Raw genomic sequence first — 115343 nt, 5'->3', positions numbered from 1 at the left:
AAGATTCATCTCGGCAATGCCAAGCTCAATATGCTGTCCCTGCGGCGTAAATTCCCATTTCGCCGTCGAGGGAATGCGATGCTCGATGAAGGCATCCGCCATGGCCTCGCGGGAAAAAAGCTTGCGCCGATTGACCCATGGCCCCAGATTGGTGGTCCCGGTCACGTCGGGCGAAGTGGTCATGATACGGTCGGCCAGTTCGCTGCCACCCTTGGCAAGATCATCGAGAATCTTGCCGAAGGCCGTCTGGGTCGAGACTTCGCGGGCGCTATCCATGCCGATCTGCGGAACCGTGAGGTCTGCATCATGGTAGCGGCGTTTTCCGCGTGCGAAAAAGGGTACTCTATCGAGAAACGCCTTGAGGGCGGCTTCGTCGGGAACACCCGCGAAAGGCTCCCATTCCTCGCCCTGCGCAATGCCCATATGGGCCTGCCATTCGGCGAACTGCTTCGTGTTCATCAGCCCGCCATGATTGTCCTTGTGGCCCGCAATCGGCGTTCCCCAGCCCTTGATCGTATAGGCGAGGAAGCAAGTGGGCCGGTCGTGATCTATTGCGGCAAAGACATCCGCCATGGTGGAGACGCAATTGCCGCCGAGATTCTCCATCAAGGCCGAGAGTTCCGCATCGCTGCGCCGCTCGATAAGGCGGGATACATCGCCCTGATCGCCCAGATCGTCCATCAGGCGCTTGCGCCAGACAGCCCCGCCCATGAAGGTCAGCGCCGAATATTCCTGATTGGGGCACTGATCGATCCACTCGCGCAGCCGGTCGCCGCCCGGCTCCTCAAAAGCCGCGCGCTGTAACGCGCCATATTTCACGCGCACGACATCCCAGCCGAAAGCGTCGAAGATTTTCTCGACACGCGCGAACAGGCCCTCGCGCACAATGCCATCCAGCGACTGGCGATTATAATCAATAATCCACCAGCAATTGCGCAACCCGTTCTTCCAGCCTTCCTGCAAGGCTTCGTAGACATTGCCTTCGTCCAATTCCGCGTCGCCCACCAGCGCGACCATGCGGCCCTGTTCCAGTTCACCACCCCATTGCTTGCTGGTGATGAAATCCTGCACGATCGAAGCGAATGTGGTTATCGCGACGCCCAGCCCAACCGATCCGGTTGAGAAATCAACATCGTCAATATCCTTGGTGCGGCTCGGATAGCTCTGCACCCCGCCAAGCCCGCGAAAATTCTCCATTTTTTCACGCGTCTGACTGCCCATCATATATTGCATCGCATGAAAGACCGGCGAGGCATGCGGCTTCACCGCAACCCGGTCCTGTGGGCGCAATGCGGAAAAATAAAGCGCCGTCATGATCGAAACCATCGACGCGGAACTCGCCTGATGACCGCCGATCTTGATGGCGTCGGCCTTCGGGCGAATATGATTGGCGTGATGGATCATCCAGTGGGAAAGCCAAAGGAGCCGCTGTTCGATTGTCTTGAGATGAGGAGAACTGGTCATGAGCGTTTCTTTACGATCCGGCTGATTGCGAGCGTTTATGATCCCCATGCAGGGCAGCCGGACCTGTAGGTTCGATTCCCCTGCATGGCTTTCAGGGTAGTTTAGCCCTCGCGATAATAATAGCTATAACCATTGAGTGCCGGCGCACCGCCAAGATGGGTATAAAGTACCTTCGAGCCTTCCGGGAAAAAGCCCTTATTGGCGAGATCGATCAGGCCCTGCATCGATTTTCCTTCATAGACCGGATCGGTAATCATCGCTTCGGTGCGTGCCGCAAGCCGGATCGCTTCATTGGTTTCCTCGGAGGGAACCCCATAGGCCGGATAGGCATAGTCGGGGTTGATGTGAATCTCGTCTTCGCGGATCTTGCGGCCAAGCCCCACCAGTTCGGCGGTATTATCCACGATCTGGCGCACCTGCGCGCGCGTCTGCTCGAGAGTTCCGGAAGCGTCGATGCCGATAACCTGACCGGCGCGGTCATGTGCGGCGAAGCCGACGATCATTCCCGCCTGCGTTGAACCCGTCACGACGCATACGACGATATAGTCGAATTTGAAGCCAAGTTCTTCCTCCTGTTGCGCGACCTCTTCGGCAAAGCCGATATAGCCGAGCGCGCCGTATTTATGCACGGAAGCGCCCGCGGGAATCGCATAAGGTTTTCCGCCCGCATCCTTGACCGACTGGATCGCATCCTCCCAGCTTTTACGGATGCCGATATCGAAGCCGTCCTCGACCATACGGCTGTCCGCCCCCATCAGGCGCGTCATCATTATATTGCCGACGCGATCATAGACCGCATCAAAATGCGGCACCCATTTTTCCTGGATGACCACGCATTTCATGCCTATCTTGGCGGCGGTCGCAGCCACCATTCTCGTATGGTTGGACTGGACCCCGCCGATGGAAACCAGCGTATCCGCGCCTGAGGCAATGGCGTCCGGCACGATATATTCAAGCTTGCGCAGCTTGTTTCCACCCATGGCGAGGCCGGAATTGCAGTCGTCACGCTTGGCGTAAATGTCGATCTTGCCGCCAAGGGCTTCGCTCAGGCGCGGCAAATGCTCAATAGGCGTCGGGCCGTCGAAGGTCAGCTTGTAGCGTTCAAATTTTTCGAGAAGCGATTTGGTCTGCGGCATTGCCTGTCTCCATTGTTGATGCGCAAAAGATCGGGTTGATGCGCGAAAGATAAGCGAAAGCCGATGAAAGGTGCTCTCTATTTTTGGTTAGATATCTCGTTTAAAAATCGTAATATAAATAATACTCTAAAATTACTCTCATTTACTCCTATAAAAATGAAAGATTCTTTCATGCATGAACTGGACCGTATCGACCTGCGAATCCTTCGGGCGCTTCAGGCGGAGGGACGGCTGACCAATGCGGAACTCGCAACCCGCGTTCATATCAGTGCTGCGACGTGCCACCGCCGCACGCAGCGGCTGTTTGAGCAGGGCTATATTTCGGGCGTACGCGCGCAGATTGCACCGGGTGCGGTGGGGCTGGGCGCATTGGTGATGGTTGGCGTGGTGCTCGATCGCTCGACGCCGGAGAGCTTCAGCGATTTCGAGAATGCGGTCGTGCAGATGAAAGAAGTCCTCGACTGCAATCTGGTGGCCGGGGATTTCGACTACCTGCTCAAGGTGCGCGTCCGTGACATGGCGGATTTCAACGCATTGCACGGCCGACAGTTGATTTCACTGCCGGGCGTGCGCCAGATTCGCACTTTTTTTGTGATGAAAGAAGTCAAGGACAACCAGCCGCTGGCCTTTTAGACCCCTCACTTCCTGCCGATCTGCTCCAGATCATAAGGCGTGGACTGGTATAATTCATTGATCCAGTTGCCGAACAGCAGATGCGCATGGCCGCGCCAGCGATTTTCCGGCCTGCGACTTACATCGTCATTGGGAAAATAATTCACCGGCAGGGGCGTATCGGGCTGAAGCTGCACGTCGCGGAAATATTCATCCGCCAGCGATGTGGTGTCATATTCAACATGGTTGAACATATGCAGCGCGCGATGCTCTGGATCTTCAAGCAGGCAAAGGCCGCTTTGCGCACTATCGACCAGCATCCGCAAGCCCTTCCCCGCCGGGATGTCCTCTTCACGCACTTCCGTCCAACGGGAAACGGGAATGGCGAAATCGTCCGAAAAGCCGCGCAGATAAGGCGATGACGGCGCAAGATTACGCTGGCGAAAAACGCCAAACACTTTTTGCGGCAGTTCATATTTGCCCATTCCGTGAAAATGATGGACCGCCGCCTGTGCCGCCCAGCAAATATTCAATGTGCGGTGCACATGAGTTTGCGTCCAGTCGAAAATGCGCTGCATCTCGTCCCAATAGGTGACGTCCTCGAACGGCAATCGTTCCACTGGCGCGCCGGTGATGACAAAACCATCGAAGCGTTCTTCTTTCACGTCTTCCCATGGGCGATAAAAGGAAAGCATATGATCGGCAGGCGTGTGGCGGGCGACATGATTGGTTATGCGCACCAATGTCAGTTCAAGCTGAAGCGGCGTCGCGCCCAGAAGCCGCGCGATCTGCGTTTCGGTCGTCACCTTGTTGGGCATCAGATTGAGGAGGCCGATCCGAAGCGGCCTTATATCCTGACGAATGGCATCGGCCTCGCGCATGACCATGACACCCTCGGCTTCGAGAACACTGGTTGCGGGCAGATCGTCAGGAATTTTAATAGGCATGGTCGCGTCAGTCCTTCGTTATGTCAGAGCAGACGCATGTGGCTTGATCCGTATACTTGCCGGTTGGCCACATCCTTCCCAGGGGAAGTACCACCTTGCCCGGAGAGGCAGGTTGGCGTTGGGCGTCGGCCCCAACTCTTGATGTAACGCTATTACTACTCAAACTGACATGCGCTGACAATAGTGTTTACACGTCTGGCGAATTGACGTGATGGAATTTTATTCCCACGCGCATCATTGAGCATGTCGGGACGCACAAGGCCAGCCCGGCAAACAGAAAACCATGCCTTTTCAATTTGTTTGCTGATCTGGATATGCGATACGTCACCTGCGGAACGATCCGGCCCCGCATGCGTTTCTCCTTATTGGCTAGCCATGTTATACTGGCCAAGCAAGGGAGGGTGAAGAAATGAGCAATATCATATTCTGGATGGCGCTAGTCATCTTGCCGATTTTGGCGGGAAGTGCATTTGCCTATCTAAGGCATCTCCATCATAGAGATGACTTCTGATAGTCGTTCAAAGCGATTTCATAAAATTGAAAAGCACGACAGCTTGATTGTGCTCCTGATCCTTTGCGCCATAAAGAAGCGTCAGGGTTTTGCCTTTCGCCCTGTCGGTAATCTCGCGCAGGGCCGGGAGATTACCCTCGATTTCCTTGCGATATTTGCGCTGGAATTCGTCCCATCTGGCCGGGTCGTGACCGAACCATTTGCGCAGTTCGGCAGAAGGCGCAACATCCTTGGCCCATAGATCGATAGCCGCTTTTTCCTTGGTCATGCCACGCGGCCACACCCGATCTACAAGCACGCGAAAGCCGTCATCGGATGAAGGCTCCTCATAAATTCTCTTGAGATGAATTTTCATCATGGCCAGGTTGCGCCTTCCCCCTGTTTGGTAATGATATGGCGCACTCGTCGATCCCGGCAAGGCCGAAGCCTGCGTATATTGTGCAAGCTTCGGCCTTCTGTTTTCGGCGGACCCGCGGCCATCGGGCCCCCGTAAAGATCAGTGCTTTTTGACTGGTGTTTTCTTGACAATCTTCTTGGCTGACTGGCGCTTGGCAGACTTATGCTTGGTCGGGGCCATTTTCGTTATACGCTTTGCAGCTATGGAGCTTCCGGCCTGCGTATTGCTGGCGGCGGGCGCGGCCATGACGGGAACGGACAGGCCAAGCACGGCAACGACACCGAGAGCGGAAACAAGAGACTTTTTCATTTTCCAATTCCTGACTTTGACGCCTTTTGGGGCGGGGTGGGGCTTTCGGGCATAACTGACCCAGCCATGTCAGGCTTGACGCCAAGCAGATTGAGGGCTGTGGCGTAAGCCCTCAATCCTTGGGCCTGTCTATTGCTTGCGCAAAATCTAGAGCCCTTTTTCTGCAAGGCTCTTGCCTGACGTGCCTGCTTTGTTTCGACATGGCCCGAAAGCACGGTTTGCAGTTGGTGCTGGAGCCTGATGCACCGATCGCTGCGCGTCACCAGCGCTGTCGCCTGTGCTTCCCATGGAAACGAAGCCAGCAAACTTGCGATGCACAATGCCGCGAAGACCAGATTGACGACCGCTTTGGATGGTTTGACGGTGTTTGGCATAGGAAATCAAGGCTTTCCGCTCGGCACTTCACTTTCTCAGCAGGGTCGTTATCGCAGCCTTGGGTTGCTGGTTTTTTTCGCCAATGTTGCTTTTTGTTTCCCGATTGTAACAAAGGCAAAGCGGCAGTTGATAAAAATACCATCGGCTTTTTACTGCCGTAAACAAGCGCTAATCAGAAGCTTTTCAGCCAGGTGGAAACCGATCTTGAAAGAAGATGCCCACGTTCTGATTGTTGATGACGACAAGGACATACGCGACCTTCTGCATGAGTTTCTCAAACGGCGCGGCCTGCGCGTCTCCGTTGCCCGCAATGGCGACGAGATGCACGAATTGTTGGGCCGCACGGGCCGTGTCGACCTGATCATTCTCGATGTGATGCTGCCGGGAAAAAGCGGCATCGAAATCTGCCAGGAAGTGCGACGATATTCGCGCGTACCCATCATCATGCTCACCGCAATCGCGGATGCCGCCGACAAAATACTGGGGCTGGAGATCGGCGCCGACGATTATATCGCCAAGCCTTTCGAGCCGCGCGAATTGCTGGCCCGTATCCGCGCCGTGCTGCGCCGCTATGAGGCAAGCCGGGGCCCGTCGCAGCCCCTTACACCGATCTATCGCTTTGCGGGCTGGACATTTGACTGCGCCCGCAGGCGCCTGACTTCGCCCGAAAATGCGCGTGTCGATCTGACGACCGCGGAATTCAATCTGCTCGAAGCCTTCGTCAAAAGCTCGCAGCGTATTCTCAGCCGCGACCAGCTCATGGAAATGGCCGGCAATGAGGTCGTCTATGGCTATGATCGCAGCGTCGATATTCTCATCAGCCGCCTGCGCCGCAAGCTCGAAGACGATCCGCGCGCGCCAAAACTCATCCTCACCATACGCGGGGGCGGCTATCAGTTCGCCCAGGAAGTCGAGGTGGCATGAGAGTTCCTTTTCCGCGTTCACTGCCCGGCTGGCTGCTCGTCATCCTCGTCAGCGGCCTTCTGATCACGCAGATTGCAACCCTGTGGATCGTCTCGCAGGACCGCGCCGATGCCAATAATGCGCTCGAACTTTACCGCCTGACCGAACGCGCGACCTATCTGGTCAAGCTGCTTGACGCCACACCAAAAGATGAATGGGCCGATCTGGCCAGCCGTATGCCTGGTTCGGACGGCGAACTACATATTGCAGACAGGCCCTCCGTGGCCGCGCCGCTTGCACCTGAAGACGATATTGCGGAGCTTGAAGATGTACTTGTCGCGCGTCTGGCCCGCTACGGGGTGATCGATGCGCGCATCCGGCGGGAGGCGCGAGGCGCGGCGCGCCAGGCATCTGCGCCTGCGCGCGAAAATCGCGGGGATATGAGCGATATTGAACGGCAGATAAACAGCCTCGCCCGCAAGACCCGCTCCAATATCAGCCTGGTCGCATCGCTGCAATTCAACGACGGGCGCTGGCTCAATTTCGCCACCCGCGTCACGCCCGTCAATCCCATAATAACGCGCGCGACGATCCCGCTTTTCGGGCTTGTGGCGCTCAGCGTCATCCTCCTTGCCATCTGGGCGACACGGCTTCTCACTGCGCCTTACAGGGTTCTTGAACGCGCGGTCGAGCGCATCGGTCATGACCTCAAAACCCCGCCTCTGCCCGAAACGGGCATTCGGGAATATAAAATGGCGGCGCGCGCGGTAAATACCATGCAGGGCAGGTTGCTCGATTATGTCGCTGAGCGCGAGCAGCTTGCCGCCGCCCTCGCCCATGACCTGCGCACGCCGCTCACTCGCATCAGGCTGCGGCTGGAACTGCTGCAAGACGAGGCGCTCAGCCGAGCTTTGGCACAGGATCTCAACAATATCGAAGCGATCTCGCGCTCCGTGATCGATTTCGCGACGACGGAACTTGCAAATGAATCGAAGGAAAGGCTGAACCTGTGGTCGCTTCTCCTGTCGGTTGCGGATGATTATCCGCATGTTGCGGTCGATGAAAAATCATCCAGCGGCCGCAACGGGATTTGCCTCTGCCAGCCCGTATCGGTGCGGCGCTGCATCACGAACCTCATCGACAATGCCGTCGCCTATGGCGGCAAGGCGAAAGTATCGTTGCACCACAGCGATCACGAACTGATCGTGCGCATCAGGGACAACGGGCCGGGCATTGCGCCCGAACTGATCGAGGAGATGTTCAGGCCGTTCAATCGCGTCGATAAATCGCGCAATCGCGATTCGGGCGGCTTCGGCCTTGGCCTCACCATCGCCCGCACTGTCGCGCGCAACAATGGCGGCGAGATAAGGCTGAGGAACGATCCCGCAGGCGGGCTTGTCGCGGAACTTTCCCTTCCCGCAGCCGCATGAGGAGTTGTTTAAGCTATTCGTAAATGCATATCTGCCTTGCAGCATTCACCCTTGCAAGCGGGAGATACTGCTCCTATTTACAGGTTGTTCGGTTTTACTCCTCCTCCCAAAAACCGAGCATGAAGCGTGATAATCCTCCTCCCTATCACGCTTTCCAGATCAGCCCGCTGCACACCTCCTCCTCCCAGTGCAGCGGGCGTTCTTTTTTCCGGTATATTATATACATCTACTGATCCGAACCGGATAACTCCGACGGTTTTCCCTGTTCTTTTTTCTCTTGTGCAAGCAGGGACCATGCAGCGATGAACATTGCCGCAATCATGGGGCCGACGACGAAACCGTTGATGCCGATCAGCGATATGCCGCCCACCGTCGAAATCAGCACCACATAGTCGGGCATGCGCGTACCCTTGCCCACCAGCGGCGGGCGCAGCAGATTGTCGATCAGCCCGATCACCAGCACGCCGACAAGGATCAGTATGATGCCCCGGCTCCACTGTCCGCTGACAATAAACCAGACAGCCGCAGGTGCCCAGACCAATGCGGCGCCCACAGCAGGCAGCATGGAAAAAAACATCATCATCACACCCCACAAAAGTGCGGCTTCGATGCCAAGCAGCCAGAAAGCGACACCGCCGATCGTACCCTGTATGATTGCGATGATGATATTGCCCTTGACGGTCGCACGGATGACAGCCGTGAATTTCTCCAGGAACTGGCGCGTATAATCATCGCTGAGCGGAATGGCCTGCCGGATTCTCCTGCCCAGTTCCGCCCCGTCGCGAAACAGGAAGAACAGCAGATAGATCATGATGCCGAAGCCGATAAAGAACTGCAGCGTATTCTGTCCAAAGCTTACCAGGCGGCTTGCGAAAAGCTGGCTGCCCTGCAAGGCTGCGGACGAAATACGCGAGCGCCACTCGGCAAAATTGCCCAGTTCAAACCGGACCAGCCATTCTTCCAGCGTGTCGGGAAGTGCCGCCATAATGCGCGAAATATAGTTGTTGAGATCGAATTCCCGCGTGCTCAAGCGTTGATAAAGCGTGTTGCCTTCCTGAACCAGTGAGCCAAAAATTACCAGTGTCGGGAGGATGACGAGGCAAATGCACATGAGCACCGACAGCATGGCGGCAATATTGCGCCTGCCGCGCAGCAAAAGCACCAGCCGCTGTTGCACAGGATAGAATATGACAGCGAGAATCACGCCCCAAAGAACGGGGGAATAATAGGGAATGAGCAGCCATGCAAAGGCTATCGTGACCAGAGCCAAAAGGATGTAGAAGCTTACGCGCTCGACGGACATGGCATCTCATAGGTTGGAGCGAAGCGTTGAGGCGTAAACCTGCCCCGGATTCATTTCGCATTCAATAGTACGAATTCGGTGCTTTGGCCGAGCCATTGTGCATTTTCATAGAAACTTGAAAGCCAGCCCCGATATGAGCGCTCTGACATAGCGCTTTTTCTGGAAATAGCCATTAAGGGAAATGCGGTTGAGCGACATGGAATTTTTAGCATCTGAATGCCGCAGGACAGCGGGTTGCGTCGTTACAGCGGCAAGAAAACCGGCTTGTGCGACAGCTTTTGTTTCGCGCTCGCCGACTGCGGCACGCCACCCATAAGGATAGGCGAAGGATTTGGGACGATAGCCGCAATAATGCTCTATCGCTGCAATCGATCCCTGAATTTCGTGGCGAAGCCGGTCCTCGCTCACCCGAAGCAGATTGACATGCGAGAGCGTGTGCCCGCCAATATGAGCCAGGGGGTCCGCTGCCAGTTGCGATAATTCTGCTTGATCAAGCACCAGACCATCGACGATGGCCAACGGGTCGATATTGCATCGCCTTGCCAGTTCATCGATCCGCTGCACGGCGGCATCTTCATCAAAGGAGCGCACGAAGTCTGCCAGCCGGTCAAAGGCCCGAAACTTCCTTGCCTTCGTTTCCGTACCGAGCGTTTCGACGCCATTGCCGAAATCGAAATCGATGCGCTCTGCCTTTTCCAGCACCGCCTGGCAGGTTTCCCACCAGATCGTGCGCGTGCGCTTGACGAAGCCGATGGCCGGGAAAACCGTATAAGGTACGCCAAACCGTCTGAAAACCGGCGCTGCAAACTGTGCATTATTCCGAAAACCATCATCGAGTGTAAAGGCAACGAAGCGACGCTTGTCGTCCGCATCAGCCAGCAAAGCGGGCAAATCATGCAGATGCACAGGCGTCAGGCCTGCTTCGAGCACTGTTTGGATGGTTTCGGCCAAAAATTGCGGCGTTACCGACAGGATGGCATTGGGCTGGAACTGTGCGTCCGACTGCGGTCGCACATGATGCAACGTAAAAATCACGCCCCGCCCCGCAGCTGAAGGCAGGAGACAGTTCGCGCCAGAAAATGCAATCGCATTCAAACCGGCGCGTATGACCGAATATTTCACATTCCGTCTGATTGAATAGACCATTACCACCCCGGACTCAGCCTCCCTTCCGGGATAGGCTGTGAACGGGTGAATGCAAGTGCTTTTAAACCCTTTTAGCAGAAATGCTTAATGATTAGGGCCAGCCGCTACTTTGAAAGACAATCTTTCAGCGAAGCCGCCAGATTGCGGATCAGTTGCGGATAAAGATCGGGACCATCTTTGAGTTCCGCCCCCAGCGGGTCGAGAATACCGGTTTGCGCGTCCGTTCCTTCTATGACAGTCCGCACGAGCTTCGGCTCGAATTGGGGTTCCGAGAACACGCAGACCGCGCCCAGCGACTTGATCTTTTCGTGAATATCCTTGATGCGCGAAGCCCCCGGCGCTTTTTCAGGGCTGACCGTGATCGAACCTACCGCTTTCACGCCAAAACGGTTCTCAAAATACTGATAAGCATCGTGAAAAACAATGAAAGACTTGTCTTTCACCGGTGCAAGTTCCGCCTTTACATCCATAGTCAAGGCGTCGAGTTTTGTCGTATAGCTTTCCGCGTTCTTTTCGTAGCGCGCGGCGTTTTCGGGGTCGTTTTCACCCAGAACTTTGGCGATGTCGCCGACAAGGACCTTGCCATTCTGCGGATCGAGCCAGAAGTGCAGGTCATATTCGCCATGATGATGGTCATGTGCTTCATCCTGATGATTATGCCCGTCATTGTGAGCATGATCTTCATGCGAATGGCTTTCCGCCGCATGATCATGCGATTCAAAAGGACCGCCCTCGCGGAATTTGAGCTTGGTCAAGCCATCGACATCGCCAAGAGCCACCACTTGCGCGCCCTCACCCAGCGTATCGATCGGCTTGTCGAGGAAAGTTTCCATCGATGGCCCAGCCCAGAAAATAATTTTCGCATGTTCGAGCGCTTCCGCATCGGACGGCTTGAGACTATAAGCATGTCCCGATCCGGCACTCTGAACAATCAGCCTCGGCTCGCCCACGCCTTGCATGACTGCGGCAACAAGTGAATGCAGCGGCTTGATCGAAACCACGACCCCCTGCCGTTCGGCAGCAAGCGCTGAACCGGCAAAGGCGGCTGTGAGTGCGGAGGCGAGCAGTAAAGAACGAAAATATTTCATGCGGTCTCTCTTGACGTTATCTATATGGGAACGACATAACGATTGATATGTTATTTTATAACGTTATTGTTATGGTATAACGACTACATCAAGCCGAGGCAATCCCTTTTCCCGGAAAAAAACTGTCGGGCCGATAGACCGCGTAAAAGGACTCCGAATCGGCATATCGTCCGTTATTCTCGAAAGAAACATGAAAGCAGCGAAAGCTCGATTATGGCTCATAAGACCACTCCCTCCAATCATTCGGACCGGGAAATCCTCATTCAACTGGAAAATGCCGGCATTTATCGCGACGGGCGCTGGCTGGTGCGCAATGTCGACCTTGCGATGCATCGCAGCGAGATCGTGACGCTTATCGGCCCCAATGGCGCAGGCAAGAGCACCACGGCTAAAATGGCTTTACGCGTTCTCAAGCCTGATGAGGGCGCAATTCACCATAGGGCGGGCCTTCGCATCGGCTATGTACCGCAAAAGATCAATATCGACCGGACCCTGCCGCTTTCAGTGGAACGGCTCATGGCCCTGACAGGACGTTTGAGCAGAACCGACATCATGCAGGCGCTGGAGGCTGTTGGCATAGCGCATCTGCTCAAGGCCGAAGTCACCAATCTGTCGGGCGGCGAGTTCCAGCGCGCGCTTCTGGCCCGCGCCCTGGCACGCAAGCCGGATATCATGGTGCTTGATGAGCCGGTGCAGGGCGTCGATTTTTCCGGCGAGGCAGCGCTTTATGAACTCATCGCCCGGCTGCGCGACGAAACCGGCTGCGGTGTTCTTCTCATATCGCACGACCTGCATCTGGTCATGGCCGCGACAGATCGGGTCATCTGCCTCAATGGCCATGTCTGTTGCAGCGGATCGCCCCGCGACGTGACGGTCAGCCCCGAATATATGCGCCTGTTTGGCAGCCGCGCCGTAGGCCCGCTGGCTATTTACGAGCATCATCACGATCACACCCATCTACCTGATGGACGGGTAATGCATGCAGACGGCACCGTTACCGATCATTGCCACGCTGATGACGGCCATCACCATCATCATGAAGGGAACGCGCCCCATGCTTGACGATTTTTTCACACGCGCGCTTGTCGCAGGCGTAGGGCTGGCGCTGACCACAGGCCCGCTTGGCTGCTTTATCGTCTGGCGGCGCATGGCCTATTTCGGCGACACCATGGCGCATTCAGCGCTGCTGGGTGTGGCTTTGGCACTTATTTTCGACGTCAATCTGATGATCGGTGTTTTCGCCGTCGCTGTGGCGGTTTCCGCATTGCTGCTCCTGTTGCAGCGACGCCATACATTATCAGCCGATTCATTGCTGGGTATTCTTTCCCACGCCACACTATCGCTTGGACTGGTCATCGTCGCTTTCATGACATGGATACGCGTCGACCTGCTTTCTTTTCTTTTTGGCGATCTTCTGGCCGTGTCACGCGTGGATATCGCTTTCATCTATGGCGGCGGCGCACTGGTTCTTGCCGTACTCGCATGGCTGTGGCGACCGCTGCTTGCCGCGACCGTCAGCGAGGATATCGCCCGTGCGGAAGGACAGAACCCCGCCCTTTCCCGCATTGCCTTCATGCTTCTGCTGGCAATCGTAATCGCCATAGCCATGAAAATCGTCGGGATTCTTCTGATTACGTCGCTGCTTATCATTCCGGCTGCGACAGCGCGGCGCTTTGCCGCCACGCCGGAGCAGATGGCCGTTCTGGCCTCGTTGATCGGCGCTCTCGGTGTCATTGGCGGGCTTTATGGCTCCATCCATTTCGACACGCCATCAGGCCCGTCGATCGTAGTCGCCGCACTGGCTATTTTCATTTTGAGCCTCTTGCCTTTACATAGGGGTATGGGCGGAAAAGCGCGCGGCGGTTTTTCGCCCGTAATGAACACAGAACAAAGTGCAGAGGCTTCACCCAAACGGATCGCTGAACCCAAACGGACCGCTAAACAATGAGCAATCATCACCCTCATCAAGTATCTCAAGACCTGACGCGCAATCAGTCGCTCGTTTTTGACGCCCTGTCCAAAGCGGAGGGTCCGCTTAGCGCCTATACGATTCTCGATCAGCTCCGCGAGGACGGCTTCCGCGCGCCGCTGCAAGTCTATCGCGCACTGGACAAGCTGCTCGATTACGGGATGATTCATCGCCTCGAAAGCCTGAATGCCTTTGTCGCCTGCGCCCATCCGCAATGCCACCAGCATGGGCTCATCGCCTTTGCGATCTGTGAGCAATGCGGTCAGGTCACGGAATTCTCCGATCCGGCAATCGAGAATCTCGTCAGCGCCTGGGGCCTGCAAAACGGTTTCAAATCCAAAAAGACCACGCTGGAACTGCGCGGCCTGTGCGAAAAATGTGGAGAACACTAAAGTATGTCTCCCAAAAGTGGGCACCGGTTTTGGGTTAAAGACATGCGGAAAAGGTTTAAAGCGGTAACACTTACGAAAGCAAAGCGTGCTTAGAGCGGCTCCAGGTTTAATGGAACCGTCAGAATCGCTCCAAGCCTTTGTTTTGTCGCATTGCCCAGACGCAAAACCGTTTCATGCTTTTGCTGGAAATGCTCTAGACCTCTTTCAAGGAAATAGCAGGTGATTTTAGCATGGCACGCCACAAGCCGCCAAAGGACCGGCGCACGGAGGAAAGGCAGCGCACACGGCTGCGTTCAGGCAAGATTGTCAGCCTTGACGGACGCTTTATCATCGAGTGCCAGTTCAGCGACATAGCTCCTCATGGTGCAAAACTCAGAACCCTCGAAGCTTCCGGCGTGCCGGAGCGCTTCTGGCTTTTCGATGATTTTTATGTACGCGCCCTGCTCGCCCGCACTATCTGGCGCGACGGGTCAGAACTGGGAGTACGATTCACCACCGATCCATCAGTTCCACTGCTCGACGACGAGCGTTTACGCCAGCTTGCCGGGAAATATTATTCGTTATGAGCTGCTATCCGGATCATTGTCCGGTTGTTTTTGGGCTGCATCCGTCCGCACTCCATGACGCCTGTTCATCATACGGATTTCTTCCGCAGAAATATAGTTGAACTGCTCCACCAGCAGATCTTTGATGACCGGTTCGGGGAACCGCGCATTGATATCGGTGATTATCGAGGCGCGCACATCCTCGAAGCTCACTTTCTCAACCGCCTTCGCGTCCGAATAATTACCATAAAAGGTGCGGAATATCTCATCGCTGATGAAATATTCAAGCGGCACGGTAAGCTTCGCGTGTATCTTCGTATCGACCGTGTAGACCAGTTGCGCCACGATGTACCCCGCCACCACGCCTTTGGCGATAATCGGCACGCTCATGACATCGGTTTTCACATAATCCACGCCGCCAAAGCCGCCTGCCGACGCCGACGCCTCGCCCCATGACGAGGTGTTCTGGCGGGCGGCAAAATACAACGAGCCAAAAGCGACAGCGCATATCCACAGGCCTATGGCAATGATACGGATCATCGAGCGTGACCGAGCCTCGCGCTTTGCATGTTGTAGGTTCCGTCCGCTTCCTGCGTTTCAAGCGCGCCACGGATGAGATCGGCAAGCTCGCCGACCGCGCGCAAATGCAATTGCAGCGCTTCGCAGTTCTTTTCAAGCTTGTGCTTCAATCCATCGAGCAAGGGTTGCAATCCCTTCATTGCTGAAGGTTCCGCAAAGCTGGCTGCCTTCTTGATCGCCTTGTTGAAATCATAAAGGCCGCGGCTTTTACGCGAATTGATTTCAACCAGATCCGGATTTCCGCCTTCGAGCAGAAGGCGCGTTTCCGTGTCGATAACGTCCTCAAGACGTTGGATCGCCCGCAGGACCGGTCGGAGCGCCGGTTCCTGTTCCAGCTTCTGAGCCGGGTCGATAGCCTCGATGACTGCCGGGATTTCGGGCAGAAGGCTGATTTCGGAGCTTGTATCGGTCATTATCAGGTTCCTCGATTATACCTGTCAGTACGCATCGTCAGCTATACGCGTCCGTACTGTTGTTATCTTCCAGTTGTTGCCGAATGAGCTTTCGTTCGAAGCCATGGACGATATCCTTCGAAACCGTATTTTCGCTCGCTCCGTTCCCCAGACTGGTCATTATATCTCCCAAAGCGACAGTGGCTGGCGCGTCAGCCCCCTTGTTTCGCGCCGCCTGTTCTTCGAGCATTCTGGCAACCCCGACACCGCCGGTATCCGCCATTTTATTCGCCATGGCTTCCGCCATCATCGATTTCCAGTATTCGCCAGAAATACCTTTGCCAAAGGTTGCAGTCGTATCACTGGTGAACATCGACTGAACGAAGGACTGCAACATGAAGGCCTCAAACTTACGATAGGCTGGATTGGCTGCGTTACCGCCATCCGGCCTGACGCTGACACCTGCCGCCAGACTTTCGGAAAAACTGGCGAAGTTATCCCTTGTCAGTCCAGTGGCTGCACCCGCTACAACCGTGCCGCCCGATATCGATTTCAGACGCTCCGCCGCCACGCGATAGGCTTGCGGATCGGCCGCCCGGGCTACGTCCATCACCAGATCTGACGGCGGATTGATCGCCATTCACTTCGTTCCTTTTCATCTCTTGATTGCACAATAACGGATCAAACTTGACTGAAGCTTGTGATCTTACAGCTTCATTTTGCATACGATTTTAAGTCGAAGCAGCTGATCGGAAGATTCTCTATTTCTCTAATATATTGTTTCTAATATCTTTTTTAAAATTGTGCCGCGCCTGTGCCTAGGATGCAGAGTTTTTCCGGCTAACAAATTCTTCTATAAGGCCCGCCAGTTCTTGCCTTTCGCGGTCATTGTGCATTGTTTTCAACCTGCCTTCGAGCAATTCCACGCGGCGCTGTTCTTTCAAAAGCGCGCCGCGCTCCGATTCGAGTCTTTGCTCTATATGTTGCGCTTCCGTTGCGTTCATCCCAAGCCGCTTGATGAGAAGCGAAGGATCAATAGCGAAAGCGGCACCATCGTAGCGCCGATCCTGCATGCCAAGAAGCGCCTCGCGCTCCTCGTCCAGCACCGCCTTGCGAATATTCGTTGAGGCGAGTGCCGATTCGAGCCGAGCTGAGCCGAGCTTTTGCAGCTCGATCAGTTTCTTCAAATTACGGACGTTCGGTTGGGCCATAGGAACCTCAGAACAGATTGTGTATCTGCGTTGCCGTTTCACCAATAAAAAAGCGCAGCAATTCCGGCAGGATGAAATAAATCACCAGGAGTCCGCCACCCAACACAAACGGCATCGACACGAAATAAATCGGAATGGTTGGTGTCAGCTTGTTGACCAGACCAATGGCGAAATTGACCAGAATAGCAAAAACGATGAATGGTGCGGCGATGCGCAAGGTCGCAAGAAAAGCAGCAGAAAGCGCATCGGCGAAATCGATCATGGCGGCATCGGGCCGAAACCGCCCGTCCAGCGGTATCGCCGCATAGGAAGTGAGCAAGGCGCGCAGGATTTCCAGATGCAAATCAGAAACGAAGAACAGCAGCAGCGCCCCGAATGTCACGATGGTTGCAAGCGTCGCCTGCGGCTCGGTTTCGGTAATGGCATCGGCTGGCGCCCCCGAATAACCGACCGCCATCGCCATCATATTGGCCATGAATTGCAAGGCCCAGAAATAGATTTGCGCCAATATGCCGATCATGGCGCCGATAAACATCTCGCTCGCCATCAACCGGAAAAGCGTCCATGGCTGCCCCTCATCGATGACCGGCGCAATCCCCTGTATCACCATCGGCAGCACGGCGAACGAACAGGCGAGCGCGATAAACAACCGCACCTGCAAGGGTATGCGTGCGCTCGACAGGCCCGGCATCAGCATCAGGCAGGCGCCGACGCGGCAGATCGCCAGCATGGCGGCGAACACGATATCGTTGAGCGGCAATTGCGCGATGGGCAATCCGGGTCATCCCCTCACTATGAAATAGCGCCGAGCGACTTCACCTCGACGCCGCGCGCGATTTCGACATGCGAAAGCACCGGCAGAGTGGCGAAAAGACGTTCGATAATCATGCGGATATAAGGCCGGGCTTCCGGAGAGGAAACGAGAACGAACCGTTCGCCATTATCGAAATGCTGGCGGATTGCATTCGTTGCCTCGGTGCCGAATTGCTCAAGCAGGCGCGGATCGATATCGAATTCGACGATCTCGCCCTTGCCGTCCCGCTTGAGGCTCTGGTGGAACACCAGATCCCACCGATTGCCGAGGCGCAGCACATTCAGCACGCCGTTTTCCGAAAGATCGCCGCATATTTGTTGCGCCATGCGCATGCGCACATGCTCGACGACCATTTCCGGCCTCCGCACCAGAGGGGCGACTTCTGCAATGGCTTCAAGGATCAGATGCAGGTTGCGGATGGAGACACGCTCCGCCAGAAGCAGTTTCAGCACGGCCTGCATGCCTGAATAGGAGATATGCGCGGGACAAATGTCTTCCAGAAGCTTGCGATATTCCGGGCCGAGACGATCGAGAAGAATACGCATATCCTTATAGGAAAGAAGCTGCGCCAGATTATTACGTACGATTTCGCTTAAATGCGTGAGCAGAACCGACAGATTGTCGACGGTCATATAGCCGTCGCGGCGAAGATCGGCAGCGAAGGTTTCCGGCACCGAATAGGCGCGCATGCCGAAGGCCGGTTCGCGCACTTCCTCGCCTGGAATTGCCGGTATCGGGCGTTCGCCCAGCACAACAAGAATTTCCCCGACGCGCAATTCATGGCTTGCCACGGCGGTGCCGTGTATCTTGATGCGATAGCTCTTTGGCGGCAGCGAAATATCGTCCGTCACCTTGATTTCGGGAATGACAAAACCGTATTCCTGCGCGAATTTGCGGCGCATCTTGTTGACGCGGTGCGCAAGCTCCTGCTGCGAGGCGATAAGACGCGCCGAAAGCTGCTTACCCAGACACAGTTCGATCTGCGCAGTCTCAAGCGACGCCTTGACAGAATTACGCTCCTGGTCCGCCGCATCGCGCTGCTTCGCTTCTTCCGCTGCCACTTCCGTCGCCCGCTGGCGCGCCTGGCGGCGCGGCACCGCGATACCGACGAAGGCCATAGCACCGCCGAGCAGGAAGAACGGAAGCGCCGGAAGTCCCGGCATGATACCCAGAACGAACATGAGGAATGCAGCGATGAGAAGCGCCTTCGGATAAGCGCCAAGCTGCCCGAAGATCGCCTGATCGGCGGAACCGCGCGTGCCGCCCTTGGATACCAGAAGACCGGCAGCCAGCGAGACGATCAAGGCCGGGATCTGGGTGACGAGGCCGTCACCGACCGATAGTTTGGTGAAAATATCGGCGGCTTGCGAAATATCCATGCCATGGCGGGTGACGCCGATAATGATGCCGCCGAAAATATTGACCGCAGTAATGATAAGGCCCGCAATTGCGTCGCCGCGCACGAATTTCGAAGCGCCGTCCATCGAACCGAAGAAGGAGCTTTCTTCCTCCAGTTCGCTGCGGCGATGCTGCGCCTGCTTCTCGTCGATCAGGCCCGACGAAAGATCAGCATCAATCGCCATCTGTTTTCCCGGAATAGCGTCAAGCGTGAAGCGTGCGCCCACTTCCGCGATACGGGTCGCGCCCTTGGTGATGACGAGAAAATTGACGATGATGAGGATGGTGAAAACGACAAGCCCGATGACGAAATCGCCGCCCATCACGAATTGCGAAAAACCATGGATAACATGACCGGCGGCGAGATAGCCTTCATTGCCATGGGTGAGAATCACGCGCGTCGTCGCGATGTTGAGCGACAGGCGCATCATCGTCGCGATAAGCAACACAGTCGGAAAGGCGGAGAAATCGAGCGGCCGCTGAATCCAAAGCGAAACCATCAGGATAAGGACGGAGAATGCAATCGAAAATGCAAGTCCAATATCGAGAACAACGGCTGGAACCGGCAGGAAAAGCACCGTCAAAATGATAACAATGCCCGCCGCGAGGCCGAGATCGCTGCCGGTCAGAAGTCCGCTTTTCACGAAAGGCTTGGCTGTTGCCTGCTGCAAGTCCGTCTCCCGAAGCGGCCTGTCATTTCACAGAAACGCCGCTCTATCGTTAGTTTCGAGTATTGGGGACGGATATTAGACTGCGAAGCTTGCGCGAAGGGTTCGTATCAGAAGCCCTTCTCGATGCGCGAATAGGCAAGAAGCGTGAAGGAATTGATCTGTGCGCCGACGAAAGGCGCAGTGAAGGCGAGCACGACAAAAATGACGATGATCTTCGGCACGAAAGTCAGCGTCATTTCCTGAATCTGCGTCAGCGCCTGAAATAGCGCGATGCCGATGCCCGCAAGCATGGCGGCCAATACGGCGGGACCGCTGGCCATAAGCACGGTCCAGATGGCCGAATTTATCATGTCGAGCGCGTCGGCCTCGTTCACAGACGTATCCTCAACTGATCTTGACACCTTCACCGATCAGCATCGTCTTGCCGTTGTCGAGTTCGGCCAACATGCCCGACTGCTGTATAGTCACGGATTTGACAACGCCGGTAACACTGCCATCCGCATTTGTCAGCGTGCGCCCGATCCAGCCTTCCGCTTGCGTCAGCGACGAATTGGCGATCAGCCTTTCAAGCTTGGCGTTCATCTGCACCGATTGCTCGACATTGGAGAATGTCGCAAGCTGCGCAACATATTGCGTGGCGTCCATCGGCTCCGTCGGATCCTGGTTCTTCATCTGGGCGACGAGAAGCTTGAGAAACGAATCGTAATCGACATTCGCTTTCGCCGCTGCCGCGCTGGCGCCGGATGCGTCCCTCGTCGTATTGGCGGTTGCAGCAGTGCCGCCTACCATGGATGTTGTGCTCACAGGCTAGCCTCCGTAGTATTGTGAGATTTGATGACAGGCAGGGCCACGCCGCGATCGCCCATCAGTTCGGCCTCGCGCGGATACAGTGCCCGTATCATCTTGAGCGCCTCGAAGACTCGCCCGGAATGCACGAGTTCATCGACGATCTTGAGGGCATTGAGAATTTCCGCATCGGAAAAAGCGGAGAACATACCCTTCAGCATTTTCATGAAAGTGCTTCTGGCCTGCTCGCGCATCGCCGGCTCGATGAGCATCATCTGTGCTGCAAAGTAGAGCTGGCGCAAAGGGGTCGTCGTGTCTTCTGGCTGTAGAACATGGTTCTCCAGCAGAAAGGTCGCATCATTCAAAAGTTCGAGAGATACTTTCCGGTCGGCCTTCAGGACAGCGCCGTTGATGTAAATCTTCTCGCCCGCGCGAAGAGACAAACGCATGGCTGGCTTGCTGCTTCCCACCATATCACAGGCCGTCCCGGATGGACTGGGTGATCTCGATCAATGTATCGTAATCATCGCTCTCGCCCTGGCGTATGCGCTCCACCTCTTTCAATATGAAAATGCCGACCGAAATGATGGCCGCCTTGAGTTCTTTCGGCAGCGCATTTTCCTGTGATCCCAGATCATCGATCATGGCCGTCCAGAGCCTGGTTGTATAATAGGCCGCGTCGATCCCCTCGCGCGAGTCCGATCCATTTATCTTTGCAGCAGCGAGCATATCGATCGAGCGGTCGAAAAGCATCCGCTCGCGTTCCTTGGCGCTCGCCATATCGTCCGTCATGACATCTTGATAGCGCAACTGGTACATGAAGTCTCCGCTTTCCGGCACCACGCACACGGATAGCCTCATGCTACCGTCGTCGCGCCGTTTCATCATCGGGGCGGATGGTCGCCCCCTGTCTCGCAAAACTATCTAAGATAGTTGAGCAGGCTCATATTCTGTAGCTGAACCGTCAGCGCATAAGACGTTTCCATCTGCGTCATCAACGCATTGACGCGCGTCGCCGCCTCATATGGATCGACTTCTTCAAGATTGAGCACCGACTGGTTCAGGATTTTCTGCTGCGTCGCGATCCGGGTCGTAGCATCGCTCGTGCGCGACTGAACGAGACCGAGCGTCGTCTGTTCTGCGGTGATCTGCGTGATCGCCTGCGTCGTCGTCTGAACCGCATGGCCGGTCAAAGCTCCAAATGCCGAGCTGTTCAAACCGATGGTGGCAAATTCGGCCATCATCGCAAACGACATCGCGGCTTTACGGAAGCCATCCGCATTAGCGCTGATGGAAGTAGCCGCCGTTTCGGTAGGCGAAATGCGGCTTTTGATGACCGTATCGGATGCATTCGACCAGTTGGCGCTCCAGTTCGCATCGTTGAACTCATCGGTGAAATCCCCTTCGAGGAAGGCTTTCATCTCGTCACCGGTGATATTCGCCACTTGCGGATCATCGATCCCAAAGCCAAAATGGCCCTGAAAAGCATTCCGAAGTGCTGTCTGGGCGGCACTGCCTTGCGTATAATCGGCAACCGGCTTCACATCGGTATTCACGCCCGCGAAAATATACTGGCCATTATAGCTGCTGTTGAGAAGACCGGTCACGGAATTGAGCATCGATTGAGCCGACTTCGCAATAGTGGCCATACTTTCAGCAGTATTGTTGGCGCCGGCCAGATTGCCCAGAAAATCCTGCGTGTTTTCGATAATCGCGCTCGCGGCGGCCTGCGTCGTCGACATGTGCTGCTGGACCAGCTTGTTCATGTCGGTCAGAACGGTGAGACGATCATATTCCTTGCGAAGCGAAATGGTTTGGCCCGACCTGGAACCAAGTGAAAGCCCCACATCGAAAACCGTGCCGGTCGTCGCTTCCTGCTGGGCCTTGACAAGCTCTGCCTTGGTCTTTGCGACGAGAGCCTTGAGGGCGGAAGCCGAACCATAAGTGGAAACTGATTGCGCTTTCATGGGCCTCACACCGCGTTGAGCAAGTCATCAAGCATGGCATTGATGGTCGTCAACACCCGGCTTGATGCTTGATAGGAATGTTCAAGATCGAGAAGCAGCGCCATTTCAGTGTCCATATTGACACCATTGGCGTTGGAAAGTGCCTGGTCGGCCTGCACGGCGACCGTCTGATTATAGGAGAAATTGCTGCTGGCGACCTGTCGTTTGCCTTCGAGCCAGCTCACCGAAGAAGCACTGTAATCAAGAAGATTAACATTGGAAGCAAGCCCCGCCACCGAAGCAAAATTCATGGGCGTCGAAAAAGCGTCGTTCAGCGCGCGCAAACGGTCGCTGAAACCACCCGCATTCTCCGTATTATAGCTGTAGTGCAAACCGTCGCGCAGGAGAAGCGAACTGCCACCCTCCGTTGCCACGAAGGCCGCAGACACATTAATTGTACCTGCGATCCCCGAAGATGGACCTGCGACCGGAACGACCGGCGAGCCGGAATAGCTGAACAATCCTGTCATATCCGGCCCCACGCCTGCCGGGTCGCTTTCCGCGAACATATTCACCAGCCCGCGCGCAATCTCGTCGAGCTGCATCTGGTATTGCGGCGCAGTCTGGTCGCGTAATTGCAGAAGGCCGCTCAGGCGTCCCGTACCATATGGCTGGTCGAACGTATCATGGGTAAGCGACATGCCGTCCACCAGTACAGGATTGCCAGCAATGCCTGCGGCCAGCCCGCCGGAAGGCTGGAAGCTGACCGGGCGCGCCACGGTCTCGAAAAGCGTGACGCCGTTCTCGGCGAATATGATCATATCATTATCGCCGCGCACCATGGTGGTGATGCCAATTTCGCCGGAGAGCTGCTTGAGCAGCGCATCGCGCTGATCCAGATAATCCGAAACATCGCTGCCCGAGCGCGTCCCATTGATGATTTGCTGGTTGACCTTCTCGAACTTCGACAGAACATCATTGATATTGGCGACAGAACCCGCAATCTGATTGTCCGCATCGTCACGCAGGGCCTGTACCTGCTTCGTGCCCGCATTGAGCGCATTGGCCAGGGCATCGGCTTTTGAAACAATGCTGTCACCAAGAGACGCATTCGACGGCGTCGCGGCGAAGGTCTGAAGCGCGTCACGCAGGTCGCCGATCAGCCCTGATGGCGAAGCGGAATAGTTATCCGCCGAATAGAGCGACGAAAGCCGGTCCAGTCCGCCGGCCAGAATGGACGAAGAGGATGCGACGCTGTTTGCCTGTATATAGCGATTGAACAACGCCTCATCGGCAGAGCGGCTGATGCCGACATAAAGGGAACCGTAAGGCCCCGATGTAAGCGAGGCAGTACGCCGCGAATAATTGGGATCATTGACCCCCGCAATATTGCGAGAGACAACCGACGTCTGCTTGGACGTTGCCGTAAGCGAGCTTTTGGCCGTCAAGAGAGCAGAACTAAGAGACATCTTTACCCACCTTCGGATCGTCATTGTTGCCGAGACGATCCCGACTTTTAAAATCGCAACTCCCATCAAACGGACATGTCCTTTGGGAATTGCTTCAACTTATCTCTTCAGATTGACCAGAACGTCCATGAGTTCGGAACCGGTCTGGAAGACTTTCGAATTGGCCGTATAGCTGCGCTGCGCTTCGATCATATCGGTAAGTTCCTGCGCGATATCAGCATTGGACTCTTCGAGAGCCCCAGCAGAAATCTTGCCCATAGCGCCGCTTTCGGGGAAACCAAGCTGAATGTTCCCCGATTCCGCGCTTGGCGAAAACACGTTGCCGCTGATGACCGACATGCGGTCAGGGCTGGCGACAGTGCCCAGCGGGAGACGGTAGAGCAGCTTCTGCGAGCCATTTTCATAGCGAGCGATGACTGAGCCGTCATTACCGATATCCACCCTTTCGATCGAGGACGGCGCCTGGCCGTTTATGACCGCCTCCGAAATCGTGTATTCCTTGGCGAGTTGCTTGGATGCACCGAGGTTAAGAGTGATCTGGCGACCGTTGATGGCCGGACCGCTGAGATCGACAGTGATATTTCCATCCGAGGTGAGCGCGCCGGTCGTCGGATCGAACGTCATCGCCGTCGGTCCTCCTACCCTGACGCCGCTCGCGGCATTTTTAATCTCAACACTCCAGCCATTATCAGCGGTCTTGGCAAAATAGACATCGAGCGTGATTTTCCCGCCGAGATTGTCATAGGCGATCAGCGAGGTCTTGTGATTGAATTCGCCTGCCGCCGGAACTTTATCCGTCGAAGGCAGATTGACCGTGAAATTGCCTGCCGTGCTGGGGGTCGCCACCAGATCGGACTGCTCGACGTTGACCCGTTCCAGCCCGTCAAAACCATTGGCAACCGTATTGACGTTACCATTTGCATCCGCCGGATAGCCCATCAGGTAATAGCCAGCCGTGTTGACGAGATTGCCGAACTGGTCCGGCACGAACGAACCTGCCCGCGTCAGATACGGCGTGCCATCGGCATTGCCCACGACAAAATAGCCATTGCCGTCTATGGCAAGGTCGGTCGCCGACGATGTCGAGCGGATGCCGCCCTGATCGGAAATGCCGTAGCGGATACTGGTTGTCACGCTGCCGGAATTATACTGGCCAGATGTGTTTGGCAGAACAAGCGAGGAGAACTGCGCATCGGCGCGCTTATAACCGACCGTGCTCGCATTCGCGATATTATCCGCCACCGCAGACAAGCGATTTGCCTGAGCATTCATGCCCGAAATACCGGTCCGCATCATACCGTAAAGGCTCATTGGCAACTCCTGAGAATTTAAGAATCCGCAGACAAGCTAACGGACCACGCTTGCGTGAAACTGTAGTCTTGGAAATTTTACGCTTTTACAGGGGACCCCAGACAGCTTCGGGAAGGATGTGGAACGAACTTCCGAATGAAACTGTGAAATACCGATAAGGGGGCAATCGGCTAGAAAGGCGAGGCGGAAGCGTTATTCTATATTGATGCAGTAACCAAGAAAGCGCTTGGAATCGACAGGATCGAAACCAAGGCGCTCACGCAACTTCTTGCGCAGTTTGCTGATATGACTTTCCACGACATTCTCTTCGACTTCGCTATCGAAAATACCGTAAATGGCACTGAAAATCTGCGCCTTGTTGAGGCGGCGTCCGCGATTGGCGATCAAATATTCCAGAATGCGACGCTCGCGGCGCGGAAGCGGAAAATCGACGCCATTGATTTGCGGATCGCGTCCATCGGAGAAAACACGAATAGGGCCAAGTTCCGTACCGTTTTCAGCAGCACTGCCCGATACACCCGCCCGGCGGCGGATTGCATTGATCCGTGCGAGGATTTCACGCACATGCACGGGCTTGCGCACGACATCGTCAACTCCCGATTGAAACAATTCAAGCGTATGCTCAAGAGTCGGGCGATCATTGACGGCAATGACCGGCGCCTTGCAGCGTTCACGAATCCGCGCAGGAAGACGATGCTGGGTCGCGCATTCACCAATAAGGAATGCCTCTACCGCCATGATATCCTGTTGGGGGACGCTTTCCATCCACTCACCAAAATCAGCAGGCGTGAAGCCGGTAGTCGTGATGCCTTCTCGACCGAACCAGGATGCATATCCCTCGGTCACAATATCCCTGTCGTCTACGACGATAATCATCGGCCCGCCTTCCGAATCAATGAGTTAACCCAAGCAAGAGAGAGGTAACTGGGCGGATGACTCGCAGGCAATTACAACTTATTGCTCACAATAAATTGGGAGATAATTTAGCATATTCTGTTTTACAGGGAATCGCATTGATTGTATTGCGCCTATGCCTTTTGGTATAGAAACCTTAACTTTCGGTTAATGGATCACGAAGTTTAACGATTCATTACAATGGCTTAAAAAGCCAACCCGGAAAACAACCATCTAAAACAGCACAACCTTGACGTGTTTACACTGAATGTACGTGCAAGCGGTTGCGGATTGCAACCCGCCATATTCGGGACATATTTGCTCAGCCAAAACAGAAGCTGCGAGCCTGTGGCGTCCAGTTTCCGAAGCCGGTGGCCACCATATTTGTCATGACACGACATACATATCGCTTCTGGGCCGGGTCATTATTCGGGCCGGCATGGTAGCGGGCGACCGCCATGGTCCAGTTCCCTTCCCGCTCGCGCAGGCGCTTGAGGAAGCGGGCGGCATAATCCACATTCAGGCTCGGCGTAAGCATTGCTGCGACGGAAGGAAATTCCTGGTTATGATAATAGTAGTTGATCTGCATGCAGCCCAGATCGATCAATCGGGCGCCCTCGGCTCGCACCTCTGTGAAGCGACGAAGCGCAGCCGCGGGCGAAGACAGGAACTCGGCCCTGCCTTCAATGTTCATCGCATAAGGTTGTAGCGAATTCTTGCGTCCCGTTTCAGTGAGACCGACCGCATAAAGGATACCGAGCGGCACATCGTGACGGATCGATGCCCTGTGCATCTCCCTTTCACAGATATTCTCGGCCCGGACTGCTGCCGGATTAGACGACAAGACCGCGATTGCGCCCAGCAACGCCAGCAGCGGCCTCGCGCTCACCAACCTCCCCGGAGGAGCCCCCGCCCGTGTTGTTGCGCCCTGCATGACCGGATTCGCCATTCTGCCTGCCCTCCCCGCTCGTGAATTGCATCTGCGGCTGTCCTTGCGGATTGTTCCGGCCATCGGAGTTGTTCTGCATGTTGAAAGTCTGCTGGCCCTGCTGTTGGCCGCTCGCCTGCTGATGCCCTGCATTCTGGCTGGCTGAGGTGGGTTGTGCGGAACTGGCGGCACCTCGTTCGGTCACAGTGACGGAAATCCGGTTTTCATCCCCTATGCCCGCAACTTTCAGCGCTTTTTCGATAATTGACCTATCAGCGGCAAGTGCCTCTGCCGCATGGGCTTTTTCCGCCACCAGATGCACTTCCACACCATCCCCCACCAGGCGTATGCGGGCCGTTACGGAGCCAAGCTCTACCGGGTCCAGCCGAATTTGCAGGGTTTTTACCGTACCGAACGTGCGCTCGGACATAACCTGCACATCGGCAATACGCGCTGGAGCAGAAGGCTGCGCCGAAACAGCGCCAGAACTGGCCGGACTGACATTCCTTGTTCCCTGCTGGTGAAGCTGCGCGACGACGCGAGAGGATTCGCTGCCATTAGCTGGCTGAGCACTCGTCGGAGCATCGGATTTCAGCAGATTGACAATATCATCGGCAACGCCATCCACCGGCTTGCTTCTCGAGGCAGCAGACATGCCATCGGTAGAAATCTGTTGCGGTTTCGCCGCCACCTCGGCGTCGGGCGTGGCGGTGATGCGCATTTTCGGTTGCGGCTTCTCATTCTTCGCAAGCCTGGGGTCGCTCGTCGAGGGCTGCACTTCAGCAAATATCTCATCTGTATTTGCCAGCTTGCCTTCCCCAGCGGCAGAATGGTTATTGCCATCCGCCATACCGGACTGACTGGCCGTCAAGGCGAGAAAGCTCTGCGACAGGACATAAGCAGAAGAATGCTGAAGCAGCGCACTCTCGGTCTTATCTCCGTCGTCGGACTGCCGTTCTTCCGGCTCATCACCTTTCAGGGATACCTTGCTCTGCGGCTTTTCCACAAGAGCGCCGAAGCGCGCTGCAGGGTCCGAATTCTCCTGCCCTTCATCAGCCCCTTGCGCCGCAATATTGCCTTGCTGCGCACCAGAATTCTTGGCGAGAGAGGCAAGCCGTCCGGCGGAATTCAGCAAAATCTCTACGCTCATTGAATGGTCTTTCCTAGCAAGGCATCGATTTCTGCAAGTTTGCGCCGCGCCTCCTTCATCGCTTTCTGCAACTCGTCGTCGGGCAGCGCATCGGCTGGCTTCGCGGAAGCATCAGCGATCGGTAAAGACGAAGCGTCGGCGACGGGCATAGGAGGCAGGTCGCTCTCGCTTTTTTCCTTATTCGCCGGGCTTGCGATTTTGGGCGTGCGTGTCACCAGCGAGCCTACCGCTTCCGCGGCCTTGAGGAGTTGCCGGTCACGCTCGTGCAAACGATCAGGAGAAATGCGCGACAATTGCTTGAGGGCTTTGCCTGCTGCGTCGGAGGCCACATTGCTTGCTGCCGCATAAAAATTGGCGCGGGTCGGATCAGCCTTCAGCCGATCGGCAAGCTTTTTTGCCTGCTCCGACATAAAGCGGGCACGGTCCGTTTCTCCGCTCACAAGCGCTCCGCGCGCAATCTGCAAATAGAGCGAATACTGCATGCCCGGATCAGCAATGCCGATCAGCTGCGCCAGTTCCGCATTGCCGATACGATCATTGAGCTTCAACGCGGCACTTATAAATTGCTGCATGAAATCACGCGTGTAAGGCGAGCGCGAGAAGCGGTGCAGATAATTGCGCGATAGCGCCCGCACCTTTTCGGCGTCTCCCAGCCTCGCCGCAATCGGCAGGGACCGGCGGATCGCCGCTTCTTCGAAAAGCGTGCCCGGAGAATCAAGCCGCACGCGATCGAGCCGCAGCAATGCGGAAGCAGGATCAAACGCCGTCATTTGCCCCGCCGTCACCAGTACGATGGACGATTTCAACTCCGCTGGAACTTCCGGCGAAAGCGGCACTGAGAAAAGCTTCACGACCTCGATCGTCTGCCCGGAGGCATAGGCGAGAGCGCCTTTTACAAGCTCCTGCGGCACAATATCGGTGTTTAGACCTGTGAGCACCTTGCGTACGGATTCCGGATTGCCCCCGTTGAAAAGATAGATAATCGCCGCATAGATATTCTCCGGCTCGTCCCAGAATTCGCTGGGCGCGCGCTCCATATCCTCGCTGACAAAGCCAAGAAGCTTGTTGAGCATCACAACCGCTTCAGGCTTTCCCGCGACCACCTGATCCTGCAACATGCGCAGCGAACGCACGAGCTTGTAAGGCTCCAGTACCGGCAGGTCACGGTTTTCCACGCCCGGCTGTATCTGTGCGTGGGCGATGCATGCCCCGCCTGTCAGCGCGAGGCTTGCCGCAAATGCCAGCAGAGAGCGGGTGAGGAAGCTCATCATGGATTGGACTTGAGGAAAATATCGATGCGCCGGTTTTCGGCGGCATTCGGGTCGTCCGGATTTTTCGGCTGGCGCTCGGCATAGCCTTCCACACGCAGCACACGCTTTTCATCCAGCCCGCCGCGCACCAGCATGTAATAGGCCATCTGTGCGCGTGCAGACGAAAGCCGCCAATTATCATAGGTCGCGCTTTTGAACGGGCGCGCATCCGTGTGTCCGCTGATGATGACCTCGCCCGGCTGGCGCGAGATGACCTGAGCGATGCGCTCAAGCATCCGGACCACGCGCGCGTCCGGCTTGGCCGAACCAATCGCGAACATGCCGAAATTCACCTTGTCGGTCAGCTGGATCATCACACCACCATCGACAGGAATCACGGTGACGCCAGGCATAGGCTCGGCTTTTGTGGCTTTGCCGCCCTCTTTTGCAGCCTCACCTTGCGCAGCCATTTTCAGTTCGGAAATAAGTTGCCCCTGATCTTCAGCGGGCTTTTCCGCTTCCTCCGGCTTCGCCTCCACTTTGGCATCCTCTGTCTGCGGCTGTGGCGGGGTTGCGGGCGCCGCAACCGGCGGGGTCAGTTCTTCTAGAGCCTTGCTCGACCAGTAATCCGGGCTGAACGGATCACGATAGGCGTCGCCGCCATCGGCACCGGTTTGCGGCCCTGCCTCGGAAATACCGCCATCTCCTTTCGATGACAGGTTTTGCAACACACCCGTTTCATGCGCGATTTCCGACAGAACCGCATAGGGTTCGCGGAACATCTGGCGTTCTTCCTGTTCGCTCGGCGGAACGACAGTATCGTCATTGATGACTTTGGTGCTGTTTTCCACCGATTGGTCGCTCTCATAGCGAACCTTGCCGTTATTTGAGTCAATATCCTCCACGCCCTTGGGGCTGGAGTGGCGGTCCATAAGCTTGACGGGATTAAAATAACTGGCGACCGCAGCCTTCGTCTCCTCATTGGCGGCATTGATAAGCCACATGACAAGGAAGAAAGCCATCATGGCAGTCATGAAGTCGGCATAGGCGATCTTCCACACACCGCCATGGTGACTGTCATGCTCGCCATGCCCTCCTCGCCGCACGATGATGATTTCCCGTTTGCTTTCCGGATCGACGCTCATTGAACCGCTGCCCTCAATTCGTCCAGAAGCGGCGCGACCCGCGTTTCAAGCACGCGCTCGCCAAAGGAAAACGAAAGTTCACTCGATACCGTTTCGGTAAAGCGGCAACCGGGCGGCAGGAGATCTGCGTGATCGCGCAACGGCTGCAAAAGCTGCGCTGGCCCCGAAATTTCGGGCGCCTCGCCATCAAGGACTAACGCACCGATCCGCGCCACGAACTCTGATACAGCCTCGCCCTGCATTTTGTCAGCAAGAAGCGGCGCAAGAATACCCGCGACCTGGGCTGAAAGGCTGCGCTCCAGCGCGCCGAGCCCTTCTGTCAGGGCGCTGGCCAGCAAGACCGCCTGCTCGCGTGAAAATGCAGCGCGCAAAGTCTCGATTTCAGCCTCATGCTCGCGCAGCAACCTTGCTTTCTCAGCTTCATATAGAGCCTCGACTTCCCTGTGGCCATCCTCGCGCCCGGCCTCGAAGGCCAGGCGCTTTTCTTCTTCCAGCGCAACCATCCGTGCGATTTCCGCCTGCTCATCGGAGGCGGGCTTTTCCGCCGCAGCGCCTGTTTTCGGTTCCGCCTGCGCACCCAGAGGGCGCAGCGAGGCTGGCGTTGCAATGATTTCGACCGCATCGTCGGCAATGCGATGGGTCGAAAAATCGGGAAGATGGCGGCTAAGGGCAAATGCACTCATGATCAGGCCGCCTCAAGCTCCGGTATGGCGGACCGCTCGGTTGAGTCCGTTTCCTGCTTCATGGCAGTTTCATGAATCCATTGCTTGAGAACGGCAGCGACGCGCTCCTCATCCATTTCGATCATCTGCTCCAGGCGCAACTTGGCCGGCATGCGCATGCGCTGGCGCAGATCGCTGAGGCTGGTCTTCATCTGGTCCGCATAAGCTTCCGCTCCGCCGACCACAGCCTGCGTGCCTTCGCCAGATGCTTCTGCACCCTCAACGAAATTCGGTGCTGCAACTTCACCGGTTTCGCGAACCGCCACTTCGCTTCCTACCTGCCGGGCGTTCGGGTCGCGCATCAGCGGGCGCAGCCCGAACCAGATCAGGAGAGCCACCGCGCCAAGGATCGCCAGCGCATTGATATAGCTGCCGCTCTGGCGCAGGATCATTTCGTACCATGGGGTCGAGACAGGCTCCATGTCGGTACCTGCCGGGTCGAGGAAGTTGACCGCAGTCACATTAATGACGTCGCCGCGAGCCGTATTCAGTCCGGCGGCGGTTGAAACCAGATCGCGGATTTTGGTAATCTGCTGGTCGACGAAATTGGCTGGCGCGGGGGTCGTGCCAGCGGTTTCCAGCAAGCGCGCCTGGTCGATCACCACGGCGATGGAAAGCCGCTTGACGGAATAGCCGTCGCTGATGGTGGAAACCGTCTTGCTGTTCATTTCATAATTGGTGAGTTCCTCGCGGCGGTCGGTCTTTTCCGTGGAGCTTTCACCATTGCGGTTCTGGATTTCTTCCTGCGGGATATTCTGTTCCACGCCCGTAGCATTATCGTTGCGCGCATTGCGCGAATCACCGCTCTCGCGCACCACGCGAACCGAACGCTCAACGCGCGATTCAGGATCGAATATCGTTTCGTTGATCTGGCGGCGGTCGGTATCGAGAGAGGCCTGAACGCTAGTCTGGAAATGCCCCATGCCCAGATAAGGCGCCAGCGCCTTACGGATGCTCTCATCCACATTGTCTGCGACCTGCTGCTCAAGCGAAGTGGTCATGAGGGCCGCGCCATTGGCAGCTTCGCCAGCAGACGCAAGCAGGCGGCCATTGGTATCGAGAACGGTGACTGCGGAAGCATCGAGCGAGGGGACGGCTGCTGAAACAAGCTGGCGGATCGACTGGGCGGATTCTGCGGCAAAACCGCCCTCGGCACGAATCACCACAGAAGCGGACGGCTTCTGATCATCGCGGCGAAACGAGCCTTTTTCTGCCAGAACGATATGCACGCGCGCAGCCTTGACGCCACGAATGGCCTGGATCGTGCGGGCGATCTCGCCTTCGAGCGCACGAACGCGGGTGATTTCCTGCATGAAGGAGGTCAGCCCCAGTGAACCCATATTGTCGAAAAGCTCATAACCGGCATTGTTGGAGGTCGGCAGTCCCTTTTCAGCCAGATACATGCGCGACTGCTCGGCCTTGCCCACCGGCACGAGAATGGACGAGCCATCGGATTTGACATCGAACGGAATGCCCGCTTCGCCAAGCGCAAGCCCCATGCGGTTTACGTCGTCGCGTGAAAGACCGACATAAAGCGTCTCATAGGTCGGGCGGCTGAGATAAAAACTGGAAGAGAGGATGACGGCCATCAGCGCCGCTCCGACAAGCCCCAGAGCGATCAGCTTGCGCGTGCCAAGCTTGCCCAGAGTGCCTGTTAACTGTTCCAGTAATTGCCGTATATTTTGCTGCATCGAGACCACCGCCATCATGATGCGTGCAAACTAGACCGCGAAGCTTGCGCGAAGGTGGCGGCGCAAAACGAACCGCCCTGAAAACACTCCCAAAAAGAAGGGCGCGGAATAAATTCCGCGCCCGACCTTTTCTGCCCAGAGCATCTAGCCCGATATAAACGGAGCCCGATGCTCCAGCTGCTATTAACGGAACAGCGACAGGATGTTCTGGTTCGACGAGTTGGCGATCGAGAGGGCCTGAACACCGAGCTGCTGCTGAACCTGAAGAGCCGACAGACGTGCCGATTCCTTGTTCATGTCAGCATCGACCAACTGGCCAACGCCCTTTTCGATGGAGTCGGAAAGACCGGACAGGAAGCTCTTCTGGCTGTCGATCTGCGACTTGGCAGCGCCAAGCGTCGCCGCACCCTTGACGAGGTTGGCAAGAGCCGTTTCCACCGTATCAAGAAGACCGCCCGAACGTGCGCCGGTGGTCGCATCTGCTGCACCAGCGATCGCATCGTCATTCATGGTCGACGCAAAGAAGCCAGCAGCGATGATGTCCGTGACCATGGTCTTGGCGTTGGTATCAGCTCCGGCAACCTTGATCATGTCAATCTTGACGGCCTGACCCGAACGGTTATAGGAGGCGACGACCTCGAGATCTCCCGCCGAGCCGTCCAGAAGGTTCGAGCCGGCATAATTAGCATTGCTAAGTGCCGAATTGATGTTTGACACGATGGATTTGATTTCGGTCTCGATCTTGGCTTTGTCGTCGGTGCTGGCACCGATCGCCGTCACAAGCTTTTCTTTAATCTGATCAACCGAATCCTTGATCTTGTTGATCGCGTTATAAGCAGTATCGACCTTGCCAGCGCCGAGGCCAAGAGCGTCCTGAACAGCCGAGTTGGCCTTGTTGTCGGACTTCATCGAGGTCGCAATCGACCAGTAAGAAGCATTGTCCGAAGCTTCGCCGATACGAAGGCCAGTCGAAATACGGTTCTGCGTCGTTTCCAGCGACTTGTTGGTCGAGGAAAGCGTCTGGAGAGCGGTCAGAGCCGAAGAGTTTGTAAGAATGCTAGCCATTATTTTGCCCCTTGGGAAAAATCAAATGAGGGACAGGCCGGATTTATTTACCGGCATGGTGGAGCGGCATCATGCCTATTTCCATGAAAAAGTCTGAAAACCCACCATAGGCCCCATCCATTACGGGGCAAAAGTTAACAAATAGTTAATTTCTGTGCTTTTCTCGATAATCTGCGGTTTCTCGTCAAAACCATATCCGGGCAAACTGCTTCGGGCGGCTATGTGAAAGACCGGATCAGGCTTCCCACCAGAATATTCCAGCCATCGATCAACACGAAAAAGAGTATCTTGAACGGCAGCGAAATAACCGTTGGCGGCAGCATCATCATGCCCATCGACATTGTGAGTGTCGCGACGACAAGATCGATCACCAGAAATGGCAGCACGATCAAAAAGCCGATCTCGAATCCACGCCGCAATTCCGAAATCATGAAGGCAGGCACAAGCACGCGAAAATCAACGATGCCGTCCTCGCCAGTACGAAAAGCCGGATCGGCCAGATCCTCGAACAGGCGCAAATCCTTGTCGCGCACCTGCCCCATCATGAACTCGCGGAAGGGCTGTGAAATTTCGTCAAGGGCTGCCTCCTGCGCGATTTCATTGCGCATCAAGGGCTGCACGCCATTGTTCCAGGCGCGGTCGAAGACAGGCGCCATGACATAGAAGGTCATGAAAAGCGCCAGAGAAATCATCACCATACTGGCGGGCGCGGTCTGTAACCCCAGCCCCGAACGCAGAAGCGAAAAAGCAATGGCAAAACGCGTGAAACTCGTCACCATGATGAGGAGGCCCGGCGCGATCGATAGCACCGTGAGTAGACCGAAAAGCTGAACGATCTGCCCGCTTGCAGTGCCGCCGCCGGCAGGCAGCAGATTGTCGAGCGACAGCGCCTGCGCATTTGCGGCGACGGTGAATGCGAACGTGAGAAGAGCGCCGAGACCGAAAGTCTTTTTCATTCCATTACCAGCGCCGAAATGAAAACCCGGTCCACCGCGCCTTCCGAGCGCAGGCGTGCGCGTTCTTCGAGATCGGCGCGCAGATAAGCAAGACCTGCCGCACCCTGCAATTGCATGAGATTGACGCTGCGCAGAAAGCTCAGGAAATCGTCGCCCACGCTTGCGGCCATTGCCGGGAGGATTTCATGACCCGGCTTTGCGACCAGCGAGGCTTCGAGCCGCACCCATGTCGTTTGCGGAATGCCCAGGTTGGTAATGATGGGCCGCAGGGGGACGACTTCGCCGATAGAACGCGATTTGAAGCTTCCCGACGTCGGCTTGTCTTCCTTGCCCGTTGTCTTGGCCGGAGCCTGCTGCTCGACGGGGATCATTCCCCCCAGAAACCAGCCGCCGCCGCCAGCGATGACGGTGAGAACGACAAGCGCAGCCAGCATATCCCTGACGGAGCCTTTTGCCTTGTCACCCTTGTCTGATGTCGTATCGCTCATGCCCGCCACTCTAGAAAGGAGAAACCTGATCGAGAATCTGCTGGCCGTAAGGCGGTTGCTGAATCTCACTCAAACGCCCGCGTCCGCCATAGGAAATGCGCGCTTCGGCGATCTTGTCATAGGAAATTGTGTTGCTGCCCGAAATGTCGCGCGGGCGAACCACACCGACCACGTTCAGAACCCGCAACTCGTTGTTCACGCGCACTTCCTGCGAACCGCGAATGACCATATTCCCGTTGGGCAGCGTATCGGTCACGATAGCCGCAACCTGCAAGCGGATTTCCTCGCTGCGCTCGATCGTGCCCTTGCCCTTCGACTTGCTGTCTGAATGGGTGTTGACCGATGCATCCATGTCTCCACCCGCCGACGCGCCCGAAAAGCTGCTGGTCGAGAATGCGCCGCCTGCCCCCCAGATACCCTTGGAAACGCGCTCGCGATCCGTCTTGTTGTCGAGATTGGCCCGGTCATTGATCGAGATCACGACCGTCAGGACATCGCCCGGCTCCGCCGCGCGCGGGTCCCGAAAGAAATTGGTCGAACGCTGGTTCCACAACGAATAGGAAGCCTGACCGGGATGCACGGGATAGCCGTTATATTGCGGATTGTTCTTCATGCCCAGATTGGCCGCGACAGGCGAAAGCGCGGGCGCGCGACCGATTTCTTCCGGCCTGACCGCACAGCCCGCCAGAAAGGCCAGCACTGTGACGGCAAGAATGGTTTGGTTGATATTTCTGGTCATTGCACCGTATTCCCGGTTTCTGCCTGGGCACGCTGGTCTTTATTGGTAACAGGCCTTGCGGTCGTTCGCTGCGAGCCGACAATGACACGCGCGAGCTTGGCCGCATTTTCCGGCGGCATTTCATTGAGGATAACGCTGGAAACGCGTGGATTGAGCTTGAGGATGAGAGCTGCCGCCGCCTCATCGCCGATAAGCGTCATCTGTGCGGCTGCCGCATCAGGCTTCATCTTCGAGATGATATCGACAAGTGAATCCTGCGCCTTGCTGACGAACTCGTCGCGCCGCTTCAGCCAGATTTCATATTCCTTGCGCTTTTCTTCCAGCGCCTGCATCCGCTTTTCGACCTCGATCTTCAGATCGGCAAGCTGTTTTGCCTGAAGCGAATAACGCGCATCGGCAGCCTGATCGTCTATATTGCCGCAGAATGCGCGGATTTCATCGAGATTGCCCAATTGGGCCGGTGCCGCAGCCTCCTGCGCAAGGGCCGGGAAACCCGCGCACAGAAGGAGCGCAAGCACCGAACCGCTGCGGATAATCGTTCTGACCCTCATCATTGCACCACCAGTTCCGCGTGAAGCGCGCCCGATGTCTTGATTGCCTGAAGGATGGCTATGATGCCGGTCGGCTTCACGCCAATCTGATTGAGGCCCTTCACCAGGTTTTCGAGATTGGCCCCGGTCAGAATACCGATCTTCGCATCCTGTTGGGCGATCCCGATATCAGTATTCGGCTCCATAGCGGTCACTCCATCGCTGAATGGTTCAGGCTGCACGACCATCGGCGTTTCCTTGACGCGTACCGTCAGGCTGCCATGGCTGATCGCAACTTTTGAAATGCGCACCTTTTCGCCGATAACCACGGTGCCGGTGCGTTCGTCCACAACGACACGCGCCACTTCGTCGGTCGTGATCGGCAAGCCTTCAAGCTCCGCAAGAAAGCGCGCAGCTGAAATGTTCTTCGGCTTCACAAGGCGGATCGTCTTGGCATCCCGCTCTTTGGCAACCCCTTGCCCATAGCGGCGCTTGGCGAAAATATTGATCGTATCAGCCACACGAACGGCAGTGGTGAAATCGGGATCGCGCAATTCAACCACCAGTTCGCTTCTCTTGCCGAAATTGCCTGCGACCTCACGCTCGACCAGCGCACCATTCGGGATGCGGCCGGAAGTAGGCACGCCTTGCGTCACGCTCGCCGCTTCCCCTTCAGCGGAAAAGCCTGAAACGATCATGTTTCCCTGCGCCACCGCATAGACCTGATTGTCAGCACCCATCAGGGGCGTCATGACAAGTGTTCCGCCTTGCAGCGATGTCGCGTCACCAAGCGACGACACGGTAATATCGATGCGCGAGCCCGCACCCGCGAAAGGGGGCAGATTGGCAGTAACGATAACTGCGGCGGTGTTCTTGGAGCGCGTCGCATTGCGGGGCGCGCTGATGCCCAGATTATCGAGCATGGCACGCATGGACTGTTCGGTGAAAGGGGAATTGCGCAGACTGTCGCCCGTCCCCTTGAGGCCGATCACCAGACCATAGCCGACAAGCTGGTTTTCACGCACGCCCTGAATGGTCGCTATATCCTTGAGGCGCGCAACCGCGCTGCCTCGACCAAGCTCCGCATAGGCCATTTTGGAAGGATCGCCGCCAGCGCCCAGCCAGTCGGCATCAGCCTCCACGGCAGAACTGAATTCCTTCGCATCTTTTGACGACTCGTCGGAAAATCCCGCTACCGGCTGGAAAACAAGAGCAAGAAGAACGATCAATGTGACGCATATTTTCTTCACTGCATCCCCACCTGAATACGCCCATCGGCCAAAACGGTGCCGGAAACAATGATGCCGCTATCGATATTGCGTATCTTGATGAAATCGCCTGCCGCGCCCGATTCCAGCGGCGTTCCCATGGTGGTAATACTAAGCATGCCCGAATTGAAAACGAGCGGCGCAGGGACGCCGCGTTTCACCAGCGACGGTTCGGCCAGGGCTGAAACGAGAATCGGCTTGCCGGGCAGGAGCGTCTTGCGCGCGACCTTGCCTGCAGCCTGATCGGGCGAGAGCACATATTGGTTTGCCGCTGGCGCATTGATGAAAAAACTCTTTTCGACAAGCGCGGTATCGCTCACCACCTGGCCGGGATAAACCGTCGCCGAAGGAACGACGAAAGCGATGCGGTCGGCAGCGCTCGCCGCCGAAACCATGGACAGGACGAGAGCGGCAATCAGCACCAGTCCCCTTTTCTGTAGCAATGCCTTCGCCCGTTTCATCGCAATCACCGTCAGCGCAAGTTCTTCGATACGGTGGCAGCCATTTCATCGGCAGCCTGAATGACCTTGGAATTCATCTCGTAAGCGCGCTGCGCCGTGATGAGGTCGGTAATTTCCTTGACCGGATCAACGTTGGAAGCTTCGAGATAGCCCTGCTTGATCGCGCCATAGCCCGGATCGCCCGGCACACCCACGAGGGGACCGCCCGATGCTTCGGTTTCGCGATAGAGATTGCCGCCAAGCGGCTCAAGACCCGCTTCATTGGTGAAATTGGCGAGCGTGAGCTGCCCCAGATCCACCTGATTGACCTCATCCTGCAACTTGGCGAAGACCTGACCGGTTTCAGTAATAGTGACTTCAATCGTGTCGGGCGGAATGGTGATCGCCGGTTCCACCGGATTACCGTCGAGCGTTACGAGCTGACCGTCGGCATTCTTGTTGAATGCGCCAGCACGCGTATAAAGCGTTTCGCCCGTAGGACTCTGGATCTGGAACCAGCCCCGCCCCGTCAGCGCCGCGTCGAAGGGATTGCCTGTCTGGTTGAAACTGCCCTGAAGGTGCAGATTGCGCACGGCTGCCGTCTGCACGCCAAGACCGACCAGCGCGCCTTCCGGCACGATGCTCTGATTGGCGCGGTTGGGCACGCCTGCTGTGCGTTCGGACTGATAGAGAAGATCGGTGAATTCCGCGCGCGCGCGCTTGAAACCAGTGGTGTTGATATTAGCGATATTATTGGCAATCACTTCCAGATTGAGTTGCTGGGCATTCATACCGGTGGCGGCGATGGTGAGGGCTTTCATGGTGCATCCTTGAACGATTCAATCAGGCAGGCGGGCTATCTTGTACGTATTGTCCGAACGCAAAACCGCTTCACACTTTTGCGGGAAATGCTCTGACCCTTCAGATCGACATGCGGCTGATCTCGAGATAGGCCTGCACGATCTTGTCGCGGATCGCGATTGCCGTCTGGAGCGATTGTTCGGCCTCCATGACGGAACTGACGACATCACGCACCGGCGCATCGCCCTTGATACCCTGAATGGAGGTAGCTTCCGCCGCTTGCAGCTTCTGCCCGACAGAATCCGTCATCTGCGAGAGCACCTCGCCAAACGAAGCGCCAGGGGCGGCGGGAACCGCCTGCGGAGCGGAGGCGGACCCTACGCCCTTTTCGGCAACCGTTTCAGAAAGGCGCGACAGGGCATTGCGCGCCGAAATGCTCATGATCGAGTCGTACATTATGTGCTCCTCAGCATATCGATGGTCATTGAAATCAACTCGCGCGCCTGTTTGACGACCTGCAAATTGGCTTCATAGGAACGGTTCGCTTCGCGCATATCCGCCATTTCGACAATCATGTTGACGTTGGGATATTTGACGTAACCACGCTCATCCGCTGCCGGATGGCTCGGCTCGTATTGCTCGATGAAGGGCGCTATATCCTTACCGACTTCCGCTACGCGCACCTGCGCGGCGCCCGTGTCGTGCTCGACTTCGGTGCGGAACGAAACCGTCTTGCGGCGATAGGGATCCGCATCCGCCGTCTTGGCGGTGGATTGCGCATTGGCAAGGTTCTCCGAAACGATGCGCAAACGCGTTGACTGGGCCGAAAGGCCCGACGCGGCAATTTTCAATGTGCTTTGCAAAGCGTCCGAAGACATGGCTTATCCCTTCGCGACCGACATCATCATGCGGTGAAACGACTTGACGATACTAGTGTTGAGCGAATATTCGCGGGCGATTTCGCCAGCCTTCATCATTTCCTGCTCCACATCCACGGTATTGCCGGAATGGGTCTGTTCACCAACATCCTCGGGCCGCATGCGCACACCGGCGATGCCGTTCGCCTCGACTTCCAGGTGCTGCGGATTGGTTGCAGCCATGGTGAGCTGCGTCTTGTCCAGCACATCGGCGAAGGGCTGGACGTCGCGCGCCTTGAAATGGGGCGTATTCGCATTGGCGACGTTGCCTGCGACGGTAGCCTGTCTCACCGACAACCACTGCGCCTGCCTTGCAGCCAGATCGAAAAGATGAATAGAGCTCATTGAGTTTCCCGCCTTTATGGTGGCCAAGCTAAAGGATGGAACTTGCGTCAAGCTTGCGGGCTTCATGAGGGGAGCAGGATTGACAGCATCCAAGCTGCCGCCTGTTCTTTCGCAAAAACAGCGTCTCTTATTTCACCAGCTCGATCACATCGCCCGACGACGTCGTGAGCTGCCATGAGCCTGCGCCGCGCGCGATGGATACCAGACGGCTGCCATCAGGCAGAAGCGAGCCTTTTTCTACGAACCAGTAGCCGGACGCATCCTCGATCATGGCCATACCGCCCACCACTTCACGCAACGCGAAAACCGGCTTGGGGAAAGGTTGTCCCCCGCCGCTATCGCCTTCTTTGCCAGCGCCGCTTCCGGGTAGTCCTGCACCGTTCGACATGACCGAGCCGGTCATGGTGTCATCTATATCCTCGACTCGAGCCACCTGATCGGACGGCAGGAATGAGGGAAAACGACGGGTCATCTTCTGATCCGAACGGTCGAGCGGATCTGTGATACGGCTTTCGCTTTTCTCCGCTGGACCAAGGTCAGCGCGCTGAAGATAGGCAATGAAGGGCAGCATTGCGGAACCCGCAGCCAGCGTGAACGCGGCAGCCTTCAGATAGCGGTCCATCTTGCTTGGCGGCTTTTTTGCGCCTTTGCCCGCCACCGCTTCAACCTCGGCGGCCAGTTCAGCGAGAAGCTTCTTTTCGTGATTTTTGCGCGAAGCCGTCCTCATGCGTTTCATGCCTGTTTTTCTCCGCGTAGCGCTACAGCAAGATCTTGATAGGGGTCTTCCGAGAGGCCGGTTTCCGGAGACTGTTGCAGGGCGCTATAAATACGCGGCACGAGGTCCACCGCCTGATCCAGCAACTCGTCATGTCCCTTCTGATAGGCCCCAATGGCGCGCAGATCGCGCGTTTCCTCGAAACGGGCGATCATTGCCCGCAACTGACCGGCAAGCTTGCGCTGATCCGCCGTCCAGTTGTGCCGGGCCAGTCGCGATACGGAGGCTGGAATATCGACGGCCGGAAAGCGACCTTGGGCTGCAATGGCGCGGTCAAGCACGATATGACCATCCAGCGTGCCGCGAATAGTATCGGATACCGGGTCGTTATGATCGTCACCGTCCACAAGCACAGAATAGATGCCGGTGATGCTGCCGCCTGCCTCCGTTATGCCCGGACCGGCGCGCTCGAGCAGGCGCGGCAACTGGCTGAAGACGCTCGGCGGATAGCCGCGCGAAACCGGCGGTTCTTCGGCGGCAATCGCCACCTCGCGCGCAGCATGGGCAAAGCGTGTGACCGAGTCGACGATCAGCAGCACATTCTGGCCCAGGTCGCGGAAGTATTCTGCAATGGCCGTGGCCGTATTGGGTGCAAGCCGCCGCATCATCGGGCTTTCATCACCAGTCGCAACCACCGTAACGGTCTTGTCGAGATGCCCGGCCAAAGTCTCCTCCAGCATCTCGCGTACTTCCCGTCCGCGCTCGCCCGTCAGCGCCAGCACCACCGTGTCGAAATCGGCGGCGCGCGTCATCATAGCGAGCAGTGTTGATTTTCCCACGCCTGAACCCGCGAAAATGCCGATGCGCTGTCCGAAGCAGAGCGGCGTGAAAATATCGATCACATTGGCGCCGGTGCGCAGGCCCCTGTCCACGCGTGCGCGCCGCAGCGCCGCCGGGGCCAGGTTTTCGGAAGCCATCGGCTTCGTTCCGGGCTGCAAGGCGCCCTTGCCATCGACGGTCTGCCCAAGCGCATTGATAACCCGGCCCTTCCATTCCGGTGCGGGCCGGATGCGCAGCAGCCCTTCCTCAAAGACCGCAGCGCCCAGCGATGGAATGATGCGGTCGTCAAATGGCTTTACCAGCACCTGATTGTCGGCAACACGAATGATCTCGGCCAGGCTCTGCCGGCCTTCAGCCCTGATCGCCACAACATCGCCCAGCCGTGCGTCGCGCGAAAGCCCGCGCACGGCAATTGCCGAACGCGACACATCGCAGACCGTGCCGCCTATGCCTGCAAGCGGCTTTGGAGACAATGATTGCTGGCGCGCAAAAGCAGCAAGCCGCGCGAGTGGCAGATCAGATATCATCCGTTTCTGGAGCCCAGCGTCTTGATAGCCTCGGCGAGTGTATTTTCCTGCTGCGAGAGCAGATTATTGACCTGCTCAAAGGCGCGGCTGACGCTGATGAGACGGGTCATTTCAGTCATGCCGTCCACATTCGAGCCTTCGATCATTCCCTGCACGACGCCCGCGCTCATATCGTCCACCACGGGTATGGCGGGTTTATCGGGTACAACGCCGGAATTACCGGCATAGGTCAGCTCCGCATCGACGGGAATCGAATAAAGACCGATCGCACCGATCTGGTTGCCGTTCTGATAGACTGCTCCATCGGGCGAAATTCTGGGCGCACCGCCATCGGGATTGAGCACGAGAGGCGCGCCGCCGGCATCGAGAACCGCATTTCCGGTGAGGGAAACCAACTCGCCGGTCGGCATCATTTTCATGCGACCGTCGCGGGTATAGACTTGCCCCTGCGGCGTTGCCACGGACATCCAGACATCGCCCTTGACGGCCACATCGAGCGGATTTCCCGTCTCGGTCAACGGTCCCGATTCGGTACGAATGAAGCTTTTGCCAGCACTGGCGAAATTCACATTCTCGCTGGCCTTGTCGGATACGATCGTATCGAACTTGGTCCCCTCGCCGCGAAAGCCCGGCGTGGAAATATTCGCGACATTATGAGCGATTGCATTCATCCGCCGTTCCAGCGTGACCAGCGAGGAAAGCCCTACATAGATCGAATTGTTCTGCATCGTTCCCGCTCAACGTCCGCCCGGTTTGAAATTCTGCAATGTCATCAGGATGTTGTTCGAAATGCCCACGCTCGACGTACCGCCCAGAAGCAGGGATGCAATGGAGGCCGGGCTGCTCGCATTCGGATTGTTCATTTCATACATGGCCGTGAAGCGCGAAATAAGCTTGGACACATAATCAGGATCGGACATTTTGGAGAAATCAATCTGCTCCTCGATCATCTTGGCCTGTTTGTCGATATCGGCATTCGAGATAGAGGACGGCCAGCCAAAGGTCGTCTGCACCATGGCCAGAAGAGCCTTGTCGCCCAGAATCTCGTAAGCACTACTCAGCGTGGACGCCTTACGCTCGAAATAGAGCGCCAGACGCACACCTTCATTCTGACTGCCGGCATCGGCTTCGAGCGTCTGGCGAAGGTATTTATCGACCACGCCCTGCTGCACGGCGGTACTTTGCGTGGCTTCTGCGCCCTTGTCGGCGAAGTCGAAAAGGGTCGCGAATTCCTTGTAGCGCTTGTCGGTCAGCTTGTTTGCCATAGCGTCGTCGCTTGTGACGCCCTCGGTCAGTACCTTGCGAACGAATGCCTTGGCAAAAGCCATGTCTTCAAGGCCGAAAGCCTTCATCGCATAGTTATAAAGCCGCGAATCGGCCATGAAATCGTCGACGGATTTCACATTGCCGATATTCTCCTTGTAATAGGCAGTTTCCCGTTCGACCAGCGGCTCCTTCGAGACACGCTGCAACGACCGCGCCATATCTGACGCGATCAGGCGATAACTCGTCATTGTATCGACCATGCGCATAACCCCGCTATTCTTCTCCTTCCTTATGCTGGGCCAAGCTTGTCCGAAGCTGATGCCCTGCCAATTCATAGCCGTTGCGTCATGCAAGCTTCGCGCAAGGCGCAGTTCCTAATGTGCGCAAAGAAATTCTATCCACGGGAGTCTTGCGTTTTGGGCATTATCATCGGCCTCGCCATTACACTGGGCTGCATGCTGGGTGGTTTCATCGCCATGGGCGGCAATGTCAGCGTCCTTATCCAGCCGTGGGAATTTGTAATCATTCTGGGCGCGGCGCTAGGCACGTTTTTCATCGCCAACCCCCTCTCGCTCGTGAAAGATACAGGCCGGGCATGCGTGGAAGCTTTCACCAATGCTGTCCCCAAGCAGCGCGACTATCTCGACGTTCTGGGCGTGCTTTACAGCCTAATGCGCGAACTGCGCGCCAAGTCGCGCAACGAGGTGGAAATCCATATCGACAGCCCGACTGAATCCCCGATCTTCCAGACCTATCCAAGCATCCTGAAAAATGAAGACCTCATGCATTTCATCTGCGATTATTGCCGTCTTATCATTGTCGGCAATGTGCGCCCTTATGAGATCGAGGCGTTGATGGACGAGGAAATCCATACTATTTCGCGCGACAAGCTGAAGCCCTATCAAGCAATGAACACCATAGCCGAAGCGCTCCCCGCGCTTGGCATCGTGGCCGCTGTCCTCGGCGTCATCAAGGCTATGGGGGCGCTTGACCAATCGCCCGAAGTGCTGGGCCATCTGATCGGTGCAGCGTTGGTCGGCACTTTCGCCGGTATTTTCTTCTCTTATGGCGTAGTCGGCCCGATCGCCGCCAAAATCAAATCCACGCGCGACAAGAAGAACCGTCTCTATGTTGTCGTTAAACAGACGCTGCTTGCCTATATGAACGGCTCGCTGCCGCAGATTGCACTGGAATATGGTCGCAAGACCATCTCCGCCTATGACCGGCCCAGCATTGATGTAGTCGAGCAGGAAACCATGGCGACTACGCCGATCCAGCAGGCAGCCTGACATGACTATTTTGGGGCAAAACCGCAAGAATGACGTCCTCGCCGAAAACCTGCTGCGTGCAGCCGGACTTTCGGGCGACGACCTGAAATCACTGGCCCACGTCTTCAAGGATGCATCGGCCCATTTTTGCGACCGGCTCAAGCATGGTTGCGCGGCGGCATTCGATGTCGAGGCAGGCGCGGTCGAAAGCGCGGACGACCGCACATTCAGCGCTATTCTCGAGCAGGCTGCGATCATCGCGCCGCTCAAGGCCGAACGCTGGGGATGTACGCTTTATCTCACCGCAGACGCAACGCTGGTCTTCGCCGTGATCGAAGCCATGTTCGGCGCGCAGGGAAACCTTGGAAGCGTCGATACGGAGCGGCCCTTCGGAATGCTTGAGCATAAGGTTTCGGGGCTTCTGGCCTCCAATCTGGCCAGCGCGCTGGATCAGGTATTCACCGGCGGCGGGCAATCATTGTTCACGCCCGGCGAATGCGCCGACATGGCGGAATTTGACCCGGAAGCCTTCGAGCGCTCGCGCCTTTTCGCCTGCCGTATCGATGTAACGGCGGCAGGCAAGACCGGTGCCGTCCATCTTCTTCTGCCGCGCAGCAGCCACAAGCCCATGCAGGATGCCGTTGCTGCATTTTTGCGCCGTCCGATGAATCAGGCGGACCCTGCCTGGACAAAAAAGCTGCGCCAGGAAGTGAGCCGCGCCCGGATCGAGCTTGAAGGTTTTATCCAGCAGGGAGCGATGACACTGGAAGCCCTTTCCCGTCTGGAAGTGGGTCAGGTGCTTGCCCTGCCCGTCGATGCGATGGAGCAAGTGCGCCTTCGCGCTGGCCACCAGCAACTTTTCAAATGCACGCTCGGTAAATCGGGCATCCATTTCACCGTCAAGGTCGGCGATCCGGTCAATCAGGAAGAGGATTTTATCGATGAGCTTGTTGCTGGCTAATGTTCTTTCCACGCTGATGGCCCTCGCCTCGCTTGCAGCCCTGATCGTGGTCGGACGCAAGGCCAATGAGACGATCAGGCTTGGCAAGGCCCTGGCGCTGCGCGTCGCTGCCGCTTCCAATGGGCTGGAGCGGGTGGTCAAGGCGCTGCAAAGCGAGCGCACCGATCTTACTGACGAAACGGTCAAGCTGGAAGCGCGCCTGGCCGAAACGGCGCGCGTGCGGCGCGAGGTGGATGAGGCAATCGAAGAGCTGAACCGGCTGCGCAAGGCGCTGACACGCGATATGCGTCAGGCACGCAATGCCACGGAAGACACGGTTCACACCAAAAACATAGCCAATAACATGGCGAGGCTCGCGAAAGAGCCTGTGCCGCAGGAAAAAAGCGCCTTGCCGGTCTTCGTGCGCCGCGCCGTAAAGAAGGCAACTATTGAAATGGCAGGGCAGGCATGAGCGCCGAAAACGAGGATAGAAGCATGCAGCATGAGCTGGACGAAGCCATCGAGGAACTACGCGAGGAGCAACCGCGCAGCGCGCCGAAGGGGCCGGCAAAGCCCAATCTGGAGCTCATCATGGGCATTCCGGTCGATGTTCAGGTCGTGCTCGGCGGCACCAACATGCCGGTGGCCAACCTGATGAAACTGGGTCGGGGCGCTGTTATCACGCTCGACAAGCAGATCGGCGATCCCGTCGATATCGTCGTCAACGGACGGGTGATCGCACGCGGCGAAGTGATCGTTCTTGAAGATGATTCCTCGCGCTTCGGCGTCAGCCTCACCGAAATTATCGGCAAGTAACGGACCTCGACATGGCCGACAACGAGCAGCAAACCCTCCCTGACGACAATTCCGGCGAACTGATTGATATGCTCACGGGCCCGCAGAAGGCGGCTGCGATCCTTGTGGCCATAGGCCGTCCGTCTGCGTCGCGCCTTCTCAAGCATTTCAACTCGGACGATCTGCGCAAGCTTGCTGGCCATGCGCGCACGCTCGATCCGATTTCGCCGCTGGATTTCGAGCGTCTCGTCAAGCAGTTCGAGGATTCCTTCGCCGAAGGCGCGCCGGTTTCGGAAGCTGCCCAGCGTTTCGAGGGACTGCTGCGCGAAGCGCTGCCGCAGGATGAAGCAGACGCCGTGTTCGAAGAGCGCATCCAGCCGCAACTCGTGCAGGAATCGGTTTGGGTCCAGATCGCCCGCCTGCCCGTCGACCGCCTGCAAGCCTATCTTGTCGACCAGCATCCGCAGATCATTGCCTTTATCGTTTCCAGACTGCCGTCCGATCTCGCAGCACGCCTCTTCGTCGTATTGCCGCCGCAATTGCGCAGCGCGGTCGTGCAGCGCTCGCTGCATATCGGAAATGTCGCACCGGTCGCAGCGGAACTTCTGGAAGACGTCTTGCGACGGGATCTGCTCGGCCGCAGCGATGCGGGACCGGTCAAGGCGCATCACGGCCAGATCGCCAATATTTTCAACCAGCTCGACAAAAGCGAGATGGAAGAACTCATGGGTAGCCTTCAGGATCTCAACCGCGACGACATTGCGCGCATCAAGGCGAAGCTCTTCACCTTCGAGGATGTCGGACGGCTGTCGCAGCGCGCGCGGCTGCTGCTTTTCGATGAAGTGCAGACCGAGCAGATCGCGACCGCCCTGCGCGGCGCCAATGTCACGCTTCAGGAAATGGTGCTCTCCTCCCTTTCGACGCGCGGACGACGCATGGTCGAAAGCGAGCTTGGCGCTGAACAGGGAAACATCACCAGCCAGAACATCGCGGACGCCCGCCGCGCAATCGCCCGCATTGCCATCGACCTTTCGGAACGCGGCATCATTACCCTCGATGCTGGCGAAGCCTCTAATTAGGCTTGCGTGTGAAGCATGTCCGATGATGCTGACAAAGAGAGCAAAACAGAAGACGCGACCGAAAAGAAGATCAGCGACGCATTGGACAAGGGCAATATGCCCTTCTCCCGCGAAACGCCGATTCTGGCAGGCATTGCCTCTTTTCTGATCATCGCCATTTTCGCCGCAGCACCGGCGGCAACCAGGCTTACAGTCTTTCTGCGCGAACTGATCGACCGTCCAGAAGACTGGCTCCTCAACAGCGCGGAGGATGCCAGCCGGCTATTTGGCATTTTGGCGCTCGCAGTGGGGGCTGCGCTGGTGCCGGTCTTCATCATCATTCCGCTTGCGGGCATTGCCGCCTCGGCCTTGCAAAACGCGCCGCGCATCGTCGGCGAACGTATCCGACCGCAGGCGTCGCGCATATCACCCGTCAAAGGCTGGCAGCGCATATTCGGCCGCGCTGGCCAGGTGGAATTCCTCAAATCACTCGCAAAATTCATCGCGGCCAGTATCATCGTGTTTTTCGTGTTTTTCCGGGGCAACAGTCTTTTCACCGATGCTGTCTCGACCGACCCCAGCGCCCTGCCGGAATTCCTGCGCGAAAACGTGGTTCGGCTTCTGATCGCCAATGTGCTTGCCATCGCGGTCATTGCCGGGTTCGACCTTGTATGGTCGAGGTTCCACTGGCGGCAGGAACTGCGTATGACGAAGCAGGAAATAAAAGACGAGCACAAGCAGTCCGAAGGCGACCCGCTGGTGAAGGCGCGCTTGCGCTCGCTCGGACGCGACCGCGCCCGCCGGCGCATGATCGCGGCTGTGCCCACCGCAACGCTCATCGTCGCAAATCCGACACATTTCTCCGTGGCATTACGCTATCGGCCGAATGAAGACGCCGCTCCAACAGTGGTTGCAAAAGGACAAGATTTGATCGCTCTCAAGATAAAAGAAGTCGCTACTGCCAATTCGATTCCGATCTTCGAAGACATACAATTGGCGCGCGCACTCTATAAGCAAGTAAATGTCGACCAGATGATCGCACCCGAATTCTACAAGGCCGTCGCAGAACTCATCCGTGTTATCAATTCACGGCATTCGACACATTGATAGATTTCGCAGTAGTTTTGATCTATCCTGAAACATTAATATCCTGTTCTTCCGGATCGGCGGTGACACGATGAAAAGCCTGCAATTTTCGAACGAACGCGAAGCGATCATTGCTCAGAACATAAGCGAAGTCGCGACCGATCTCCGGCTCGTTGATCCTGCCGACTATATTGCCTTTATCCGCTGCGAGCTTTTCGCCAATATTGCCGATATCGTCAGCTCGGCCACAGAGCTGCACTTTTTCCCCGGTACGCTGGAATTCGGGCATGGCGGCGATTTTCACTGCGACTGGGACACCCAGCCATCCATCGTTCTCGACATGGAGTTTCGCAACAAGGGTGTTTACGCCTATTTCCGTCTCACACTCGGCGACAAGACGGCAGGCGTAGAACTGAGCCATATCGTGTTCGAGAATGCCGACGAAGACCCCGCAAAGAATACAGCCCGGCTCGTTGAGGCTTTCAACGATGCCCGGTTGCCCTTGCGCAAGATTGCATGAAGCAATGCCGCCGGAAGCGGAAAGCATCCGGCGGGGGTTGGCAATTACATGAGATGCTGGACTTCGGGCATGTCGATAATGCCAAGCGAAAGCGCCGTCGCCACAGCGGAAGTACGGTTGGAGCAGTTGAGCTTGATCTTGGCGTTCTGAAGATAGGTCACAACCGTCCAGCGGGCGATGCTCAGAATTTCGGCTATCTCCCCGTCCGTCTTGCCATTGGCCGCCCAGCGCAGGCAGTCGATTTCGCGCGGCGTCAAAAGAGATGCGACGGCACCCGAATCCTTGCAGCCGCAAAGCGTTCCATGAATAAGGCCGGATATACTCAACAGGCGGGGACGCAGCTTGGCGACAAACTGCTCGCGGTCTTCATCCTCGCCAGCCTCGAAGCTGAACAGGGTACAGCCCGGCGCACCCTTTGGATTGCGGGCAGATACACCGATATAAATATTGCCCAGACCGTGTTTTTCGGCATCTTGCAGCAGTTCTGCAACCGAAGGGCATTTCTCGGCATCTTCCTTGAGATCGCGTGCGATACCGCCGGCATCATTGCGAAAATAGGGAGCATCCTCCTGAAAAATCGGATCGATGACAAAATAATTCTTGTTGGCATATCGTGTGGCCCAGTTAGTGGGCACCGTCATCACGACCGTAAGATCAGAGGAACTCGCTTTGGTACAGTCTCCCATCCGCCCACGAAAAGTATGCATGATATGACGGCAACCTATTTCGTCGCGAATGCGTGTCAGGAGCGCTAGTGTGTCACCCTGAAAGGCGGTTCCGAAGAAGGTTTTCTTAAAATTTGGAAAATGGATCAGATCAAGACTCATTAGGGCAATATCCTTAATAATAAAGCCAGCTGGCCCTTGCCTCATGCCGCAAAAATATAGTGGCGAATCGACATTTACCGGGCTTTCAATTGTTTTTAAGTCACATAAAAAATGGGTACTCTGACAACCCGCAATTAATTGATTGCGGAGACTTACACACAAAAACCGTAAGAAATATGGCTTTTCAGAGAAAAACGTAGCCAGAGTGTCAAATTGTGTCGTTTGCAACCGACGCAGCCAGGCCAGTTGTTCCCTTTATGAACAACTGGCTATTTTTTCCCGTATGCTCGGAAAAAGAAATCGAGCGCCGATTCTACATTTGCTGTGACCGTCTGCGCGGAAGGTTCTTCCGACATCGCACCGAAAAGGCGTGGCCGGTATAGTCCCGATAAAAAAAGATCGGTCAATTGCTGCGCTTTTTGCATCGGGTCGAATGGCTCCAGCATGCCTGCCTCGATCATTCTGGAAAGATGCTCGGCCATGATGAGAAGGCTGCGCTTGGGTCCTCGCTCATAAAAACGGGCCGCCAGATCCGGTTTGCGCTCGCTTACGCCTAAAATGATGCGCTGCGTGCGGATGGCAGTAGCCGAGGTTATGAGTGTCACCAGCGCCGCGCCGAAATCGGCCAGTTCCTTGCGAGTCGAAAAACCCTTGTCCAACTGCTCGGTCAATTCGGCGAATAGAGTGTGCCGGTAATGTTCACAAAGTGCGACGAAGAGATCGTCCTTGCTGTTGAAATAGACGTAGATCGTACCCTTTGACACGCCCGCTTCACGGGTAATGTCGTTCATGCTCGCCGCATCGAAACCCATGCGCAGGAAGATGCGCTGTGCACCGTCGAGAATCTGGTGGCGCTTGGCCGGATCCTGTCCGGCAGCGAGGCGCGTGCGTCCGCAATCGACAGCAGATTCACCAACCTCTGTGCCATCCGAGCTGGCCACCTCGACGCAATCTTCACGATTCATTGTACTCAACTCTTCACTTTTTTCGAACCATGCGGTTCGATCCTGCTTGATATGAGCCTCACATTGCTTTAAGTCAACATCGAACCAGTTGGTTCAATGAAACTGTTATACAGAAAGTTCCCCGAATGTCCGCCCCCAAGTCTGTTGATATGGCTGATATCCGTCCTTTCCCGACCCCAACGGAGCCGGGGGAACAATCCAGAACCAAGGATGCAGTAACGAAGGGAGAGAGATCTTCTCCCCATCCACCCCCCGTTGCCATGCCCGAAGACCCGGCTTCACCGGAAGATACGCCCGGCAAGTCGCCTCAAAAACGCGGCATGCTTCTGGGTATTGCACTGGTCGCACTGGCTGGCGGGCTTTGGTACGGCTACAACTGGTGGACTGTCGGGCGCTTCATGGTTTCCACCGATGACGCCTATGTACAGGGTGATATTGCCTCCATCGCGCCAAAAGTGACCGGCTATATCGAATCCATCCCTGTCGCCGCCAACCAGCGTGTGAAGGCCGGCGATGTCATTTTCCAACTCGATGAGGGCGATTACCATATCGCGCTCGACGAGGCGGAGGCAAAACTCGCCACACAGAAGCACTCCCTTTCACGCATCAATGCGCAGATCGATGCTGCGCAAGCAGGACTTCAGCAGGCCCGGGCCGGAGAGCAGTCGGCACAGGCGGTCCTCACCAACGCCGAAAGCACCATGGCGCGCATTGAGAAGCTGCATGAAACGCGCTTTTCAGCGCAGGCGGAGTTGGATAATGCCCGCTCATCACTGGATCAGGCGCGCGCCGGATATGCCGCATCACTAGCACAGATCGCATCCGCGCAAGCAAATATCGACGTCCTGAAAGCGCAATATAGCGAAGCCGAAAGCAGCATGCGCTCGCTGGAACTGGCGCGCGACAAGGCCGCGCGCGATCTGTCTTTCACGACGCTGCGCGCACCCTTTGACGGCGTGGTGGGCAATCTTTCCGGCAAAAAAGGCGACCTTGTTTCACCCGGCCAGAAGATCGCGGCTCTGGTGCCGGTCAATCAGCTTTACATCGACGCCAATTTCAAGGAAACGCAGCTTGCCGAAATCAAAAGCGGCGAGACGGCGCATATCTATGTAGACGCGATGGGCGGCACCCACTTTGAAGGAAGGGTGGCTTCGATCGCGCCAGCTTCAGGCGCAGTATTCTCGCTACTACCGCCGGAAAATGCGACGGGCAACTTCACCAAAGTGGTCCAGCGCGTTCCGGTGCGCATAACCATTCCAGAGGAAGCGCTGCAATCGGGCGGAATCCGTGCAGGTCTCAGCGTCACGGTGGACGTGGATACGCGCACAGCCCCCGACAAGACGGCAGCAAACTGACGCCAGCATCCTATTCGCCGGAGCGCCACAATGGCCGCAGACTCCACCATAACCAGCGCTGCGGGGGGCGCCACTCTTTTCCCCGACGAACGCATCGATCCGAAAAAGGCCCTCGCCTTTCTCGCGATGGTGTTCGGCATGTTCATGGCCATTCTGGATATCCAGATTGTTTCCGCGTCGCTCGCGGAAATTCAGGCCGGTCTGGGCGCCAGCACCGACGAGATTTCCTGGGTCCAGACCTCCTATCTGATCGCAGAAGTCATCATGATTCCGCTTTCGGGCTTTCTGGGGCGGCTGGTATCGACGCGTGTGCTGTTTACCGTTTCGGCGGCGGGCTTCACCCTTGCGAGCATTCTGTGCGCGACCGCGACCAGTATCGAGCAGATGATCGTCTATCGCGCCATTCAGGGTTTTATCGGCGGCGGCATGATTCCGAGCGTCTTTGCGGCAGCCTTCACGATCTTCCCGCCTTCCAAGCGCTCGATCGTTTCGCCGATGATCGGCCTCGTCGCAACCCTTGCACCAACAGTCGGCCCCACCATCGGCGGCTATCTGAGCCACGCTTTCTCGTGGCACTGGTTGTTTCTGGTCAATGTCGGCCCTGGCATTCTTGTATCCATCGCCGCGTGGAACCTGATCGATTTCGACGAAGGCGACAGTTCGCTGCTCAGTAAATTCGACTGGTGGGGACTGCTTGGCATGGCCGCATTTCTCGGCTCGCTCGAATATGTTCTCGAAGAAGGACCCCGCAATGACTGGCTTCAGGACAATGTGATTTTCGTCCTGACCATTATATTGACGGTGGGCGGCCTCGTTTTTTTCTATCGTGCCTTCACGGCGGAAGAGCCCATCGTGGATTTCCGCGCCTTCCGAAACGTCAATTTCGCCTTCGGCTCGGTCTTTTCCTTCGTGATGGGCGTCGGGCTTTATGGCCTCACCTATCTTTATCCGCTCTATCTGAGCAGTATTCGCGGCTATGACGCGCTGATGATCGGCGAAGCGCTGTTCGTCAGCGGTCTCGCCATGTTTTTCACCGCCCCTGTTGCAGGTTTTCTGTCGGATCGCATGGACCCGCGCCTGATGATGATGATCGGTTTCATCGGCTTTGCGGCGGGCACATGGCTCGTCACGGGACTGACCGCCGACTGGGATTTCGATGAGCTTCTGCTGCCGCAGATCCTGCGTGGCTGTTCGCTGATGCTGTGCATGGTGCCGATCAACAATCTCGCGCTCGGCACATTGCCGCCCTCGCTGATGAAAAGCGCATCGGGCCTGTTCAACCTGACCCGTAACCTTGGCGGCGCGGTCGGACTTGCGGTCATCAACACGATCCTGATGCAGCGCGGAGACATGCATTATGAGCGTCTGGCCGAACATGTGCGCTGGGGCGATGCCGAAGCCGAGCAGATGCTCGCCAACCTCACAGCCAAATATAATGCAGCAGGCCTGGATGGTGCGACCATCGCTATCGCCAAAATGTCGGGCATAGTCCGTCAGCAGGCCACGCTGCTTTCTTTCATCGACGTGTTCTTCATCCTGACGATGATGTTCTGCTCGCTCGCCGTCTGTGCGGTGCTGTTGCGCAAGCCCAAGCAGCATGCAGGCGGCGGCGGGCATTAAACAGGCATGACGGTGAATGTGACATGACCATCTGCCCTGTCACATTCACCGTCATTAAAAATGTGCAAGCGTCCAATGGACGAATTGCTAAGCCTCTGAAAACGTGTTTCACTTCGCTTTGGTGCCATTTATGACAGCGCAGAACTGTCATTCAACCGTCATTGGGGGCCGCTATCGGGAGTGCGCGGACACCGGAATCGACCGGGGCGTTCGCCCGACTTAAACAGGGGAGTCAAACAATGCTAACTCATACCGCGCGTCTGCTGTCTCTATCGACCGCAATCGCAGTCGCCAGCGTCTCCATCGCTGCCGCAGAGCCATCAGCCGAACTCATCGCTGCCGCCAAGGCAGAAGGCGAACTGACCACAATCGCGCTGCCGCATGACTGGTGCGGCTATGGCGAAATCATCCAGAGCTTTAAGGACAAATACGGCCTCAAGGTCAATGAACTGAACCCCGATGCCGGTTCCGGCGACGAGATCGAAGCCATCAAGGCCAATAAGGACAATAAGGGTCCGCAGGCACCTGACGTTATCGATGTCGGGTTTGCTTTTGGAACCTCGGCCCAGAAAGAGGGCCTGATCCAGCCTTACAAGGTTGCCACCTGGGACGAAATCCCCGATAGCGCCAAGGACCCGGAAGGACATTGGTACGGTGATTATTATGGCGTTCTTGCCTTTGAAGTGAACAAGGACATCGTGCAGGACATCCCGCAGGATTGGGAAGACCTGCTCAAGAGCGATTATGCCAATGCGGTTGCGCTGGCAGGCGATCCGCGCGTTTCCGCCCAGGCCATTCTGAGCGTCCATGCTGCGGGCATCGCACGCGGCGGCGAGCCGGGCGCGGACGCTGCGAAAAAGGGTCTTGAATTCTACAAGGAACTCAACGCTAACGGCAATTTCGTACCCGTGATTGGCAAGGCCGCATCGCTGGCGCAGGGATCGACTCCGATCGTCATCCGCTGGGACTACAATTCTCTTGCCGACCGCGATACGCTCAAGGGCAATCCGGAAGTCGAGACCGTGATCCCGAAAACGGGTGTTTTCGCCGGTGTTTACGTGCAGGCAATCAGCGCTTATGCACCCCATCCCAATGCCGCCAAGCTCTGGATGGAGCATCTCTATTCTGATGAGGGCCAACTTGGCTATCTGAAGGGCTATTGCCACCCGATCCGCTTCAATGCGATGGCGCAGGCCGGCAAGATTCCACAGGATATGCTCGACAAGCTGCCTCCGGCGGAAGCCTATGAAAAGGCCATCTTCCCGACATTGGAACAGATCGAAGCCGCACAGGAAGAGATCACCAAGAACTGGGATAGCGTGGTAGGCGCGAACGTTCAGTAAGCTGTTGATCTGACACTTCTGTTTATGGCCTGCGGCGACCGGAAAGGTCGTCGCAGCGTTTTTCCGAACAGCCAAAGAAAGAATGCATGAGTTCATCAGCCGATACAATTGCACCGGCCAGCGGAGTGCGTAAACGTCAATTGCCGCTATCCTGGCTTGGCGTCGCGCCTTTTTTTCTGTTCGCCATTCTGTTTCTTCTGTGGCCGACCATGTATCTCGTCATCGGCGCATTTCAGGACCCGGCAGGCAATTTCACGCTCAAGAATATATATGATCTGTTCCAGCCGCAGATTTTGAGCGCCTACTGGATTTCGATCAAGGTAAGCTTCGCCTCTGCCGTTGGCGGCGCAGTCATCGGCTTTTTTCTGGCGTGGTCCGTGGTGCTCGGCAATCTTCCGCGCTGGCTGCGCCCCACTGTGCTGACCTTTTCAGGCGTCGCCTCCAATTTCGCTGGTGTTCCGCTGGCTTTCGCCTTTCTGGCAACGCTTGGTCGTGCTGGCCTGGTCACGATTTTGCTGCGCGAGTGGTTCGGCTTCAATCTCTACTCGACGGGCTTCAACCTGCTCAGCTTCTTCGGCCTGACGATCACCTATCTGTTTTTCCAGATACCGTTGATGGTGCTGATTCTCACGCCTGCGCTTGATGGCCTCAAGAAGGAATGGCGCGAGGCGTCTTCCATTCTGGGCGCGACCAATCTGCAATATTGGCGCATGGTGGCCTTCCCGATCCTCTGGCCCAGCCTACTCGGCACGTCGCTGCTGCTCTTCGCCAATGCCTTCGGCGCGGTCGCCACCGCCTATGCGCTGACCGGCTCTTCGCTCAATATCGTGCCGATCCTGCTCTATGCGCAGATTCGCGGCGACGTACTGCATAACCAAAATCTCGGCTATGCGCTGGCGCTGGGCATGATCGTCATCACCGGGCTGTCCAATCTTATATATATCTGGCTGCGTATGCGCGCCGAAAGGTGGCAGCAGTGAAAAGCTTCACCGTGCAAAAAATCGGCGCATGGATTGCCCTCCTGATCGGGGTAATCTATTTCGTTGTTCCGCTGATCGGCACCTTCGAGTTCTCGCTGCGTATGCGGCGCGGAGAATACTCCTTCGACGCTTATCGGGTAGTATTCGGCGATCCCAATTTTCAGGCGACCTTCGGCTATTCGATCATCCTGGGCTTTCTGACCATCATATTCGGCGTTCTCCTGGTCGTTCCAACCGCCTATTGGGTCCGTCTGCGCCTGCCCCATCTGCGCCCGCTCATTGAATTCATCACATTGATGCCGCTGGTTATTCCGGCCATTGTGATCGTGTTCGGGTACTTACGTATTTACAATTCGTCGTCATGGCTGCCCTTCACCGCATCGACGCGGGCGACCGATCTCCTGCTGATGTTCGGCTATGTGACATTGTCGCTGCCTTACATGTATCGCGCTATCGATACAGCCATGCGCACCATCGATGTCCGCACCCTGACGGAAGCAGCCCAAAGCCTTGGCGCAAACTGGGCCACCATCATGTTCAAGGTGATTTTTCCAAATGTGATTTCGGGCGTCATGAGCGGCGCATTCATCACCTTTGCCATCGTCATGGGCGAATTCACCCTCGCATCGCTGCTCAACCGCCCCGCTTTCGGGCCTTATCTCCAGCTTGTCGGGGCGAACCGCGCTTACGAGCCATCCGCACTGGCAATCATTGCGTTCGGCATAACCTGGCTCAGCATCATCATGTTGCAGCTTTTCTCACGCCTCAATAAATTCAAAACAACCGCCGGGTAACATTCATGGCTTTTCTTAATCTCAGGAACCTGAAAAAGAGCTTCGGCGCAAATACCGTCGTCCACGATTTCGATCTCGCCGTCGAGAAGGGTGAATTCGTCTCCTTTCTCGGGCCTTCGGGTTGCGGCAAGACCACCGTCTTGCGCATGATTGCCGGTTTTGAGACGCCCGATAGCGGCGCAATCGAGATCGACGGCAAGAATATTGTCGATCTCAAGCCCAACCAGCGCAATATCGGCATGGTATTTCAGGCCTATGCGCTGTTCCCCAATATGACGGTGGCGCAGAACGTCTCGTTCGGCCTGCGCGTTTCCGGCAAGCCGAAGGCGGAAATTGACGCCACCGTCAAGGAAATGCTCAGCCTCATCCGGCTGGAGCATCTCGAAGACCGCTATCCCTATCAGATGTCTGGCGGGCAGCAGCAGCGCGTGGCTCTGGCCCGCGCGCTGGCCACCAAGCCGCAGGTGCTTCTGCTCGATGAGCCGCTATCGGCCCTCGATGCCAAGATTCGCATTTCGCTGCGTCAGGAAATCCGCGCCATTCAGCAAAAGCTGGGCATCACCACGGTTTTTGTGACCCATGATCAGGAAGAAGCCCTGTCGATTTCCGACCGTGTTGTCGTGATGCATGAAGGCCGTGCCGACCAGATCGGGACGCCTTTCGACATTTACAACCGCCCGGCCTCACGTTTCGTCGCGTCTTTTGTCGGAACGCTCAACATGCTCGAAGCCGCCGTCAGCGAGCCGGGGCAAAACAGCATCGAGCTCGATGGATATAGTATCAAGGTTCATGAAGAACTTGGGCAATATCCCAAGGGCAAGCCGCTGACGCTAGCGCTGCGCCCCGAAGCGGTCAGCCTTGAAGCACGCAGGAGCCACGATACGGCGCTGGATGCGACCATCGAGGATGTGCATTTCCTCGGCTCGGTCATTCGCACCCGCGTGGCGCTGGGCAAGAACCGGCTTTCATTCGACGCCTTCAACGACCCGACCCAGCCGCCGCCGCAGCGCGGCGACAAGGTGACGGTGCATTTTGCATCGCATGATCTGCTGGTGCTGATGGATTAGTTCCAGGGGCCGTGGAAGTCGCCTTCCCTGTCGGTGCGCTTGAAGCCGTGGGAACCGAAGAAATCCCGCTGGCCCTGAATGACATTGGCCGTACCCAGCGATTGGGTGAAGCTGTCGAAATAGCTTAGCGCCGAACCAAGAGCAGGCAGTGGCAGGCCAGCCAGTGCCGCCTGTGCCACGATCTTGCGCAGTCCCTTTGAAGCCGTGCTCATGCGGTCGACAAAAGCGGGCACCAGCAGCAGGTTTTCGATCTCCTGCCCTTCAAAGGCGCGTGCAATATCATCGAGGAATTGCGAGCGGATGATGCAGCCCTCGCGCCAGATACGGGCGGTGGTTGCAAGTGGAATATTCCAGCCATGTTCCTTTGATGCCCCCGCCATGATCGCGAAACCCTGCGCATAGGCTGCGATCTTGCCTGCCAGAAGCCCCTGTTCCAGATCGGCAAGAAAACTTGGCTGATCGGTGATGTCGAGAGTGCGTGGGGTGGGCTTATATGCCTTCTCGGCAGCCTGTCGGTCGCTCTTGAGCGACGAAATCGAGCGCGCTGCGACAGCGGCTTCGATGCCCGTTGCCGGGACGCCGAGCATCTGTGCTTCGATTGCAGCCCAGCGGCCAGTGCCCTTCTGTCCGGCTTCATCGAGGATCATATCGACCATCGCCTTGCCGGTATCGGGATCGGTCGCCTTGAGTACTTTCGCCGTAATCTCGATCAGATAGGAGTTGAGCGGACCAGCATTCCATTTCTCAAAGACGTCGCCGATTGCAGGGGCGGACAGGCCAAGGCCATCGCGCAAAATACCATAGATTTCGGCGATCATCTGCATGTCGGCATATTCGATGCCATTATGGATGGTCTTGACGAAATGGCCTGCACCATCGGGGCCGACCAATGCGCAGCAGGGCTCGCCCTTATATTTTGCAGCCGCAGCCAGCAGGATCGGCGCGATGCGGTCATAGGCTTCCTGCGTACCGCCGACCATCATCGACGGGCCATGGCGCGCACCTTCCGCACCGCCCGAAACACCCATGCCGACAAAAGTCGGATCATTGGGGCCGAGCGTCTTGAGACGGCGCATTGTGTCTCGATAATCGGAATTGCCCGCATCGATCATGATGTCACCCTTCTCAAGCAAAGGCTTGAGGCGCGCAGTTTCCGCGTCGACCGGCGCTCCGGCCTTGATGAGGAAAATGATCGGGCGTGGCGCGCGAATATTGGCCGCGAGGTCTTCAAAGGTTGGGCAAGGGATAATGCGGTCGCGAAGCGCGCCAGCATTTTCAATAAAAGCTTTCAGAACAGGCTCATCACGATCATAAACGGCTACCTTGTAGCCTTTCTCGGCAATGTTGAGCGCAAGGTTTGAACCCATCACGCCAAGTCCGACCATTCCGATATCCGCTTTTTCCATTTTTCGACCCTGTCATACAGAAATAAAAGAGCTGGCAGACCGAACTCACGCAGCGATCATAATCGCGCTTTAGGCAGCAGTTCGTACAGTCTGCATCCTGTTGTAGACGGTCTAGGGCAAATGGCGCAATTTGGATAGGTCCCCGCAGTGAAAATCCCGTGAATGAGCCAGAATTCCCGGTCTCTGGCTCATTTACCCTGACTATTCAAAGTAGATTAAGTCTGTTCGAATGGCGAGAAGCATAGGCTATACAAGCTTCGCAGGATGAATGGGCGTAGAGGGTAAAACAGGTAATGACCAATAATAAGAAATTTCGCTGGGGCATCTGGGGTACGGGCGCAATCGCCAATGCTTTCGCCTCCGATATTCAGGCCAGCGAAAACATGTGCCTAAGCGCGGTCTGCTCGCGCTCGCTTGCAACAGCAGAAAATTTCCGACAGCGGCTTGGCGCGCAAAAGGCTTTCAGCGATCCCGAATCTTTTCTGAGCGACGGCGATGTAGATGCAGTCTATATCGCCACGCCCAATGCCATGCATGTTTCGCAGAGCTTGCACGCAATTGAGGCTGGCAAGCCATGTTTGACCGAAAAGCCGCTAACGCTTGAAGCAAATGGCGCAAACCAGGTTGCGATAGCAAGCAAAACACATAATGTCTTCGCTATGGAAGCGATGTGGAGCCGCTTTCTGCCTACTGTCACCGCTGCCAAACAGCATATCGAGGCGGGGCGGATCGGGGAGGTCAGGCACATAGAAGCGGACCTGTCCTATTTCCGCGCTGAAGAACCGCAGAGCCGCTTCTTTGATCCCGCACTCGGTGGAGGCGCCGCCTTCGACCTTGGCGTTTACCCTGTCTCGCTGGCGCTGCATTTTCTTGGCCTGCCCGATACAGCCGCTGGTCGCTGGCAGCGCGCCACAAGCGGCGTCGATATGCGAACCGAAATCGAGCTGGCATATTCCCATGCCAAGGCCCGGCTTTCCTGCGGCTTTGATCGCGACGGCAAAAATCAGATGCTGATAGAAGGCACCGACGGCGCGATCTTGCTGCATGCGCCGTTTCTGAAAGCACAGAGACTGACCATCTTTTCCGGCAAGGCGCAGCATTCGCCGCTCGGCCCCAAAAGCACTGGCGGCTTGATGGGTAAAATCCTCAATCGTCTGCCGCTGCCCGGCCGCACGGTCGAACATTATGCTTTTGCTGGCAACGGGCTTCATTTTCAGGCTGAGGCCGTGCGGGACGCCGTATTGCGCGGTGAAATTTCAAGTCCGGTCATGCCGCTTGCGCACAGCGCTGCGGTTGCCGATATCATTGGCACCGTGCTTGGCCAGCCGTCCGCAAACGCAGGTTAAAAACTGCTTTGCATCCGATAGGGTGCGGCGTTTTCATCCGCATTGTTCAATGCAAGGGCGGCTTCCGTTATATGCAGGGCGACGGGGCCGGAAAAGAATGCTGTCTCGCCCCGTTCTATGGCGCGTGCTTGATCGGCAACTCCGCGCATGAAGTCAATCTGTGAGGGGTAGGAAGGCAAACTGGCCTTGTCTGTCGCCGGATAGGAAAGCTTTTTTCCGATTGCCGGCTTCCAGGACAAAACTTTGCCAAGCCGCGTTTCCAGGCGGCCAAACAGGCGCGAGGCAAAGGATTTTCCGTCGCTTGCCTTGTCCAGGCGCACCGCCGAACGGTTGTCCCAAAGATCATCAACAGTGAGCGAACCCTTGTCGGCCACGATAGTCAGGCTGCGGTCGCGCGGCATGGCAAGCCCCGATGTGAGCCTTGCGACCAATCCCGACTTGAAGCGCAGGCAGCCGACCGAGAAATCCGGGGCCATCCTGATATGCTCGGTTCCCGGCCCCTTATCCTGAAAGGTAATGGCGGAAAATGCCGTCACGCTTTCAATCGGGCCAAAGAGCGAAACCAGCCATGAAAGCGCATAGCCTGCATGTTCCAGCGTGCAGCCGATCTCGAATTCATGCAATCCGGGCCATGGCGCACCCGATTGCGAACGCCATGTTGCCCATTTATCGCGAAAAACCGGGCCATCTTCCATCTCGGCATAGACGAGACGCGGAGTGCCGATATGCGTCAACGCACCCGAAACCAGCTTCTGCGCGTCGCTCAATCCGTTGGCGGGGGCTGCGGCAAGCGTCAGCCCTGATTGCTGCGCCAGATCGACCAACACCTTTGCATCAGGGAAATCCATCGCAAGAGGCTTTTCCGAATAGACATGCTTGCCAGCCGCAAGTGCCGCGCGCGAAATCTCAAAATGGCTTTCCGGCGTCGTCAGGTTGACGACGATCCCGACATCGGCATCGGCCAGAACAGCCTCGAAGCTTTCATAGGCACGCACACCGTAATGGGTAGAAAACACCCTGAGCCGGTCCACTGAGCGATCGAATGCGCCCAGCAAACGCAATTGCGGATAATTGCGCAAAGTCGTCATGTAATAATCAGCGACAAAGCCCGTGCCAACAATCGCGATATTCATGCGTGAACTCCGATTAGAGCATTTCCAGCAAAAGTGTGAAACGGTTTTGCGTAAGGATAATGCGTAAAACAAACAAATAGATTGGCTCGAACAGGAACCGCTCTAGTGGACAGACCGCTTCGGGATAGCCGCTCTGGCCGTCAGCCGTAGGCCGAAAGCTGCAAAAACGAGCATGAGCCAAACTGGATCCATGCGGCGGAAGAAAAAACTTTCCAGCATCGCATTCAGCGTGCCGAAAAACATGAACATCAGGAAGAAATCGGCAAGCAGCAAATTCTCCCGCACCGGCCTACACCGCGTATAATTAACAAGCGGCATCACGATGATAACGGCAATCGCACAAATCAAAGCCGGGATACCCATCGAGACGGCGATATCGAGATAGCCATTATGGCCATGCACAATGCCCCGCACATCCCAGTCCAGATAATAGGGGTTCGCGGCCTCCTTGGCCAAGCTCGTGCTCCAGAAACTTTCATAACCGAAGCCAGTCCATGGACGGCTTTGCAACGCCTCGATAGCGAAAGCCCAGATCGACGTGCGGCCGGTGAAAGTCGGGTCGACATCAAGCTGCAACACGATCTGATGAAGCGGCTCGAACAGTACTGTGCCTATCGTAAACAAAGCGAACAGCACCTGAATAGTGAATATCATCAAGGGAGCGAGAGAGCGAAGGCCGAAAATCCCCGGCCCGATCACCAGAAGCATTGCGAAGGGGACCAGTGCCGCCGTTGTTTTTGATCCGGTCTGCGCCACGAAAAACAACGCTGACAGCGCAATGAGCGCGCCGCTGATGCACCAGCCGCGCCGCCACAGATAAACACCCACAAATGCAAACGCGGCCATGATAGGCCCGGCGATATTCTTGTGTGTGAAAAGACCTCGCCATAAAAACGAATTCAGCGGCTCCACCGCATCGAACCCATGCGTGCCAAGATTGGGCAGCAGAAGCACGCCTGCATAAGACACAATGATGACGATTGCCGCCGTGACAAGCAGCATCATCGAATAACTATCGCCATCCTGCGGCAAGGCAAGAACGGCAAAAATCGCCAGGACGCCAATCAGGGTGAGCATGACGCCACGTATAGCGACAGACGGGTCAGGACTGACAAAAGCCGATGCCAGCAAGAACCCAAACATCAAAACCCATCCCGGACTGATCATTTGCAGGATTTTGCGCGGGTCCGTCAGCATCGCGAGCGTGGCCAGCGCAATCACTCCGACAAGACCGAAGCCAAGCTGGTTCACCATATCGCCCGACTGTTGCGTATCGGTTGGAGCCTGCGGAGCGAACGGGCGAAAAGAAATCAGCAGGATGCAAAGAATGACCGTTGCGACGACGAGCGCAATCTGCCGCCGCGTCACGTTCGCAGAGCCGGTCCGACCGGTGTCAGTTTTTATCCGGATTGCGGTATTGCTCATTCAGATATCCAAAATGCGCCATGACGCGCCCCAGCCCGATATGGATAAAATAGATGCCGACAGGAAAGGAACCCGCAGCAAATCCTTTTCTCACAGCCTTGATCGGAGAACAGGCCAGCAGCGCCAAGCTTTTCAAAAAGACGCGGATCTGGCCGAAAGGCTCGTCCTTGCGCTTGCGCTGTTCGATCAGGGTCGAAAGCATACCATTGCGTAAACCACGCGCGGTGATCCAGTCACGCTCCAGCCTGCGTGCGGGTACCGTTTCACGCACAATGCCTTCTGCGCACCACGCGATCTTGAAGCCCTTCGCCTTGGAACGGCTGATAAAATCGGTATCTCCGCCACCGGTGAAGTTGAATTTCAACTCCATGAAAGGAAAGCCTATCGCTTCGAGAACCGGGCGCGCAATCAGAAGATTGCCCGACGAATAAATAATCGGAACCACGCCTGTCCTGGTGTAATGCGGCTGAAATACCGGGTGGTTCGCCCATTTTTCGGCGCCGGGCTTTTCAAAGATCGGGCATTGCGGACCGCCAACTAGGCTGACATCATAGCGCTCGGCCGTGGAAACCATATTCTCGATCCATACAGGGTCGGCCAGCTCATCGTCATCAATAACGATGACATATTTGAAATTCGGAAAATATGTCATCGCAGTCAGCCAGCCCGCATTATAGGCATGGCAATTGCCGCGCTTGGTTTCGACAATCAGCATGCCTGAGTATTTGCCCGCTTCAAAAAGTGGTGCTGCAACTTCAGCCCCTTCGCGCTTTTCAGCCTCGTTTTCAATGACGACCACGGCAAAGCGCCGCCCGGTTATCTGCGCATTCAAAGTGTCAAGCGTACGCAGCAGATGTTCTGGTCTGCGAAAAGTCGGAAGCGACACCACGACTTCGATATCTTCATAATGAAGATCTGGTGTTTTAGAAATTACTTCAATATGGCTGGGTAATTCTGACATCGACGTTCCGGATTATTTCAGAGAGCATATTCAGATACTAATATTGGCCGTATATATAAACGTTTAAAGAAAAGTTCACCGCATGGCTGTAAGGATGCATAACAACGATTCTATTTCACTGTCAGGAAATCAATTGCAGCCTTTACACCTTGTCTTTGTGACATCGCTTGTACCCCATGCAGTTGCATCGACCGGTTACGAGGTAGCCAATGCCGCCGTGATCGATGGTTTACGCCGTGCAGGCGCGCGCGTTACCGTCATCGGCTTCACTTGGCCCGATCACCAGGCGGCAAGCGACAAGGATACGGTGGTTCTTGGCGAAGTCGAAGTGCGCACAGAGGGTGCGAGCATCGGGCGCAAGATCGGCTGGGTCCTCAAATCTTTCCTGACAGGGCTCACCGTATCGTCGGCGAAACTGCGCATTATCAACGTGCTCGAACTGCGCGAGGCGATCGCCGGATTTGGCGATTTCGACGCCTATGTCCTCAATGGCGTGACGCTTCCCGGAGCTTTTGAGGAGGTTTTCAGGGATAAGCCGTCGCTCTTCGTCGCTCATAATGTCGAACATCGTTCTGCCGAGGAAAACGCGCGGGACGCGAAAAACATCGTGCAGAAGCTGCTGTTTCGCCGCGAGGCGCATATATTGCGCAGGCTCGAAAACAGGCTCTGCGCGCAGGCACGTTTCGTCTTCACCTTCGCCGAAGATGATGGCCCGGCGCTCGGTCTCGACAGCAGCCGCTTTGCGACCGTACCGCTTGTCATGCCGAACGGTGCACCGGCATCAAGGCCACAGGGGGCCAAATATGATCTCGCGCTTATCGGCACATGGACATGGCATCCCAACCGTATCGGCCTTGAATGGTTCCTACGCGAGGTAAAGCCTCTGCTGCCACAAGATATTTCGATAGCCATAGCGGGTAACACGCCAGCCGATCTCATGAGTACATGGCCCGGCGTCAATTTTGTCGGCAAAGTACCTGATGCGACCGCCTTCGTGGAATGCGGCAGGCTGGTGCCGCTCATCAGCCGTGCGGGAACCGGCGTGCAGCTCAAGACAATCGAGACGTTTGAACTTGGCATGCCAAGTGTCGCTACCGCCCATTCGGTTCGGGGCATATCCAATATTCCGGCAAATTGCACCATTGCCGACAAGCCTGCGGATTTCGCTACCGCCATTGAACAACGGATCGAAACGATCCGTGGCGGCGACGATCAGAGGCTGGATGGCAGGGCTTTCACACACTCGCAAATAGCGGGTATGGATCATGCCATCTCCAGAGGCTTGGGCGCGCTCCAGGCAAAGATCGGGAAAACGGCGGAGGCGTGATGGATAGTTTGGTCGAAAAAATCACATATCGAAATATTCTAGGCGTTCGGGTTGCCTGTTTTGACTGGGACAGCGCTTTTGCATTTTTCGAAAAATGCATCGATGAGCGCAGATTCCTCAAACAGGGCTGGCTCAACGCCCATATCGCCAATATCACCTATACGGATCATGCTTTTAAGACCAAATTGGAAAACTTCCTGATCCTCCCCGACGGCATCGGTGTCGATATTGCCAGCAAAGCTGCCTATGGCGCGAAATTTCCGGCCAATCTCAACGGCACAGACTTCATCCCCGGCCTGTTGCAACATATTCAGCGGCCATTGCGGGTCGCTCTGCTGGGCGGGAAATCCGGCGTGCCGGAGGAAGCGCTGGCCGCTTTCAGAACACAGTCTCCGCAGCATGATTATCGCGTTGTCTCGGACGGTTATTTCAAACCCGACGAGGTTGCCGGCATTCTGGAGCGTCTCACGGAGTTTCACCCGGATATCCTGCTGGTCGCCATGGGCGCCCCACGGCAGGAACTGTTCATCGATCAGCATATCACGGCCCGGCACTGCACGATTGCCAGTGCAGTCGGAGCGCTGCTCGACTTCCAGTCAGGACGCGTCGAACGCGCACCGCAATGGATTCGCAACATGCGGATGGAATGGGCATACCGTCTGTTGCTAGAGCCTAAACGTTTAATGAAACGCTATCTTGTCGGCAATCCATTGTTTCTCTGGCGCGTCGCCAGACATCGGCTGTCAGGGGAAAAACGTTGAAAACCGCTATCGTTACCGCAAGCTACAACCAGGATTTCGAGCGCTGCAAGCTGTTATGCGAAACGATAGACGAGCATGTCAGCGGCTTCACGAACCACTATATTCTTGTGGAGCCGCGTGATGTTGCACTTTTCCGCCAACTTGCGGGGCCTCGCCGCATCATCGTGGATGAACGGGAATTGCTGCCTTCGTGGCTGCATGTTTTCCCCGATCCAACCACATGGGGCCGACGCCGTATATGGCTGTCATTGAAAACGAAACCGTTACGCGGCTGGCATGTGCAACAGTTGCGCCGCATCGCCATCGCTCGCTATGCGCAAGATGATGCTTTCTTCTATGTCGATTCCGACGTGGCCTTCGTACGCCCATACAACTGCAATTCACTATGGCAGGAAGACCGCTTGCGTCTTCTTGTTCGTCCCGGCGCACTGGCCAACCCCCAATGGCCAGAACATCTAGGCTGGTCAGCCAATACCACCAAACTCCTCGGCGTCGAAACCAGCAGCAACACGCTTAATGATTATATTGGCACGCTGATCGGTTGGCGCCGGGATACGATTTTGAGCATGTGTGATCTCATCGAGCAGAAGAATGGCATGCATTGGGCTGCCGCACTGGGCAAAATGCGCCGTTTTTCCGAATGCATGCTTTATGGGCGCTATGTCGATGATGTACTGAACGGCACCGGTCATTTCCATGACACGACTGATCTGTGCCGTGTGCAATGGTTCGCCCCGCCGCCCACCGAAGATGAATTCCGCACCTTCATTGCCGAACTCGCACCCCAGCAGGTTGCAATCGGCATACAGTCATTCCTCGACATTTCGGTCGACGATATACGCCGCATAATCGGCGCCTGAACAGTTTTCAGATACGCTTTGCGGGCAGTTTGATGCTGGTATAGGTGAAAACCATGGAAAGAAGATAAAGGCCCGCAAAAACAAGATTGAGGCCCAGTAACCAATCGTTGCTCTCGCCATAGTAAAGCAGCAAAAGCCAGACAAAAAACGCCTTGGCGGCCGCCATCAGAACCATGCTCAACGTCCGCAGGCCCGACTGGCCGCGCGCATAAAGAATTTCTGTCTGATATTCGATCAGATTGCGCAATCCCGGCACAAGCAACACCAATGGCAGCAATCCGACGATGACCGCAACATTCGATCCGAGCGCATTGGGGAAAAACTCCAGAAAAATTATCATCGCGCCCAGACCGGCCACCGAGACGGTGAAGACCAAAAACTCCAGCCCGGCACGCATGCGCAGCGACCCCAACATATCGGGGGTGCGCATAAGCTTTTGCACCAGCATCATATTGAAGGAGCGGACCGGCAGAGCCGTCAGATCCACAAGGCGCATGATGATTGCATAAAGACCTGCATTGGTCGGACCTCCAATACCGAGCACCAGCAGTTTGTCGAGTTCGCTCTGGATATAGAAAAGCAGCTCCGCGCCTGTCACCGCGATAGAATCGGAAATGCGCCGCAGATAAAGACGTGGTTCGAACCGCAATCTCACGCGCGGATAAAAGCGCAAGCAAACAAGCAGCGCCACGGCATTGGCTGCCGCATACCACCACGCCCAATGCGCAATGTCGTGGGCTGTGGCCAGCCACATGAACAGAACCGCCGCCACGGCTCGCGTCAGCGTTCCGAAAACCACCAGTCCGGCGGCAATGCCAAACCGGCGCAGGCCGTTATTGACAATGATCACGACCTCTGCGGAACGCCAGAGCAATGCCTCCGCCGCCACCGCGACTATAGCGAAGGGCAGAAAGGAAATATCGCGGCGGAAAAAAGCGAAATAAACCAGCCATGATCCCAGCGCCAGAAGCGGCAAGGACAGCACGATTGCACTGAGATAACCCGCCGTATAAGTGCCCAGCAGGCGCGGCTTGACGGTCGCAATCCGGTAAAGCGGCGAAGTGAAACCCAGTGAGACGAGGCGCGACAGGACGACGCCCGCCCCGGAAGCCGTGGCGAAAATGCCGAAATCGCTCGTAGGCAGCGTATTGGCTAGCGCGATGAAATAGACCAATGAAACGACCAGCCGACCCACCGATCCGGAGATCAGCGAAAGATAATCATGCAGCACCCCGGCCTTGTCGCCAGCCAGTTTCTGAAGTGCCTTCGCTATCACCGGGAGAGCCTCGTTTCATCTTGCCTGTCGCCTGAAGCGCCATGTTTCATGGCTGAAAACGAAAAGCTAGCCAAAAAGATTTAATTAAAAGCATCGTTCCAATTATCACGGCATATTTTAACCATTTGTTCTGCATAAAAAACTATACTCGTAAAAATAGAAGATCTTCCAATTACGGACAGCTTTGACGATGAGTGGCGAAAACATGCGCAGTAAAGGGAGGGACGACAAGCCTCTTCTTGCATTTTCGAACGCGCCTGAAACTGGCCGCGCGCAAGCCGGCGCAACTCATAACAAGCCGAATCCCATCACGCCGCCATGGACACCGCCCGCGACTCCGCAGGAACGTGCTGAATTTTTTCATCGCCACGAAGACACCCAGCCGCCGCGAGAAGATAACGAGGTGCTGGAACTTCGCCGGCGCATGGCTTCGGTCAAGGCGGAACTGGAACGCAAGCTAGAGGAACAGGGACATCCCCTGCCCCGGCAGGATACCGATGATGCCGCACCGCAGCTGGAAGCCATGCGGGACAGGCATGACAGCCCCATGCCCACGAAACGCGAGGATACGGCGAGCGAATGGAAGCCCCTGATAGACCCGTATGTGGTGTTCGATGTCGTGAGAGGTTCACGCAAACTGTTGATCGCCACCACATTGCTTGGCGGGATTGCGGCAGTACTTTACGCATTGTCATTGCCGCAAATGTATCAGGCAACCACTGATATTCTTGTCGATCCACGCAGTATCAAGACTGTCGGCACCGATTTGACACCGGGGCCGCTGCCAACCGATGCATCGCTGGCAATTGCCGAAAGTCAGGCGCGTATGATCGATTCCAGCAGCGTTCTGCTCAAGGTCATTGATCGGGTCGATCTGACGAAAGACCCCGAATTCAACGGAAGCCTGGCGCCGGTTGGCATTGCCGGGCTGGTCGCACAGGTGCAAGGCCTGTTGAAGCCGCAAACAGCCGCAGACGGCGAAGTGCTGGAAACCCGCGTCCTCTATAATCTACACAAGAGCCTTTCGATCGGGCGCGACGCCAAGACCTTCATCTATTCGATCTCGGTCAAGACCCGCGACCCGGAAAAGTCCGCCTCCCTCGCTAATACCATTAGCAAGGTGTTCCAGTCCGAACTCGATTCGATTAATTCGGACGCGGCGCGCCGCAATTCGGACGAACTGGCGCAGCGGCTGACCGATATGCGCTCCGGCGTCGAACAGGCCGAGAAAGCAGCAGCCGATTTTCGCGCCACGCATGATCTTGTCAATGTGGATGGCAAGCTGATCCGTGATAACGACCTGACGCGCCTTAATGATCAGTTGACCAACCAGCGCGCCGAAACCATGCGCCTTCAGGCGCGGGTTCAGGTGCTCAACTCCGCCACGACGGACAACGTCGTTGCCGGCACCCTGCCGGAAGACCTGCGCTCCAATACGCTGACCGCCCTGCGTACGCAATATGCCGCAGCCAATCAGGCCGTCAACGGCATGTCCACCCGGCTTGGACCGCGTCATCCGCAATTTGTGCAGCTGCAATCGCAAAAGCAGACGCTTCTCAATGATATAGACGCCGAACTGCGCCGTGTTCGTTCGTCATTGCGGGTCGAGGTGGAGCGCTCCACCCAGCAGGAAAAAGATCTCTCCGCCCGGCTGGCGCAACTCAAGTCACGGCAGGCCAACAGCAATGCCGACCGGGTAAAGCTGCGTGAACTCGAACGCGAAGCAGAAACGCTTCGCTCTGTCTATGAGGCTTTCCTGCTCCGTGTGCGCGAAACAGAAGAGCAGGAAGGTATCACGACGACCAATATCCGCGTGCTTTCACAAGCACGCGCGCCACTCGATCCATCCGGTCCGTCACGCAAGCTGATCGTGATAGCCGGATTGATCTTCGGTCTGCTGGCCGGTGTAGCAATCACAACCGTTCGCAATTTCGGACGGCTGGTTCGCCTCACTTGATAAGCATGCATCCTGACCAAACGGGCTGGCGCAAATCCGCCCGGCCCTTGCGGCACCGGACGGACTGAGAATATCTCTCCGTTTCCGTTACAACGAAAAGATCAGATGACGTAGGATCGGAGCGGCTCAAACCCATTGAACGCCACCGCCGAATAGGTAGTGGTATAGGCGCCGGTGCCTTCAATGAGCAGTTCATCGCCAATCGTCAGCGAGATCGGCAGCGGATAGGGCGTCTTTTCATAAAGAACGTCCGCGCTGTCGCAGGTCGGGCCAGCCAGAACGCAAGGCTCGGTTTCGCCGCCATCATGCGGGGTAACAATCTGGTAGCGGATCGCCTCATCCATTGTCTCGGCAAGACCGCCGAATTTGCCGATGTCGAGATAGACCCAACGCACATTGTCATTGTCCGCCTTGCGCGAAACCAGCACGACTTCCGTCTTGATGACGCCAGCATTGCCGACCATGCCGCGGCCCGGCTCGATGATGGTTTCCGGAATGCGGTTGCCGAAATGCTTGGACAGTGCATCGAAGATCGCCATGCCATAGGCCTGTGCGGTCGGTACATCCTTGAGATAACGGGTTGGGAAGCCACCGCCCATATTGACCATGCGCAGCACAATGCCTTCGTCGGCAAGGGTACGGAACACGGAAGCAGCGTCGCCCAGCGCGCGATCCCAAGCGCTGAGGTCCGTCTGCTGCGAGCCGACATGGAACGACACGCCGTAAGAATCGAGACCGAGCGATTTTGCATAACGCAGCACATCGATGGCCATGGCAGGCACGCAGCCGAACTTGCGCGACAGCGGCCATTCGGCGCCTTCGCCATCGGTCAATACGCGGCAGAACACGCGGGCACCGGGGGCGGCACGGGCGATCTTTTCGACTTCTTCCACGCAATCGACTGCATAAAGGCGGATACCCAGTTCGAAAGCGCGCGCGATATCGCGCTCCTTCTTGATGGTGTTGCCATAGGAGATGCGCTCAGGCGTCGCGCCCGCTTCCAGCGCCATTTCGATTTCAGCCACAGAAGCCGTGTCGAAGCAGGAACCAAGCGAGGCGAGCAAGCGCAGAATTTCCGGCGCGGGATTTGCCTTCACCGCATAGAAAATGCGCGAATAGGGCAGAGCCTTTTCAAAGCTCTGATAGTTCTCGCGCACGACATCGGTATCGACGATGAGGCAAGGGCCATCCGGACGGCGAGTGTTGAGAAAGTCGATAATACGCTGCGTTGCCATGGTCGTTCTCCCACACGGCTTGTCATAGCCGCCTCTAAGGGGACAAAGTGTGCATGAACGCCCTCGCCGTGAGGCCAGCCTTTGGAGATGCTGAGATCACGCGAAAACACATGCGGCGGTGGAACGACGCTCCATTCGCGTCATTCCGCTTTGTCTGCCTTGGATTGGAATTGGAGAACCGCATCCGCACTGCCGGCAATGAAGGTGTGCCTCTTCAGTAATCCCGGCTTTTGGACAGCCGGAAGACACCAGAAAGGCCCGCACCGTCGTTGCTTCAAGATGTCCTCGATCTGGCGGTTGGCCATCAGATCGACTGGAGCGGTTAGGTCCAGGTACCATACCGAATTCCTCACCATTCGAGGATCGGCGGACACCCACAGGCACGTGCGACTTTGGGCAAGGGCCATATAAGCGGAAATCCATGCCCATTCAATGATAAATTTGGACCAGCGCGAATTTATTTCTTGAGTAACCTTTCGAAACAGTGTGCTTGCCATTGTTCATCATAAATGAAACAGTTTCCACTCTCATTCGCCATAAACGCTGAAATGTCCGGTAAGTCGTGAACAATGAACCAGCCTGATCCCTATAGCGCCTTCGCCATGATGGCTGAACAATCCCTGCGATCATTGCAGACACAATCATCAAAGGCACTGTCATGGCCATCAAGCGTATTTGCGACGCGGCTGGAAAGCGCCTTGGCTTTGGCATTTCACTCGCTTCTTCCGAATCACTTTTCACCCGAAATATTCTCACCCATACACAAGGCTGGGCCATGGACACTCTGACACGCATGCGCGCATTCATCGACGTGGTCGAAGCGGAAGGCTTTTCTGCTGCGGCGCGCAAAATTGGGCGCTCGAAGGCACTGCTTTCCAAATATGTACGCGAACTGGAAGACGACCTTGGCGCGCGCCTTCTCAACCGGACCACACGACAATTTTCGCTGACCGAAGCGGGGCACACCTATTATCACCGGGCCATCGAGATCATTCGCGATATTGATGCGTTGCAGGATGCGGTGAGCGAAACCAGTGCGAATGCGCGCGGCCGTGTGAAGCTCTCCGCGCCGCGCACTTTCGCCGATGCCGTCATCGGCCAGTCGCTGGTGGATTTTTGTCTCGCCCATCCGGAAATCGTGCTTGATGTGCGGCTGGACGACCGCTTTGTCGATCTGGTCGAAGAAGGCTTCGATCTGGCGATCCGCATAACGCGCTTGCAGGATTCGTCATTGATCGCCAAACGACTTGCGCCGTTTCATTCCGTGCTTTGCGGCGCGCCGGAACTGATCGATCGGGTCGGAAAGCCGGAACGCCCTGAAGAACTGTCCGATAAGCCATGCATCATCGATACCAATTCACGCTCGCGCAATAACTGGCATTTTCGCAATAGCGACGGTTCAATGATGACGGTCAATGTGCGCGGCCCCATCGAGATCAACAGCCCCGTCGCCACCAAGCAGGCGGCTATTGCCGGACTGGGCTTTTGTTCCCTGCCCGGCTTCATCGCCGAGGAAGAAATCGAGCGCGGCCGGCTGGTCGCCTGCCTGGATGAATTCACCGTGAAAGACGGCGGCATCTATGTGGTTTATCCCCATCGCCGCTACCTGCCCGCCAAAACCCGCGCTCTGGTCGATTTCCTCGCAAGATGGTTCAAGGAAAGAGAAAAGATCGAGTCACCTGCCTGAAGGCCCCACTTTCGCCGCCTTCGCGCCTATGGCTTGAGACCTGTTATTTCGGGACCGGCTGCATGCTGAATTCGCCTTCACGACTAAAAAATATTTTCATACGGCTTTGCTGTTCTTTGGCAGCGTTTCTCCCGGTAGCGGTCAAAGCGCATCCGCATGTTTTCGCCGAAGCCCGGCTTGAGCTTTCGATAGCTCCCGATGGCACGGTGGAAAAGCTCGCCCATGTCTGGCGTTTCGATGATATTTTTTCCTCGACCGTTCTCATGGAGTTCGACAAAAACGGCGATTTGCAGCTCGACAACAACGAGTTGAATGACCTTGCGCATGTCATCAACGGTTCCATCGCCGAGTTCAAATATTTCCAGACCGTGCTTGTCGATGGCAAGGATGTGAAAATGGCTCGCCCCAATGATCTGGCTGCGGACTTCATCGACAACCATCTGCTGATCGTCTTCTCCAGCAAACCGGAGAAGCCGCTGAAGCTCGAACCCGGCCATACGGTCAGTTTCGGGGTTTACGATCCAACCTTCTACACCGCTATCGACTATGTGAATGACAGCGAAATGGTGGTCACCGGATTGCCGAAGCAATGCGCGTCGATAGTGGTGCGCCCCAATCCCGATGAAGTCATTGCGCAGAACCAGAGCACGCTGACGGAAGCGTTTTTCAACGATCCCACCGGCAATGACATGTCGAAAATTTTCGCCACGCGCCTGGAGATAAACTGCGCAGCCAAAGGATAGACGGACTAATGAGAAGACCGGCCTGTTTCATTTTAACTACCTGCCTTGTGATGCTGGCCGCCAATGCCCTGGCGCAATCGTCGCTCGGCATCGGAGCCAATGAAGTGGCGATGAAGCCGACCGGCCCGTTCGCCCATCTCATCCTGTGGATCAACGAACAGCAGCGCAGCTTCTACCTCGCCATGACGAGCGCGCTCAAGGCAATGCGCGAAGATCCCTGGCAGGCATCGGTATTGGTCGGCCTGTCGTTCATTTACGGAGTTTTCCATGCTGCCGGCCCTGGTCACGGCAAGGCCGTCATATCCTCATATATGATCGCCAATGAGACAGCGCTGCGCCGTGGTATCGTCCTGTCTTTCGTCTCCTCCATGTTGCAGGCCATCGTCGCGGTTGCCGTGGTTGGCCTTGCATGGTTTGTCCTGCGCGGCACTGGCATTTCGATGAACCAGACCGCGCGCTATATGGAAATCGCAAGCTTTGCCTTGGTGCTGTTTTTCGGTCTCTGGCTGCTTGCGCGCAAATTGCCGCTGCTATTCAAAAAGCAGCAAACTGATGGTGCTGCCTCGGCATTGTTCGCCGCACCCCAATCACCCACACCGGCTTTTGCCGCCATGAACTGGCAAGATGCGGTCGGAGAAAGCAGTATTTCACAATCCACGCGCGCCGCTGCTCCCGGCACACCTCGGCTCAATTACAAGCCAGCGGTCGAAACGTCAGACCATATATTCATCGGTAATGGCGATGTCTGCGCGGCCTGCGGCAATGCACATATTGCCGATCCATCCGCCCTGTCAGGGGATTTCAACTGGCAGACGGCATGGTCGGCCATTTTATCGGTCGGCCTGCGGCCCTGCTCCGGCGCGCTGATCGTATTGACCTTTTCCCTGCTGAATGGCCTTCTGCTTGGCGGCCTGCTCTCGACCTTCGCGATGGCTTTCGGAACATTCATTACGGTAGCAGCCCTCGCCACACTCGCGGTCACGGCCAAGAATACAGCACTGCGCCTTGCGGGACGCAGCACCACTTCCGGCAGGCTCAAAGCGGGGATCGAGGTTGCCGCAGCCCTTTTCATCACGTTGACTGGCGCATTGCTGCTCAGTGCGGCATTGAGCTTCTAATCTCGTTTTTTCTTCTGGCTACGCGCGCGTAGCCAGAAAACAGCGAAAAAGCCAAGTACAAAGACAATGGGGAAGACTATGGCAAGCGTTTGTGAATAGCCGCCAAGCGCCAGCATGATCGTCGGAAGGAAATAGGCCAGCAAACCAAAGCCCAACAGGATAATGATTGCGGCCAGCGCCGCATTGCTGCTTTTTTTCGTTTCAGTCATGGGGGCGAAATTCCTCAAGCCGCTTGATCTGTTGCCCGTCGGCGGCGAAGTTTTCCGGCGCAAGCCATCCCTGATAGGCTTTCTTCAACGCAGGCCATTCGCTGTCGATGATGGAAAACCATGCTGTGTCGCGGTTTTGGCCCTTGGCCACCATATGCTGGCGAAAAACACCCTCGGACTGAAAACCGAAACGCTCCGCCGCCCTTCTGGAAGGCGCATTGTCATTATGGCACTTCCATTCATAGCGGCGATAGCCCAACTCGTCGAAAATATACTGCATGAACAGGAATTGCGCTTCGGTAGCAGCGGCTTTGCGCGAAATGAGCGGACCCCAATAAATGCTTCCGATCTCGATAACGCCATTGGCCGGATCGATGCGCATCAATGCCTGACGGCCCGCGACCTTGCCGCTCGCCTTGTCAATGACAGTGAAAAACAGCGGGTCGTCACTGGCAGCGGCCTTCTCCAGCCACGGATCGAATTCCGCGCGCGTTGTGGGGGCGAACTCGAACAGCCAGGCGAAGCGCTGATCTGCATCCGCTACCGAAGAAGCCGCAAAAAGACCGTCGCCATGCTTGCCCGCATCCAGCGGCTCCAGCCGCACATAACGGCCTTCCAGCGCTTTGCGTTCCGGCCTGGGGCGCGGCGTCCAATTGCCCAAATCACTCATGTCTGCTCTCCCATACAGCCGAGGACATGAGCATAAAATTGCGTGTACGGAAACCGAAAGTTTTGCTTCTCAGCCTTCTCTTATGGCGGCACGGTCCACCGATACTGCCTTGACCAGCGCAAAGACCTCCTCACCTTCATGCAGGGCAAGTTCGTCAACGGAGCGCCGCATCAGGCGCGCGCCAAGCCGCCGTCCCCTGAAATCAAGCATGACCAGCGCGTTCGGTCCCTCCCCTATTTCAACGCCCCGGATCGTAACGGGCAGAATATTACGGATGCTGATCCCATCGGGCATGCTGCGGGCGATCGAAACATCGCGCACGCGCACGCGCAGGCGCACATGCATATCCTTGCGCAGCCCGGCATCGCCAAGCTGAAAAATCGCCCCGCCCAGATCGACTTCCGCCAGTTGATAACGCACATCATAGGCGTGCACCATGCCTTCCAGAAGAACGCCGCCACTTTCGCCATCCATATCGATCAGCGGAAAAATTTCCGCCGCAGCCCCGCTGGCCTCTACCTTACCGTCTGAAAGCAGCACAATTTCATCGGCAAGCCGTGCAACCTCATCGATTTCGTGGCTCACATAGACAATCGGCACATGGCTTTCATCGCGCAGCCGCTCGATGAAGGGCAATATTTCCTGCCGCCGTGCGTGATCAAGCGATGACAGCGGCTCATCGAGCAGTAAAAGCGCAGGATCGGACAAAAGCGCGCGCCCGATGGCAACACGCTGGCGCTCGCCGCCCGAAAGCGTCGACGGACGCCGGTCGAGCAGATGTTCGATGCCAAGCAATTCCACCACTTCGCCAAAATCGCGCCTCGTCTCGCGCCGTCCCGCCCAGCGCGCATAGGCAAGATTGCTTTTGACATTCATATGAGGGAACAGCCGCGCTTCCTGAAAGACATAGCCGATACGGCGTTTTTCGGGTGGCAGATTGATATTCTTCTGTGCGTTGAAAAGCGTTAAATCGCCCACCGCGATGCGCCCGCTTTCAGGACGCAGCGTGCCTGCAATCATTTTAAGAATGGTGGTCTTGCCAGCGCCCGAATGGCCGAAGAGGGCCGTCACGCCCCAATCGGCGGCAAAATCGGCTTCGACGGCGAATTTGCCGTTGCGGCCCTTGATGGAAACCTCAAGACCGCTCATTTTGCCTCTCCTGCGAGCTTGCGCTGCAACCATTCGGACAGCACCACCGCGAGGATGGAAATGGCTGCGGAAATGATGATCAGGCGGAAAGCTTCCGCATCGCCGGAAGGCGTTTGCAAAAGCGCATAGATGGCCAGCGAAAGCGTTTGTGTTTCGCCGGGAATATTGGAAACGAAAGTGATGGTCGCGCCGAACTCGCCCAGCGCCTTGGCAAAGCCAAGCACCGCCCCGGCCAGAATTCCCGGCAGAAGAGGCGGCAATATCACCGTGCAGAAAGCAACCAGCCGGCTCGCACCCAAAGTACGTGCCGCTTCCTCCAGCCCGCGATCCAGCCCCTCGATGGAAAGGCGGATGGGGCGAACCAGCAGCGGAAAGGCCATGATGCCAGCGGCCAGCGCTGCCCCTGTCCAGCGAAAAGCGAAGGAAAGCCCCAGCCATTCCTGCAACGGCGCACCGAGTGCTCCTCGCGCGCCAAAAAGAACCAGAAGCAGGTAGCCCGTGACGACGGGCGGCAGCACCAGAGGCATGGTGACGATGGCCTGCATGAGCGACTTGCCTGGAAATTCAAACCGGGCCAGCACCCACGCCACGAGAAAGGCAACTGGCAGAGTGATGACGATAGCCACTCCGGCAATGCGTAGCGACAGTAAAACAATCTGCCAGGCACCTGCTTCCATCATTATTGCGCGGCCTCCCCGGCTCCAACAAAGCCCTTGTCCTTGATGACCGCCTGTCCGGCATTGCTTTCAAGGAAATCGAGAAATGCCTTGGCGGCATCCGATTCATTGCCGGCTATCAGAGCCGCCGGATAAAGGATCGGTGCATGGCTCGATGCCGGGAAGCGATAGGCTTCCACGAGTTCAGGCGCGGCCATACGGTCGGATGCATAGACAATAGAGGCTTTCACCTCGCCACGGCTGACATATTGCAAGGCCACGCGGACATTCTCCGTGAAAACGGCATTCTTTTCGACCTCCCCCCAGAGACCGAGTTTTTCAAGTGCGGCCTTGCCATATTTGCCTGCCGGAACATTGGACGGATCGCCCATGGCAAAGCGGCCAGCGCCCAAGAGTTCTCTGGTGTCACCCAGCAGTGCATCCTTTTGTGCTGCGATCACCAGCGCATTGCCCGCGATAATCTTGCGTGAATCCTTGTCGATCAGATTGCGCCCGTCGAGATAATCCATCCAGTCGAGATCGGCGGAAATGAAAATCTGCGCTGGCGCACCCGCTTCAATCTGCTTGGCGAGCACAGACGAGGAAGCAAACGACGCCACGACTTCCATGCCGTCCCTGACCTTGAACTGCCGGGCAGTTTCCTCAATCACGTCTTTCATGCTGGCAGCAGCAAAAACCGTAACTTTTTCGGCAGCGTAAGCGACCGTAACGCCAGTTGTGGCTATCAGCACGAGAAAGGCTGCGACTAATTTCTTCATCTTGTCCTCCATCTCGTCCGCGAATTGCGGACAAACACCATCATCCGCCGGAAAGATCCGGCGTTATTACCTGCGATGATGGGCATGATGGAGGCAAACGCGACCCGGATGCCGTCAGACCCTTGGCTAACAGGGGCGTCCATGCAAGCCGCCCAGAATTTGCGTAACGAATCCAGATCGTTCCGAAAACGCGGTCACGATAATCCGGCCCGGCTGCTTTGGCTAGAGCATTTCCAGCAAAAGTGCGTAGCAGTTTTGTGTCTGGATAATGCGTCGAAACAAAGATAAGAGCGTTCAGCTTCCGATATGCTTATGGTTTCCGCGTTTTTGCGCGAGCTTCACCTGTTTCTGCCGTTCGGCATAACGGGCACGGTCTTCCGGCGTGCGCTCCTCGTAGCAGCCTGCACAGGAAACGCCTTCCTCATAAAACTGCGACAACTTATCTTCCGCCCTAATCGGGCGGCGGCAGGCGCGGCAAAGTTCGATATCGCTTTCGATCAAGCCATGCCCCACGGCCACGCGCTCATCGAAGACGAAACATTCGCCGTTCCAGAGGCTGTTTTCCGGTGGCGTTTCCTCAAGATATTTCAGGATGCCGCCCTTGAGATGGTAAACATCGTCGAAGCCAAGCCCTTTGACGAAGGCGGTCGCCTTTTCGCAGCGTATGCCGCCAGTGCAGAACATGGCAATTTTCTTGCCTGCAAGCTTTTCGCGGTTCTGCTCGATCCATTCGGGAAACTCGCGAAATGTTTTGGTGTTCGGGTCCAGCGCACGCTCGAAAGTGCCAATCGCCACTTCATAATCGTTGCGCGTATCGACCACGACCGTATTCTCATCGGCAATCAACGCATTCCATTCCTGCGACGCGACATAGGTGCCGACGCTTTTCAGTGGATCGATCCCCTCGACGCCCATGGTGACGATTTCGCGCTTCAGCCGCACTTTCATGCGGTGGAACGGCATCTCGCTGGCATGGGAATATTTGAGTTCCGGATCGGCAAGCTCCGGAATGGAGGTGATATAGGCCGCGAGCTTTTCAATTGCCTGCGCCGTTCCCGCTACCGTGCCGTTAATCCCTTCGACGGCAAGCAGCAACGTTCCCTTGATGCCATTGGCGCAGCAAAGTTTCGCCAGCGGCTCGCGCAGGCTTTCATATTGCGGCAGCCGCGCAAAGCAATAAAGGGCGGCAACGGTAAAAGGCAGGTTACTCATCGGTTCCATCTCTTGCAAACTTACGCCCGAACTATTCCGCCCAAGTGGCAAATTCAAGTCAATTATACCAAGGCGCCAAGACGCTGGCGCATCACACCTTGAAAAAGTTCAATCGCCACTCGGGCTTTATATTATCCCCCGCTTCGCGAGAGCGCCGATAATCGGGTTTCGACGAGCATTTACGAAAGGAGAAATAATGTTCGATAATGAGACCCGCAATGCCTTGATCGCCATGGCGGTCGATTCAGCCATCGAGCCCGCAGCCCTGCTGGCCGTAGCCGAAGTGGAAAGCGGCGGTCGCGCCCTGTTCGACATAGATGGCAATATGGAACCGGCTATCCGGTTTGAGGGGCACTATTTCGACCGCAGACTTTCGGGCCGTCTGCGCGATCATGCCCGCAAGGCCAGGCTGGCAGCACCCGAAGCCGGAAAAATACCCAATCCCAAATCACAGAGCGGGCGCTGGCTTCTACTGTCCCGCGCCATGGATATCCACCGCAAAGCCGCGCTCGAATCCACCTCGTGGGGACTGGGGCAAGTCATGGGCGCACACTGGGAATGGCTCGGTTATGCCAGAGTTGACGATCTGGTTACGCAAGCACGCGGCTCCGTTTCCGGCCAGGTGCGGCTAATGCTGCAATTCATCGAAAAGGCCGGCTTGAAAGAGGCTCTTCAGGCGCAGGACTGGCGCAGCTTTGCCCGCCGCTATAACGGTCCGGCCTTTGCGCGCAATCGATATGACAGCCGCATGGCTACAGCTTTCCAGCGATGGAGCGGTATCCTCAACCGCTTACCCCACGCCGCGTGATCCATCCGTGCGTCGGTTTTGACGCACTCAAAGGCGTTTCGGGTTGTGGCGGTGGACAAATGGCCGATGGCATTCTAAACCGATTTACCCTTTCAACATCCAGCAAACGAGCCTCCCATGCCGCAGAAAACCGATCTTCTCGTCCCCGTCCTGCAAGGACAGCCCGTCATTCCGGTTTTGCTGATCGACAAGGTCGAACACGCGGTTCCGCTGGCGCGCGCGCTCGCAAAAGGCGGTCTGCCCGCCATTGAGATCACATTGCGCACCGCAGCCGCGCTTGATGCCATTCGCGCGGTCGCGGCAGAAGTTCCGGAAGCCATCGTCGGCGCAGGCACGATCCTCAACGCAAAGCACTATGAAGATGCTGCCAAGGCAGGCTCACGCTTTATCGTCAGCCCCGGCGTCACCAGAAACATCCTCGCCGCTGCCGATGACAGCGATGTGCCACTTCTGCCAGCCGCCATTACGCCGGGCGAAATGCTTTCCTTACGCGATGAAGGCTATACGCATCTGAAATTTTTCCCCGCCGAACAGGCAGGCGGCGCAGCTTTCCTGAAAGCACTTTCCTCACCGCTGGCCGGAACCATCTTCTGCCCAACGGGCGGCATCAGCCTTGCCAATGCCAAGACCTATCTTTCTCTGCCCAATGTGATTTGCGTCGGCGGATCGTGGGTCGCGCCCAAGGAACTGGTCGAGACCGGAGACTGGGAAGGCATTACTGCCCTCGCCCGTGACGCTGCCGGTTTGAAATAGTTTGCGAAAAAAAGGGGCCATCACGGCCCCTTTTTCAATCCTGTCAGTTCACATCGGAAAACTTGGCGACCGCCAGGAAAGTGACCGCACTGCCACTGAATTGGTTGGCCTGCTCACCTGGCAGATCACCTCGCTGGAAACCAGTCGTGTAGACCATGGTCGGAGCCGAACGCAACGCGTCATTGCGCAGATTAGGATTCGTCGCAGGTACTGTGTGCGCAACCGATTCGGTTGACATAACCACTTCCGAAGTTGGCAGTACCGCCGGCTGCACCATGGGTCGCGGACGCGAAGGCGTTCTAGCGACATGGCGCGCACCCTTGGCAGTCGTACGCACGCCTGTCTTGACTGCATTGCCGACTGCAGCGGTTTGCTGGTTAACCGAAGGCTGGCTGGCCCTGGCGAGTGAAGCAGTCTTTACCGGAGCAGGTTTTTCAGGCGCGTCTTTTGCGGGTGCAGCCGCCGCAACAGGCTGCATATCGTAGTCATCCGCCGGCGGCCCGATCAGTTCGCCGATTTCGTCTTTGGGAGAAAGCATTGCAAGCCGGGTGTCGGCGCGAGGCGCAGGTTTCGGCAATGGGAAGGCTGCGGCTTCCTCCGGTTGTGCAACCGCTGCTCCCGCATCCGCAACCACCAGAGTGTCATCCTGCGCCTTGTTGACGAGTTCAGCGATGGCGTCGCGGGCATCGGGCTGCCTGCTCTCCCCGTGATCAGGCCTTATGGACGGAACAGCCACGGCGGCAAGCTGGATATTGTCCGCCTCATGCTGCGGGCGGATCGTCGGGACCGGCACAAAACCAGTCAGAAGCTGCGATGCGCCTGCATCCGCCACCTGCGTTGCACCGGCGGCAGCTACCGTTTCCTCGGCAAGCTGCCCGGCACTTGCCAGCGCGACCGGATCCTGCGCTGCCATGGCCGGCTTGCTGGCCGGTACGGGAATATTGAGCGCGACAATAGATGTTTCGGGGGATGCTGCGGTGATCTGCTGCGCAACTTCGACAGCCTCTTCCGGGCGCGGAGCCGCCACCGGGCGTGGCACGTCGCGCGTTGGCAACGCGGCGATCATGGTTTCAGGCTGTTGAACCGGCGCAGGCGGAGTGGCGGCTGGCGCCTGCCGTGCTGGTGCAGCGCGAACCCTCGCAGGTGCGGCATCATTATTATCTTCTTCTTCATCGGCCCCGCCGCCGAACAAGGCTCCGAACAGCGTCTTGCTCTTACGCGAAGAAGACGAATTACTGGCCATCATGACCGCGCCACCGCTGGACTTGCGCTTCTCGAGCATGGCCAGCGCCTGCTTATAGCCAGGCAAGGGCTTGCCGTCGCTTGGCATATGCACGGTTTTGCCATCGGGGAACAGCGCCAGCAGTTCACGGCGACTCATGCGCGGCCAGGAGCGCACATTGCCGACATCCATATGCACGAAGGGCGACCCGGAGCGCGGATAATAGCCGACGCCGCCGATCTGGTAACGCATGCCGATGCTGCGCAGCTTGGCAAGTTTGACACCGGGGATAAAGAAATCCATGGCGCGACCCAGCACATGCTGGCTATTCTTGGCGACTCCGCTGGACTTTGAACGCAGCATCTTGTTGGTCGCAGGCGAGCGGTAAGCGGAAACGACGGTGATATGCTGGCTGGAGCCGGTAGCGCGATAGACCTGCCAGATCAGATCGAAAAGACGCGGGTCCATTTTCGTCGGCTCGTTGCGGCGCCAGTCGCGCAGGAATACGTTGAGACGCTTCAGCCCGTCGGGAAGAAACCGCCCGTTCTTTTTAAAGGCGATTTCAGCCTTCTCGCCGGTATGAACATAATAGAGCTTGAGCGAGCGGGTTTCGGCAGCCGCCTGCGACGGCGAGAGTGCTGTTACGGCCACCGCCGCAACAAGCGATGCGGTGGCACAGGCTCGGATTCGGCCAAGGGAGACGGACATTCCAGTCCTGATTTTTGCAAACCGCGCTTTTAGGGTCGATATGCTGCTCATTAGAATCGTCTCGCTTTACCGTTATCTGCCCGAGGGCCTCGTCAGAGATCATGCATCAGAATATGCTTGAACTCCGATTGTCCGATTTAATGGTTAATGGACGCTTAGTGAACACCAAATGCGGAAACACCATGGCAAGAAAGCCACACAGGTGCATCTATTTTCATTATGGTGAAAAAATTATTAACAATCTTTCGTAGTGCTAACACACTGCCAAAGAGAACAGGGTTTCCGCCGAAATCATTTTATTTCAATATCTTATATAGATTTTATCCGTTGGAAACGCGCCCCGGAACCGGAGTGCAACGGTCTTCGCCCTCGCTCCGCCCCTTGCCTGCGATAGATGCCACATCGATGCCATAATCTTTGAGCTTGCGGTAAAGCGTAGTCCTGCCAATGCCCAGCCGCCGCGCCACTTCACTGATCTGGCCGTCATAATGGGAGATCGCGAAGCGGATCATTTCTTCTTCCGCAGCCGCCAATGTCCTGACCTCGCCATCGGTATCAACGCCGCTGAACGATCCATGCCGGACATGCTCACCGGCCAGCGGCACGCCTCCGGCCCCGTTCGCCCGTTCGTCCGCATGCTGCCCGCCATAAGCCGCACCCGCATAGTGCAAGCCCGCATCCAGTCCGGCATGGCGAAAATCGCGTGCCGACAGTGCGTTCTCTTCACACAGGAGAACCGCCTGAAAGATTGTATTTTTCAACTCGCGCACATTGCCTGGCCAGTTGTAGTTTTTGAGAAGCTCCAGCGCAAAAGGCTTGATTCCCGTTATATGGCCCAGACGTTCCTCGCCGGCGAAATGCACCATGAAACGGTGCGCCAGAATGGGGATATCTTCAATGCGGTTGCGTAAGGAAGGTATCTTTATCAAATAAGACGCGAGCCAATGATATAATCCAGCATGAAAACGGCCCATTTGAACCAGATCAAACACGCAACAACTGCTTGATGCGATGATGCGCGCATCCGATAGAGCCGATACCGGATCCGCTTGTATTGCCTTGAACAGACGAAGCTGAACGCGATAGGGCAGTTCCCCGACCTCGTCGAGGAACAAGATTCCGCCATGGGCTCCCACCAGTTTTCCGGCAATCTTTATCGGATCGCTGTCGCGCGTTGCGCAGCTTGATGGCACGGACTGGCCGAACAATTCTTCCTCGGCATTTTCCGGCGTAAGCGAGCGGCAATCGACCGAAACGAACGGAGCCTGCCAGCGAGCGCCGCCACAACAAATGGCCCGTGCCAGGGTTTCCTTGCCCGTTCCCACCTCGCCTTCGATCAGAAGCGGCGTATCAAGAGCAGTAACCCGGCGCGCAAGAATGGCTACTTTTCCCATTTCCGGGCTTTTCGTGACCATATCGGAAAGCAGAATATGCGTCTTCAGAGACGAGCGGGTTCGTTTGACCTCATGCGTCAGTGCATCCAGCTTGAAGGCATTGGCCACCGAAATCTGGAGGCGCTCGAAGGCAACCGGTTTTGTCACGAAGTCGGCGGCACCGAGCTTTATCGCCCGCATCGCCTTTTGCATGTCCTCGTTCTGAACGAGCGCGAGCACGGGTATGTTGATATTGGCATTCCGCATTCGCGCAAGCACGGTATACCCATCCATGTCCGGCATCGCCAGATCGAGGAGGATGAGGCTAATATCCTTGCGACTGCTGATAAAACCCAACGTGGACAGACCGCCATCGGCAAGAAGGGTGCGGTAGCCCATGCGCAGGATTGCCGCCTCAAGATTGCGGCGGTGTATCGGATCGTCGTCCGCTATGAGAATTCGCGTACTCATGAACTGCTTCACTTATCAGCGGCGCTTATATCCGAATATCCCAATATGTTGCAGATTTCTGATTCCAAGCCAGCCATTTGGGGCAACGGACTGTTTTAATGCAAGTCTCAAGCCACTGCGCAAATGCCGCATCCCCGAAAGAATGGCCTTCCCGTATCACGGCATCTCACCTCTTGGCGATCCTTAAAAGACATGCGAGAAGAAAGCCAACAGGAGAATGTCATGAACCGTTTTTCAGAATCCATTTCGCTTAGCTGCCTATCTTCCATGCCCGCCTCAGACGCCGGTGCAGCCCCGAAGGCAGATCTGGGCGATCTGCCCGAATGGAACCTGAGCGACCTTTACCCTTCCGCCGAAAGCCCTAAGCTTGCCGCCGATCTGGAAAAGGCAGCAAAGGATGCCGCCGATTTTGAAAAACGCTGGAAAGGCAAACTCGGCGGGGAAGTCGCAAAGGCTGGTGGCGGAAATTTTGCCGAAGCGATAAAGGAGTTCGAAGCGCTCGGCGAATTGATGGGCCGTATCGCCTCTTTCGCCGGCCTTTACTATTACGGCGACACCACCGATCCCAAGCGGATGAAGCTTTTCGGCGATGTGCAGCAGAAGCTGACCGACGCCAACACCCCGCTCATCTTCTTCAGCCTTGAAATCAACCGGATCGAGGATGCCGTTCTCGAAAAGGCGATGAACACAAATCCGCAGATCGGACATTATCGCCCGTGGCTGGAAGATCTGCGCATGGACAAGCCCTATCAGCTTGACGACAAGCTTGAGCAGCTTTTCCATGAGAAGTCGATTACGGGCTACAGCGCCTGGAACCGGCTGTTCGATGAAACCATGTCTGGCTTGCGCTTCGAAATCGACGGCGAAGAACTTGCCATCGAGCCGACGCTCAATCTGTTGCAGGATGCCGATGGCGCGGTGCGCAAAAAAGCATCCGATGCTCTTGCCAGGACATTTGGCGCCAATCTGCGCAGTTTCACGCTCATCACCAATACACTTGCCAAGGACAAAGAAATTTCCGATCGCTGGCGCGGCTTTGAAGACATCGCCGACAGCCGCCACCTTGCCAATCGCGTCGAACGCAAAGTGGTTGATGCGCTTGCCAAAGCCGTCGAGGATGCCTATCCGCGCCTTTCCCACCGCTATTATGCGCTAAAAGCCAGATGGCTCGGTCTGGACAAGCTTGAGAACTGGGACCGCAACGCGCCGCTGCCCGAAACGCCGCAGGCGCTGATTTCATGGGATGAAGCGCGAGAGACCGTTCTTTCAGCCTATGGCAATTTCGCGCCGGAAATGGCAGACATCGCCCGAAACTTCTTCGACAAAAACTGGATCGATGCGCCCGTTCGTCCGGGCAAGGCACCCGGCGCCTTTGCGCATCCGACCGTGCCTTCCGCGCATCCCTATGTATTGCTCAACTATATGGGCAAGCCGCGCGATGTGATGACGCTCGCCCATGAGCTGGGCCATGGCGTGCATCAGGTTCTGGCGGGCAAACAGGGCGCGCTGATGGCCTCGACCCCGCTGACGCTGGCCGAAACTGCTTCCGTGTTCGGCGAAATGCTAACCTTCCGTTCGCTGCTTGAGCGTACGAAGAACAAGCGTGAGCGCAAGGCGATGCTGGCGCAGAAGGCCGAAGATATGATCAATACGGTCGTGCGCCAGATCGCCTTCTACCAGTTCGAGCGCCGCATTCATACGGAACGCCGCGAAGGCGAACTGACCTCGGAGCGCATCGGTGAAATCTGGATGGATGTGCAGCGCGAAAGCCTTGGCGATGCCGTGCGTCTCAATCCCGGCTATGAAACCTTCTGGACCTATATTCCGCATTTCATTCATTCGCCGTTCTATGTCTATGCCTATGCATTTGGCGATTGTCTGGTGAACTCGCTCTACGCGGTTTATCAGGATTCGGAAAAAGGATTTCAGCAGAAATATTTCGACATGCTGAAAGCAGGCGGCACCAAGCATCACAAGGAATTGCTGGCGCCATTCGGCCTCGATGCGTCGGACCCGGATTTCTGGAGCAAGGGCTTGTCGGTAATCGAAGGCATTATCGATGAGCTGGAAGCCATGGAAGACTGAGAAAGCCGTGAGCCTGCCGGGCAAAGACCAGCCGCTTATTTTGTTTCGCGATGACAAGGCGGACCGCGAAGTGCTTTTCGCGGCCCCTTCGGCTATTATCCGCGCGGATGATCCGCAGGATTTCGAAGCGGCATGGTCCGCCATGCAGACAGCGCACGAAGCGGGAAAGTGGCTGGCGGGCTATCTCTCCTATGAGGCCGGTTATCTGCTCGAACCCAGGCTGCAACAGCTTTTGCCGGACGGCCGCAAGGCACCGCTGCTGTGCTTCGGCGTCTTCGACGGACCATCGGATGAGACACTGCACCATCAAGATGATGACGGCGCAACCTTCCTGCGCAATCCCGTCGCCCAATGGTCGTTCGAGGATTACCGGCCCCGCTTCGAGCGGCTGCACCGGCACTTGCGCGAGGGCGATTGCTATCAGGGCAATCTGACATTTCCGGTTCATGCGCAATGGGGCGGCGATCCGCTTGTCCTGTTCAATGCGCTCGCAAAGCGCCAGCCGGTGCATTACGCAACTTTTTGCAATCTGGGCGGACCTGCCGTCCTGTCGCGCTCTCCGGAACTGTTCTTTGAAGTGGATAGCGAGGGATGGATTGAAACCCATCCCATGAAAGGCACCATGCCGCGCGGGGCGACACCACAAGAGGACGAGCAGAACCGCCGCTTTTTAATGAATGACCCGAAAAACAGGGCCGAGAACCGCATGATCGTCGATTTGTTGCGCAATGACATATCGCTTATCAGCCAGGTAGGATCGCTCGATGTTCCTGAACTTTTCCGGGTGGAAAGCTACCCGACCGTTCACCAGATGATCAGCCGCGTGCGGGCAAGGCTCAAGCCCGGCCTTTCCCTGCGTTCGATCTTTGCCGCGCTTTTCCCCTGCGGCTCGATTACCGGCGCGCCGAAAATCAGCGCCATGCAAATTCTGCATGGGCTGGAATGCACCCCGCGTGATGTCTATTGCGGTTCGCTCGGCTGGATAGAGCCCGGCGGTCGGATGCGTTTCAACGTCGCCATCCGAACCATCTCGCTTCATGACGAGAATCGTGCGATTTTCAATGTCGGAGGCGGTGTGATTTTCGATTCCACCGCGCAGGCGGAGTATGAGGAATGTCTTCTGAAGGCGCGATTCGCAACGGGCCAGAAACCCGCAGCGCGAATATAAGGCAGCACAGACCCGACTATCAGCTTATCGAAACAATGCGCTGGGAGCCGCTTTCCAGCATATTGCGCCGCAAATTGCATATGGCGCGCCTGGAAAATTCGGCCCGTACACTGGGCTTTTATTACGATATGGACACCATCCAGCGCAAACTGGCGGAAACCCTGACCGGCGAGGTTTCGCTTCGACTGCGCCTGACCCTGGCACCCGACGGCACGGTGGACATAACGAGCGCACCATATCAGCCGCTCGCGGCCCACACCCTGTGGCGCATCGCCATTGCGCGCACCCGGCTGCGCGCCGACGATGAGCTGCTTCGACACAAGAGCACGCAGCGCCAGGCTTATATTGCCGCGCGCGAGGAATATGCCGCTTCCGAAATCGATGAAGTCATCCTGCTCAATGAGCGCGATGAGGTCTGCGAAGGCACCATCACATCGATTTTTGTGGATACAGGCCAGCCTGCCTGCGTAACGCCTGCGCTTTCCTGCGGCCTGCTCGACGGTGTGCTGCGGCGCGAGCTTCTCGGTAATGGGGCAGTGCAGGAGACCGTGCTTACGGTCGATGGTCTGCGCAAGGCGCGCAATATTCTTGTCGGCAATTCCCTGCGCGGCCTCATCCACGCTCGACTCGTCGGGATATAGAAAGCGAAAGAGAGAAAAAATGGCGAAAGCGAAATGGCCTGCCTACGGCGAAATTACCGGCCCTCTCATCATGATCGGTTTCGGGTCGATTGGCTGCGGCACGCTGCCGTTGATCGAACGCCATTTCAAATTCGACAAATCCCGGATGGTGGTGATCGACCCGAGCGAGAAAAACCGCAAGATCCTCGATGACAGGAATATACGCTTCATCAAGGAGGCCGTCACAAAAGAAAACTGCAGGGAACTGTTGGGATCGCTTCTGCAAGACGTGGAAGGACAGCCATTCGTCGTTAATCTCTCTGTCGACACAAGCTCCCTTGATCTGATGCGCGTAAGCCGCAAACATGGCGCGCTTTATATTGATACGGTCGTGGAGCCGTGGCTGGGCTTCTATTTCGACGCCAAGGCCGATAATGCCGCGCGGACCAATTATGCATTGCGCGAAACCGTGCGCGCGGAAAAGCGCAAACATCCCGGAGGTCCGACTGCCGTTTCCTGCTGCGGCGCCAATCCGGGCATGGTGTCCTGGTTCGTCAAGAAGGCGCTCATCAATCTTGCCTCGGAACTTGCGCTCGACTTCGTGGAACCCGCCGCTGATGACCGGGAGAGCTGGGCAAGGTTGATGAAGAAAGCGGGCGTCAAAGGCATTCATATCGCCGAACGCGACACGCAGCGCGCGAAAATGCCCAAGCCTTTCGGTACTTTCTGGAACACATGGTCCGTCGAAGGCTTTATCGCCGAAGGGCTGCAGCCGGCTGAACTTGGCTGGGGCACGCATGAAAAATGGAAGCCCAAAAACGCGCGCAGGCAAAAGAAAGGCAACAAGGCGGCCATTTTCCTCGAACAGCCCGGCGGCAATACGCGCGTCAGGTCCTGGTGCCCAACCCATGGGGCGCAATATGGCTTGCTCGTTACCCATAATGAAGCCATCTCGATTGCCGATTTCTTCACTTTGCGCAACAAGAAGGGTAAACTCGATTACCGTCCCACCTGCAACTATGCTTATCATCCCTGCAACGATGCGCTGCTATCGCTGGATGAAATGTTCGGCGCGAGCGGCAAGGCACAGCCGGTGCAGCATGTGCTTGAAGCATCCGAAATAGTCGATGGCACGGATGAACTCGGGGTCCTGCTCTATGGTCATGACAAGAATGCCTATTGGTATGGATCACATTTAAGCGTGAAGGAAGCATGCAGGCTCGCACCCTACCAGAATGCGACCGGCCTGCAGGTTGCATCCGCAGTTCTCGCCGGAATGGTCTGGGCATTGGAAAATCCGCAGAGCGGGATCGTTGAAACCGATGAGATGGATTATCGCCGCTGCCTTGAGGTGCAGGCACCCTATCTGGGTCCTGTTGAGGGCTATTACACAGACTGGACGCCGCTGGAAGGACGCGGTGCGCTGTTTGCGGAAGATGTCGACAAGAGCGATCCCTGGCAGTTTCGCAATATTCTGGTTCGCTGACGAGCCGCGCGTTGCGGCAGTTTCGCAACAGTTTTGGCATCCTCGTTCAAAGGGGCTTGTTTTCGTGTAAATTTCAATACATCACATAAGAAACCTTTTATGGAGACGAGGACATGAAACGCTTGCGCATCATCGGCCCCATGGCACTCATGCCGCTTGTGCTGGCTGCCTGCATTGCAACCGGTCCGGGCGGGAGCGGCAATGTTCCGGTCGTATCGCGCGCGCCGTCGGGTATCGACGGAAACTGGGTGGATGCGAACGGCATTCTTTCTTCCTTCAACAAGGGCATTTTTGAAACGCGCACGACCGACACCAATGAGCGGCTGGCAGAAGGCAACTACCGTTACCGCTCGCCGCAACTCGTCGAGATCGATCTGCGTTCGATCGTTCGCGGCACCAGTTCAAAAGTTAATTGCGCGCTGGTTTCCCCCTCGCAGCTAAACTGCACCACATCGACGGGATCGCACTTCTCGCTGACCCGCCGCGCGGCAGGCTGAATGGGCGGCTGAGAGCCGCGCCTCTTTGTCCGGATTGTAATTTGTCCTTAATACTCTAGTTTCCGGACATCAGGAATCGGAAAATGAGTGAGATGGATAAAGCACAGGCCACAATCAGCGCGGCGCAGAATCAGATTCCAGCGGCAAAACTGCCGAAGGTCGGCGTTCTTCTGGTCAATCTGGGGACACCGGATGGCACCAGCTATGTGCCGATGTGGCGTTATCTTTCGGAATTTCTCTCTGATCGCCGGGTCATCGAATGGCCGCGCCTGATCTGGTATCCTATCCTTTACGGCATCGTGCTGATGACCCGCCCATCGCGTTCTGGCAAGCTCTATGATCGCATCTGGAACCGTGTGCAAAACGAATCGCCCCTGCGCACCTACACCCGCTCACAGGGCGAAAAGCTGGCGCAGGCGCTCAAAGATCACCCCAATGTCGTGGTGGACTGGGCGATGCGCTATGGCCAGCCATCGATTGAAACCGTAACCGACCGGCTTTTGCAGCAGGGCTGCGAGCGGATCGTCATGTTCCCGCTCTACCCGCAATATTCTGCAACCACGACCGCGACCGTGAACGACAAGTTCTTTGAAGCGCTGATGAAAAAGCGCTTCATGCCAGCCGTGCGCACCGTCCCGTCCTATGAAACAGAACCGGTTTATATCGAGGCGCTGGCGCATTCCATCGAGAGCCATCTGGCGACGCTCGATTTCAAGCCGGAAGTGATTCTTGCTTCCTATCACGGCATTCCAAAGAGCTATTCCGACAAGGGCGATCCCTATCGCGCCCAATGCCTCGAAACGTCGCGTCTTCTGCGCGCGCGTCTTGGCATGGATGAAAAACAGTTCCGTTCCACTTTCCAGTCCCGTTTCGGGCCGGAAGAATGGCTGCAACCCTACACTGACGAAACGGTAGAAGAACTAGCGCGGCAGGGCGTGAAATCCGTGGCGGTACTCAATCCGGGCTTTGTCGTCGATTGCCTCGAAACCGTCGATGAAATCGGCAATGAAGCCGCCGAAGCATTCCATGAAAATGGCGGCGAGAATTTCAGCCATATTCCCTGTCTCAACGATGGCGAAGATGGCATGAAGGTTATCGAAACGCTGGTGCGCCGTGAATTGCAAGGCTGGGTTTAAGGGAGTGATGGAGCAGGCGAAAACTGCAAAACATGCTCCCATATTCCCCTACTCCCATCTTCCCCTCTCTCCTGCTAGACTGGTTGTCTTACCGAAGGGATACAATCAATGACAGGTTTCGACATCACGCTGCTCATTCTGGCAGCACTTGTTCTGGCGGCACTTTTTGCCGGTATCAAGACCGTGCCACAGGGTTATAATTATACGGTCGAGCGTTTTGGCCGTTATACCCGCACGCTGATGCCCGGCCTCAATCTGATCGTACCCTTCTTCGACCGCGTCGGTGCGCGGCTCAATATGATGGAACAGGTGCTCGACGTGCCAACCCAGGAGGTCATCACCCGCGACAACGCCATTGTCGGTGTAGATGGCGTGGCCTTCTATCAGGTGCTCAATGCAGCGCAGGCCGCCTATCAGGTTTCCAATCTGCAATATGCGCTCCTCAACCTCACCATGACCAATATCCGCACCGTCATGGGTTCAATGGATCTTGATGAGCTGCTCTCCAACCGCGATGCGATCAATGACCGGCTGCTGCGCGTGGTCGATGAAGCCGCCCATCCATGGGGCCTCAAGATGACCCGCGTGGAAATCAAGGACATCAACCCGCCCCAGGATATCGTCGCCTCCATGGCGCGCCAGATGAAGGCCGAACGCGACAAGCGCGCGCAGGTTCTGGAAGCCGAGGGCGACCGCAATGCGCAAATCCTGCGCGCCGAAGGCCAGAAGCAGTCGCAAATTCTGGAAGCGGAAGGCAAGCTTGAGGCCGCCAAGCGCGAAGCGGAAGCCCGCGAGCGTCTGGCCGAAGCAGAAGCCAAGGCCACCACCATGGTTTCCGATGCCGTGGCCAATGGGAATGTGCAGGCGCTCAATTACTTCGTGGCGCAGAAATATACCGAGGCCATCGGCAATATCGCCAGTGCGAAGAACCAGAAGGTCATTCTCATGCCGCTTGAGGCAAGCTCCCTCATCGGATCGCTTGGCGGCATTGGAGCGATTGCGAAGGAAGTCTTCGGCAACAGCAGCAGTCCCGCTGATCCCGCACCAGCCACGCCTGCGCCACGCACACGCAGCGTACCGCCGACCAATCGCAGCTAACACAGGCGGATATCATGATTGTGGATTTCCTTTATGATCTGGGCCTCTGGAACTGGATCGCCTTCGGGCTGGCCCTGCTCATTCTGGAAGTTTTCGCGCCCGGCTTTTTCTTCATCTGGTTTGCCCTGGCGGCGCTGGTAACAGGGGCATTCGCCTTTCTGCTCAGTTCGACAGCAGGTTTCGGCTGGCAATTGCAGACCATATTATTTCTCGTACTCGCCATCATATTCGTGCTGGCGGGACGCCGCTTTTTCGGCGCAAGCGGACGGCAGGACGAACCGTTGCTCAACCGGCGCGGCGAGCAATTGGTGGGGCAGCGCGCGACGCTAACCGAACCCATCGTCAATGGGCGCGGACGCATCCGTATCAACGATACGATGTGGCGTGTCAGGGGACCCGACCTTCCTGTCGGAACCGAAGTGCGTGTAGTTTCCTTCGATCCCGTCAATATGGAAGTCGAAGTCGCGGTTTAGGGAATAACATATTCCCCTATCTCAGGCCGCCCCGATGCGCAGCAGATCGTGGAAATGCACGAGGCCGACAGGCTTGCCGTCCTCCACCACGATCAGCACGCTGATATGATATTCTTCAAGCAGGCTCATTGCCGCACCGACAAGCATCTGCGGCGAAACGGTCTTGGGATTGCGCGTCATCACCTCGTCAACCGTCAGTTCTGACAGGTTGCGATGCAGATTACGCCCCAGATCGCCATCCGTGACGATCCCCACGAGATTGCCTTCATCATCCACCACGCCCACACAGCCGAAGCGCTTGTGCGACTGAACTTTCATAGCTTCAGGCATTGACGTGCCACAGTTAACCAGCGGCAACCGATCGCCGCGGTGCATAATCTCGCGGATATGGGTGAGGCTGGCGCCCAGCGAGCCGCCCGGGTGAAAAGTACGGAAGTCCGTTGGGCTGAAGCCGCGCGCTTCCAGAAGCGCAATGGCCAATGCATCTCCGATGGCAAGCTGCATCATCGTCGAGGTAGTCGGAGCCAGGCCGTGCGGGCAAGCTTCGGCAGTTCGCGGCAAAATGAGCGAAACGGTAGCGGCACGGCCCAAAGCCGAATCTTCGCGCGATGTGATCGCAATCAGCGGAATGCGGAAACGCTGCGAATAATTGACGATACCCCTTAATTCAGCGGTCTCGCCCGACCATGACAGCGCCACGATGACATCATTGTCGCCGATCATGCCCAGATCGCCGTGATTGGCTTCCGCCGCATGGACGAAGAATGCCGGGGTGCCCGTCGATGCAAAAGTGGCGGCAAGCTTCGCGCCCACATGGCCGCTCTTGCCCAGCCCCGTCATGATGAGCCGCCCTTTTGAAGCGGCAATCACCTTCACGGCTTCTGCAAAGGGGCCGGAAAGGCCATTCCCCAGCGCTTCTTCAAGCGCCAGCAGGCCAGCATTTTCCGTCTTGATCGTGCGCAGCGCAGAAGCGATCGCCGCTTCCGCATCCGCCGGGGTAAGGGTCTCATCGAGCTTTATCATGGCGCACAGGGTTAGCTTCTTCGCGACGGGTTGTCCAAGCATTTGTTGCCGCAGAATGCGCCGCCGGGACCACTCTGGCAATAAAGAATTAACCATGTCCCTTTACCATTCATCTACCATGTTGCAATGATTTGAAGATAATATGCATTTTGCCAAGATCGTTATCGGCGGATCGTCGCCCCTTGCCAGCAGGCTGCGAAGCCTTTTGCTGGCGGGTGTGGCTGTGGCAATCGGTTCCTCTCCCATCCATGCGCAGGATGTGGGCCTGCGCGGCAGCGTCACCGAAGACGTTCTTTCAGCCTCTTCCCCGGGAACGCTGGCAAATCATGGGCTTACAGCGCCTGACAGCAGCATCGACGCGCCCCCGACGATGGAAGATGAGTTCTTCGACCCGCTTGCCCAGAACAGTACCGCTCCAGATTTCACCGTTCCGCCTGAACCCGAGCCCATAGCAGACGAGCCGGAACCAGCGGGCCTTTCCACGGATAATATGCGCGTAGGCGCAATAGAACCCGGCCCCGAATACGGGGCGGGCCGCGCGCGCCGCGTAAATCTGCCCGCACTTCCCGAACAGGGACGCCGTGTCACGCCGGAGAGCGATCCCTTCGCGCCTATCGGCATCCGCACCGGCACGTTCATCCTGCGTCCTTCGCTTGAGCAGGGCATCCGAGCGACATCGAACGGCGACAATAGTTCGGGCGGCTCCAGCGCAGTTCTTTCGGAAACAACCCTGCGTCTCAACGCCCAATCGGACTGGTCACGCCATCAGGCCACTCTTGATGCTTCCGGCACGCTGAGTAAATCCATTTCCGGCCAGGATGTTTCCGAGCCGCGCCTGGATATTCAGGGCGATCTTCGTTTCGATCTGGACTACCTTACGACGGTCAATGCGAGTGCCGGATACAGGCTGCGCCGCGAAAGTGCATCAAGTCCGAACGGCGTGACCGACGCTCTCAAGCGCCCGCTGCTTCACACGCTCGATGGCAGCCTGGGTATTGAACGCGATACGGGGCTGGTCTTCGGGCGCGCAACCGCCCGCATCCAGCATGATATGTATGGCGATGCGGAACTCGCTTCCGGTGGTACGGTCAGCCAGAGGGGCCGGGACAATAGCTATGCCAGCATAGTCTTGCGCGGCGGCTTTGCTCTTTCCCCCGCGCTCCGACCGTTCGCCGAAGTCGAACTGGGCAAACGCATCTTTGATGAACGTTTCGACCCCAATGGCTATGAGCGCAGCGGGACGCAATACGCGTTGCGCGGAGGCGTGATGTTCGACCGGGGAGAGAAATTCAACGGCGAAATCGCCGCAGGCTTCATGCAGGCAAACAGCGACGATTCGCGTCTCGACGATGTAAGCGGGCCCTCCATCGCGGCAAGGATGAACTGGTCTCCGCTACGTGGAATCGATGTCCGGCTCTACGCGCAAACACTCGTCGATACGTCGACCACGCCCGGTATTGCCGGTTCGCTCCTGCATTTCGCAAGCCTCGATGTGACGCGTCAGGTGCGTTCCAATCTCAGTCTCAATGGCAGGCTGGACGTCAATATCCGCGACAACAAGGACGGCACTGGCACCGATTATACAATCGGCGCGCAGATCGGCGCGACCTATTGGATCAACCGCTTCATGGGGTTTGATGCGCGCCTGCGCCATGAATTCCAGACAAGCCGGGTCGCGGACCGTGAATATCGCTCCAACAGCGTCTATGTCGGCGTGAAGCTGCAACGCTGAACCGCATAAAAAACCCCGCCATTCCGAAGCGGCGGGGTTTTGCGGTTCACAACAGACGGACTGGCTTATTCCGGCTGGATCGTCTTGAGAAGATCAGCGATGGAATACTCGATCGATGAGCGAATATCCTTGCGCCAAAGAGCAAAGGCGACATTGGCTTCGATGAAGCCTGCCTTTGAGCCGCAATCGAAGGTCAGGCCCTGATAGTTGAAGCCGTAGAAGCGCTGCGCTTCGGCAAGTTTCAGCATGGCGTCGGTGAGCTGAATTTCATTGCCAGCGCCCTTTTCCTGCTTGCTCAACAGCTCGAAAATCTCCGGCTGCAAAATATAGCGGCCATTGATGTAGAGGTTGGACGGCGCAGTTCCCTTGGCCGGTTTTTCAACCATCCTGTCGATCTCGAAACCGTTTCCAATTGCCTCGCCTTTGCCGACGATACCATATTTATGGGCTTCTTCGGGATCGCATTCCTGCACAGCGATGATATTGCCGCCAGTCTGCTCATAAAGCTCAACCATTTCGGCAAGGCAGCCTTTTTTCGACTGCATCACCATATCGGGAAGCAGGAGGGCGAAAGGCTCGTCTCCGACGAGCTCGCGCGCGCACCAGACCGCATGGCCAAGACCGAGCGGTACCTGCTGGCGCGTAAAGCTTGTCGTGCCCGGCTGCGGCTGGAGATCCTGAAGATGCTCCAGCTCGGCAGTTTTGCCGCGCTCGGCCAGCGTGGAATAAAGCTCCACCTGCGCATCGAAATAATCCTCGATGACGGCCTTGTTGCGTCCGGTGACGAAGATGAGATGCTCGATTCCTGCTTCGCGTGCTTCATCGACCACATATTGAATGACGGGTTTGTCCACGACCGTCAGCATTTCTTTCGGGATGGATTTGGTAGCAGGCAGGAAACGGGTGCCAAGACCTGCAACGGGGAAGACGGCCTTACGGATTTTACGAATCGAACTCATTCCTCTCCTCGACTTTCACTAAACTGAGCCAACGATGGCTTGAACCGATATAACGGCCAATAGGGCATTTTGATTACAGAACGGCAAAACTGTCTCAGCCAAGCCATCACATTAAATGTTCATCCCGTAACATATCGATAAAGCCCCCACTTTTTCAGCGCCGCTTAAATCATGGGCGTCTTTTTTGCATGGTAAACCAAATGCTAACCTGCGGCCAGTAATGTTGGCTTGAGAGAGTCGACCTTAAATTCAACACCGGATAATATTAGTGCGCTAATGCAATCTCGATGAATGAAGGTCAGTACGGAATGAATTTGCCGTCAAGACGGCAGAAAGACACTTGCAAAAGGGAAACACAGAATGCTGCGATTTCCATTCACCCCAGGACGAGGCATGCGCGCTCGAATCACGGCAACTGTGGCGCTGGCGATGCTGGTATCGGGCCTGTCGGCTGGCAATGCTTCCGCAGATGCAGGGTTTCGCAAATGGGTTGCCGGTTTTCGCAACACGGCCATTCAGAACGGGGTGACGCCATCCACCTTCGACCTTGCCTTCAAGGGTGTGAACGAACCCGATCCAGTCGTCCTGGAGAAGGCGCGGTATCAACCGGAATTCACCGATCCAGTCTGGAACTATATCGACAATCGCGTCAACGAAGAATCGGTCGCCACCGGTCAGAGCATGGCGCGCAAATGGGGCCCATGGCTTAAACGCATTGAGCAACGCTTCTCGGTCAGTCGTAATATTTTGCTCGCCATCTGGTCGATGGAAAGCAATTATGGCGAGATTCTCAAGCGCGATGACGTCATGCGCGACACGATCCGTTCGCTCGCAACTCTCGCCTATGCCGACAAGCGGCGCGCCAAATTCGGGCGCACTCAATTGATCGCCGCCATGAAGATTCTCCAGACCCGCGATATCGACCGGGGCCACCTTAGCGGTTCATGGGCTGGCGCGATGGGACACACGCAGTTCATCCCGACCAGCTATCAGGCCTATGCAGTCGATATGGACGGCAATGACAAGCGCGACATCTGGAACTCCGTACCCGATGCCCTCGCCACCGCCGCCAATCTTCTGCACCGCAACGGCTGGCAGCCGGGCCGCACATGGGGTTATGAGGTGACGCTTCCGCCGGGACGAAAATTCCCTGCTGGCTCGCTGACCATTGCCCAATGGCGCAAGCTGGGCCTTGCCCGCGCAAACGGACGCCCCTTCCCCGATGCCAACGAAAAAGCCACTCTCAAGGTTCTCGATGGCCGCGAGGGACCGGCATTTCTGATGACCAAAAACTTCTTCGTCATCAAGCGCTACAACAATGCCGACAAATATGCATTGGGGGTTGGCTTGCTCGCGGACCGTATCGGTGGCTATCAGGGCCTGTACAGAGACTGGAACCGGCCTTTTACACCCATCTCCATGAATGAGCGTCAGGAATTGCAGACCCATCTCAGGGAACTTGGCTATTATAACGGCAATATAGACGGCAAGATCGGATCGGCGTCGCGTGCGGCAATCGAAGCGTTCCAGCAGCGCAACGGGATGCAGACCGACGGGCATCCAAGCAAGGAAGTGCTTTCCATCCTGCGCCGCCGTTAGATGCTTCAGGAAAACATGGAGCGCATAAGGGATTATGCGCTCCATTTTCTTTTTCGCCAGAAGCACTAATATTCAACAGGCAGGAAGGCGAGAGGAATGCAGACCAGGCAGTTCAAATTGAGGGCAAGCTCTGTCGCGGCAACAATGCTTGCGGTTTTTGCCGTCCTTTGCCTCATCCTTGCTCCCGCCTCTGCGCAGGAACGCCCCCGCACCATTTTCGATCTACTTTTTGGCCAGCGGCAGGCCGAGCCTCAACGCCAATATGAACAGCCAAAGCGGCAGCGCACCCGCCCGGCGAAGCCGAAACGGTCCGCCAAGTCTGCGGCGCCGACTGCCCGCGCAAAGGCGCCAGCTATTGTGAAACCGGAGATCGATTTTGTCGAAAAGAGCGCCGACGCCAAAAAGGTTCTCGTCGTCGGCGACTTCATCGGCGATGGGCTGGCGGAGGGGCTGGAAATAGCATTCGCCGCCAATCCCGACATCAGTATCGTCAACCGCGTCAATGGATCGTCCGGCTTCGTGCGCGACGATTACTTCGACTGGCCCGCCAATATCGCGAAAATCCTCGAAGAGGAAAAACCCGCTGCGGTCATCGTCATGATTGGCTCCAATGATCGCCAGCCGATCAATATCAAGGGCCAGAATTACGCCGTGCGCTCGCCCGAATGGACTGAGGAATATCAGCGCCGTGTCTCCAGCTTCACAAAGGATATTGCCGATGGGCATTATCCGCTGATCTGGGTGGGGCAGCCGCCTTTCCGACCACGCGGCATGTCGCAGGATATGCTTGCACTCAATGAAATCTACCGCACAACAGCCGAAAAGGCTGGTGGCAAATTCGTCGATGTCTGGGATGGTTTCGTCGATGAGGAGGGGAATTTCAGCCAGACAGGCTTCGACATTAACGGCCAGACCGCGCGATTGCGCGCCAATGACGGCATCAACACCACATCGGCTGGCAAACGCAAACTGGCCTTTTATGCCGAAAAGCCCTTGAAGGCCCTGCTTGGCGACACCAAGGACAGCGAACAGCTTTTGCCTGCCGCCGGAGCATCCGATCCATCCAAACCTGTTGACCGCATCGCCCCGGTCAACCTGCGCGATATAGGCCGGGACGATAGCGGCGTGCTGCTTGGAAGCAGGTTTTCACTCCCTCAAAACGAGCCGGAAACGCAGCCAGCCGACCCTAAAATCACACCCGGACGGGCCGACGACTTCTCATGGCCGCGCAACAGCGCGAAGAACTGAATGACCGGGCCTTTTCCCAGCCTTTTCACCAGACAGGATCAACGCGGCAAAACGGAACTACCCATCAAATCGGCGTCAATGGCGTGCGCGGCCAGACGGCCCTCACGGATGGCCCAGACAACCAGCGACTGGCCACGGCGCACATCGCCCGCCGCATAAAGCTTGTCCACATTGGTGCGGTAATCGTGCTCGTTGGCCTTGACCGCCTTCGAGCCGCGACGGTCGGTTACGATTTCGAGCTTCTTGCCCAGCTCCTTCACCACGCTGTCTTCGGCAGGACCTGCAAAGCCGATGGCGATGAAAGCAAGATCGGCCTTGATGAAGAATTCCGAACCGGGGATCGGCTTGCGCTTCTCATCCACCTGACAGCATTTCACATGGGTCAGACGACCATCTTCGCCGATGAATTCAAGCGTTGCGACCTGAAACTCGCGCGCAGCACCCTCCGCCTGGCTGGACGAGGTGCGCATCTTGGTTGCCCAGTAGGGCCAAACGCTGAGCTTGTCTTCCTTTTCCGGCGGCTGCGGACGAATGTCAAGCTGGGTGACGTTGACGGCCCCCTGACGGAAAGCCGTGCCGACGCAGTCCGAAGCGGTATCACCGCCGCCAACCACCACGACATGTTTGCCGCCAGCAAGGATCGGGGCTGAAGCCCAGGCCACGGATTCGATATTCTCACGCCCGACCCGACGGTTCTGCTGTACCAGATAGGGCATGGCGTCATAAACGCCCTCAAGATCGGCACCCGGAATTCCAGCTGGACGCGGAGCTTCCGAGCCGCCGCAATAAAGCACAGCGTCATAGGTATCGAGAATGCCGCGCAGCGGCTTGTCCACGCCGATGTTGACGCCGCAAAGGAAGCGCACGCTCTCGCCTTCCATCTGCGCGATACGACGGTCGATCAGGTGCTTTTCCATCTTGAAATCGGGAATGCCGTAGCGAAGCAGACCGCCCGGGCGGCTTTCGCGCTCGTAGACATCGACCATATGACCCGCCCGGACAAGCTGCTGGGCGCTGGCAAGACCCGCCGGACCGGAACCGATGATCGCCACCGATTTACCGGTCTTGTTGGCTGCGGGCTGCGGCACGATATGGCCCAGCTCATAGGCCTTGTCGCCCAGAGCCTGCTCTACTGTCTTGATGGCCACCGGCGCATCTTCGAGGTTCAATGTGCAGGCTTCCTCGCAGGGTGCGGGGCAGACGCGACCCGTAAATTCCGGGAAATTATTGGTCAGATGCAGGTTGCGGATCGCCTGATCCCAGTTGTTGTTATAGACGAGATCATTCCAGTCCGGGATTTGGTTATGAACCGGACAGCCCGTCGGCCCATGGCAGAACGGAATGCCGCAATCCATGCAGCGCGCAGCCTGCTTCTGTACTTCGCCATCCGTCATCGGAATGGTGAATTCGCGGAAATGACGGATACGATCCGAAGCCGGCTGATACTTCGCCACCTGCCGGTCGATCTCAAGAAAACCAGTTACCTTACCCATATAATTACTCTCCCTCGCTGATCGAGGCTGAAATCTGAAACTGCAATCTGGTCATTGCGCCGCCACACCGATCTGCATACGCTCCATCTCTTCCAGAGCGCGACGGTACTCGACCGGCATGACCTTCACGAATTTGGGGCGATAGCTCTCCCAATTGTCGAGAATGTCCTTCGCGCGCGTCGAGCCAGTGTAATGCAGATGATTGGCGATCAGCTGCACAAGACGTTCCTCATCATGATGGGTCATGTTGACTGATACGTCCACACGGCCCTTGTGCATGAGGTCCCCGCCATGGTGATGCAGCTTTTCGAGGATGTCATCTTCTTCTGGAACCGGTTCCAGTTCCACCATCGCCATATTGCACCGCTGGGCAAAATCGCCTTCCTCGTCGAGCACATAGGCGACACCGCCCGACATGCCCGCCGCGAAATTACGGCCCGTCTGCCCGATGACCACGACGACACCGCCAGTCATATATTCGCAGCCATGATCACCCACGCCTTCGACAACCGTCACGGCACCGGAATTGCGCACGGCGAAACGCTCGCCCGCAACACCGCGGAAGTAACACTCGCCCTCAAGCGCACCGTAAAGCACGGTGTTGCCGACAATGATCGAGTTTTCAGCAACGATGCGCGTGTCTTCCGGCGGGCGGACGACGATACGTCCACCCGAAAGGCCCTTGCCGATATAGTCGTTGCCGTCGCCGATCAGCTCGAATGAAACCCCACGCGCCAGGAACGCACCAAAGGACTGGCCCGCAGTGCCGCGCAAGGTAACAGCAATGGTGTCTTCCGGCAGTCCCTTATGCCGAAACCGCTTGGCGACTTCACCCGACAGCATGGCGCCGGCTGAACGGTCGACATTCTTGATATCCACATCGATCCTGACCGGCTGGCGATCGTCCAGCGCGGGCTGAGCGAGTTCGATCAGCTTGCGGTCCAGAATATCATCGATCGGATGATGCTGGCGCTCGGTCCAGAATATCTCGTGTTTCTCGGCTTCAGGCTTGTAGAAGATACGGCTGAAATCGAGGCCTTTGGCCTTCCAGTGATCGATCACCGCCTGCTTTTCGAGCAACTCCGTTTCGCCGATGATCTGTTCCAGCTTGGTGAAGCCCATCTCGGCCAGCAGCGCCCGCACTTCCTCCGCCAGATAGAAGAAGAAGTTGATGACGTGTTCCGGCGTACCCTTGAAGCGCTTGCGCAGAACCGGATCCTGCGTTGCAACGCCCACAGGACAAGTGTTCAGATGGCATTTGCGCATCATGATGCAGCCTGCCGCGATCAGCGGAGCAGTCGAGAACCCGAACTCATCGGCACCGAGCAGCGCGCCGATAACCACATCGCGACCCGTGCGCAAACCGCCATCAACCTGAAGCGCCACGCGGGAACGAAGGCCGTTCAACACCAGTGTCTGATGGGTTTCGGCAAGACCGATTTCCCATGGACTACCGGCATGCTTCAGCGAAGTGAGCGGCGAAGCGCCCGTGCCGCCGTCATAACCGGACACGGTAATGTGGTCGGCACGGGCTTTGGCAACGCCTGCTGCAACCGTGCCCACGCCCACCTCCGACACCAGCTTGACCGAAATATCGGCAACCGGATTGACGTTTTTCAGATCGTAGATGAGCTGCGCCAGATCTTCGATGGAATAGATATCGTGGTGCGGCGGCGGCGAGATCAGGCCCACGCCCGGCGTCGAATGCCGGGTCTTGGCGATGGTGGCATCGACCTTGTGGCCCGGAAGCTGGCCGCCTTCGCCGGGCTTGGCGCCCTGCGCAACCTTGATCTGGATCACATCGGAATTGACGAGATACTCCGTCGTGACGCCGAAGCGTCCCGACGCAACCTGTTTGATCGCCGAGCGCTCGGGATTCAACGTCCCATCCGGCAGCGCATAGAAGCGGTCCGGCTCCTCGCCGCCTTCGCCTGTATTGGACTTGCCGCCGATGGCGTTCATCGCACGCGCAAGCGTGGTGTGCGCCTCTCGGCTGATCGAGCCGAACGACATCGCTCCCGTCGAGAAGCGCTTGACGATTTCCGTTGCCGATTCGACTTCATCGATGGAAACAGGCTTGAGGTCGCGTTCTCCGGCAACGCGGATATTGAACAGCCCGCGAATGGTCTTCGCCTGCGACGACTTGGCGTCGAGCATACGCGTATATTCGGTGAAGGTTTCCGGGTTCGACGTGCGCACCGCGTGCTGAAGCTTTGCCACGGCATCCGGCGACCACATATGCGCCTCGCCGCGCATGCGATAGGCATATTCGCCACCCACTTCCAGCGAGGTGAGCAAAACCGGATCGTTCCCGAACGCATCGGTATGACGGCGCACGGTTTCTTCCGCGATTTCCTCCAGACCGACACCTTCGATACTCGTCGCGGTGCCAAAGAAGAACTTGTCCACGAATTCCGACTGCAAACCGACTGCGTCGAAAATCTGCGCACCACAATAGGACTGATAGGTGGATATGCCCATCTTCGACATGACCTTGAGGATGCCCTTGCCTATCGACTTGATGTAGCGCTTGACCACTTCATCCTCGTCCACCTCCGGCGGAAATTCGCGGCGGCGATGCATGTCGAGCAGCGTGTCGAAGGCGAGATAGGGATTGATCGCCTCCGCCCCATAGCCAGCCAGGCAGCAGAAATGGTGCACTTCGCGCGGCTCGCCCGATTCCACCACAAGGCCAACCGAGGTGCGCAGGCCCTTGCGGATCAGGTGATGGTGTACCGCAGCCGTCGCCAGAAGTGCCGGGATCGGAATACGGTCCGGTCCGACCTGACGGTCCGACAGGATGACGATGTTGTAGCCGCCATGGACAGCAGCTTCCGCACGGTCACACAGGCGCTCGATAGCACCATGCATGCCAGCAGCGCCCTCGCCCGTATTGTAGGTGATGTCTAGCGTCTTGGTATCAAAACGGTCTTCCGTATGACCGATGGAGCGGATCTTTTCCAGATCGCCATTGGTCAGGATCGGCTGGCGCACTTCCAGCCGCTTGCGGCGCGAGGTGCCAACCAGGTCGAAGATGTTCGGGCGTGGGCCGATGAACGAGACAAGGCTCATCACCAGTTCTTCGCGGATCGGGTCGATCGGTGGGTTCGTGACCTGAGCGAAATTCTGCTTAAAATAGGTGAACAGCATCTTCGACTTGTCGGACATGGCCGAAATCGGCGTATCCGTTCCCATCGAGCCGATCCCTTCCTGGCCGGTGGTGGCCATGGGCGCCATCAGAAGTCTGGTGTCCTCCTGCGTGTAGCCGAAGCTCTGCTGGCGGTCGAGAAGGCTTACATCCTTGCGCAGTGCACGCGGCTCGACCGGATTGAGGTCTTCCAGAATAAGCTGCGTATTGGCAAGCCATTGCTTATAGGGGTGCTTCTGGGCAATCTGCGACTTGATTTCCTCGTCGGAGATGATGCGGCCTTCTTCCATATCGATGAGCAGCATCCGCCCCGGCTGAAGGCGCCACTTCCTGACAACTTTCTTTTCTTCAACCGGCAAAACGCCAGCTTCCGAAGCAAGAATAACGAAATCATCGTCCGTTACGATATAACGGGCCGGGCGCAGGCCGTTGCGGTCCAGCATCGCACCGATTTGGCGGCCATCCGTAAAGGCTACCGCGGCAGGACCGTCCCATGGTTCCATCAGGGCCGCATGATATTCGTAAAACGCTTTGCGTTCGTCCGACATCAGCTTGTTTCCGGACCATGCTTCCGGAATCAGCATCATCATCGCATGGGCGAGGCTGTAACCGCCCTGATGCAGGAATTCGAGAGCGTTATCGAAGCAGGCCGTATCCGACTGGCCTTCATAGGAGATCGGCCAGAGCTTGGAAATGTCATTGCCGAACAGTTCCGAATCGACCGAAGCCTGACGCGCTGCCATCCAGTTGACATTGCCGCGCAGCGTGTTGATCTCGCCATTATGCGCAACCATGCGATACGGATGCGCCAGCCGCCATGACGGAAAGGTGTTGGTCGAGAAGCGCTGGTGAACAAGCGCTACAGAACTTTCAAAACGCGGGTCCTTCAGATCCTGATAATAGCTGCCCACCTGATAGGCCAGGAACATGCCCTTATAGACCACCGTGCGCGCCGACATGGAAACGACGTAGAATCCGTTATCGTTGCCGTCATTCTCCTGATAGATGCGATTGGAGATGACCTTGCGCAGCACGAACAGGCGGCGTTCGAAATCGTCGTCCGTTTCGAGCAGAGGACTGCGGCCGATAAAGACCTGAAGATGGCAAGGTTCGGTTTCTGCGATGTCGGGCGCTTTCGACAGCGACGAATTATCGACCGGCACCTCACGAAAGCCGATGAATTGCTGGCCCTCGGCGGCAATCACTTCCTTGACTATTTCTTCCGCATGGGCGCGCAGTTCCGGATCGCGCGGCATGAACAGATAGCCGACGCCATAATGGCCGGGCTGCGGCAGGTCGATGCCCTGCCGAGCCATCTCTTCACGAAAGAAGCGGTCGGGAATTTGCACCAGCATACCGGCGCCGTCGCCCATCAGCGGATCGGCGCCCACTGCGCCCCGATGAGTGAGATTTTCCAGCATTTTCAGGCCGTCTTCCACAACCTGATGCGACTTCTTGCCCTTCATATGTGCAATGAAGCCGACGCCGCAGGCGTCATGTTCGTTTTGCGGGTTATAAAGCCCCTGGGCGGGTGGGACGCCGCGTGTATGTGTCGTCGTTTTTCGCGCCGTTCGGGTGGAAGCCGTCGTCGCAGCTTTGACAGTTCCGTTCTGTACGTTGTGAGAAACCACGTTCGATACAGATGGCGTCAAATGCGTCATCGTCATTCCCTCCGTTTGGCCCGCTGCGGGCGCGCGATCAGATATAAACCGGAATGGTAACAGCCATTCCGCAATTGCTTTGCATATGTGGAGAGCCTTATCGACAAGGCGTTGGACGACGTTCCAATGCGTGCGGACAACAGCCACCGCGGGGAATATTGTTTAAGCGCCTTGTTCTTGTCAGGCTCGGACAGGTTGACCCAGCCCGCCAGAAAAGGCGCGCCAAACTCCCTGCCAAATGAATATCCTTTGAACGGGGATCGTACCCGCTTGCACGAACATTCTCTTTCTGCGACCGACGAAAACACTTTAGCAGATATTCAGCCAATCGCAGTGCTTTATTGGACAGCATCGGTGAACTAGTCAGCATTACTGTCCTAATTACGTATGGCAGAATTCAAATTCGCTCACAAGATGGAAACGCGATTTTTTTCGGCATATAGCGTAATAAAATGTCACACCCATGGCGATGGGCCTCATTTAATTACGTCCATGACGCTCCAACGAATTTGAGAACGCGGAAAATAACCGGTGCCCGCTTATTTTTCTTAAAAACGGGTTACTCCCTTGGCACCGACCGGCTATAGACACGCTTTACGTTTTTGAAATGACGCATTCTGTTTGCGCCAGCAATCCTTGCCAGCGGAGAGAAACTTGCATTTTGCTTCCGATAACTGGGCCGGAGCCCATCCAAAAATCGCTGAAAGCCTTTCAGCACATGCTGCGGGTTTTGCAGCTGCCTATGGCGCCAGCGAACTCGACAAGCGTGCCGAGCAGCGTTTTAACGAGTTGTTCGAGCGGGAAGTCGCCGTATTTTTCGTTGGCACCGGCACAGCGGCCAATTCATTGGCGCTTGCCAGCGTCAACCGGCCCGGCGGCGTTTCTCTGGTGCATCGCGAAGCCCATGTGATCGAGGATGAATGCGGCGCACCGGAATATTTTACCGGCGGCGCGCGTCTGCACCCAATCGATGGCGCTCTGGGGCGCATCGACCCAGAGCTTCTCAAGCGCGAGTTGAAGCGTTTTGATCCGGCTTTCGTCCATGCCGGCCAGCCCATGGCGGTCAGCATCACGCAAGCCACGGAAGTCGGCACGCTCTACCAGCCCGATCATATTGAAACGATTGCGAAAATCTGCCACGAGAACGGCCTCCCCTTGCATATGGACGGCGCGCGTTTTGCCAATGCGCTGGTCTCTCTGGACCTGACGCCTGCGGAAATGACGTGGAAGCGGGGCGTCGATATCGTCTCCTTCGGAGGTACGAAAAACGGCTGCTGGTGCGCGGAAGCGCTGGTCTTCATGAACCCCGAACGCGCGCGCGACCTGCCTTTCATCCGTAAACGCGCCGCACAGCTTTTTTCCAAGACCCGTTTCATCGCGGCACAGTTCGACGCCTATCTGGCCGATGATCTCTGGCTTGAACTGGCAAGGCATTCCAACGCGCTCACAGCCCGCCTTGCCCGGCATATCGATGCTTCAAGCCAGATGCGTCTTGCGTGGAAACCCGAAGCCAACGAAGTTTTCGCGATCATGAAACAGTCGGTCTATGACCGGTTGCAGAATACGGGCGCTGTTTTCTATGACTGGAATCCGCCACATTCGGAAGTCGATCGCATCAGCGAAGGCGAAATTTTCGCACGCTTCGTGACGAGTTTCGCCAATAGCGAAGAAGAAGTCGACCGTTTTGGCGCTTTGATTGCCTGATAAAAAGGGGGCGGCACTTCAAGCGCCGCCCTCTCATTCATCCCATCAGCAATTAATGGGTAGTAGTTTTGGTCTCGATCTGCTGCGTATTGCCAGACGATGCCGTGCCGACTTCAATCTTGCGCGGTTTCATCTGTTCGGGAATCTCGCGCTTGAGATCGATATGCAGCAAGCCGTTTTTCAGGCTGGCACCCGCAACCTCGACAAAATCCGCAAGCTGGAAGCGGCGCTCGAAAGCGCGTGAAGCAATGCCGCGATAAAGCACTTCACCAGTTTCTGAAGCGTCGTTTTCGGCCTTCTGGCCTTTCACGGTCAACAGATTGCGGTGCGCTTCGATCTCCAGTTCGCTTTCGGAAAAACCCGCAACCGCCATGGTGATGCGATAGGCGTTCTCGCCGGTCCGCTCAATATTATAAGGCGGATAGGACTGCGTTCCTTCCGGCGATGCAAGCGTATCCAGCATCGAGAACAAGCGATCAAAACCAACGGTGGAACGATAAAGGGGTGAAAAATCTACGTGGCGCATGGGTTAGCCCTCCTTACGAGCGACAGAATGCATTGTGTGGCGGCAGAACTCCCATTCTGGCGAATTCTCATGCCGGCGGCCCCATCGACGGCGACCGCATTGTTCATTTGGGAATGGGCATTTTTAATTTCAAGCCCTTCTATCTGCTGAAACAAATCGTCATTCGCTGAACCAAGAATGAACAATATCTTCGGCAAACGTTCAGGTGCCTGGGGCTAATGTTCCACTACACCTGATCGAAAACAGGTCCCTTTAAGGATTATAGACGATGAGAAAATCTGTTCTCGCATTTGCCGCTCTTGCCACCATCACGACCGCTTTTGCGGTACCATCTTTCGCCGCCAGCCACGGCGCCATCATAGAGATTCAATGGCATGACGGGCATCGCGATCATGACCGGCGGCCCGACTGGGGGAACCGTCGTCCTCATTGGGACAGAGAGCGGCGTCGCGACACCATGGGCCCCCGGCAGATCGTCCGCTCGCTCGAACGGCGCGGCTATGCGGTGGGCGATATGAACCGACGCCGCGATACCTATCGCGTCCGTGCCACCCGACCGCGAGGCGGGCGTGTCATTCTGACGGTCGACGCCTATAGCGGCCGTATTCTCGATGAGCGCCGGATTGGTCGCGGTCGGTAATTCCATCCTCCTTTACAAGAACAGCCAGACGTAACGTCCCTTGCGACCGGCTGTTTTCGGAACCGGAAGTTCGAAAGCGAACTTCCGGTTACTTTTTATCATTCTGTTTCATTATAATAGGGAGCAACATCAGCCATCCATCAGCCGCAGGTCGTACCCATGCTGGAACTGCTTTTCGAAACCGATGCAAACCCGATCCCTCCGGGGATAGAATCGGGTCTGTTTGAAAGCAGGGATGGCAAAAGCCTGCGTTATGCCCTGCTCAAAGCCGACGGCAGGCCGTGCTACGGAACCGTTGTTCTGCTGCAAGGGCGCAACGAGTTCATCGAGAAATACTTCGAGACCATGACCGACTTGTCCCAGCGCGGCTTCACCGTCGCAACTTTCGACTGGCGCGGACAGGGTGGATCGCATCGACTGCTGAAAGACCGGCTGCGCGGCTATGTGGATCATTTCAGGGATTACACCGATGATCTCGATCAGTTCCTGACCGAAATCGTTCTGCCCGATTGCCCACCGCCTTTCTATATTCTCGCCCATTCCGCAGGCGCTTTGATAGCCTATGCATCAATGCCGAAACTCGTCTCGCGCATCACGCGCATGGTGCTTCTCGCACCATTCATAGGTCTGGGCGATCCACGGCTGAGTGATGACAATATGCGCCGCATTATGTCGGCGCTGCGCTGGCTGGGTCTTGGGCGCACTTATGCTTCTGGAGGAAGAAAGCTGCTGAACCGGCCCTTTGCCGGCAATACCCTGACCAGCGACCCGGCCCGTTTCATGCGTAATATGGAGATCGCCCGCACTCATCCCGAACTGGCGCTTGGGGGACCTACCGTGCAATGGGTATGGGGGGCGTTGACGACAGCTTTACGCATCAACCAGCCCGACTTCCAGCAGACCCAGGCCATACCTACCCTGATTATTGCGGCGGGCAACGACCGTGTCGTGTCTACCGCCGCTACCGAACGCTTCGCGGCGCGTACGCGCAATGTTTCTCTCGCCATAATCGATGGCGCGCGCCACGAATTGTTGCAGGAAACCGATTTTTACCGCGAGCAGACCCTAGCAGCATTCGACGCTTTCATTCCCGGTTCTTCAGAATTTGAAGCGATGCCACCAGGTATCGAACCTGCTTGATCAGGAATTGAGCAGTTCAAGCGCCAATTCATGCAACACGGGCGATGCCGCTGCCACAATATCGCCGCCCTGCTCCGCTGGGCCGCCATCGCGCCGCGTGATAATGCCGCCCGCCTGTTCGATGATTGGAATAAGCGCAACAATATCATAAGGTTGAAGCCCTGCTTCCACGACGATATCGGCAAAACCGCTAGCCAGCATGGCAAAGGCATAGCAATCCACACCATAGCGCGACAGGCGCACCGCATTTTCCAGACGAGCAAATCCCTTGCCCAGTTCTCCCTTGAAATGGCCAGGCGTAGTGGTGAAGAGCGTCGCCTCGCCAAGTTTCACATCGCTACGCACCGACAAGCGCCGTGGTTCGGCCTCTTCGCCTTGCCGCAGGAAATAGCTGCCCTGTCCGTCGCTATAGAATAACTCGCCAGTAAATGGCTGCGCCATCATTCCGGCCTTCGCATCGCCATCGATCGTCAGCCCCACCAATGTTCCCCATACCGGCAGACCAGAGATGAAGGCGCGCGTGCCATCAACAGGATCGATGACCCAGACATGGCTGCGATCCACATTCTCCGGCCCATATTCTTCACCTAAAATGCCGTGATCAGGGAATCTGCGTTTGATTTCAGCCCGAATGGCGCGTTCTGCCGCGCGATCGGCCTCTGTTACGGGATCGAACCCGGAACTGTATTTATTGTCCACCGCATTAAACTGGCGAAACCGCGGCAGGGTTTCCGCTGCGGCCACAGCCGCCAATTCAGAGAAAAACGCCCGGTCGATCAACAATTCCATTCTCCTGTTTCCATGAAACGATATCGCCTTGCCACAATTATTCGGCGGCAAGCGGCGGTACACTGAAAAGATCATCCGGCAGCGCGGTGAGATCGCTCACGAATTGGTAGATATCCGCACAAAGCGCCTCAAAGCCAGCCAGTTTTTGCAGGCTTTGCTCATCCATATAAAGGCTGCGATTAATCTCGATCTGCAATGCATAACAGGCAATTGCCGGTCTGCCGTAATGTTCGGTGATGAAGCCGCCCGCATAGGGCTTGTTATGCGCGACCGTATATCCAAGCCCCTGTAGCAATTCGATGGCGATCTGTGTGAGCTGCTCGCTGCACGAGCGGCCGAAACGATCACCAATAATGAAATCGGGTCGCGAACTTGCTTCTCCAGGACGGATACCACCGGGCATGGAATGGCAGTCGATGAGGACCGAATAACCGAAATGCTGCCGCGTTGCGCGCAACAGCCCATCCAGAGTGTGGTGATAGGGCTTGTAGATACCTTCAATACGATAAAAAGCCTCATCCAGCGATAGGCGTCCAGGATAGATGAGCTGCCCCTCACCCACCAAGCGCGGTATGGTCCCCAGACCGCCCGCGACGCGCGCAGACTGAATGTTCACAAAAGGCGGCAGCAGCTCCACGAACATGCGCGGATCGAGTTCGTATGGCTCGCGGTTCACATCCAGAAAAGCGCGCGGAAAATGCGCCTTGAGCAGAGGAGCGCCCAGACGCGGCACCGAAGCGAAAAGCTCATCGACATAGCAATCCTCGGAATAGCGAATGGCCAGCGCGTCGAGCCGCGATGCTTCCAGAAACGATTCGGGATAATAGCGGCCACTATGGGGCGAATTGAAAACAAAAGGAATACGCTGCTGGGCGGGCGCGCGCACCTCAAAAGGGGGCACTAAGGAAAAATCGCGTTCCAGACTCATGCTTCAACCCGCCTCAACGACCCTTGATCCCACGGCGCTATGACCATTGTGCTTTAAAAGCAGCGCCTTATGCAAGACGGGTCGTGCTCGATACCAATATTTGAAAACCGGCCTTTTCTCCCGTTACCCAGCTTTTTCTACCGTGCGATCCTGTAACACATATCAGCTTGTTGCCAAACCACGGCAATAACAATTAACATTTATGCGAGCATTCATTTCATATTTACCAAAAAAGCGTTTTCTAGTGTGAAGTTGAGTCGTTGCAGTGCTCTCGGGCCGATATTGTCGGGCGCGGAACGATTGATGTGAAATTCGGACGGACCAATGAAAAGAATTCTTCTAGCTGAAGACGATAATGATATGCGTCGTTTCCTTGTGAAGGCACTGGAAAAGGCGGGTTATCACGTCACTCACTTCGACAATGGCGCAAGCGCCTATGACCGGTTGCGCGAGGAGCCGTTCTCGCTGCTGCTGACCGACATCGTCATGCCGGAAATGGACGGAATAGAACTTGCGCGCCGCGCAACCGAAATCGATCCCGACCTCAAGATCATGTTCATTACGGGCTTTGCGGCGGTCGCACTTAATCCCGATTCGGACGCACCGCGCGATGCGAAAGTGCTCTCGAAGCCGTTCCATCTGCGCGATCTTGTGAATGAAATCGAAAAAATGCTGATCGCCGCCTGAGATGATCGGCAAGTTTGCCGGCTCTTGATAAGGCGTTCGGTTGAAAGCCGAAAAACTTTGAAAAAGGGCATTGACGGACGGAACGCGATATGGTGTATGCGCCACATCGAATGGGCGTGTAGCTCAGCGGGAGAGCACTACATTGACATTGTAGGGGTCACAGGTTCAATCCCTGTCACGCCCACCATTCGAATGACTAACTAGGTCTATTTTATCAATAAAATCAGTACGTTGCCAGATTAGTAGAGTATTCAATCCCCTCACCACGCACCCCAAACGGCCCATTGATTCTATTGGGAAACCTGAAACGGCCCCCTCACCTTTTCATATCTTACTCAACCCGCCTGCCACGATGAATGTCATCACTGCGGCCACCAATGCGCCTATAACCATCCAATTGATTCGTGACAGCGTGGATTGAATATTTTTGTTGAAATTTTCCATCCCCGACAATCGCGGTTGACTCTTCTTTCAAATGAGAACATTTTAGGAACATATCCACATTGAGCGGAATATGTTCCTGTGCGCATAGGTGTGCGGGACAGGTTTCGCTTGCCCTGAAATTGGAGCTTGTCTTGCGTCTGCCTGATACGATTGAGCGGTTATATCTGGATTTTGACGGCTTTTTCGCCTCGGTCGAACAGCAATGCGACCGGCGCCTGCGCGGTCGCCCTATCGGTGTTGTCCCCTTCGAAGGTACTGATCGAACCGCCGTCATTGCCTGCTCGAAAGAGGCGAAGGCGCGCGGCGTCAAGAATGTCATGCCGATCAAGGAAGCGAAAATGCTTTGCCCTGATCTGATATTGGTGCCGCAGAAGCCCGATCTTTACAGGCGCGCCCATAATGCACTGCTCTGCGAGATCGAGACCGTGATCGCCATCGACACGGCCAAAAGTATCGATGAACTGACATGCGTTCTGGACGATAGCGGCAAGCGTGATCCGGAATTGCTCGCCGCGCGCATCAAGGCGGCAATAGCGGAGAATATCGGGCCGTTCATCACATGCTCGATCGGCTTTGCGGCAAATCGCCAGTTGGCGAAGATCGCCTGCAAGGCGGGCAAGGACGAGAGCAAGCAAACTGGCAGCTATGGCAACGGCCTTGCGATCTGGTGGCCGGCTATAATGCCCAAGCCACTATTCAAACTCGCGCTTGAAGACATTCCAGGTATCGGGCGCAATATGGCAAAGCGGCTTTTTCGCAACCGGATTTATACGACAGAGCAGCTTTATGCCTTGCAGCCAAAACATATGCGCAAGATCTGGAACAGCGTAAATGGCGAGCGCCTCTGGTATGCGCTGCATGGTTACGACATTCAGGCCCCGGAACAGCAACGCGGCATGTTCGGCCATGGGCGTGTCTTACCGCCAGAGGCCCGGACAATCGATGGAGCCTATGAAATATCACGGCTGTTGCTGACAAAGGCTGCCCGTCGCCTGCGCCGTGAAAACTACTATGCCGGAGGCTTATGGCTTTGGCTGTCAATTCGCGACGGCTCCTGGTTTGGCAAGCACCACCTTGCCGTCGTCAATGACGATCAGGCGATCTTGGCCAGCCTGCATAGCCTTTGGCATCGCGTTCGGCGCGATTACCCGCGCGGCGTTACTATCTTTCGTGTCAGCGTAACACTTTATGACCTGTCCCTCGCTGACGAACGTCAGATTGACTTGCTCGACAATGATGATGCCCTGCGCCAGAAATGGGAGCGGGCCAATAATGCCGTCGACAAGATCAATTCGAAATATTCCGGAACAATTGTCAGCATGGGCGAGTGGAAACCACCGGCTGGCGGCCATGTCGGCGGCAAGATCAGCTATACGCGCATTCCGTCCGCAGAGGATTTCTGGTGATGGGCAACT

The 115343-nt window shown here is 56.6% G+C and carries 113 protein-coding genes, 1 tRNA gene and 1 riboswitch (2 of these 115 running past the window's edge); of the genes, 48 read left to right on the top strand and 66 right to left on the bottom strand.

Going from position 1 to position 115343, the window contains the following annotated elements; translation table 11 throughout:
- Positions 1–1464, bottom strand: partial view of a 1-deoxy-D-xylulose-5-phosphate synthase N-terminal domain-containing protein gene (locus KUG47_RS12800; RefSeq protein WP_217678361.1) — the 5' portion only. The gene continues 915 nt to the left of window position 1, outside the view; 1464 of the gene's 2379 nt are visible here — the first part of the coding sequence; the start codon lies at positions 1462–1464; its stop codon lies off the left edge, out of view.
- A 101-nt stretch (positions 1465–1565) separates the two neighbouring features.
- Positions 1566–2600: a 1-aminocyclopropane-1-carboxylate deaminase gene (locus tag KUG47_RS12795; RefSeq protein WP_217678360.1), complete on the bottom strand. Its 1035-nt coding sequence runs from the start codon at positions 2598–2600 to the stop codon at positions 1566–1568.
- 171 nt (positions 2601–2771) lie between these two features.
- Here KUG47_RS12795 and KUG47_RS12790 point away from each other — a divergent pair, with 171 nt between their 5' ends.
- The gene (locus tag KUG47_RS12790) at positions 2772–3233 is read left to right on the top strand and encodes an Lrp/AsnC family transcriptional regulator (protein ID WP_422718087.1); all 462 of its coding nucleotides are present in this window, start codon (positions 2772–2774) and stop codon (positions 3231–3233) included.
- Between the two features lie 5 nt (positions 3234–3238).
- On the opposite strand, the gene KUG47_RS12785 is transcribed toward KUG47_RS12790, so the two are convergent.
- From KUG47_RS12785 to KUG47_RS12775, 3 genes are all read right to left on the bottom strand, one after another.
- The gene (locus tag KUG47_RS12785; protein WP_217678358.1) at positions 3239–4159 is read right to left on the bottom strand and encodes a homoserine O-succinyltransferase; all 921 of its coding nucleotides are present in this window, start codon (positions 4157–4159) and stop codon (positions 3239–3241) included.
- A 42-nt stretch (positions 4160–4201) separates the two neighbouring features.
- A riboswitch (SAM-I-IV-variant riboswitch) is annotated at positions 4202–4309 on the bottom strand.
- Positions 4310–4677: 368 nt separating this feature from the next.
- The gene (locus KUG47_RS12780; RefSeq protein WP_217678357.1) at positions 4678–5028 is read right to left on the bottom strand and encodes a DUF488 domain-containing protein; all 351 of its coding nucleotides are present in this window, start codon (positions 5026–5028) and stop codon (positions 4678–4680) included.
- Positions 5029–5166: 138 nt separating this feature from the next.
- Positions 5167–5376 (bottom strand): hypothetical protein, encoded by a 210-nt coding sequence (locus KUG47_RS12775; protein WP_217678356.1) that lies wholly within the window; start codon positions 5374–5376, stop codon positions 5167–5169.
- Between the two features lie 579 nt (positions 5377–5955).
- On the opposite strand from KUG47_RS12775, the gene KUG47_RS12770 reads away from it, so the two are divergent.
- Both KUG47_RS12770 and KUG47_RS12765 read left to right on the top strand, forming a co-directional pair.
- Positions 5956–6675 carry a response regulator gene (locus KUG47_RS12770; RefSeq protein ID WP_217678355.1) on the top strand — a complete coding sequence of 240 codons (720 nt, stop codon included), beginning with the start codon at positions 5956–5958 and terminating at the stop codon, positions 6673–6675.
- Positions 6672–8084, top strand: a complete 1413-nt coding sequence (locus KUG47_RS12765) for an ATP-binding protein (protein WP_217678354.1) — start codon at positions 6672–6674, stop codon at positions 8082–8084. Before KUG47_RS12770 ends, KUG47_RS12765 begins: the two co-directional genes overlap by 4 nt.
- A 226-nt stretch (positions 8085–8310) precedes the next feature.
- Here the strand turns inward: KUG47_RS12765 and KUG47_RS12760 are convergent, their stop codons facing one another.
- From KUG47_RS12760 to znuA, 3 genes are all read right to left on the bottom strand, one after another.
- Positions 8311–9387, bottom strand: coding sequence for an AI-2E family transporter (locus KUG47_RS12760; protein WP_217678353.1), 1077 nt, complete (start codon positions 9385–9387; stop codon positions 8311–8313).
- Between the two features lie 105 nt (positions 9388–9492).
- Positions 9493–10422 (bottom strand): polysaccharide deacetylase family protein, encoded by a 930-nt coding sequence (locus KUG47_RS12755; protein WP_340162807.1) that lies wholly within the window; start codon positions 10420–10422, stop codon positions 9493–9495.
- A gap of 215 nt (positions 10423–10637) precedes the next feature.
- Positions 10638–11621 (bottom strand): zinc ABC transporter substrate-binding protein ZnuA, encoded by a 984-nt coding sequence (gene znuA, locus KUG47_RS12750; RefSeq protein ID WP_217678351.1) that lies wholly within the window; start codon positions 11619–11621, stop codon positions 10638–10640.
- A gap of 213 nt (positions 11622–11834) precedes the next feature.
- Here znuA and KUG47_RS12745 point away from each other — a divergent pair, with 213 nt between their 5' ends.
- The 4 genes from KUG47_RS12745 to KUG47_RS12730 all read left to right on the top strand — a co-directional run bounded on the left by KUG47_RS12745 (position 11835) and on the right by KUG47_RS12730 (position 14548).
- The gene (locus KUG47_RS12745) at positions 11835–12683 is read left to right on the top strand and encodes an ATP-binding cassette domain-containing protein (RefSeq protein ID WP_217678350.1); all 849 of its coding nucleotides are present in this window, start codon (positions 11835–11837) and stop codon (positions 12681–12683) included.
- Positions 12637–13569, top strand: coding sequence for a zinc ABC transporter permease subunit ZnuB (znuB, locus tag KUG47_RS12740; protein WP_422718091.1), 933 nt, complete (start codon positions 12637–12639; stop codon positions 13567–13569). The genes KUG47_RS12745 and znuB overlap by 47 nt, the downstream gene beginning before the upstream one ends.
- Positions 13566–13982: a Fur family transcriptional regulator gene (locus tag KUG47_RS12735; RefSeq protein WP_217678349.1), complete on the top strand. Its 417-nt coding sequence runs from the start codon at positions 13566–13568 to the stop codon at positions 13980–13982. The genes znuB and KUG47_RS12735 overlap by 4 nt, the downstream gene beginning before the upstream one ends.
- A gap of 230 nt (positions 13983–14212) precedes the next feature.
- Positions 14213–14548: a PilZ domain-containing protein gene (locus tag KUG47_RS12730; protein ID WP_217678348.1), complete on the top strand. Its 336-nt coding sequence runs from the start codon at positions 14213–14215 to the stop codon at positions 14546–14548.
- On the opposite strand, the gene KUG47_RS12725 is transcribed toward KUG47_RS12730, so the two are convergent.
- The 35 genes from KUG47_RS12725 to KUG47_RS12555 form a co-directional block, all read right to left on the bottom strand.
- Complete coding sequence (locus KUG47_RS12725) at positions 14543–15067, bottom strand: hypothetical protein (RefSeq protein WP_254799546.1); 525 nt, start codon at positions 15065–15067, stop codon at positions 14543–14545. The two genes, KUG47_RS12730 and KUG47_RS12725, sit on opposite strands and share 6 nt — an antisense overlap.
- A complete protein-coding gene (locus KUG47_RS12720) occupies positions 15064–15519 on the bottom strand; it encodes a flagellar protein FlgN (RefSeq protein WP_217678347.1) in 456 nt (151 codons plus the stop codon). Before KUG47_RS12720 ends, KUG47_RS12725 begins: the two co-directional genes overlap by 4 nt.
- A gap of 37 nt (positions 15520–15556) precedes the next feature.
- Positions 15557–16138, bottom strand: coding sequence for a rod-binding protein (locus KUG47_RS12715; protein ID WP_217678346.1), 582 nt, complete (start codon positions 16136–16138; stop codon positions 15557–15559).
- A 178-nt stretch (positions 16139–16316) separates the two neighbouring features.
- Positions 16317–16709, bottom strand: a complete 393-nt coding sequence (locus KUG47_RS12710; protein ID WP_217678345.1) for a hypothetical protein — start codon at positions 16707–16709, stop codon at positions 16317–16319.
- A gap of 7 nt (positions 16710–16716) precedes the next feature.
- Complete coding sequence (gene fliR, locus KUG47_RS12705) at positions 16717–17484, bottom strand: flagellar biosynthetic protein FliR (RefSeq protein WP_217678344.1); 768 nt, start codon at positions 17482–17484, stop codon at positions 16717–16719.
- Positions 17485–17501: 17 nt separating this feature from the next.
- A complete protein-coding gene (gene flhA / locus KUG47_RS12700; protein WP_217678343.1) occupies positions 17502–19592 on the bottom strand; it encodes a flagellar biosynthesis protein FlhA in 2091 nt (696 codons plus the stop codon).
- 107 nt (positions 19593–19699) lie between these two features.
- Entirely contained in the window at positions 19700–19966 is a 267-nt protein-coding gene (gene fliQ, locus KUG47_RS12695) for a flagellar biosynthesis protein FliQ (RefSeq protein ID WP_109706615.1), read from the bottom strand.
- Positions 19967–19976: 10 nt separating this feature from the next.
- On the bottom strand, positions 19977–20396 hold the full coding sequence (flgD, locus tag KUG47_RS12690; RefSeq protein WP_217678342.1) for a flagellar hook assembly protein FlgD: 420 nt from the start codon (positions 20394–20396) through the stop codon (positions 19977–19979).
- Positions 20393–20851 (bottom strand): flagellar biosynthesis repressor FlbT, encoded by a 459-nt coding sequence (gene flbT, locus KUG47_RS12685; RefSeq protein WP_217678341.1) that lies wholly within the window; start codon positions 20849–20851, stop codon positions 20393–20395. Before flbT ends, flgD begins: the two co-directional genes overlap by 4 nt.
- A gap of 1 nt (position 20852) precedes the next feature.
- Positions 20853–21197, bottom strand: a complete 345-nt coding sequence (gene flaF, locus KUG47_RS12680; RefSeq protein WP_217678340.1) for a flagellar biosynthesis regulator FlaF — start codon at positions 21195–21197, stop codon at positions 20853–20855.
- A 101-nt stretch (positions 21198–21298) separates the two neighbouring features.
- A complete protein-coding gene (locus KUG47_RS12675; protein ID WP_217678339.1) occupies positions 21299–22345 on the bottom strand; it encodes a flagellar hook-associated family protein in 1047 nt (348 codons plus the stop codon).
- A 5-nt stretch (positions 22346–22350) separates the two neighbouring features.
- A complete protein-coding gene (gene flgK, locus KUG47_RS12670) occupies positions 22351–23793 on the bottom strand; it encodes a flagellar hook-associated protein FlgK (RefSeq protein ID WP_217678338.1) in 1443 nt (480 codons plus the stop codon).
- Positions 23794–23892: 99 nt separating this feature from the next.
- Positions 23893–25104: a flagellar hook protein FlgE gene (locus KUG47_RS12665; RefSeq protein WP_217678337.1), complete on the bottom strand. Its 1212-nt coding sequence runs from the start codon at positions 25102–25104 to the stop codon at positions 23893–23895.
- A gap of 192 nt (positions 25105–25296) precedes the next feature.
- Positions 25297–25980, bottom strand: a complete 684-nt coding sequence (ftcR, locus tag KUG47_RS12660; RefSeq protein WP_217678336.1) for a flagellar transcriptional regulator FtcR — start codon at positions 25978–25980, stop codon at positions 25297–25299.
- 340 nt (positions 25981–26320) lie between these two features.
- Positions 26321–26932 carry a transglycosylase SLT domain-containing protein gene (locus KUG47_RS12655; protein WP_422718090.1) on the bottom strand — a complete coding sequence of 204 codons (612 nt, stop codon included), beginning with the start codon at positions 26930–26932 and terminating at the stop codon, positions 26321–26323.
- Positions 26832–28076 (bottom strand): flagellar hook-length control protein FliK, encoded by a 1245-nt coding sequence (fliK, locus tag KUG47_RS16770; RefSeq protein WP_254799545.1) that lies wholly within the window; start codon positions 28074–28076, stop codon positions 26832–26834. The genes KUG47_RS12655 and fliK overlap by 101 nt, the downstream gene beginning before the upstream one ends.
- Positions 28073–29347: a chemotaxis protein gene (locus KUG47_RS12645; protein ID WP_217678335.1), complete on the bottom strand. Its 1275-nt coding sequence runs from the start codon at positions 29345–29347 to the stop codon at positions 28073–28075. Before KUG47_RS12645 ends, fliK begins: the two co-directional genes overlap by 4 nt.
- Entirely contained in the window at positions 29344–30471 is a 1128-nt protein-coding gene (locus tag KUG47_RS12640; protein WP_217678334.1) for a flagellar motor protein MotB, read from the bottom strand. Before KUG47_RS12640 ends, KUG47_RS12645 begins: the two co-directional genes overlap by 4 nt.
- A complete protein-coding gene (locus KUG47_RS12635; protein ID WP_217678333.1) occupies positions 30468–31154 on the bottom strand; it encodes a hypothetical protein in 687 nt (228 codons plus the stop codon). The genes KUG47_RS12640 and KUG47_RS12635 overlap by 4 nt, the downstream gene beginning before the upstream one ends.
- Positions 31155–31156: 2 nt before the next feature.
- Complete coding sequence (gene fliF / locus KUG47_RS12630) at positions 31157–32899, bottom strand: flagellar basal-body MS-ring/collar protein FliF (protein ID WP_217678437.1); 1743 nt, start codon at positions 32897–32899, stop codon at positions 31157–31159.
- A 168-nt stretch (positions 32900–33067) separates the two neighbouring features.
- Positions 33068–33949: a flagellin N-terminal helical domain-containing protein gene (locus tag KUG47_RS12625; protein ID WP_217678332.1), complete on the bottom strand. Its 882-nt coding sequence runs from the start codon at positions 33947–33949 to the stop codon at positions 33068–33070.
- 218 nt (positions 33950–34167) lie between these two features.
- Entirely contained in the window at positions 34168–34905 is a 738-nt protein-coding gene (gene fliP, locus KUG47_RS12620) for a flagellar type III secretion system pore protein FliP (protein ID WP_217678331.1), read from the bottom strand.
- The gene (locus tag KUG47_RS12615; protein WP_217678330.1) at positions 34902–35393 is read right to left on the bottom strand and encodes a flagellar basal body-associated FliL family protein; all 492 of its coding nucleotides are present in this window, start codon (positions 35391–35393) and stop codon (positions 34902–34904) included. The genes fliP and KUG47_RS12615 overlap by 4 nt, the downstream gene beginning before the upstream one ends.
- Before the next feature lie 10 nt (positions 35394–35403).
- Complete coding sequence (gene flgH, locus KUG47_RS12610; protein ID WP_217678329.1) at positions 35404–36132, bottom strand: flagellar basal body L-ring protein FlgH; 729 nt, start codon at positions 36130–36132, stop codon at positions 35404–35406.
- The gene (locus tag KUG47_RS12605; RefSeq protein ID WP_217678328.1) at positions 36129–36686 is read right to left on the bottom strand and encodes a MotE family protein; all 558 of its coding nucleotides are present in this window, start codon (positions 36684–36686) and stop codon (positions 36129–36131) included. Before KUG47_RS12605 ends, flgH begins: the two co-directional genes overlap by 4 nt.
- A complete protein-coding gene (locus tag KUG47_RS12600; RefSeq protein ID WP_217678327.1) occupies positions 36683–37912 on the bottom strand; it encodes a flagellar basal body P-ring protein FlgI in 1230 nt (409 codons plus the stop codon). The genes KUG47_RS12605 and KUG47_RS12600 overlap by 4 nt, the downstream gene beginning before the upstream one ends.
- Positions 37909–38391: a flagellar basal body P-ring formation chaperone FlgA gene (flgA, locus tag KUG47_RS12595; protein ID WP_217678326.1), complete on the bottom strand. Its 483-nt coding sequence runs from the start codon at positions 38389–38391 to the stop codon at positions 37909–37911. Before flgA ends, KUG47_RS12600 begins: the two co-directional genes overlap by 4 nt.
- Before the next feature lie 11 nt (positions 38392–38402).
- Positions 38403–39191 carry a flagellar basal-body rod protein FlgG gene (gene flgG, locus KUG47_RS12590; RefSeq protein WP_217678325.1) on the bottom strand — a complete coding sequence of 263 codons (789 nt, stop codon included), beginning with the start codon at positions 39189–39191 and terminating at the stop codon, positions 38403–38405.
- A gap of 100 nt (positions 39192–39291) precedes the next feature.
- Positions 39292–39627: a flagellar hook-basal body complex protein FliE gene (gene fliE / locus KUG47_RS12585; RefSeq protein WP_217678324.1), complete on the bottom strand. Its 336-nt coding sequence runs from the start codon at positions 39625–39627 to the stop codon at positions 39292–39294.
- The gene (gene flgC / locus KUG47_RS12580; protein ID WP_217678323.1) at positions 39627–40049 is read right to left on the bottom strand and encodes a flagellar basal body rod protein FlgC; all 423 of its coding nucleotides are present in this window, start codon (positions 40047–40049) and stop codon (positions 39627–39629) included. The genes fliE and flgC overlap by 1 nt, the downstream gene beginning before the upstream one ends.
- Before the next feature lie 3 nt (positions 40050–40052).
- The gene (gene flgB, locus KUG47_RS12575) at positions 40053–40433 is read right to left on the bottom strand and encodes a flagellar basal body rod protein FlgB (RefSeq protein ID WP_217678322.1); all 381 of its coding nucleotides are present in this window, start codon (positions 40431–40433) and stop codon (positions 40053–40055) included.
- 127 nt (positions 40434–40560) lie between these two features.
- Positions 40561–41160: a hypothetical protein gene (locus KUG47_RS12570; RefSeq protein ID WP_217678436.1), complete on the bottom strand. Its 600-nt coding sequence runs from the start codon at positions 41158–41160 to the stop codon at positions 40561–40563.
- Positions 41161–41165: 5 nt separating this feature from the next.
- Entirely contained in the window at positions 41166–42515 is a 1350-nt protein-coding gene (fliI, locus tag KUG47_RS12565; RefSeq protein ID WP_217678321.1) for a flagellar protein export ATPase FliI, read from the bottom strand.
- Positions 42512–43243, bottom strand: coding sequence for a flagellar basal-body rod protein FlgF (gene flgF, locus KUG47_RS12560; RefSeq protein ID WP_217678320.1), 732 nt, complete (start codon positions 43241–43243; stop codon positions 42512–42514). The genes fliI and flgF overlap by 4 nt, the downstream gene beginning before the upstream one ends.
- A 9-nt stretch (positions 43244–43252) precedes the next feature.
- Complete coding sequence (locus KUG47_RS12555) at positions 43253–44041, bottom strand: DUF1217 domain-containing protein (RefSeq protein ID WP_217678319.1); 789 nt, start codon at positions 44039–44041, stop codon at positions 43253–43255.
- A 156-nt stretch (positions 44042–44197) separates the two neighbouring features.
- Here KUG47_RS12555 and motA point away from each other — a divergent pair, with 156 nt between their 5' ends.
- The 7 genes from motA (at position 44198) to KUG47_RS12520 (ending at position 49448) form a co-directional block, all read left to right on the top strand.
- Complete coding sequence (gene motA, locus KUG47_RS12550) at positions 44198–45070, top strand: flagellar motor stator protein MotA (protein WP_340162806.1); 873 nt, start codon at positions 44198–44200, stop codon at positions 45068–45070.
- A gap of 1 nt (position 45071) precedes the next feature.
- Positions 45072–46010: a FliM/FliN family flagellar motor switch protein gene (locus tag KUG47_RS12545; RefSeq protein ID WP_217678317.1), complete on the top strand. Its 939-nt coding sequence runs from the start codon at positions 45072–45074 to the stop codon at positions 46008–46010.
- On the top strand, positions 45991–46461 hold the full coding sequence (locus tag KUG47_RS12540) for a BAB2_0123 family type IV secretion system effector (RefSeq protein WP_217678316.1): 471 nt from the start codon (positions 45991–45993) through the stop codon (positions 46459–46461). The genes KUG47_RS12545 and KUG47_RS12540 overlap by 20 nt, the downstream gene beginning before the upstream one ends.
- Positions 46458–46805 (top strand): flagellar motor switch protein FliN, encoded by a 348-nt coding sequence (gene fliN / locus KUG47_RS12535; RefSeq protein ID WP_217678315.1) that lies wholly within the window; start codon positions 46458–46460, stop codon positions 46803–46805. Before KUG47_RS12540 ends, fliN begins: the two co-directional genes overlap by 4 nt.
- Positions 46806–46816: 11 nt before the next feature.
- Entirely contained in the window at positions 46817–47863 is a 1047-nt protein-coding gene (locus KUG47_RS12530) for a flagellar motor switch protein FliG (protein WP_217678314.1), read from the top strand.
- A gap of 15 nt (positions 47864–47878) precedes the next feature.
- Positions 47879–48949 (top strand): flagellar type III secretion system protein FlhB, encoded by a 1071-nt coding sequence (gene flhB / locus KUG47_RS12525; RefSeq protein ID WP_217678313.1) that lies wholly within the window; start codon positions 47879–47881, stop codon positions 48947–48949.
- Between the two features lie 70 nt (positions 48950–49019).
- Positions 49020–49448, top strand: coding sequence for a hypothetical protein (locus KUG47_RS12520; RefSeq protein ID WP_217678312.1), 429 nt, complete (start codon positions 49020–49022; stop codon positions 49446–49448).
- 44 nt (positions 49449–49492) lie between these two features.
- Here KUG47_RS12520 and KUG47_RS12515 read toward each other — a convergent pair whose 3' ends face one another.
- Both KUG47_RS12515 and KUG47_RS12510 read right to left on the bottom strand, forming a co-directional pair.
- The gene (locus KUG47_RS12515; RefSeq protein ID WP_217678311.1) at positions 49493–50275 is read right to left on the bottom strand and encodes a helix-turn-helix transcriptional regulator; all 783 of its coding nucleotides are present in this window, start codon (positions 50273–50275) and stop codon (positions 49493–49495) included.
- A gap of 269 nt (positions 50276–50544) precedes the next feature.
- Positions 50545–51240, bottom strand: coding sequence for a TetR/AcrR family transcriptional regulator (locus KUG47_RS12510; RefSeq protein WP_217678310.1), 696 nt, complete (start codon positions 51238–51240; stop codon positions 50545–50547).
- A 125-nt stretch (positions 51241–51365) separates the two neighbouring features.
- On the opposite strand from KUG47_RS12510, the gene KUG47_RS12505 reads away from it, so the two are divergent.
- The 6 genes from KUG47_RS12505 (at position 51366) to KUG47_RS12480 (ending at position 58399) form a co-directional block, all read left to right on the top strand.
- Complete coding sequence (locus KUG47_RS12505; protein WP_217678309.1) at positions 51366–52595, top strand: HlyD family secretion protein; 1230 nt, start codon at positions 51366–51368, stop codon at positions 52593–52595.
- Between the two features lie 30 nt (positions 52596–52625).
- Positions 52626–54215 (top strand): DHA2 family efflux MFS transporter permease subunit, encoded by a 1590-nt coding sequence (locus KUG47_RS12500; protein ID WP_217678308.1) that lies wholly within the window; start codon positions 52626–52628, stop codon positions 54213–54215.
- Positions 54216–54454: 239 nt separating this feature from the next.
- Positions 54455–55558: an ABC transporter substrate-binding protein gene (locus tag KUG47_RS12495; RefSeq protein WP_217678307.1), complete on the top strand. Its 1104-nt coding sequence runs from the start codon at positions 54455–54457 to the stop codon at positions 55556–55558.
- An 86-nt stretch (positions 55559–55644) separates the two neighbouring features.
- Positions 55645–56538: an ABC transporter permease gene (locus KUG47_RS12490; protein ID WP_217678306.1), complete on the top strand. Its 894-nt coding sequence runs from the start codon at positions 55645–55647 to the stop codon at positions 56536–56538.
- Positions 56535–57332, top strand: a complete 798-nt coding sequence (locus KUG47_RS12485) for an ABC transporter permease (RefSeq protein ID WP_340162805.1) — start codon at positions 56535–56537, stop codon at positions 57330–57332. The genes KUG47_RS12490 and KUG47_RS12485 overlap by 4 nt, the downstream gene beginning before the upstream one ends.
- 5 nt (positions 57333–57337) lie before the next feature.
- Positions 57338–58399: an ABC transporter ATP-binding protein gene (locus KUG47_RS12480; RefSeq protein ID WP_217678304.1), complete on the top strand. Its 1062-nt coding sequence runs from the start codon at positions 57338–57340 to the stop codon at positions 58397–58399.
- Here KUG47_RS12480 and gndA read toward each other — a convergent pair.
- Positions 58396–59805: an NADP-dependent phosphogluconate dehydrogenase gene (gene gndA / locus KUG47_RS12475; RefSeq protein ID WP_217678303.1), complete on the bottom strand. Its 1410-nt coding sequence runs from the start codon at positions 59803–59805 to the stop codon at positions 58396–58398. The two genes, KUG47_RS12480 and gndA, sit on opposite strands and share 4 nt — an antisense overlap.
- Before the next feature lie 293 nt (positions 59806–60098).
- Between gndA and KUG47_RS12470 the strand changes: the two genes are divergently transcribed.
- A complete protein-coding gene (locus tag KUG47_RS12470) occupies positions 60099–61151 on the top strand; it encodes a Gfo/Idh/MocA family protein (RefSeq protein ID WP_217678302.1) in 1053 nt (350 codons plus the stop codon).
- Here KUG47_RS12470 and KUG47_RS12465 read toward each other — a convergent pair.
- The 3 genes from KUG47_RS12465 to KUG47_RS12455 all read right to left on the bottom strand — a co-directional run bounded on the left by KUG47_RS12465 (position 61148) and on the right by KUG47_RS12455 (position 64670).
- Positions 61148–62284, bottom strand: a complete 1137-nt coding sequence (locus KUG47_RS12465; RefSeq protein WP_217678301.1) for a Gfo/Idh/MocA family protein — start codon at positions 62282–62284, stop codon at positions 61148–61150. The two genes, KUG47_RS12470 and KUG47_RS12465, sit on opposite strands and share 4 nt — an antisense overlap.
- Before the next feature lie 102 nt (positions 62285–62386).
- A complete protein-coding gene (locus KUG47_RS12460; RefSeq protein WP_217678300.1) occupies positions 62387–63709 on the bottom strand; it encodes an O-antigen ligase family protein in 1323 nt (440 codons plus the stop codon).
- Entirely contained in the window at positions 63678–64670 is a 993-nt protein-coding gene (locus tag KUG47_RS12455; protein ID WP_217678299.1) for a glycosyltransferase family 2 protein, read from the bottom strand. The genes KUG47_RS12460 and KUG47_RS12455 overlap by 32 nt, the downstream gene beginning before the upstream one ends.
- 133 nt (positions 64671–64803) lie before the next feature.
- Between KUG47_RS12455 and KUG47_RS12450 the strand changes: the two genes are divergently transcribed.
- From KUG47_RS12450 to KUG47_RS12440, 3 genes are read left to right on the top strand one after another with little or no spacing between them, the layout of a single operon-like run.
- A complete protein-coding gene (locus KUG47_RS12450) occupies positions 64804–65997 on the top strand; it encodes a glycosyltransferase (RefSeq protein ID WP_217678298.1) in 1194 nt (397 codons plus the stop codon).
- Positions 65997–66758 carry a WecB/TagA/CpsF family glycosyltransferase gene (locus KUG47_RS12445; RefSeq protein WP_217678297.1) on the top strand — a complete coding sequence of 254 codons (762 nt, stop codon included), beginning with the start codon at positions 65997–65999 and terminating at the stop codon, positions 66756–66758. Before KUG47_RS12450 ends, KUG47_RS12445 begins: the two co-directional genes overlap by 1 nt.
- On the top strand, positions 66755–67618 hold the full coding sequence (locus KUG47_RS12440) for a DUF6492 family protein (protein ID WP_217678296.1): 864 nt from the start codon (positions 66755–66757) through the stop codon (positions 67616–67618). The genes KUG47_RS12445 and KUG47_RS12440 overlap by 4 nt, the downstream gene beginning before the upstream one ends.
- Before the next feature lie 7 nt (positions 67619–67625).
- Here the strand turns inward: KUG47_RS12440 and KUG47_RS12435 are convergent, their stop codons facing one another.
- Positions 67626–68894 carry a lipopolysaccharide biosynthesis protein gene (locus KUG47_RS12435; protein WP_217678295.1) on the bottom strand — a complete coding sequence of 423 codons (1269 nt, stop codon included), beginning with the start codon at positions 68892–68894 and terminating at the stop codon, positions 67626–67628.
- A 190-nt stretch (positions 68895–69084) separates the two neighbouring features.
- On the opposite strand from KUG47_RS12435, the gene KUG47_RS12430 reads away from it, so the two are divergent.
- Positions 69085–70851: a GumC family protein gene (locus KUG47_RS12430; protein WP_217678294.1), complete on the top strand. Its 1767-nt coding sequence runs from the start codon at positions 69085–69087 to the stop codon at positions 70849–70851.
- 101 nt (positions 70852–70952) lie between these two features.
- On the opposite strand, the gene odc2 is transcribed toward KUG47_RS12430, so the two are convergent.
- Positions 70953–72086, bottom strand: coding sequence for an ornithine/lysine decarboxylase (gene odc2, locus KUG47_RS12425; protein WP_217678293.1), 1134 nt, complete (start codon positions 72084–72086; stop codon positions 70953–70955).
- A 775-nt stretch (positions 72087–72861) separates the two neighbouring features.
- Here odc2 and KUG47_RS12420 point away from each other — a divergent pair.
- From KUG47_RS12420 to KUG47_RS12410, 3 genes are all read left to right on the top strand, one after another.
- A complete protein-coding gene (locus KUG47_RS12420; RefSeq protein WP_217678435.1) occupies positions 72862–73773 on the top strand; it encodes a LysR family transcriptional regulator in 912 nt (303 codons plus the stop codon).
- A 62-nt stretch (positions 73774–73835) separates the two neighbouring features.
- A complete protein-coding gene (locus KUG47_RS12415; protein ID WP_217678292.1) occupies positions 73836–74516 on the top strand; it encodes a DUF1007 family protein in 681 nt (226 codons plus the stop codon).
- An 8-nt stretch (positions 74517–74524) separates the two neighbouring features.
- Positions 74525–75634, top strand: a complete 1110-nt coding sequence (locus KUG47_RS12410; protein ID WP_217678291.1) for a nickel/cobalt transporter — start codon at positions 74525–74527, stop codon at positions 75632–75634.
- On the opposite strand, the gene KUG47_RS12405 is transcribed toward KUG47_RS12410, so the two are convergent.
- From KUG47_RS12405 to trhO, 6 genes are all read right to left on the bottom strand, one after another.
- Positions 75631–75843 carry a hypothetical protein gene (locus KUG47_RS12405; RefSeq protein WP_217678290.1) on the bottom strand — a complete coding sequence of 71 codons (213 nt, stop codon included), beginning with the start codon at positions 75841–75843 and terminating at the stop codon, positions 75631–75633. The two genes, KUG47_RS12410 and KUG47_RS12405, sit on opposite strands and share 4 nt — an antisense overlap.
- The gene (locus tag KUG47_RS12400; RefSeq protein WP_217678289.1) at positions 75836–76513 is read right to left on the bottom strand and encodes a GNAT family N-acetyltransferase; all 678 of its coding nucleotides are present in this window, start codon (positions 76511–76513) and stop codon (positions 75836–75838) included. The genes KUG47_RS12405 and KUG47_RS12400 overlap by 8 nt, the downstream gene beginning before the upstream one ends.
- A 69-nt stretch (positions 76514–76582) precedes the next feature.
- Positions 76583–77662 carry a molybdenum ABC transporter ATP-binding protein gene (modC, locus tag KUG47_RS12395; protein WP_217678288.1) on the bottom strand — a complete coding sequence of 360 codons (1080 nt, stop codon included), beginning with the start codon at positions 77660–77662 and terminating at the stop codon, positions 76583–76585.
- Positions 77659–78342 carry a molybdate ABC transporter permease subunit gene (gene modB / locus KUG47_RS12390; protein WP_254799543.1) on the bottom strand — a complete coding sequence of 228 codons (684 nt, stop codon included), beginning with the start codon at positions 78340–78342 and terminating at the stop codon, positions 77659–77661. The genes modC and modB overlap by 4 nt, the downstream gene beginning before the upstream one ends.
- The gene (modA, locus tag KUG47_RS12385; RefSeq protein ID WP_217678287.1) at positions 78342–79097 is read right to left on the bottom strand and encodes a molybdate ABC transporter substrate-binding protein; all 756 of its coding nucleotides are present in this window, start codon (positions 79095–79097) and stop codon (positions 78342–78344) included. The genes modB and modA overlap by 1 nt, the downstream gene beginning before the upstream one ends.
- Positions 79098–79391: 294 nt before the next feature.
- Positions 79392–80309 carry an oxygen-dependent tRNA uridine(34) hydroxylase TrhO gene (trhO, locus tag KUG47_RS12380; protein WP_217678286.1) on the bottom strand — a complete coding sequence of 306 codons (918 nt, stop codon included), beginning with the start codon at positions 80307–80309 and terminating at the stop codon, positions 79392–79394.
- 196 nt (positions 80310–80505) lie between these two features.
- On the opposite strand from trhO, the gene KUG47_RS12375 reads away from it, so the two are divergent.
- Positions 80506–81117 (top strand): N-acetylmuramidase family protein, encoded by a 612-nt coding sequence (locus KUG47_RS12375; RefSeq protein WP_217678285.1) that lies wholly within the window; start codon positions 80506–80508, stop codon positions 81115–81117.
- Positions 81118–81234: 117 nt separating this feature from the next.
- Positions 81235–81870: a 2-dehydro-3-deoxy-phosphogluconate aldolase gene (locus tag KUG47_RS12370; protein WP_217678284.1), complete on the top strand. Its 636-nt coding sequence runs from the start codon at positions 81235–81237 to the stop codon at positions 81868–81870.
- Between the two features lie 43 nt (positions 81871–81913).
- Here the strand turns inward: KUG47_RS12370 and KUG47_RS12365 are convergent, their stop codons facing one another.
- Positions 81914–83851 carry a peptidoglycan L,D-endopeptidase MepK gene (locus tag KUG47_RS12365; RefSeq protein WP_217678283.1) on the bottom strand — a complete coding sequence of 646 codons (1938 nt, stop codon included), beginning with the start codon at positions 83849–83851 and terminating at the stop codon, positions 81914–81916.
- 269 nt (positions 83852–84120) lie between these two features.
- Entirely contained in the window at positions 84121–85644 is a 1524-nt protein-coding gene (locus KUG47_RS12360; protein WP_217678282.1) for a sigma-54-dependent transcriptional regulator, read from the bottom strand.
- A gap of 222 nt (positions 85645–85866) precedes the next feature.
- Here KUG47_RS12360 and KUG47_RS12355 point away from each other — a divergent pair, with 222 nt between their 5' ends.
- The 8 genes from KUG47_RS12355 to KUG47_RS12320 all read left to right on the top strand — a co-directional run bounded on the left by KUG47_RS12355 (position 85867) and on the right by KUG47_RS12320 (position 94207).
- Positions 85867–87729 (top strand): M3 family oligoendopeptidase, encoded by a 1863-nt coding sequence (locus KUG47_RS12355; RefSeq protein ID WP_217678281.1) that lies wholly within the window; start codon positions 85867–85869, stop codon positions 87727–87729.
- Complete coding sequence (locus tag KUG47_RS12350) at positions 87704–88897, top strand: aminodeoxychorismate synthase component I (protein WP_254799542.1); 1194 nt, start codon at positions 87704–87706, stop codon at positions 88895–88897. The genes KUG47_RS12355 and KUG47_RS12350 overlap by 26 nt, the downstream gene beginning before the upstream one ends.
- Entirely contained in the window at positions 88843–89538 is a 696-nt protein-coding gene (locus KUG47_RS12345; protein WP_217678280.1) for an aminotransferase class IV family protein, read from the top strand. Before KUG47_RS12350 ends, KUG47_RS12345 begins: the two co-directional genes overlap by 55 nt.
- A gap of 19 nt (positions 89539–89557) precedes the next feature.
- Positions 89558–91003, top strand: a complete 1446-nt coding sequence (locus KUG47_RS12340) for a homospermidine synthase (RefSeq protein WP_217678279.1) — start codon at positions 89558–89560, stop codon at positions 91001–91003.
- A gap of 113 nt (positions 91004–91116) precedes the next feature.
- Positions 91117–91500: an outer membrane lipoprotein Omp10 gene (omp10, locus tag KUG47_RS12335; RefSeq protein ID WP_217678278.1), complete on the top strand. Its 384-nt coding sequence runs from the start codon at positions 91117–91119 to the stop codon at positions 91498–91500.
- 83 nt (positions 91501–91583) lie between these two features.
- The gene (hemH, locus tag KUG47_RS12330; RefSeq protein WP_217678277.1) at positions 91584–92636 is read left to right on the top strand and encodes a ferrochelatase; all 1053 of its coding nucleotides are present in this window, start codon (positions 91584–91586) and stop codon (positions 92634–92636) included.
- Between the two features lie 108 nt (positions 92637–92744).
- A complete protein-coding gene (locus KUG47_RS12325; protein ID WP_217678276.1) occupies positions 92745–93734 on the top strand; it encodes an SPFH domain-containing protein in 990 nt (329 codons plus the stop codon).
- A 14-nt stretch (positions 93735–93748) separates the two neighbouring features.
- Positions 93749–94207, top strand: coding sequence for an NfeD family protein (locus KUG47_RS12320; protein ID WP_217678275.1), 459 nt, complete (start codon positions 93749–93751; stop codon positions 94205–94207).
- Positions 94208–94228: 21 nt separating this feature from the next.
- Here the strand turns inward: KUG47_RS12320 and KUG47_RS12315 are convergent, their stop codons facing one another.
- A complete protein-coding gene (locus tag KUG47_RS12315) occupies positions 94229–95230 on the bottom strand; it encodes a KpsF/GutQ family sugar-phosphate isomerase (RefSeq protein WP_217678432.1) in 1002 nt (333 codons plus the stop codon).
- A gap of 142 nt (positions 95231–95372) precedes the next feature.
- Between KUG47_RS12315 and KUG47_RS12310 the strand changes: the two genes are divergently transcribed.
- A complete protein-coding gene (locus tag KUG47_RS12310) occupies positions 95373–96962 on the top strand; it encodes an outer membrane beta-barrel protein (RefSeq protein ID WP_217678274.1) in 1590 nt (529 codons plus the stop codon).
- A gap of 65 nt (positions 96963–97027) precedes the next feature.
- Here the strand turns inward: KUG47_RS12310 and galU are convergent, their stop codons facing one another.
- Positions 97028–97921, bottom strand: coding sequence for a UTP--glucose-1-phosphate uridylyltransferase GalU (galU, locus tag KUG47_RS12305; RefSeq protein WP_217678273.1), 894 nt, complete (start codon positions 97919–97921; stop codon positions 97028–97030).
- Positions 97922–98281: 360 nt separating this feature from the next.
- Between galU and KUG47_RS12300 the strand changes: the two genes are divergently transcribed.
- Positions 98282–99520: a lytic murein transglycosylase gene (locus KUG47_RS12300; protein WP_217678272.1), complete on the top strand. Its 1239-nt coding sequence runs from the start codon at positions 98282–98284 to the stop codon at positions 99518–99520.
- 96 nt (positions 99521–99616) lie between these two features.
- The gene (locus tag KUG47_RS12295; RefSeq protein ID WP_217678271.1) at positions 99617–100768 is read left to right on the top strand and encodes an SGNH/GDSL hydrolase family protein; all 1152 of its coding nucleotides are present in this window, start codon (positions 99617–99619) and stop codon (positions 100766–100768) included.
- Between the two features lie 38 nt (positions 100769–100806).
- Here the strand turns inward: KUG47_RS12295 and KUG47_RS12290 are convergent, their stop codons facing one another.
- Together KUG47_RS12290 and gltB are read right to left on the bottom strand one after the other, a co-directional pair.
- Complete coding sequence (locus tag KUG47_RS12290; RefSeq protein WP_217678270.1) at positions 100807–102261, bottom strand: glutamate synthase subunit beta; 1455 nt, start codon at positions 102259–102261, stop codon at positions 100807–100809.
- A 51-nt stretch (positions 102262–102312) separates the two neighbouring features.
- Complete coding sequence (gene gltB, locus KUG47_RS12285; RefSeq protein WP_217678269.1) at positions 102313–107070, bottom strand: glutamate synthase large subunit; 4758 nt, start codon at positions 107068–107070, stop codon at positions 102313–102315.
- Positions 107071–107724: 654 nt separating this feature from the next.
- Here gltB and KUG47_RS12280 point away from each other — a divergent pair.
- Positions 107725–108774, top strand: a complete 1050-nt coding sequence (locus tag KUG47_RS12280) for a threonine aldolase family protein (RefSeq protein WP_217678268.1) — start codon at positions 107725–107727, stop codon at positions 108772–108774.
- 52 nt (positions 108775–108826) lie between these two features.
- On the opposite strand, the gene KUG47_RS12275 is transcribed toward KUG47_RS12280, so the two are convergent.
- Positions 108827–109300, bottom strand: coding sequence for an Hsp20 family protein (locus KUG47_RS12275; protein ID WP_217678267.1), 474 nt, complete (start codon positions 109298–109300; stop codon positions 108827–108829).
- 268 nt (positions 109301–109568) lie between these two features.
- On the opposite strand from KUG47_RS12275, the gene KUG47_RS12270 reads away from it, so the two are divergent.
- Positions 109569–109940, top strand: coding sequence for an antifreeze protein (locus tag KUG47_RS12270; protein ID WP_217678266.1), 372 nt, complete (start codon positions 109569–109571; stop codon positions 109938–109940).
- A gap of 159 nt (positions 109941–110099) precedes the next feature.
- On the top strand, positions 110100–111080 hold the full coding sequence (locus KUG47_RS12265; RefSeq protein WP_217678265.1) for an alpha/beta fold hydrolase: 981 nt from the start codon (positions 110100–110102) through the stop codon (positions 111078–111080).
- Here KUG47_RS12265 and hisN read toward each other — a convergent pair whose 3' ends face one another.
- Positions 111081–111863, bottom strand: coding sequence for a histidinol-phosphatase (hisN, locus tag KUG47_RS12260; protein ID WP_217678431.1), 783 nt, complete (start codon positions 111861–111863; stop codon positions 111081–111083).
- A gap of 43 nt (positions 111864–111906) precedes the next feature.
- Positions 111907–112797, bottom strand: a complete 891-nt coding sequence (locus KUG47_RS12255) for an N-formylglutamate amidohydrolase (protein WP_217678264.1) — start codon at positions 112795–112797, stop codon at positions 111907–111909.
- Between the two features lie 324 nt (positions 112798–113121).
- Here KUG47_RS12255 and cpdR point away from each other — a divergent pair, with 324 nt between their 5' ends.
- From cpdR to KUG47_RS12235, 4 genes are all read left to right on the top strand, one after another.
- Positions 113122–113484, top strand: a complete 363-nt coding sequence (gene cpdR / locus KUG47_RS12250; protein ID WP_113159629.1) for a cell cycle two-component system response regulator CpdR — start codon at positions 113122–113124, stop codon at positions 113482–113484.
- Positions 113485–113596: 112 nt separating this feature from the next.
- A tRNA-Val gene (locus KUG47_RS12245) sits at positions 113597–113671 on the top strand.
- A 388-nt stretch (positions 113672–114059) separates the two neighbouring features.
- Positions 114060–115334: a Y-family DNA polymerase gene (locus tag KUG47_RS12240; protein ID WP_217678263.1), complete on the top strand. Its 1275-nt coding sequence runs from the start codon at positions 114060–114062 to the stop codon at positions 115332–115334.
- A protein-coding gene (locus tag KUG47_RS12235) for a hypothetical protein (protein ID WP_217678262.1) crosses the window boundary here: on the top strand, positions 115334–115343 show its beginning. Its footprint extends 245 nt past the window's final position; only the first 10 of its 255 coding nucleotides appear in the window; it begins with the start codon at positions 115334–115336; its stop codon lies beyond the right edge, outside the window. Before KUG47_RS12240 ends, KUG47_RS12235 begins: the two co-directional genes overlap by 1 nt.

It is taken from the genome of Falsochrobactrum tianjinense, assembly GCF_019100495.1.
Classification (GTDB): Bacteria; Pseudomonadota; Alphaproteobacteria; order Rhizobiales; family Rhizobiaceae; genus Brucella; species Brucella tianjinense.
Note: the sequence above shows the minus strand (reverse complement) of the source record. Positions and strands in the feature narration are given on the sequence as shown.

Excerpts from the sequence above, each read along its gene's own strand:
- KUG47_RS12300 (WP_217678272.1), top strand. The coding sequence starts at position 98,282 with ATGCTGCGATTTCCATTCACCCCAGGACGAGGCATGCGCGCTCGAATC.
- modB (WP_254799543.1), bottom strand. The coding sequence starts at position 78,342 with ATGATGGAAGCAGGTGCCTGGCAGATTGTTTTACTGTCGCTACGCATT.
- KUG47_RS12355 (WP_217678281.1), top strand. The coding sequence starts at position 85,867 with ATGAACCGTTTTTCAGAATCCATTTCGCTTAGCTGCCTATCTTCCATG.
- fliI (WP_217678321.1), bottom strand. The coding sequence starts at position 42,515 with ATGATATCTGATCTGCCACTCGCGCGGCTTGCTGCTTTTGCGCGCCAG.
- KUG47_RS12365 (WP_217678283.1), bottom strand. The coding sequence starts at position 83,851 with ATGAGCAGCATATCGACCCTAAAAGCGCGGTTTGCAAAAATCAGGACT.
- KUG47_RS12515 (WP_217678311.1), bottom strand. The coding sequence starts at position 50,275 with ATGAGTCTTGATCTGATCCATTTTCCAAATTTTAAGAAAACCTTCTTC.
- KUG47_RS12545 (WP_217678317.1), top strand. The coding sequence starts at position 45,072 with ATGACTATTTTGGGGCAAAACCGCAAGAATGACGTCCTCGCCGAAAAC.
- KUG47_RS12405 (WP_217678290.1), bottom strand. The coding sequence starts at position 75,843 with ATGACTGAAACGAAAAAAAGCAGCAATGCGGCGCTGGCCGCAATCATT.
- KUG47_RS12340 (WP_217678279.1), top strand. The coding sequence starts at position 89,558 with ATGGCGAAAGCGAAATGGCCTGCCTACGGCGAAATTACCGGCCCTCTC.
- KUG47_RS12295 (WP_217678271.1), top strand. The coding sequence starts at position 99,617 with ATGCAGACCAGGCAGTTCAAATTGAGGGCAAGCTCTGTCGCGGCAACA.
- KUG47_RS12505 (WP_217678309.1), top strand. The coding sequence starts at position 51,366 with ATGTCCGCCCCCAAGTCTGTTGATATGGCTGATATCCGTCCTTTCCCG.
- KUG47_RS12645 (WP_217678335.1), bottom strand. The coding sequence starts at position 29,347 with ATGATGAGCTTCCTCACCCGCTCTCTGCTGGCATTTGCGGCAAGCCTC.
- fliF (WP_217678437.1), bottom strand. The coding sequence starts at position 32,899 with ATGGCGGTGGTCTCGATGCAGCAAAATATACGGCAATTACTGGAACAG.
- modA (WP_217678287.1), bottom strand. The coding sequence starts at position 79,097 with ATGAAGAAATTAGTCGCAGCCTTTCTCGTGCTGATAGCCACAACTGGC.
- fliP (WP_217678331.1), bottom strand. The coding sequence starts at position 34,905 with ATGAAAAAGACTTTCGGTCTCGGCGCTCTTCTCACGTTCGCATTCACC.
- KUG47_RS12270 (WP_217678266.1), top strand. The coding sequence starts at position 109,569 with ATGAGAAAATCTGTTCTCGCATTTGCCGCTCTTGCCACCATCACGACC.
- KUG47_RS12500 (WP_217678308.1), top strand. The coding sequence starts at position 52,626 with ATGGCCGCAGACTCCACCATAACCAGCGCTGCGGGGGGCGCCACTCTT.
- KUG47_RS12480 (WP_217678304.1), top strand. The coding sequence starts at position 57,338 with ATGGCTTTTCTTAATCTCAGGAACCTGAAAAAGAGCTTCGGCGCAAAT.
- ftcR (WP_217678336.1), bottom strand. The coding sequence starts at position 25,980 with ATGATTATCGTCGTAGACGACAGGGATATTGTGACCGAGGGATATGCA.
- KUG47_RS12625 (WP_217678332.1), bottom strand. The coding sequence starts at position 33,949 with ATGGCTAGCATTCTTACAAACTCTTCGGCTCTGACCGCTCTCCAGACG.
- KUG47_RS12325 (WP_217678276.1), top strand. The coding sequence starts at position 92,745 with ATGACAGGTTTCGACATCACGCTGCTCATTCTGGCAGCACTTGTTCTG.
- KUG47_RS12615 (WP_217678330.1), bottom strand. The coding sequence starts at position 35,393 with ATGAGCGATACGACATCAGACAAGGGTGACAAGGCAAAAGGCTCCGTC.
- KUG47_RS12710 (WP_217678345.1), bottom strand. The coding sequence starts at position 16,709 with ATGGCCCAACCGAACGTCCGTAATTTGAAGAAACTGATCGAGCTGCAA.
- KUG47_RS12445 (WP_217678297.1), top strand. The coding sequence starts at position 65,997 with ATGGATAGTTTGGTCGAAAAAATCACATATCGAAATATTCTAGGCGTT.
- flgG (WP_217678325.1), bottom strand. The coding sequence starts at position 39,191 with ATGAAAGCCCTCACCATCGCCGCCACCGGTATGAATGCCCAGCAACTC.
- KUG47_RS12730 (WP_217678348.1), top strand. The coding sequence starts at position 14,213 with ATGGCACGCCACAAGCCGCCAAAGGACCGGCGCACGGAGGAAAGGCAG.
- modC (WP_217678288.1), bottom strand. The coding sequence starts at position 77,662 with ATGAGCGGTCTTGAGGTTTCCATCAAGGGCCGCAACGGCAAATTCGCC.
- KUG47_RS12510 (WP_217678310.1), bottom strand. The coding sequence starts at position 51,240 with ATGAATCGTGAAGATTGCGTCGAGGTGGCCAGCTCGGATGGCACAGAG.
- KUG47_RS12410 (WP_217678291.1), top strand. The coding sequence starts at position 74,525 with ATGAGAAGACCGGCCTGTTTCATTTTAACTACCTGCCTTGTGATGCTG.
- gndA (WP_217678303.1), bottom strand. The coding sequence starts at position 59,805 with ATGGAAAAAGCGGATATCGGAATGGTCGGACTTGGCGTGATGGGTTCA.
- KUG47_RS12400 (WP_217678289.1), bottom strand. The coding sequence starts at position 76,513 with ATGAGTGATTTGGGCAATTGGACGCCGCGCCCCAGGCCGGAACGCAAA.
- flaF (WP_217678340.1), bottom strand. The coding sequence starts at position 21,197 with ATGTACCAGTTGCGCTATCAAGATGTCATGACGGACGATATGGCGAGC.
- KUG47_RS12715 (WP_217678346.1), bottom strand. The coding sequence starts at position 16,138 with ATGGCGATCAATCCGCCGTCAGATCTGGTGATGGACGTAGCCCGGGCG.
- KUG47_RS12455 (WP_217678299.1), bottom strand. The coding sequence starts at position 64,670 with ATGTCAGAATTACCCAGCCATATTGAAGTAATTTCTAAAACACCAGAT.
- KUG47_RS12540 (WP_217678316.1), top strand. The coding sequence starts at position 45,991 with ATGAGCTTGTTGCTGGCTAATGTTCTTTCCACGCTGATGGCCCTCGCC.
- KUG47_RS12255 (WP_217678264.1), bottom strand. The coding sequence starts at position 112,797 with ATGAGTCTGGAACGCGATTTTTCCTTAGTGCCCCCTTTTGAGGTGCGC.
- KUG47_RS12790 (WP_422718087.1), top strand. The coding sequence starts at position 2,772 with ATGCATGAACTGGACCGTATCGACCTGCGAATCCTTCGGGCGCTTCAG.
- KUG47_RS12310 (WP_217678274.1), top strand. The coding sequence starts at position 95,373 with ATGCATTTTGCCAAGATCGTTATCGGCGGATCGTCGCCCCTTGCCAGC.
- KUG47_RS12780 (WP_217678357.1), bottom strand. The coding sequence starts at position 5,028 with ATGATGAAAATTCATCTCAAGAGAATTTATGAGGAGCCTTCATCCGAT.
- flgF (WP_217678320.1), bottom strand. The coding sequence starts at position 43,243 with ATGCAGAACAATTCGATCTATGTAGGGCTTTCCTCGCTGGTCACGCTG.
- KUG47_RS12665 (WP_217678337.1), bottom strand. The coding sequence starts at position 25,104 with ATGAGCCTTTACGGTATGATGCGGACCGGTATTTCGGGCATGAATGCT.
- omp10 (WP_217678278.1), top strand. The coding sequence starts at position 91,117 with ATGAAACGCTTGCGCATCATCGGCCCCATGGCACTCATGCCGCTTGTG.
- KUG47_RS12760 (WP_217678353.1), bottom strand. The coding sequence starts at position 9,387 with ATGTCCGTCGAGCGCGTAAGCTTCTACATCCTTTTGGCTCTGGTCACG.
- KUG47_RS12675 (WP_217678339.1), bottom strand. The coding sequence starts at position 22,345 with ATGAAAGCGCAATCAGTTTCCACTTATGGTTCGGCTTCCGCCCTCAAG.
- KUG47_RS12605 (WP_217678328.1), bottom strand. The coding sequence starts at position 36,686 with ATGATGAGGGTCAGAACGATTATCCGCAGCGGTTCGGTGCTTGCGCTC.
- trhO (WP_217678286.1), bottom strand. The coding sequence starts at position 80,309 with ATGAGTAACCTGCCTTTTACCGTTGCCGCCCTTTATTGCTTTGCGCGG.
- KUG47_RS12360 (WP_217678282.1), bottom strand. The coding sequence starts at position 85,644 with ATGAGTACGCGAATTCTCATAGCGGACGACGATCCGATACACCGCCGC.
- KUG47_RS12745 (WP_217678350.1), top strand. The coding sequence starts at position 11,835 with ATGGCTCATAAGACCACTCCCTCCAATCATTCGGACCGGGAAATCCTC.
- flgK (WP_217678338.1), bottom strand. The coding sequence starts at position 23,793 with ATGTCTCTTAGTTCTGCTCTCTTGACGGCCAAAAGCTCGCTTACGGCA.
- KUG47_RS12375 (WP_217678285.1), top strand. The coding sequence starts at position 80,506 with ATGTTCGATAATGAGACCCGCAATGCCTTGATCGCCATGGCGGTCGAT.
- KUG47_RS12350 (WP_254799542.1), top strand. The coding sequence starts at position 87,704 with ATGAGCTGGAAGCCATGGAAGACTGAGAAAGCCGTGAGCCTGCCGGGC.
- KUG47_RS12795 (WP_217678360.1), bottom strand. The coding sequence starts at position 2,600 with ATGCCGCAGACCAAATCGCTTCTCGAAAAATTTGAACGCTACAAGCTG.
- hemH (WP_217678277.1), top strand. The coding sequence starts at position 91,584 with ATGAGTGAGATGGATAAAGCACAGGCCACAATCAGCGCGGCGCAGAAT.
- KUG47_RS12415 (WP_217678292.1), top strand. The coding sequence starts at position 73,836 with ATGCTGAATTCGCCTTCACGACTAAAAAATATTTTCATACGGCTTTGC.
- KUG47_RS12765 (WP_217678354.1), top strand. The coding sequence starts at position 6,672 with ATGAGAGTTCCTTTTCCGCGTTCACTGCCCGGCTGGCTGCTCGTCATC.
- KUG47_RS12265 (WP_217678265.1), top strand. The coding sequence starts at position 110,100 with ATGCTGGAACTGCTTTTCGAAACCGATGCAAACCCGATCCCTCCGGGG.
- galU (WP_217678273.1), bottom strand. The coding sequence starts at position 97,921 with ATGAGTTCGATTCGTAAAATCCGTAAGGCCGTCTTCCCCGTTGCAGGT.
- KUG47_RS12520 (WP_217678312.1), top strand. The coding sequence starts at position 49,020 with ATGAAAAGCCTGCAATTTTCGAACGAACGCGAAGCGATCATTGCTCAG.
- KUG47_RS12570 (WP_217678436.1), bottom strand. The coding sequence starts at position 41,160 with ATGAGGACGGCTTCGCGCAAAAATCACGAAAAGAAGCTTCTCGCTGAA.
- KUG47_RS12430 (WP_217678294.1), top strand. The coding sequence starts at position 69,085 with ATGAGTGGCGAAAACATGCGCAGTAAAGGGAGGGACGACAAGCCTCTT.
- fliK (WP_254799545.1), bottom strand. The coding sequence starts at position 28,076 with ATGAGCGTAGAGATTTTGCTGAATTCCGCCGGACGGCTTGCCTCTCTC.
- KUG47_RS12495 (WP_217678307.1), top strand. The coding sequence starts at position 54,455 with ATGCTAACTCATACCGCGCGTCTGCTGTCTCTATCGACCGCAATCGCA.
- flgH (WP_217678329.1), bottom strand. The coding sequence starts at position 36,132 with ATGACCAGAAATATCAACCAAACCATTCTTGCCGTCACAGTGCTGGCC.
- znuB (WP_422718091.1), top strand. The coding sequence starts at position 12,637 with ATGACGGCCATCACCATCATCATGAAGGGAACGCGCCCCATGCTTGAC.
- znuA (WP_217678351.1), bottom strand. The coding sequence starts at position 11,621 with ATGAAATATTTTCGTTCTTTACTGCTCGCCTCCGCACTCACAGCCGCC.
- fliE (WP_217678324.1), bottom strand. The coding sequence starts at position 39,627 with ATGTACGACTCGATCATGAGCATTTCGGCGCGCAATGCCCTGTCGCGC.
- cpdR (WP_113159629.1), top strand. The coding sequence starts at position 113,122 with ATGAAAAGAATTCTTCTAGCTGAAGACGATAATGATATGCGTCGTTTC.
- KUG47_RS12735 (WP_217678349.1), top strand. The coding sequence starts at position 13,566 with ATGAGCAATCATCACCCTCATCAAGTATCTCAAGACCTGACGCGCAAT.
- KUG47_RS12320 (WP_217678275.1), top strand. The coding sequence starts at position 93,749 with ATGATTGTGGATTTCCTTTATGATCTGGGCCTCTGGAACTGGATCGCC.
- KUG47_RS12470 (WP_217678302.1), top strand. The coding sequence starts at position 60,099 with ATGACCAATAATAAGAAATTTCGCTGGGGCATCTGGGGTACGGGCGCA.
- KUG47_RS12640 (WP_217678334.1), bottom strand. The coding sequence starts at position 30,471 with ATGAGCGTCGATCCGGAAAGCAAACGGGAAATCATCATCGTGCGGCGA.
- odc2 (WP_217678293.1), bottom strand. The coding sequence starts at position 72,086 with ATGGCAACGCAGCGTATTATCGACTTTCTCAACACTCGCCGTCCGGAT.
- KUG47_RS12290 (WP_217678270.1), bottom strand. The coding sequence starts at position 102,261 with ATGGGTAAGGTAACTGGTTTTCTTGAGATCGACCGGCAGGTGGCGAAG.
- KUG47_RS12460 (WP_217678300.1), bottom strand. The coding sequence starts at position 63,709 with ATGAGCAATACCGCAATCCGGATAAAAACTGACACCGGTCGGACCGGC.
- gltB (WP_217678269.1), bottom strand. The coding sequence starts at position 107,070 with ATGACGCATTTGACGCCATCTGTATCGAACGTGGTTTCTCACAACGTA.
- flgA (WP_217678326.1), bottom strand. The coding sequence starts at position 38,391 with ATGAAACGGGCGAAGGCATTGCTACAGAAAAGGGGACTGGTGCTGATT.
- KUG47_RS12345 (WP_217678280.1), top strand. The coding sequence starts at position 88,843 with ATGTCTTCTGAAGGCGCGATTCGCAACGGGCCAGAAACCCGCAGCGCG.
- fliN (WP_217678315.1), top strand. The coding sequence starts at position 46,458 with ATGAGCGCCGAAAACGAGGATAGAAGCATGCAGCATGAGCTGGACGAA.
- KUG47_RS12635 (WP_217678333.1), bottom strand. The coding sequence starts at position 31,154 with ATGAGTGCATTTGCCCTTAGCCGCCATCTTCCCGATTTTTCGACCCAT.
- KUG47_RS12725 (WP_254799546.1), bottom strand. The coding sequence starts at position 15,067 with ATGATCCGTATCATTGCCATAGGCCTGTGGATATGCGCTGTCGCTTTT.
- KUG47_RS12420 (WP_217678435.1), top strand. The coding sequence starts at position 72,862 with ATGGACACTCTGACACGCATGCGCGCATTCATCGACGTGGTCGAAGCG.
- flgC (WP_217678323.1), bottom strand. The coding sequence starts at position 40,049 with ATGTCTTCGGACGCTTTGCAAAGCACATTGAAAATTGCCGCGTCGGGC.
- flgB (WP_217678322.1), bottom strand. The coding sequence starts at position 40,433 with ATGAGCTCTATTCATCTTTTCGATCTGGCTGCAAGGCAGGCGCAGTGG.
- flbT (WP_217678341.1), bottom strand. The coding sequence starts at position 20,851 with ATGGTGGGAAGCAGCAAGCCAGCCATGCGTTTGTCTCTTCGCGCGGGC.
- KUG47_RS12655 (WP_422718090.1), bottom strand. The coding sequence starts at position 26,932 with ATGCAGGGCGCAACAACACGGGCGGGGGCTCCTCCGGGGAGGTTGGTG.
- KUG47_RS12490 (WP_217678306.1), top strand. The coding sequence starts at position 55,645 with ATGAGTTCATCAGCCGATACAATTGCACCGGCCAGCGGAGTGCGTAAA.
- KUG47_RS12555 (WP_217678319.1), bottom strand. The coding sequence starts at position 44,041 with ATGGTCGATACAATGACGAGTTATCGCCTGATCGCGTCAGATATGGCG.
- KUG47_RS12370 (WP_217678284.1), top strand. The coding sequence starts at position 81,235 with ATGCCGCAGAAAACCGATCTTCTCGTCCCCGTCCTGCAAGGACAGCCC.
- KUG47_RS12275 (WP_217678267.1), bottom strand. The coding sequence starts at position 109,300 with ATGCGCCACGTAGATTTTTCACCCCTTTATCGTTCCACCGTTGGTTTT.
- KUG47_RS12465 (WP_217678301.1), bottom strand. The coding sequence starts at position 62,284 with ATGAATATCGCGATTGTTGGCACGGGCTTTGTCGCTGATTATTACATG.
- KUG47_RS12785 (WP_217678358.1), bottom strand. The coding sequence starts at position 4,159 with ATGCCTATTAAAATTCCTGACGATCTGCCCGCAACCAGTGTTCTCGAA.
- KUG47_RS12530 (WP_217678314.1), top strand. The coding sequence starts at position 46,817 with ATGGCCGACAACGAGCAGCAAACCCTCCCTGACGACAATTCCGGCGAA.
- KUG47_RS12775 (WP_217678356.1), bottom strand. The coding sequence starts at position 5,376 with ATGAAAAAGTCTCTTGTTTCCGCTCTCGGTGTCGTTGCCGTGCTTGGC.
- KUG47_RS12315 (WP_217678432.1), bottom strand. The coding sequence starts at position 95,230 with ATGATAAAGCTCGATGAGACCCTTACCCCGGCGGATGCGGAAGCGGCG.
- flhB (WP_217678313.1), top strand. The coding sequence starts at position 47,879 with ATGTCCGATGATGCTGACAAAGAGAGCAAAACAGAAGACGCGACCGAA.
- KUG47_RS12720 (WP_217678347.1), bottom strand. The coding sequence starts at position 15,519 with ATGACCGATACAAGCTCCGAAATCAGCCTTCTGCCCGAAATCCCGGCA.